A 112,973-nucleotide genomic window follows, 5' to 3' on the forward strand; every position below is an offset into this window, starting at 1 on the left:
ATCCTGGTCGACCTGACCAAGGTGCCCCACCGGGTCACCCAGATCGTCTTCACCGTCAGCTCGTACAGCGGCCAGAACTTCATGGAGGTGCAGAACGCGCACTGCCGGCTGGTCGACGAGACCACCGGCAAGGAGCTGGCCCGCTACGAGCTGACCGGCGGCGGCCCGCACACCGGGCAGATCATGGCCAAGGTCGAGCGGGACGGCGAGAGCGGCTGGAAGATGACCGCCATCGGCGCCCCGGCCAGCGGCCGCACCTTCCGGGACATGCTGCCCTTCATCGAGCCGTTCCTCTGACCGCTCGGCAGCGCGGCTCCTTTACCTTCTTTACCTTTCCTTGGGCTTCCTGTTAACCTTCTGGGAGCGGAGGGGAGTATTCCCCGTTCAGCGACCCCGTCATCACGGGCGCCCATCGCGGCGCCCCGGGGCGCTGGCCGTGCGGCACCCGCCAGGTGCGGGCCGCGCGGCGGAAGAGACCTCCGGCAGTGACGAGTGTTCGCCTATCTGCCGGAGGAGCAGACATGGACGTATCCGCGGGCCTGTGGGCCGGCACCATCGCGGTGCTGATCGCCCTGATCGTGGCCGACTTCTTCATCGGCGGCCGCAAGCCGCACGAGGTCTCCGTGAAGGAGGCCGGCATCTGGACGGCGGTCTGGGTGGCCCTGGCCGGGCTGTTCGGCGGCTTCCTCTGGTGGTACGGCGGCGGGAAGCCGTCCGGCGAGTTCTTCGCCGGCTACATCACCGAGAAGTCGCTCAGCGTCGACAACCTGTTCGTGTTCATCCTGATCATGGGCAAGTTCGCGGTGCCCAGGATCTACCAGCAGCGGGTGCTGATGTTCGGCGTGATCATCGCCCTGGTGCTGCGGGCGGTCTTCATCGCCGGCGGCGCGGCGGTGGTGTCGAACTTCTCCTGGGTGTTCTACCTCTTCGGCGCCTTCCTGGTCTGGACGGCCTGGAAGCTGATCAAGGAGGCCCGGGCCGACGAGGAAGAGGAGGAGTTCGAGGAGAACCGCCTGCTCAAGTCGATCGAGCGGCGCTTCCCGTCCACCGACCGCTACCACGGGACCAAGCTGCTGATCCGGGAGAACGGCCGCCGGCTGATGACCCCGATGCTGATCGTGATGCTGGCCATCGGCACCACCGACGTGCTGTTCGCCCTGGACTCGATCCCGGCCATCTTCGGCCTCACCCAGGACCCGTACATCGTCTTCACGGCCAACGCCTTCGCGCTGATGGGCCTGCGCCAGCTGTACTTCCTGATCGGCGGCCTGCTGAAGAAGCTGGTCCACCTCTCCTACGGCCTGTCGGTGATCCTCGGCTTCATCGGCGTCAAGCTGGTGCTGCACGCGCTGCACGAGAGCGGCGTGCACGTGCCGGAGATCAGCATCCCGGTCTCGCTGGGCTTCATCGTGCTGACCCTGGCGGTCACCACCGTGACCAGCCTGGTCACCGCGCGGAAGCAGCAGCGGGCCGAGCGGGCCGAGGAGCCCGCGAAGATCGACGCCTGATCCGGCCCGCGGCCCTGAGCCGGCCGTGATGCCCGGGGCCCCCGCCGCAGTCGTGCGGCGGGGGCCCCGGGCCGTCGTGCTCACCAGCCGCGCTCGCGCCACTCCGGCAGGTGCGGGCGCTCGGCGCCCAGGGTGGTGTCGTCGCCGTGGCCCGGGTAGACCCAGGTCTCGTCCGGGAGCCGGTCGAAGACCTTCTCGTTGACGTCCCGGAACAGCGAGTCGAAGGCCGCCGGGTCGCCCCAGGTGTTGCCCACGCCGCCCGGGAACAGGCAGTCGCCGGTGAACAGGTGGGGGTGGCCCTGCGGGTCGTCGTAGAGCAGCACGATCGCGCCGGGGGTGTGGCCCACCAGGTGGCGGACGGTCAGCTCGACCTGCCCGAAGCGGACCACCGAGCCGTCCTCCAGCGGGAGGTCGGTGGGCACGTCGATGCCCTCGGCGTCGATCCGCCCGGCCATGGTGCGGGCCCCGGTGACGGCGACCACCTCGGCCAGCGCGCCCCAGTGGTCGCGGTGCCGGTGGGTGGTGACCACCGCGGCCAGCCGGGGGCCGACGGTCTCCAGCAGCACCGGCGCGTCGGCGGCGGCGTCGATCAGCAACTGCTCGTCGGTGGCCCGGCAGCGCAGCAGGTACGCGTTGTTGTGGTGCGGTCCGACCGCGACCTTGGTGATGATCAGGTGGGCCAGCTCCCGGACGTCCGGTGCCCCGCCGACCTTCACCGCTCCGTGGTACGTCATCACGCCGCTCCTCGCTCGCCGCCGGGCTGTTCCGCCGGTTCCGTCAATTCCGTCCACTCGCGGCCCATCATCCCATCGGGGGGAGCGCGGGCAGCGCGCTCCGGGGGTCGACCAGGCCCTCGTCGCCGCGGTGGACCTGGAGGCCGTCCCCGTCCGAGCGGCCGGACAGCCAGCCGGTGAGCGCCCGCACCGGGCCCTCGGCGACCAGCCCGGGCGCCCCGCCGTCGTCGGCGCCACCGCCGTCGCCGCTGCTGTCACCGCCGCCGCCGAGCCGGACCCGGAGCCCGGCGTCCTCGGCGACCAGCAGCAGGTCGGGCAGGCCGTCCCGCGCGGCGAGGCGCGCGCCCAGCCGCTGGAACTCGGCGACGGCGAACGGCTCGGGCCAGTGCGCCGGGGTGTAGCCGGCGTTCAGGTCGACGTGGTGGTACTCCAGCTCGATCAGCCGCTTCCCCGGCACCTGCCAGGCCGGGAAGACGGTGCCGTCGCGGTGGGTGATCGGGGCGGCCCAGTGCTCGGGCTCCAGCCCGGCGGCGAAGTCCTGGAAGCGCCGCTGGCTCTCCCGGAGGTCGGCGACCTGTTCGGCCAGCGGGCGTCCGGCCCCGGCCTCGATGTCGGCGTCCCGCGTCTCCGGGGTGGCGTACTGCGGGACCTGCCGCCCGGTGCGGGCGCCGGTGAGCAGGTTGACCAGGGAGTCCGCGTTGCGGGCGAGGTGGGTCAGCAGGTGCCCGCGGGTCCAGCCGGACAGCGCGGAGGGTTCGAACACCGCCGCGGGCTCCAGCTCGGCGAGGGTGTGCAGCAGCAGGTCGGTGCTCTCCGCGGTGGCCCGCAGCCGCTCGGCTGCGGCGGCCGCGGCGGTGGTGGCCGCGGTGGTGGCGTCGCTCATCGGGCATGGCCTTTCGACGGTCGGGAAAACGGGTCGAGGCGGTGCGGTGCGGGCACCGGGGCGTTGCCCGGGCCGGTTGTCAGTCGTTGACGCTACCGTCGAGCGCGGGTGCCGTTCACCCGTCCGGGTGGCCCCGGCCGACCGGCTCAGATTCGAACGAATGAGCCAGTACGCTGGCGGGCGCATCCTGGAAGAAGCACGAAGAAGCACATCTCCCTCCTCCCTTCGACCCGGAGAAAGGCGCCAGTAGCAGTGGCAGACCGCCTCGTCGTCCGTGGTGCACGTGAGCACAACCTCAAGAACGTCTCGCTCGACCTGCCCAGGGACTCCCTCATCGTCTTCACGGGCCTCTCCGGGTCCGGCAAGTCCTCCCTCGCCTTCGACACGATCTTCGCCGAGGGCCAGCGGCGCTACGTCGAGTCGCTGTCCTCGTACGCCCGGCAGTTCCTCGGGCAGATGGACAAGCCGGACGTGGACTTCATCGAGGGCCTCTCCCCGGCCGTCTCGATCGACCAGAAGTCCACCAGCCGCAACCCCCGTTCCACCGTCGGCACCATCACCGAGGTGTACGACTACCTGCGCCTGCTGTTCGCCCGGATCGGCAAGCCGCACTGCCCGCACTGCGGGCGCCCGATCGCCCGGCAGTCGCCGCAGGCCATCGTCGACAAGGTGCTGGAGCTGCCCGAGGGCACCCGGTTCCAGGTGCTCAGCCCGGTGGTCCGGGAGCGCAAGGGCGAGTTCGTCGACCTCTTCGCCGATCTCCAGTCCAAGGGCTACGCCCGGGCCCGGGTGGACGGGCAGACCGTCCAGCTGACCGAGCCGCCGGTGCTCAAGAAGCAGGAGAAGCACACCGTCGAGGTGGTCATCGACCGCCTCACCGTGAAGGCGGGCGCCAAGCGCCGGCTCACCGACTCGGTGGAGACCGCGCTCAAGCTGGCCGGCGGCATGGTGGTGCTCGACTTCGTCGACCTGGCGGAGGACGACCCCGAGCGCGAGAAGATGTTCTCGGAGCACCTCTACTGCCCGTACGACGACGTCTCCTTCGAGGAGCTGGAGCCGCGCTCCTTCTCCTTCAACTCCCCGTTCGGCGCCTGCCCGGACTGCTCGGGCCTGGGCAACCGGATGGAGGTCGACCCGGAGCTGCTCGTCCCCGACGAGGAGAAGTCGCTCGACGAGGGCGCCATCCACCCCTGGTCGCAGGGCGCCACCAAGGAGTACTTCCAGCGGCTGGTCAACGCGCTGGCCGGCGAGCTCGGCTTCCGCACCGACATCCCGTGGGCCGGGCTGCCGGTCCGGGCCCGCAAGGCGCTGCTGTACGGCCACAAGACCCAGGTCGAGGTCCGCTACCGCAACCGCTACGGCCGCGAGCGCTCCTACACCACCGCCTTCGAGGGTGTCGTCCCGTTCGTGACGCGCCGGCACTCCGAGTCGGAGAGCGACGCCGGGCGCGAGCGCTTCGAGGGCTACATGCGCGAGGTGCCCTGCCCGACCTGCAAGGGCACCCGGCTCAAGCCGGTGGTGCTGGCCGTCACGGTGATGGAGAAGTCCATCGCCGAGGTCTCCGCGATGTCGATCAGCGACTGCGCGGACTTCCTGGGTGCGCTGCGGCTGGACCGCCGGGACAAGCAGATCGCCGAGCGGGTGCTCAAGGAGGTGCTGGAGCGGCTGCGCTTCCTGGTGGACGTCGGCCTCGACTACCTCTCGCTCAACCGCGCCGCCGGCACCCTCTCCGGCGGCGAGGCCCAGCGCATCCGGCTGGCCACCCAGATCGGCTCCGGCCTGGTCGGCGTGCTGTACGTGCTGGACGAGCCGTCCATCGGCCTGCACCAGCGCGACAACCACCGGCTGATCGAGACCCTGGTCCGGCTGCGCGACATCGGCAACACGCTGATCGTCGTCGAGCACGACGAGGACACCATCAAGACCGCCGACTGGATCGTCGACATCGGCCCCGGCGCCGGCGAGCACGGCGGCAAGGTGGTGCACTCCGGCTCGCTGGAGGAGCTGCTGGCCAACGACGAGTCGCTGACCGGCCAGTACCTGTCGGGCAAGCGCGCCATCCCGATCCCGGCGACCCGCCGCCCGCGCGACAAGAAGCGCCAGCTGGTGGTGCACGGCGCCCGCGAGCACAACCTCAAGGACGTCACGGTCGCCTTCCCGCTGGGCACCTTCACCGCCGTCACCGGCGTCTCCGGCTCCGGCAAGTCCACGCTGGTCAACGACATCCTGTACGCGCACCTGGCCCGCGAGCTGAACGGCGCCCGCAGCGTCCCCGGCCGGCACACCCGGATCACCGGCACCGACCTGGTCGACAAGGTGGTGCACGTCGACCAGTCGCCGATCGGCCGGACCCCGCGCTCCAACCCGGCCACCTACACCGGCGTCTTCGACCACGTGCGCAAGCTGTTCGCGGAGACCCAGGAGGCCAAGGTCCGCGGCTACCTGCCCGGCCGGTTCTCGTTCAACGTCAAGGGCGGCCGCTGCGAGAACTGCTCCGGCGACGGCACCATCAAGATCGAGATGAACTTCCTGCCGGACGTCTACGTCCCCTGCGAGGTCTGCCACGGCGACCGCTACAACCGGGAGACGCTGGAGGTCCACTACAAGGGCAAGTCCATCGCCGAGGTGCTGAACATGCCGATCGAGGAGGGGCTCGACTTCTTCGAGGCCGTCCCCGCGATCGCCCGCCACCTCAGGACGCTCAAGGAGGTCGGCCTCGGCTACGTCCGGCTCGGCCAGCCCGCCACCACCCTCTCCGGCGGCGAGGCCCAGCGGGTCAAGCTCTCCGCCGAGCTCCAGAAGCGCTCCACCGGGCGGACGGTCTACGTCCTGGACGAGCCCACCACCGGCCTGCACTTCGAGGACATCAGCAAGCTGATCAAGGTCCTGGAGGGGCTGGTCGAGAAGGGCAACACCGTCATCGTCATCGAGCACAACCTCGACGTCATCAAGACCGCCGACTGGCTGGTCGACATGGGCCCCGAGGGCGGCTCCGGCGGCGGCAGCGTGGTCATCGAGGGCACCCCGGAGGAGGTCGCGGCCTCCACCGCCAGCCACACCGGCAAGTTCCTGCGCGACATCCTGCCGGGCGTCTCGGACGCGGCGCCCGCCGCCAAGCGGCGCAGGAAGTAGCACCGGGGGCGAGCGAGGACCGCCCGGGGAGCGCAGGTCGCTCCCCGGGCGGTCCGCCGCGCGCGTGCTACGTTGCTCGGCGCCCTTCCCCGCACCGACCCTTCCCCGCACCGAGGAGTCCCGATGCCCGAGCCCACCGCCTCCCGCCGTACCGTCCTGTGCTGCGCGGCCGTCGCGCTCGCCGGGGCCACCGCGGCCGGGTGCTCTTCCGCCGCCCAGGACGACGGCAAGGGCGCGTCCGCCACCGAGGGCGACGGCAAGGGCGCCTCCGCCGTCCCGGTCGACCTCGGCGCGGCCGCGGACGTCCCGGTCGGCGGCGGGAAGGTGTACCGGGAGCAGGGCGTCGTGGTGACCCAGCCGGCCGCGGGGGAGTACAAGGCGTTCAGCGCCAAGTGCACCCACGCCGGCTGCCTGGTCAACGGCGTGGTCAAGGAGCAGATCCAGTGCCTGTGCCACGGCAGCCGGTTCGGGATCTCCGACGGCGCGGTGCAGGACGGTCCGGCCCCCGCGCCGCTGCCCGCCTACCGGGTCGCGGTGCAGAACGGGAACCTCCAGGTCACCAAGAGCTGACGAACCCCGTCGGACGCCGCGGAGTGTCCGCGCCAGTCGGTACGGTAGGGGCATGGCAGACCCGTCCACCTACCGACCGGCGCCGGGGGCGATCCCGCTCTCGCCCGGGGTGTACAAGTTCCGTGACGCGCACGGCCGGGTCATCTACGTGGGGAAGGCGAAGAGCCTGCGCCAGCGGCTCTCCTCGTACTTCCAGGACGTGGCGAACCTGCACCCGCGCACCGCGACGATGGTGACCACCGCGGCGTCCGTGGAGTGGACGGTGGTGTCCACCGAGGTCGAGGCGCTCCAGCTGGAGTACTCCTGGATCAAGGAGTTCGACCCGCGGTTCAACGTCAAGTACCGGGACGACAAGAGCTACCCGGAGCTCGCCGTCACCCTGAACGAGGAGTTCCCCCGGGTCCAGGTGATGCGCGGGGCGCACAAGAAGGGCGTGCGCTACTTCGGCCCGTACGGCCACGCCTGGGCGATCCGCGAGACGGTCGACCTGCTGCTGCGGGTCTTCCCGGTGCGGACGTGCTCCAACGGCGTCTTCAAGCGCGCCCAGCAGGTCGGCCGCCCCTGCCTGCTCGGCTACATCGGCAAGTGCGCGGCGCCCTGCGTGGGCCGGGTGAGCGCCGCCGAGCACCGCGAACTCGCCGAGGAGTTCTGCGACTTCATGGCCGGCCGGACGGGCGGCCACCTGCGCCGGCTGGAACAGCAGATGCAGCAGGCCGCCGCCGAGATGGAGTACGAGAAGGCCGCCCGGCTGCGCGACGACCTGGCCGCGCTGCAACGCGCCATGGAGAAGAACGCGGTGGTGCTCGCCGACGGCACCGACGCCGACCTGCTGGCCCTGGCCGAGGACGAACTCGAGGCCGCCGTGCAGATCTTCCACGTCCGCGGCGGCCGGGTGCGCGGCCAGCGCGGCTGGGTCACCGACAAGGTCGAGGACGTCGACACCGCGGGCCTGGTCGAGCACGCCCTCCAGCAACTGTACGGCGAGGGCAGCGAGCAGGTCCCGCGCGAGGTGCTCGTCCCCGCGCTGCCCGAGGAGGCCGTGCACGAGTGGCTCGCCGGCCTGCGCGGCGCCCAGGTCGACCTGCGGGTCCCGCAGCGCGGCGACAAGAAGGACCTGATGGAGACGGTGCAGCGCAACGCCCAGCAGGCGCTGGCGCTGCACAAGACCAGGCGCGCCTCCGACCTCACCACCCGCAGCCGCGCCCTCCAGGAGATCGCCGAGGCGCTGGAGCTGGACTCGGTGCCGCTGCGCATCGAGTGCTTCGACGTCTCGCACCTCCAGGGCGAGGACGTGGTGGCGTCCATGGTGGTGTTCGAGGACGGCCTGGCCCGCAAGAGCGAGTACCGCCGGTTCCAGATCAAGGGCTTCGAGGGCCAGGACGACGTCCGCTCGATGCACGAGGTGATCACCCGCCGCTTCCGCCGCTACCTCCAGGAGCGCGAGCGCACCGGCGAGTGGGCGGTGCCCGAGGAGGCCCCGGAGGAGGACGGCTCGCCGCTCGACGAGAACGGCCGCCCCAAGCGCTTCGCCTACCCGCCGCAGCTGCTGGTGGTCGACGGCGGGCAGCCCCAGGTCGCCGCCGCCGTCCGGGCGTTGGACGAGCTGGGCATCGACGACGTCGCGGTGTGCGGGCTGGCCAAGCGGCTGGAGGAGGTGTGGCTGCCCGGCCAGGACGACCCGGTGGTGCTGCCGCGCTCCAGCGAGGGCCTGTACCTGCTCCAGCGGGTCCGCGACGAGGCGCACCGCTTCGCCATCACCTACCAGCGGGCCAAGCGCGCCAAGCGGCTCACGGCGGGGGAACTGGACTCGGTCCCCGGGCTGGGCGAGACTCGCCGCCGGGCCCTGCTCAAGCACTTCGGTTCGCTGAAGAAGCTGCGGGCGGCGACCGTCGACGAACTGTGCGAGGTCCCCGGGGTCGGGCGCCGCACCGCCGAGACTGTTGCCGCAGCCTTGGCCTCCCGTACACCCGCCGCATTCGCGGTCAACACCGCGACCGGCGAGATCATCGAAGACAGCACGGCCACAGCAGTACCGAGAAGCGGGGAAGAGACGTGACAGTGTCCAACGGGGGGGAGACCACCCCCGAGCTGGTGATCATCTCGGGCATGTCGGGGGCGGGTCGTTCCACCGCCGCGAAGTGCCTGGAGGACCTCGGCTGGTTCGTGGTCGACAACCTGCCGCCCGCGCTGATCCCCACCATGGTCGACCTCGGCGCCCGCTCGCAGGGCGCGGTGCCGCGGATCGGCGTCGTGGTCGACGTCCGCGGCCGGACCTTCTTCGACGACCTGCTGACCTCGCTGGAGGAGCTGGAGAAGCGCGGCGTGCGGCTGCGCGTGGTCTTCCTGGACTCCTCCGACGACGCGCTGGTGCGCCGCTTCGAGTCGGTCCGCCGCCCGCACCCGCTCCAGGCCGACGGCCGGATCGTCGACGGCATCGCCCAGGAGCGCGAGCTGCTGCGCGAGCTGCGCGGCGAGGCCGACCTGGTGGTCGACACCTCCAACCTCAACGTGCACCAGCTGCGCGCCAAGATGGACGCCCAGTTCGCCGGCCAGGACGAGCCGGAGCTGCGCGCCACCGTGATGTCCTTCGGCTTCAAGTACGGCCTGCCGGTCGACGCCGACCTGGTGGTGGACTGCCGCTTCCTGCCCAACCCGCACTGGGTGCCCGAGCTGCGGGCCCGCACCGGGACCGACCCGGAGGTGGCCGAGTACGTCTTCCAGCAGCCCGGGGCCCAGCAGTTCGTGGACGGGTACACCGAGCTGCTGCGGATCGTCACCGAGGGCTACCGCCGGGAGGGGAAGCGCTACATGACGCTTGCCGTAGGCTGCACCGGAGGCAAGCACCGCAGCGTGGCGATGTCCGAGCAGCTGACCAAGCGTCTGATCGCGGACGGGGTCGAGACGGTGCTGGTCCACCGGGACATGGGCCGGGAGTAGGCGACCGGGGAACCCCCGCACCGCCGCCCCGGCCGAGCACGAGACAGGAACATGGGGTCGGCGTGACGGGATACCTGCCAGCGCGGCTGCAGCTCCGGACCAGACCGGCCGAGCGGGCCGTCCAGCCGCGCCCCGGCGTGCCGAAGATCGCCGCGCTGGGGGGCGGCCAGGGCCTGTCCGCCTCGCTGTCCGCGCTGCGCCGGCTCACCACCGAGCTGACCGCCGTGGTCACCGTCGCCGACGACGGCGGCTCCAGCGGCCGGCTGCGCACCGAGCTGGGGGTGCTGCCGCCCGGCGACCTGCGCAAGGCGCTGGCCGCGCTCTGCGGCGACGACGAGTGGGGCCGGACCTGGTCCGAGGTGATCCAGCAGCGCTTCGCCGGCACCGGCGAGCTCGGCGGCCACGCGGTGGGCAACCTGCTGATCGTGGCGCTGTGGGAGAAGCTCGGCGACCCGGTGGAGGCGCTGAACTGGGTCGGCCGGCTGCTGAACGTGCAGGGCCGGGTGCTGCCGATGTCGGCCGTCCCGCTGGACATCGAGGCGCAGGTCCGCGGCCACGACCCGCTGCGGCCCGGCGAGGTGTCCGCGGTCCGCGGCCAGGCCGCGGTGGCGGTCACGCCCGGCACCGTGCAGTCGATCCGGCTGCTGCCGGACGGGCCGCCGGCCGTCCCGGAGGCCGTGCAGGCCGTCCTGGAGGCGGACTGGGTGGTGCTCGGCCCCGGCTCCTGGTTCACCAGCGTGCTGCCGCACCTGCTGGTCCCCGAGCTGGCCAAGGCGCTCACCGAGACCCGGGCCCGCCGCCTGCTCACCCTCAACCTGGCCCCGCAGCCCGGCGAGACCGAGGGCTTCACCCCGCAGCGCCACCTGGAGGTGATCGCCGACCACGCCCCCGGCCTGGCCGTGGATGCGATCCTGGTGGACGAGCGGGCGGTCAGCGGCGGCGCCTTCGGCGTGGCCGACCTGGCCGGCCTGGAACAGGCCGCCGAGCGGATGGGCGCCGCCCTGGTGCTCGACTCGGTGGCCCGCGACGACGGGACGCCGCGACACGACGCGGAGCTCTTGGCCGCCGCGTACGACCGGATTTTCCGGACTCATGGAAGGATCGGCCCATGGCGATGACGGCAGCGGTGAAAGACGAGATCTCCCGGCTTCCCGTCACCCGTGCCTGCTGCCGCAAGGCGGAGGTCTCGGCGATCCTGCGTTTTGCGGGCGGACTGCACATTGTGAGCGGCCGCATCGTGATCGAGGCGGAGCTGGACACCGGCATTGCGGCCCGGCGGCTGCGCAAGGACCTCCTGGAGATCTTCGGACACTCCTCGGATCTGGTGGTGATGGCCCCCGGCGGGCTGCGACGCGGCAGCCGGTACGTGGTGCGGGTGGTGAAGGACGGCGAGCTGCTGGCCCGGCAGACCGGGCTGGTGGACGGACGAGGGCGGCCGATCCGGGGCCTGCCCCCGGCGGTGGTCTCCGGGGCGACCTGCGACGCGGAGGCCGCCTGGCGCGGCGCGTTCCTCGCGCACGGCTCGCTGACCGAGCCCGGCCGCTCCTCCTCCCTGGAGATCACCTGCCCCGGCTCGGAGGCGGCGCTCGCCCTGGTCGGCGCGGCCCGCCGGCTCGGCATCCCGGCCAAGGCCCGCGAGGTGCGCGGCGTCGACCGGGTGGTGATCCGCGACGGCGACGCGATCGGCGCGCTGCTCACCCGGCTCGGCGCGCACGAGTCGGTGCTCGCCTGGGAGGAGCGCCGGATGCGCCGCGAGGTGCGGGCCACCGCCAACCGGCTGGCCAACTTCGACGACGCCAACCTGCGCCGCTCGGCCCGGGCCGCGGTCGCCGCGGGCGCCCGGGTGCAGCGCGCCCTGGAGATCCTCGGCGAGGAGGTGCCCGAGCACCTGGCCGCGGCCGGCGCGCTGCGCATGCAGCACAAGCAGGCCTCGCTGGAGGAGCTCGGCGCGCTCGCCGACCCGCCGCTGACCAAGGACGCGGTGGCCGGGCGGATTCGTCGGCTGCTGGCGATGGCCGACAAGCGGGCCGCCGAACTCGGCCTGCCGAACACCGAGGCCAACCTGACCGAGGAGATGGCCCTGAACTGACGGCCCGTCAACCGTCCCGAAGCGCACCGCAGGGGGCGTGCGCGGCAGGCAGCGGCACCCGCCGCCGCCCGCCGCGCACGCCCCCTGCGCACGTCCGGGCCGCCGCGCCCTACCGGTGAGGCGATGTGCCTTGCGACACTTGGGCGAGGTAGGGTCAGCAGTGGTCGGGGACAACCCAAATTTCACCCCCGTCGGGCTCCGGCCCGGCGTACCTAAGAGGAGATCGGTTCGTGACGATCCGGGTAGGCATCAACGGGTTCGGCCGCATCGGCCGCAACTTCTTCCGTGCGGTCAAGTCCCAGGGCGCTGACATCGAGATCGTCGGTGTCAACGACCTGACCGACACCAAGACGCTGGCTCACCTGCTCAAGTACGACACCACTCTCGGTACCTTCCCCGGCGAGGTCTCGCACACCGAGGACAGCATCACCGCCGACGGTCACACCTTCAAGGTCACCGCCGAGCGCGACCCCGCCAACCTTCCCTGGGCCGAGCTGGGCGCCGACATCGTCGTCGAGTCCACCGGCATCTTCACCAAGGCCGAGGCTGCGAAGAAGCACCTCGCCGCCGGTGCGAAGAAGGTCATCATCTCGGCGCCCGCCACCGACGAGGACATCACCATCGTGCTGGGCGTCAACGACGACAAGTACGACGCGGCCGCGCACGACATCATCTCCAACGCCTCCTGCACCACCAACTGCGTGGCGCCGATGGCGAAGGTCCTGCACGAGAACTTCGGCATCGTCAAGGGCCTGATGACCACCGTGCACGCCTTCACCAACGACCAGGTCACCCTGGACTTCCCGCACAAGGACCTGCGCCGCGCCCGCGCCGCCTCGCAGAACATCATCCCGACCTCGACCGGTGCCGCCAAGGCCACCGCCCTGGTCCTGCCGGAGCTCAAGGGCAAGCTGGACGGCACCTCGCTGCGCGTCCCGGTCCCGACCGGCTCCATCACCGACCTGGTGGTCACCCTGGAGCGCGAGGTCACCAAGGACGAGGTCAACGCCGCCTTCCAGAAGGCCGCGCAGGAGGGCCCGCTCAAGGGCTACCTGGCGTACACCGAGGACCCGATCGTCTCCTCGGACATCGTGAACGACCCGCACTCCTGCATCTTCGACTCGCAGCTGACCATGGCGCAGGGCAACCAGGTCAAGGTGCTCGGCTGGTACGACAACGAGTTCGGCTACTCGAACCGCCTGGTCAACCTGGTCTCCCTGGTCGGCGACCAGCTCTGACCCCGGCGGTAGTCGACGTGACGTGAGGGGCAGGGCCCGGACGGCTGTCACCGCCGACCGGGCCCTGCCGCTGCGCCCACCCTCGTCCGTCCCACTCCCCGATACCGGTGGCCCGCCGTCGTGTCGCCGTCTGCGCACCGTTCCACCCCCTGAGGAGCAAGACCGTGAAGACGATCGAAGACCTGGAGGTCTCCGGCAAGCGGGTGTTCGTCCGCGCCGACCTCAACGTGCCGCTGTCCGGTGACACCATCACCGACGACGGCCGGATCCGTGCCGTCGCGCCGACCATCGCCAAGCTCGTCGAGCGCGGCGCGCGCGTGGTCGTCGCCTCGCACCTGGGCCGTCCCAAGGGCGAGCCGGACCCGAAGTTCTCCCTCGCGCCGGTGGCGGTCCGCCTCGGCGAGATCCTCGGCCGTCCGGTGGCGTTCGCCACCGACACCGTCGGGGAGAGCGCGAAGGCCACCGTCGCCGCCCTCGGCGACGGCGAGGTCACGCTGCTGGAGAACCTGCGCTTCAACGCCGGCGAGACCGCCAAGGACGACGCCGAGCGCGGCGCGTTCGCCGACCAGCTGGCCGCCCTCGCGGACCTGTACGTCGGCGACGGCTTCGGCGCGGTGCACCGCAAGCACGCCTCCGTCTACGACCTCCCGGCCCGGCTGCCGCACGCGGTCGGCGACCTGATCGCCACCGAGGTGGGCGTCCTCAAGCGCCTCACCGAGGACGTCGCCCGCCCGTACGTGGTGGTGCTCGGCGGCTCGAAGGTCTCCGACAAGGTCGGCGTGATCGAGAACCTGCTCGGCAAGGCCGACCGCATCCTGATCGGCGGCGGCATGATGTACACCTTCATCGCGGCCCAGGGCCACGGCGTGGGCGCCTCGCTGCTCCAGGAGGACCAGATCCCGGTCGTCCAGGACTACCTGAAGCGCGGCGCCGAGCAGGGCGTCGAGTTCGTGGTCCCGCTGGACACCGCGGTCTCCGGCAGCTTCCCGGACGTCAAGACCGGCGCCCCGGTCGAGGACTACGCGGTGGTCGACGTGGACGCGATCCCGGACGGCGCGCTCGGCCTGGACATCGGCCCGAGGACCGCCCAGCTGTTCGCGGAGAAGATCGCCGACGCGAAGACCGTGTTCTGGAACGGCCCGATGGGCGTCTTCGAGCACCCGGCGTTCGCCGACGGCACCCGGGCGGTCGCCCAGGCGCTGCTCGACTCCGACGCGTTCACCGTGGTCGGCGGCGGCGACTCGGCGGCGGCGGTGCGCACCCTGGGGTTCGACGAGGCGAAGTTCGGACACATCTCGACCGGCGGTGGCGCGAGCCTCGAGTACCTGGAGGGCAAGACCCTTCCCGGTCTCGCCGCCCTGGAGGACTGAGAAAGACATGACTGAGCGTCTCCCGCTGATGGCGGGCAACTGGAAGATGAACCTCGACCACCTCGAGGCCATCCAGCACACCCAGAAGCTGGCGTTCTCGCTGGCCGACAAGGACTACGAGGCCGTCGAGGTCGCCGTCCTGGTCCCGTTCACCGACCTGCGCTCGGTGCAGACCCTGGTCGACGGCGACAAGCTGAAGCTCAAGTACGGCTCGCAGGACATCTCGCAGCACGACGGCGGGGCCTACACCGGCGAGGTCTCCGGCCCGATGCTGGCCAAGCTCAAGGTCGCCTACGCGGTGATCGGGCACTCCGAGCGCCGCCAGTACCACGGCGAGAACGAGGAGATCGTCAACGCCAAGGTGAAGGCCGCCTACCGCAACGGGATCACCCCGATCCTGTGCATCGGCGAGCCGCTGGAGATCCGCAAGGCCGGCACCCACGTCGCGTACACCCTGGCCCAGCTCGACGGCGCCCTCGACGGCGTCCCGGCCTCGGACGCCGAGAGCATCGTCGTCGCGTACGAGCCGGTCTGGGCGATCGGCACCGGCGAGGTGGCCACCCCCGAGGACGCGCAGGAGGTCTGCGGCGCGATCCGGGCCCGGCTCGCCGAGCTGTACGGCGCCGAGCTGGCCGGCAAGGTCCGCGTGCTGTACGGCGGTTCGGTGAAGTCCTCGTCGGCGGCCGGTCTGATGGCCAAGCCCGACGTCGACGGCGGCCTGATCGGCGGCGCCTCCCTGGACGCCGACGAGTTCGTCAAGATCGTGCGCTACCGTGAGCAGGCAGTAGGCTAACGCCACTGCAGCAACGTAGGCTTTGGGGCCGGACCGCGAGGAGCGGGCCCGGCCCCTTCGCCGAAGATTCGAGAGAGTTGGTCCGTCGTGGTTCTCGGGTTCGAGATTGCTCTGATCGTCCTCAGCGTGCTGCTGATCCTGCTGGTGCTGCTGCACAAGGGCAAGGGCGGCGGTCTGTCCGACATGTTCGGTGGCGGCGCGGCCTCGACCGGTGGCGGCTCCGCGGTGGCCGAGCGCAACCTCGACCGCATCACCGTGATCCTCGGGATCTCGTGGTTCGCGTGCATCGTGGTGCTCGGGCTGCTGCTCAAGAACAACTGACAGGAAGTCGGCGGGCGATGGTGGCGCCGGCTTAACTCGCGCTTACACTAGGACGACTTCGCCACCGTCCGCCCAGCCGCGGCCGGACGGCACCAGCACGCAGGGAGTCAGACCGTGGCAAGTGGCAACGCGATCCGAGGCAGCCGAGTCGGCGCCGGCCCGATGGGCGAGGCGGAGCGCGGTGAATCCGCCCCGCGCAACCGCATCTCCTTCTGGTGCGCCAACAAGCACGAGACCCGCCCCAGCTTCGCCGCCGAGGCGGCGATCCCGGACACCTGGGACTGCCCGCGCTGCGGCTTCCCCGCCGGCCAGGACGAGCACAACCCGCCCGCCCCGGCCCGCAACGAGCCCTACAAGACCCATCTCGCCTACGTCCGCGAGCGCCGCACCGACGCCGACGGCGAGGCGATCCTCGCCGAGGCGCTGGCCAAGCTGCGCGGCGAGATCTGAGCGCGCCAGCAGGTCCGTACGAGAAGAGCCGCCCACCCGGAGAGTCCTCCGGGTGGGCGGCTCCTTTCCGCGCCGGTGCGTCAGGCGAGCTTGCCCGCCGCCTTCTCGTCGAGCAGCCACAGGGTCCGCTCGGTGCCGGTGACCGCGCCGGCCGGGGCCGTGGCGGCGCCGGGGGCGGTGCGGGCCAGGGCGACCGCGTCGGCCTTGTCCTCGCCGGCGGCCAGCAGCCACACCTGGCGGGCGTGGTGCAGGGCGGGGAGGGTGAGGGAGAGGCGGGTGGGCGGGGGCTTGGGGGAGTCGTGGACGGCGATGACCGTGCCGTCGCTCCGCCCGGTGCCGGGGTGGCCGGGGAAGAGCGAGGCGACGTGCGCGTCCGGGCCGACGCCCAGCAGCAGGACGTCGAACAGCGGCAGCCGCTCGCCGGGGGCGGCGGCCGCGGCCAGTTCGGCGGCGTAGCGTTCGGCGGCCCGCTCGGCGGTGGTGGTGCCGTCGGCCGGGGGCATCTCGTGCACCCGGGCGCCGAGCGGCCGGACGGCGTCCAGGAACGCGGCGGCCTGGACGGCGTTGCGCTCCGGGTCGCCGGCCGGGAGGTAGCGCTCGTCGCCCCACCACAGGTCGACGTGCGCCCAGTCGACCGCGTCGCGCGCCGGGTGGGCGGCGAGCGCGGCCAGCAGGGCGTTGCCGTTGCGGCCGCCGGTGAGCACCAGGTGCGCGGTGCCGCGGGCGGCCTGGGCGTCGGCCGTGGTGGTGAGCAGCCGGGCGGCGGCGGCCTGGGCGAGCAGCGCCGCGTCCCGGTGGACCAGGACCCGGTCGGTGCTCACTGGCCGCTCCGCTTGCGCGGGGCGGTCTTCTCGGCCGTCGCGGCCTTCTTGGCGGGGGCCGCCTTCTTGGCCGGGGCGGCCTTGCCGGGCAGCTTGGCGCTGACCCGGGCCGGGGCGGCGACGGCGGCCTCGACCACCTTGCCCTCCTCCGCCGGAGCGTCCGGAGCGTCGTCCGGAGCGTCCCCGGCCTCCGCCGCCGCGTGGGCCTCCACGGTGCCGCCGGGGCCCGCGTGCTCGACTCCGGCGATCCGCTCGCGCAGCCGGTCGACCGGGGTGCGGACGGCGGTGGCGTAGATGTCGTCGGGGTCGAGGCGGCGCAGTTCCTCGGCGATCAGCTCGGCGGTGTCGCGGCGCTTGAGGGCGACCATCCGGTCGGGCGCGCCGGGCATGCAGAGCGTGCCGAGCAGGCCGTCGGGGCGGTCGAGCGTGATGTCGCCGTCCTCGGTGTGCAGCCGCACCGCGGTGATGCCGGGGCCGCCGGTGACGACCCGCTCGACCGGGACGCGCAGCCGGTTGTTCAGCCACAGGCCGAGCAGTTCGACGCTGGGGTTGTACGACTCGCCCTCGACCACCGCGCCGGTGATCTCGACGTCGCGCTGGTCCAGGGCGGCGGCCAGCATGGAGCGCCAGCCGGTGATCCTGGTCCAGGCGAGGTCGGTGTCGCCGGGGGTGTAGCCGGCCGCCCGCTGGGCGAGCTGGCCGACCGGGGACTCGGCGGTCACCGCGTCGGTGATCCGCCGCTGGGCGAGCGCGCCGAGCGGGTCCTGGGCCGGGTTGAGCGGCGCGTTGTCCGGCCACCAGACCACCACGGGGGCGTCCGGCAGCAGCAGCGGCAGCACCACGGACTGGGCGTGCGCGGCGAGTTCGCCGTGCATGCGCAGGATGACGGTCTCGCCGCTGCCCGCGTCGGTGCCGACCAGGATCTCCGCGTCGAGCCGGGTCTCGGCCCGGGCGCGGGGCGAGCGCCCGGCCCGCTTGATGACGGCCAGGATGCGCGAGGGGTGCTCGCGGGAGGCGTCGTTGGCGGCCTTGAGCGCGTCGTACGCGCTGCCCTCGTCCGTCACGATCACCAGGGTCAGCACCATGCCGGCGGCGGTCGAGCCGCTCTCCCGCCGGGCGTTCATCAGGGCTGCGTTGATCTTGCTGGACGTGGTGTCCGTCAGGTCGATCTTCATGGCCGGCGCCAGCTCCTGCCGTCTCGTGCGAGCATCTCGTCCGCCTCGACCGGGCCCCAGGTGCCGGCCGGGTACTGCGCGGGCTTGCCGTTGGCTTCCCAGTACTGCTCGATCGGGTCGAGGATCTGCCAGGACAGCTCGACCTCCTGGTGCCGCGGGAAGAGGTTCGCGTCGCCGAGCAGGACGTCCAGGATGAGGCGCTCGTACGCCTCCGGGCTGGACTCGGTGAAGGACTCGCCGTAGGCGAAGTCCATCGTGACGTCGCGGACCTCCAGCGCGGTGCCGGGGACCTTCGAGCCGAACCGCACGGTGACGCCCTCGTCCGGCTGGACGCGGATCACCAGGGCGTTCTGGCCGAGCTCCTCGGTCGCGTAGGAGTCGAACGGCAGGTAGGGGGCCCGCTGGAAGACCACCGCGATCTCGGTGACCCGGCGGCCCAGCCGCTTGCCGGTGCGCAGGTAGAACGGGACGCCCGCCCAGCGGCGGTTGTTGATCTCCAGCTTGATGGCGGCGAAGGTGTCGGTCTTGGACTCGGGGTCGATGCCGTCCTCGTCCAGGTAGCCGAGCACCTCCTCGCCGCCCTGCCAGCCGGCCGCGTACTGGCCGCGCACGGTGTGCGCGCCCAGGTCGGCGGGGAGCTTGACGGCGCTGAGCACCTTCAGCTTCTCGGCGACCAGCGCCTTCGGGTGGAAGGACGCCGGCTCCTCGATGGCGGTCAGCGCCATCAGCTGGAGCAGGTGGTTCTGGATGACGTCACGGGCGGAGCCGATGCCGTCGTAGTAGCCGGCCCGGCCGCCGATGCCGATGTCCTCGGCCATGGTGATCTGCACGTGGTCGACGTACGACCGGTTCCAGATCGGCTCGAACATCTGGTTGGCGAAGCGCAGCGCCAGGATGTTCTGGACGGTCTCCTTGCCCAGGTAGTGGTCGATCCGGAAGACCTCGTCCCGGGGGAAGACCTCGTGGACGATCCGGTTCAACTCCTGGGCGCTGGCCAGGTCGTGGCCGAACGGCTTCTCGATCACCGCCCGGCGCCAGGAGCCCGGCGCCGGGTCGGTCAGGCCGTGCTTCTTGAGCTGCTGGACCACGGTCGGGAAGAACTTCGGCGGCACCGACAGGTAGAACGCGAAGTTGCCGCCGGTGCCCTGCGCCCGGTCGAGGTCCTCGATCGTGCGGCGCAGGGTGTCGAAGGCGTCGTCGTCGCCGAAGTCGCCCTGGACGAAGCGCATGCCCTTGGCGAGCTGCTCCCAGACCTCCTCGCGGAAGGGCGTGCGGGCGTGCTCCTTGACGGCGTCGTGCACCTCGTTGGCGAAGTCCTCGTCCTCCCACTCCCGGCGGGCGAAGCCGACGAGCGAGAAGCCCGGCGGCAGCAGGCCGCGGTTGGCGAGGTCGTAGACCGCCGGCATCAGCTTCTTGCGCGAGAGGTCGCCGGTGACCCCGAAGATCACCAGGCCGGACGGGCCGGCGATCCTCGGCAGCCGCCGGTCGGCGGGGTCGCGCAGCGGGTTGACGGGCCGGTCCGGGGTGTCGCCCGCGGCCGGCTCCGTGCCCTCCACATCCGGGTACGGCTGGGTGTTGCTCACTGTGGTGTGCTCCGCTTTCCGTTGCGTCAGTTCGTGAGCAGGGGTCAGTTCTTCTTGTCGTGCGCGGCGAGCGCCGCGCTGACGGTGTCGAGCAGCTCGGTCCAGGACGCCTCGAACTTCTGCACGCCCTCGTCCTCCAGCACCTGGACCACGTCGTCGTAGTCCACGCCCGCGGCGGCGATCGCGTCGAGCACGGCCTTGGCGTCGGCGTAGTTCGGGGTGATGGTGTCGCCGGTGACCTCGCCGTGGTCGTCGGTGGCGTCCAGGGTGGCCTCGGGCATGGTGTTGACGGTGCCCGGGGCGACCAGCTCGGTCACGTACAGGGTGTCCGGCAGGTTCGGGTCCTTGACGCCGGTGGAGGCCCACAGCGGGCGCTGCGGCTTGGCGCCGGCCGCCTCCAGGGCCGCCCAGCGGGCCGAGGCGGGCTTGCCGCCGTCGACCGAGCCGTAGACCTCCTCGTACGCCTGGTAGGCGAGGCGGGCGTTGGCCAGCGCGGCCTTCGAGCGCAGCTCCTCGGCCTCGGCGGTGCCGACGCCGTCCAGCCGCTTGTCGATCTCGGTGTCGACCCGGGAGACGAAGAACGAGGCGACCGACTCGATCTGCGAGAGGTCCAGGCCGGCGGCCTTGGCCTGCTCCAGGCCGGTCAGGTGGGCGTCGATGACGGCCTTGTAGCGCTCCAGCGAGAAGATCAGCGTGACGTTGACGCTGATGCCCCGGGCGAGCACCTGGCTGATCGCGGGCAGGCCGCCCAAGGTGGCGGGGATCTTGATCAGCACGTTCGGGCGGTCGACCAGCCACCAGAGCTGCTTGGCCTCGGCCACCGTGGCGTCGGTGCGGTGCGCCAGGCGCGGGTCGACCTCGATGGAGACCCGGCCGTCGCGGCCGTTGGAGGCGTCGTAGACCGGGCGCAGCACGTCGGCGGCGTCCCGGACGTCCGAGGTGGTGATCATGCGGACGGCCTCTTCGGTGGTGACGCCGCGCACCGCGAGGTCGGTCAGCTGGCCGTCGTAGGCGGCGCTGCCGCCGCCGATGGCCTTCTGGAAGATGGTCGGGTTGGTGGTGACGCCGACGACGTGCTTCTCCTGCACCAGCTCGGCCAGGTTGCCGGAGTTCAGGCGCTCGCGGCTCAGGTCGTCGAGCCAGATCGCCACGCCTTCTTCGCTGAGGCGGTTCAATGCGTCGGTCATGGTGCTCAGTCCCTCTTCATTCTCTTCGGGCGTGCGTGGGGGAGTCCGGGGCGCCGGCCCGGGGCAGTGCGGATACCCCGGGCCGGGCGGATCAGCGCGTCAGCGCGAGACGGCTTCGACCGTGCGCAGCGAGGCGCGGGCGGCGCTGGTGACCGCTTCGGCGGTGAGGCCGAACTCCTCGTACAGCACCTTGTAGTCGGCGGAGGCGCCGAAGTGCTCCAGGCTGACGATCCGGCCGGCGTCGCCGACCAGCTCGCGCCAGCCCTGGGCGATGCCCGCCTCGACCGAGACCCGGGCCTTGACGTCGGGCGGCAGCACGCTGTCCTGGTAGGACTGGTCCTGCTCGCGGAACCACTCCACCGAGGGCAGCGAGACCACCCGGGTCGGGACGCCCTCGGCCTCCAGCACCTCGCGGGCCGCCACGGCGATCTGCACCTCGGAGCCGGTGCCGATCAGGATGACCTTCGGCACGCCGCCGCCGGCCTCGGCCAGCACGTAGCCGCCCTTGGCCGCGCCCTCGGCGGAGCCGAACACCTCGCGGTCGAAGGTCGGCACGCCCTGCCGGGTCAGCGCCAGGCCGACCGGGCCGGGGTGGCTGGTGTACCGCTCCAGCACGGTGCGCCACACCACGGCGGTCTCGTTGGCGTCCGCCGGGCGGACCACGGCCAGGCCGGGGATGGCGCGCAGCGCGGCCAGGTGCTCGATCGGCTGGTGGGTCGGGCCGTCCTCGCCGAGGCCGATCGAGTCGTGCGTCCAGACGTAGGTGACCGGCAGCTTCATCAGGGCGGCGAGCCGGACCGCGGGGCGCATGTAGTCGGAGAACACCAGGAAGGTGCCGCCGTAGATCCGGGTGCGGCCGTGCAGCGCGATGCCGTTCATGATCGAGCCCATGGCGTGCTCGCGGATGCCGAAGTGGATCGTCCGGCCGTACGGCGAGGCGCTCTTGAGCGGGTTGCCCTCCGGGAGGAAGGACGACTCCTCGTCGATGGTGGTCAGGTTCGACTCGGCGAGGTCGGCGGAGCCGCCCCACAGCTCGGGGACGATCTTGCCGAGCGCCTTCAGGGTGTCGCCGGAGGCCTTGCGGGTGGCGACGTCCTTGCCGGCCGGGAAGACCGGGACGGCCTTCTCCCAGCCGTCGGGCAGCTCGCCGGACTGGACCCGGTCGAACTCGGCGGCCTGCTTCGGGTGGGCGGCGCGCCAGTCGGCGAGCCGGCCCTCCCACGCGGCGCGGGCGTGCTGGCCGCGCTCGACCACCTCGCGGGTGTGGGCCAGCACCTCGTCGGTGACCTCGAAGGTCTTGTCCGGGTCGAAGCCCAGCACCTTCTTGGTGGCGGCGATCTCGGCGTCGCCGAGGGCCGAGCCGTGCGCCTTGCCGGTGTTCTGGGCGTTCGGCGCGGGCCAGGCGATGATGGTGCGCATCGCGACGATCGACGGCTTGCCGGTCTCGGCCCGGGCGGCCTCCAGGGCCTTGGCCAGGGCGGGCACGTCGATGTCGCCGTCGGCCTTCGGGGCGACCCGCTGGACGTGCCAGCCGTACGCCTCGTAGCGGGCCAGCACGTCCTCGGAGAAGGCGGTCTCGGTGTCGCCCTCGATCGAGATGTGGTTGTCGTCGTAGAGCGCGACCAGGTTGCCCAGCTTCTGGTGGCCGGCCAGCGAGGACGCCTCGGCCGAGATGCCCTCCTCCAGGTCGCCGTCGGAGACGATCGCCCAGACGGTGTGGTCGAACGCCGAGGCGCCGGCCGCGGCCTCCGGGTCGAACAGGCCGCGCTCGTAGCGGGCCGCCATCGCCATGCCGACCGCGTTGCCGATGCCCTGGCCGAGCGGGCCGGTGGTCGTCTCGACGCCGGCGGTGTGGCCGTGCTCCGGGTGGCCGGGGGTACGGCTGCCGGCGACCCGGAAGGACTTCAGGTCGTCCAGCGACAGCCCGTAGCCGGACAGGAACAGCTGGGTGTACAGCGTGAGGGAGGTGTGCCCGGGGGAGAGCACGAAGCGGTCGCGGCCGACCCAGGCCGGGTCGGTCGGGTCGTGGCGCAGGAAGCGCTGGAAGATCAGATAGGCGGCGGGGGCAAGGGACATGGCGGTGCCGGGGTGTCCGTTCCCCACCTTCTGCACGGCGTCCATGGCCAGGACCCGGGCCGTGTCCACGGCCCGCTGGTCCAACTCGCTCCACTCGAAAACGTTCCGCGTGCTGCTCACCCTGACTCAGGGCTCCTTCCGGATTCTGTGAAGTGTGACCCCGTGAAGGGGACCGGTCGGCCACGCCGCTGTGGCTGGTGCCGATCACGGAGGGTTGATCCCGCTTCTCTGTGCGAGCCTACCGTTAGCGGGGCACCTCACCCTCTGTGCCGGGCAACGTGGGTCCGAGGCGTCGCATTCCCCTGCCGGGCCGTCAACTCGTCTGTCCTACCTTCACCCCTCCGGGGAGGGTTTGCCCGTCCGAGGGGCAAGACGGGAACGGACGCGGCTCGCCGGGGGACCCCGGGGCGGATCGGGAGATATGGAACGTCTATGGTTGCGTGGTACGCGCAGAGCGGACGGCGGGCACCCTGCGGGTCTCCGGGTCGCCTGTGGAAGTTCATCGACTGTTGAGGTGTCCGTGACCGCCGTCGAATCCCGCCCCGCTGGGGTGGTGGTAGGGACGAGGACCGCGCCCCGGCCGTTCGGGGCCCGCGTCGGGGCCTTCGTGGCCCTCACCAAACCCCGGATCATCGAACTGCTGCTGATCTCCACGGTCCCGGTGATGTTCCTGGCCCAGGGCGGGGTGCCCAACCTGTGGCGGGTGCTCGCGGTGGTGGTCGGCGGCTACCTGTCGGCGGGCGGCGCCAACGCGCTCAACATGTACATCGACCGCGACATCGACGCGGTGATGTCGCGCACCGAGCGGCGCCCGATCGTCACCGGCATGGTCTCCCCGCGCGAGGCGCTGGTCTTCGGCGTCGTGCTGGCCGCGGTTTCCACCCTCTGGCTCGGCCTGCTGGTCAACTGGCTCTCCTCGGCGCTCGCCCTGGGCGCCCTGCTGTTCTACGTGTTCGTCTACACCCTGGGCCTCAAGCGGCGCACCTCGCAGAACGTGGTCTGGGGCGGCATCGCCGGCTGCATGCCGGTGCTGGTCGGCTGGTCCTCGGTGACCGACTCGCTGTCCTGGGCGGCCGTGGTGCTGTTCCTGGTGGTGTTCTTCTGGACGCCGCCGCACACCTGGGTGCTGATGATGAAGGTCCGCGACGACTACGCCAAGGCCGGCGTGCCGATGCTGCCGGTGATCCGCGGCAACATCGGCGTCGCCAGGCAGGTCGTCGCCTACTCCTGGGTGATGGTGGCGACTTCGCTGCTGCTGTGGCCCGCCGCGCACACCAGCTGGCTGTACCCGGCCACCGCCGCCGTCCTCGGCGCGCTGTGGATGAAGGAGGCCTACGCCCTCCAGTCGCGCGCGAAGGCCGGCATCGTGGGCGCCAAGCTCAAGGAGATGCGGCTGTTCCACTGGTCGATCACCTACCTGACCCTGTTGTTCCTGGTCGTGGCGGTCGACCCCTTCGTGGGCTGACGCCCCTCCCGCACACCCCCTCGGCCTCAGCGCGGCGGAAGCTCGCTGGGGCCGACGTGGTTCTCCAGCCAGGCGTGCAGCGGCGCCGCCGCGTGCAGGAAGCCGGTGATCCGGCCGTACGCCCGCGCGGTGCCCAGCCAGGCCGCGGGCTCCCACTCCTGCCAGGCGACCAGGCCCCTGTGGCGCAGCAGTTCGATCCGCGGGTGGTCCTTGGCGGTGCCGCGCGGCGCGGTCTTCAGGCTGTCCCGCCCGACCACCTGCGGCCCGGCCGCCCGGACGCCGGCCACCACCCGCTCCAGCTCGGCCCCCGGCACGTCCTCGGCCACCGCGGCCCGGTAGCGCGCCAACTGGTCGCTCGCCAACCGGTAGTAGCCCAGCCCGCAGGCCAACCCGTCGGCGGACAGCTGCACGTAGCCGCCGGACTCCAGGTACCCGCCGATGTGCGTCTTGTACGGGGACCTGTCGGCCGAGAACCGGACGTCCCGGTGCGGCCGGAAGATCCTCCCCGGCCCGAACTCCGGCTCCAGCCGGGCCAGCAGCGCCTCCATCGGGGCCCGCACGACCTCGTCGTACACCGCGCGGTGCGCGGCCCAGAAGGTCTTCGAGTTGTCGGCCTCCAGGTGCTCGTAGAACTCCAGCGCCTCGGCCGGCCAGCCACGGAAATCGTTCACCCGGACAGTATTCACCCGCGTCCGGGCACCGCCGCCCGGCGGCGGGCTGACGCCGCGTCAAGTGTTAGGTTGCCAGGCGACCGCCGGGCGCACCGGGCGCGCGGGGAGCAGCTGGAGGCCGCCGATGACGCCCCGCACCACCACCGTCGCGATCGTCGGCGCCGGGCCCGCCGGGCTGGTCCTCGCGCACGCGCTGCGCCGGGCCGGGGTGGACGCGGCGGTGCACGAGCGGCTGTCCCGGGCCGAGCTGGAGGCCACCGCCCGGGCCGGGGTGCTGGAGCACCGGGTGGTCGAGTACCTGCGCGCGCTCGGCCTGGCCGACCGGCTGACCGCGGAGGGCGAGCGGCACGGCCGGTGCGAGATCAGCTGCCTGGGCGAGCGGGTGGTGGTCGACTACGGCGCGCTCTCCGGCGGGGTGCGGCACTGGGTGTACCCGCAGCAGCTGCTGGTGCGCGACCTGATCGCCGCCTACGAGCGCGACGGCGGCACGATCGCCTTCGGCTCGCCGGTCCTGGCGGTGGCGCCGGACCGCGCCGGACACCCGGTGCTGCGCACCGCCGGCGGCGAGCTGCGGGCCCGGTACGCGGTCGGCTGCGACGGCGCGCGCGGCGTGGTCGCCGCCGCCTTCCCGGACGGCGCGGCGGCGGGCCCGGAGCGGCGCTACCCGTACGACTGGCTGACGGTGCTGGCCCGGATCGACCGGCCGGTGGCCGCGGTGCGGTACGCGGTGCACGCGGACGGGTACGCCGGGATGATGCCGCGCACCGCCGACGTCGGGCGGTTCTACCTGGAGGTGCCCGCGGGGGAGCGGGTCGAGGGGTGGCCGCCGGACCGGATTCGGGCCGAGCTGGTCCGGCGCCTCGGCCTCGGCGGCGGCGACCCGCGGCCCGGGGAACTGCTGGAGACCGGGGTGCTGCGGATGCGCGGCCGGGTCGCCCGCCGGATGCGGCACGGGCGGCTGCTGCTGGCCGGGGACGCCGCGCACACCGTCACCCCGTCCGGCGCCAAGGGCCTCAACTCGGCGGTCGCCGACGCCGCCGACCTGGCCGGGGCGCTGCTGGCGGAGCTGCGCGCCGAGGGCGGCGAGGGCGGCGAGGGCGAGGACGGCGGGGCGGCGCTGGAGGGCTACCAGGAGCGCCGGCTGGCGGCGGCCTGGCGTACCCAGGAGTTCTCCGACCGGCTGCTCGACCTGCTCCACCTGCCCGCCGGGCTGCCGCCCGAACAGCGCGAGTTCGCGCTGCGGCTGCGGCTGGAGCGAATCCGCCGGATCGCCCGGCCCGGCCCGGAGGCGACCGAGTTCGCCCGGGCCTACGCGGGGGCCGGCGCGCTGCCCGTGGCGGACGTGTGGCCGCCGGCACAGCGCGCTGCCGTCGCCAGCTGCGCTACCGGTCGGTAGCATGCGGGCATGACCACCGCGGAGACCGCCACCACCACCGCGCCGGACGCCCGCGCCGAGCGCCGCGCCAAGCGCATTGCCAAGCACCTCAGCAGCTTCGCCGCGCAGCACGGCGGCAGTGCCGAGGGCGTCGTCGAGTACGTCGGCTCCATCGCCACCCGGATCGTCCTGGTCGGCGCCGACGGCACCTGGGGCGACCAGGTCGCGCCGAGCTACGCGATCGGCCTACGGGCCGCCGAGCTCGCCGGGCTCACCCTGCACGACGAGTTCGACGGCGAGCTGGGCCTCAAGGTGCGGACCGGCCCGTACGAGTGGAAGCGGATGGCGGGCATCCAGGTCTGACCGGCCGGGGCCGTCCGTCCGGGACGGGGATTCTCCACAGGAGCGCGGACGGCTGTCCGCGCTCCTGCGCGTTGCCGCTCCTGCGCGTGGCGTGGGGCCGGAGCGGCCGGTCCGGCGGCTGCTTCGGGCCGTTCCGGCGCGTCCCGGGCGGACGGGTCCCGGGCCGGGTGGGGGCGCGGGTCAGCCGACCAGTTCGGCGGCCGGTGCGCCGGCCTGCGCGGGCACGCCGGCCCGGCTGCGCAGCGCCAGCGGGACGCGCAGCGCGGCGGCCCAGATCAGCGCGGCGCCCAGCATGTGCAGGCCGACCATCAGCTCCGGCGCGTCCGTGAAGTACTGCACGAAGCCGAGCACGCCCTGGAGCAGCAGCAGGACGAACAGCTCCCGCACCCGGGCCCGGGCGGCCGGCGGGGCCTTGACCGCGGCGAACACCAGCAGCGCGGCCAGCGTCAGGCCGACCGAGAGGAACACCAGGTCGGCGTGGGCCTGGACCAGGCGGTCGTAGTCGACCGGGATGCGGTACACCGGCTTGCCGTCCTTGGCGGAGGCCCCCGGGTGGTGGCCCGCCCCGGTGACCAGCGTGCCGGCCAGCACCAGCAGGCCGATCACCGCCACCAGCACCCGGGCCAGCCGCCGGATCGGCTCGGCGACCAGGGCGCGCGGCCGGCCGTCGCCCTCCCCGGCGCGCTCCCAGGACAGCACCGCGACCCAGACCAGGCCCATCGCGGCCACCATGTGCGCCGCCACGATGTACGGGTTCAGGCCGGTGAGGACGGTGATGCCGCCCAGTACCGAGTTGCTCATCACCATCCAGAACTGGGCCCAGCCGAGCCTGGTCAGCGGGCGCCGCCACGGCTTGGCGCAGCGGGCCGCCAGGATGAACCAGCCGACCGCCGCGCACAGCACGTAGGTGAGCATCCGGTTGGCGAACTCGATGACGCCGTGCAGGCCCATCTCGGGCGTCGGCGTCAGGCTCTCGCCGGTGCAGCGCGGCCAGGTGGTGCAGCCCAGGCCGGAGGCGGTCAGCCGGACGGCGCCGCCGGTCACCACGATCACCACGCTCATCACCAGCGCGGTCAGCGCCGCCCGGCGGACGGTCCGGGTGGTCGGGTGCCAGCGGTCGGCGAGGAGGGAGAGCGGGTTGGTCACCGGACCATCGTAGGCGGGCTTACGCGGCGCCCCGGCCCCGGGAGAACGGTGCCGCGCGTCACTCCCGGCGGCCGGTGGCGGGCGTCACTCCCAGCGGAAGAACCGGGCCGCGGCGGCCAGGCCCAGCACCGACCAGCCGGCCAGCACGCCGAGGTCGGACCAGGGCACGCCGCCGCCGAGCTGGAGGACCGAGCGCAGGCCGTCGGAGAGCGCCGAGATCGGCAGCAGCTCCAGCACCGGGCGCACCGCGTCCGGGAACTTCGACAGCGGGACGACCACGCCGCCGGCCAGCAGCAGCAGGACGAACACCAGGTTGGCGCCGGCCAGCGTGGCCTCCGCCCGCAGGGTGCCGGCCATCAGCAGGCCCAGGCCGGAGAACGCGGCGGTGCCCAGCACCAGCAGGAGCAGCACCGCCAGCGGGCTCCCGTGCGGGGACCAGCCCAGCGCCAGCGCGATCGTGGACAGCAGCAGCACCTGGAGCAGCTCGGTGACCAGCACGCAGCCGGTCTTCGCGGTCAGCAGCGCCCAGCGCGGCAGCGGGGTGGCGCCCAGCCGCTTGAGCACGCCGTAGCGGCGCTCGAAGCCGGTGGCGATGGCCTGCCCGGTGAACGCGGTGGACATCACCGCCAGCGCCAGCAGGCCCGGGGCCAGGAAGTCGACCCGCTTGCCCGGGCCGTCCACGGCGACCACGTCGACCGCGGAGAACAGCACCAGCAGCACGGTCGGGATGACCACGGTGAGCAGCAGCTGCTCGCCGTTGCGCAGCAGCATCCTGGTCTCCAGGGCGGTCTGCGCGAGCAGCATCCGGCCGACCGGGGCGGCGCCCGGGCGGGGGGTGAGGTCGGTGGCGGTCATCGCAGGTCACGTCCGGTCAGGTCGAGGAAGACGTCTTCGAGGCTGCGGCGCTGGACCGCGAGCTTGTCGGGCATCACCCCGGCCGCGGCGCACCAGCCGGTGACGGCGGCGAGCAGGGCGGCGTCGAGCTCGGCCTCGACCCGGTAGGAGCCGGGGGCGGGTTCGGTGACGGCGGCGCGGTCGGGCAGCACCTTGCGCAGCGCGGCCAGGTCGAGGCCGGGCGGGCCGTCGAAGCGCAGCCGGGCGTCGGCGCCGCGCAGCTCGTCGGGGGAGCCCTGGGCGATCACCCGGCCGCGGTCGACGATCGCGACGTCGTCGGCGAGCTGCTCGGCCTCGTCCATCCGGTGGGTGGTGAGGACGACGGTGGCGCCGGCCGCGCGCAGCTCGGTGACCAGCTCCCAGGTGGCGCGCCGGGCCTGCGGGTCGAGGCCGGCGGTGGGCTCGTCCAGGAAGACCAGCTCGGGGCGGCCGACCACGGCCATCGCCAGGGCCAGGCGCTGCTGCTGGCCGCCGGAGAGCCGGCGGTAGGGGGTGCGGCCGCAGGAGTCGAGGCCCAGGCGCTCGGCGAGCGGGCCGACGGGCAGCGGGTCCGCGTACAGCGCGGCGGTGTGCCGGAGCATTTCGAGGGCGCGCGCCCCGGCGTACACGCCCCCCGATTGGAGCATCACGCCGATCCGCGGCTTGAGCCGCCCGGCCTGCGCCACCGGGTCCAGCCCCAGCACCCGGACCGTGCCCGCGTCGGGGCGGCGGTAGCCCTCGCAGGTCTCGATCGTGGTGGTCTTGCCGGCCCCGTTGGGGCCCAGCACCGCCGTGACGGTACCGCGGGCGATGGCCAGGCTCAGCCCGTCCACGGCGGTCTTGTCGCCGTACCGCTTGACCAGTCCGGTCACCTCGACGGCGGGGTCTGCATGCATAGCGGCGAGTCTAGGAGCAGCTCACGGCCCCTTTCAGGTAAGGCTTGCCTTTCGTGATGGACGACACCGGTGAGGCGTGGGTCACGGCTTGTTTCTGCCGAACGAATTAAGCAACAATCGTGTTGTGAAAAACATCCGCGAGCACGACGCCCAGCACCGGGAGCCCGAGGCTCCCGGCTGCGCCGTGCCCGCGGCGGCGTCGGAGGCCCTCGCCGAGGGCCACCGGGCGACCCGGGACCGGGTCGCCCGTTCGATCCTGGACCACGGGCCCTCCTCGGCCGCCGACCTGGCCGGCCGCCTCGGCCTGACCTCCGCCGCGGTCCGCCGCCACCTGGACGGCCTGGCCGCCGCCGGGCTGGTGGAGTCCCGCGAGCAGCGGGTCCACGGCAGCCGCGGCCGCGGCCGCCCGGCCAAGGTGTTCGCCCTCACCGACAGCGGCCGCAGCGCCTTCTACCAGGCGTACGACCAGCTCGCCGCCGACGCGCTGCGCTGGATCTCGGACGCGGCCGGCGGCGGCAGCGCGGGCGAGGAGGCGGTCGCCGCCTTCGCCCGGGCCCGGCTCGCCAAGCAGGGCCTCAAGTACCAGGACGCCCTCGACCGGGCCGGCGCCGAACAGCGCGCCGAGGCACTGGCCGAGGCGCTCAGTGCCGACGGGTACGCTGCCACGGTGCGGCGCGTTCCGCCCGCCGCCGCTGCGCCCGCCGCACCGGCGGGCGCCCAGCTCTGCCAGCACCACTGCCCGGTCGCGCACATCGCCGAGCAGTTCCCGCAGCTCTGCGAGGCGGAGACCGAGGTCTTCTCGCAGCTTCTGGGCACCCATGTGCAACGGCTGGCCACCATCGCCCACGGCGACGGGGTCTGCACCACGTATGTGCCGGCATCCGGTGCCGCACCGTCGTCCCCCGGACGCCCGGTGCCGCGCCGACTGCCGGTACGTCCCCCATCGAGAACGGCTCGTCCGCGCGGAGGAACCTCGCATGACTGACATCGCACACCCCGAGCTCGAAGGCCTGGGCACGTACGAGTACGGCTGGGCCGACTCGGACACCGCCGGCGCCGCCGCCAAGCGCGGCCTGAGCGAGGACGTGGTCCGCGACATCTCGGCGAAGAAGAACGAGACCGAGTGGATGCTCGACCTCCGCCTCAAGGGCCTCAAGCTGTTCGGCAAGAAGCCCATGCCGACCTGGGGCTCCGACCTGTCGGGCATCGACTTCGACAACATCAAGTACTTCGTGCGCTCCACCGAGAAGCAGGCCGAGTCCTGGGAGGACCTGCCCGCCGACATCAAGGCCACCTACGACAAGCTGGGCATCCCGGAGGCGGAGAAGCAGCGCCTGGTCGCCGGCGTGGCCGCCCAGTACGAGTCCGAGGTCGTCTACCACCAGATCCGCGAGGACCTGGAGGAGCAGGGCGTCATCTTCCTGGACACCGACACCGCGCTCAAGCAGCACCCGGAGCTCTTCAAGGAGTACTTCGGCACCGTCATCCCGGCCGGCGACAACAAGTTCGCCGCGCTGAACACCGCGGTGTGGTCCGGCGGCTCGTTCATCTACGTGCCGAAGGGCGTGCACGTGGACATCCCGCTCCAGGCCTACTTCCGGATCAACACCGAGAACATGGGCCAGTTCGAGCGGACGCTGATCATCGTCGACGAGGACGCCTACGTCCACTACGTCGAGGGCTGCACCGCGCCGATCTACTCCTCGGACTCGCTGCACTCCGCGGTGGTCGAGATCATCGTCAAGAAGGGCGGCCGCTGCCGCTACACGACCATCCAGAACTGGTCGAACAACGTCTACAACCTGGTCACCAAGCGCGCCGTGGCGTACGAGGGCGCGACCATGGAGTGGATCGACGGCAACATCGGCTCCAAGGTCACCATGAAGTACCCGGCCGTCTACCTGATGGGCGAGCACGCCAAGGGCGAGACGCTGTCGATCGCCTTCGCGGGCGAGGGCCAGCACCAGGACGCCGGCGCGAAGATGGTCCACATGGCGCCGAACACCTCCTCCAACATCGTCTCCAAGTCGGTGGCGCGCGGCGGCGGCCGGACCTCCTACCGCGGCCTGATCGAGATCGGCGAGGGCTCCAAGGGCGCCAAGTCCAACGTGCTGTGCGACGCGCTGCTGGTGGACACCGTCTCCCGCTCGGACACCTACCCGTACGTGGACGTCCGCGAGGACGACGTGTCGATGGGCCACGAGGCGACCGTCTCCAAGGTCTCCGAGGACCAGCTGTTCTACCTGATGAGCCGGGGCATGACCGAGTTCGAGGCGATGGCGATGATCGTCCGCGGCTTCGTCGAGCCGATCGCCCGCGAGCTGCCGATGGAGTACGCGCTGGAGCTGAACCGGCTGATCGAGCTGCAGATGGAGGGCGCGGTCGGCTGACGCGCCGTCAGCCCCCGCCCGTCCGTCGACCATTCCCGAAAGAGAGCAACACGAACAGCCATGGCTGAGCAGAACACCCCCGGCTCCACCACCGCCGGCTCGATCGAGGTCGGAACCGCCGGCGCCGGCGCGCAGCTCGCCGGCCCGGGCACCGGGCGCGACACCGTCCGGCAGCCGATCGACGCCCGGGTCGCGGTCAAGCCGTCCTTCGACGTCAACGACTTCCCGGTGCCCACCGGCCGCGAGGAGGACTGGCGGTTCACCCCGCTGCACCGCCTCGGCGGGCTGCACGACGGCAAGGCCGCCGAGGCGGCCGCCGGTCACTCGGGCGAGGACAAGATCGAGCTGGGCCTGCCGGAGGGCGTCACCTCCGAGCTGGTCGGCCGGGACGACGCCCGGGTCGGCAAGGCCGGCACCCCGGTGGACCGGGTCGCCGCGCAGGCGTTCAGCGCCTTCGAGCAGGCCCTGGTGGTGACCGTCCCGAAGGAGACCGCGCTCACCGAGCCGGTCCGGATCGACGTGCACGCCGAGGGCGGCGTCCGCTTCGCCCACCTGGTGGTCGAGGTCAAGCCGTTCGCCGAGGCCGTCGTGGTGCTCAACCACACCGGCACCGGCACCCGGGCCGCCAACGTCGACCTGCTGGTCGGCGACGGCGCCAAGCTGACCTTCGTCTCGGTCCAGGACTGGGACCGCGACGCGGTGCACGTCGCCCAGCAGAACGCGCTGGTCGGCCGGGACGCCTCGTTCAAGTCGGTGGTCGTCACCTTCGGCGGCGACGTGGTGCGCCTGCACCCGCGGGTCGCCTACGCCGCCCCCGGCGGCGAGGCCGAGCTGTTCGGCCTGTACTTCGCGGACGCCGGGCAGCACCTGGAGCACCGCCTGGTGGTCGACCACGACACCCCGCACTGCCGCTCCAACGTCGCCTACAAGGGCGCGCTGCAGGGCCAGGACGCGCACGCGGTGTGGATCGGCGACGTGCTGATCCGGGCCGCCGCGCTGGGCACCGACACCTACGAGCTCAACCGCAACCTGGTGCTCACCGACGGCGCCCGGGTCGACTCGGTGCCGAACCTGGAGATCGAGACCGGCGAGATCGTCGGCGCCGGCCACGCCTCCGCGACCGGCCGCTTCGACGACGAGCAGCTGTTCTACCTGCAGTCCCGCGGCATCCCGGCCGACGAGGCCCGCCGCCTGGTGGTGCGCGGCTTCTTCGCCGAGCTGGTCCAGCAGATCGGCGTCGCCGAGATCCAGGACCGGCTGCTGGAGCAGATCGAGGCCGAGCTGGAAGCGGCCGTGGCATGAGCTACGTCCGGGCCTGCGCGCTGAGCGTCCTGCAGGAGGACGTGCCCAAGAAGGTCGAGCTGAACGGCGTCCCGGTGGCGATCGTCCGCACCGACGAGGGCGTGTTCGCGATCAACGACACCTGCTCGCACGCCAACGTCTCGCTGTCCGAGGGCGAGGTCGAGGACTGCATGATCGAGTGCTGGCTGCACGGCTCCAGCTTCGACCTGCGCACCGGCAAGCCGTCCGGGCTGCCCGCGACCAGGCCGGTCGCCGTCTACCCCGTAAAGATCGAAGGGGACGATGTGCTCGTCTCCGTCAACCAGGAGAACTGAGTACCCATGGCAACGCTTGAAATCCGCGACCTGCACGTCACCGTCGAGGCCGAGGGCGGTCCCCGCGAGATCCTCAAGGGCGTCGACCTGACGGTCAAGCAGGGCGAGACCCACGCGATCATGGGTCCGAACGGCTCCGGCAAGTCCACCCTGGCCTACTCGCTGGCCGGCCACCCCAAGTACACCGTCACCGGCGGCCAGGTGCTGCTGGACGGCGAGGACGTGCTGGAGATGTCCGTCGACGAGCGCGCCCGGGCCGGCCTCTTCCTGGCCATGCAGTACCCGGTCGAGGTCCCCGGCGTCTCGGTCTCCAACTTCCTGCGCACCGCCGCCACCGCCGTCCGCGGCGAGGCCCCCAAGCTGCGGCTGTGGGTCAAGGAGGTCAAGGAGGCGATGGCCGGCCTGCAGATGGACCCGGCGTTCGCCGAGCGCAACGTCAACGAGGGCTTCTCCGGCGGCGAGAAGAAGCGCCACGAGATCCTCCAGCTGGAGCTGCTCAAGCCGAAGATCGCCATCCTCGACGAGACCGACTCCGGCCTCGACGTCGACGCGCTGCGGGTCGTCTCCGAGGGCATCAACCGGGTCCGCTCGACCGGCGAGGTCGGCACCCTGCTGGTCACCCACTACACCCGCATCCTGCGCTACATCAAGCCCGACCACGTGCACGTCTTCGCGGGCGGCAGGATCGTCGAGTCCGGCGGCGCCGAGCTCGCCGACAAGCTGGAGGAAGAGGGCTACGAGAGCTACGTGAAGGGCGGCGCTTCCGAGTGACCCACTCCCATCTGACCGGACTCCTCGACACGGAGGCGATCCGCAAGGACTTCCCGATCCTGTCCCGGCAGCTGCACGACGGCCGGCCCCTGGTCTACCTGGACAACGCGGCGACCTCGCAGAAGCCGCGCCAGGTGCTGGAGGCGCTGAACGCCTACTACGAGCAGCACAACGCCAACGTCCACCGCGGCGTGCACGTGCTGGCCGAGGAGGCCACCGCGCTGTACGAGGGCGCCCGGGACAAGGTCGCGGCCTTCGTCAACGCGCCCAGCCGCAACGAGGTGATCTTCACCAAGAACGCCTCCGAGTCGCTCAACCTCGTGGCCAACATGCTGGGTTGGGCCGACGAGCCGTACAAGGTCGACGCCGACTCGGAGATCGTGATCACCGAGATGGAGCACCACTCCAACATCGTGCCGTGGCAGCTGCTCGCGCAGCGCACCGGCGCGAAGCTGAAGTGGTTCTCGCTCACCGACGACGGCCGGCTCGACCTGTCGAACATCGACGAGCTGATCACCGAGAAGACGAAGATCGTCTCCTTCACGCTGGTCTCCAACCTGCTGGGCACCGTCAACCCGGTCGACGCGATCGTCCGCAAGGCGCAGTCGGTCGGCGCGCTGGTCGCCATCGACGCCTCGCAGGCCGCCCCGCACATGGTGCTGGACGTGCAGGCGCTGGAGGCCGACTTCGTCGCCTTCACCGGGCACAAGATGGTCGGCCCCACCGGCATCGGCGTGCTCTGGGGGCGCCAGGAGCTGCTGGAGGACCTCCCGCCGTTCCTCGGCGGCGGCGAGATGATCGAGACCGTGACGATGGGCTCGTCCACCTACGCGCCCGCCCCGCACAAGTTCGAGGCCGGCACCCCGCCGATCGCCCAGGCGGTCGGGCTCGGCGCGGCCATCGACTACCTGTCCGAGATCGGCATGGACCGGATCGCCGCCCACGAGCACGCGATCACCGCGTACGCCATCGAGCGCCTGAACGAGGTGCCCGACCTGCGGATCATCGGCCCCCGCACGGCCGTCGACCGCGGCGCGGCGATCTCCTTCACGCTCGGCGACATCCACCCGCACGACGTCGGCCAGGTGCTGGACGAGCAGGGCATCGCGGTCCGGGTCGGCCACCACTGCGCGCGGCCGGTCTGCCTGCGGTACGGAATTCCGGCGACCACCAGGGCGTCGTTCTACCTGTACTCCACGCCCGGCGAGGTGGACGCGCTGATCGACGGTCTCCACCACGTCCGCAACTTCTTCGGCTGAGGCGGCTGCCATGAAACTCGACTCGATGTACCAGGAGATCATCCTGGACCACTACCGCAACCCCCACGGCAAGGGGCTGCGGGACGGCGACGCCGAGGTGCACCACGTCAACCCGACCTGCGGCGACGAGATCACCCTGCGGGTGCGGCTCGACGGCGCGGTCGTCGCCGACGTCTCCTACGAGTCGCAGGGCTGCTCGATCAGCCAGGCCTCCGCCTCCGTGCTCAACGACCTGGTGGTCGGCAAGCCGGTCGGCGAGGCGCAGCAGATCCAGGAGGCCTTCCTCGAACTGATGCAGAGCAAGGGCCAGTCCGAGGGCGACGAGGAGGTGCTGGAGGACGCGGTCGCCTTCGCCGGGGTCTCCAAGTACCCGGCCCGGGTCAAGTGCGCCCTGCTCAGCTGGATGGCCTGGAAGGACGCCACCGCCAAGGCGCTCGGCGGCCAGCCTCCCCTCACCGACTGACGCCCGTTAGGACACTGGATTCATGAGCGAGAACGACACCACCACCGAGGCCGAGGCCCCCGCGGCCGACGCCGCGGCCGCGGAGTCCGAGACCCCGGGGGCGTTCACCAGCGCCGGGACGGTCTCCACCGAGGACCTCATGGAGGCCCTGATGGACGTCGTCGACCCCGAGCTGGGCATCGACGTCGTCAACCTGGGCCTGATCTACGGCCTGCACATCGACGCGGACGACACCGCCACCGTCGACATGACGCTGACCTCCGCGGCCTGCCCGCTCACCGACGTGATCGAGGACCAGGCCCGCACCGCCACCGACGGCCTGGTCAAGGACCTGCGGATCAACTGGGTCTGGATGCCGCCGTGGGGCCCCGACAAGATCACCGACGAGGGCCGCGACCAGCTGCGCGCGCTCGGCTTCAACGTCTGAGCGGTCGGCACCGGCAATCGGCACCGGAGAGGGGCGGGGACTTCGGTCCCCGCCCCTCTCCGTTCCGTTCCGCCCTTCTCCGTTCCGTTCCGGGAATTCCGGGGTCCCGGGCCGAACTAGACTGCCGGACCATGAGTTTCGGGTCGGGTGGCGGGCACGGGCAGCCGGACTGGGCCGCGATGGCCGAGCGGCACGAGCGCGAGCAGCGGCGGCGCAGGCGGCTGCGGATCGCCGGGGCGGCGGCCGGGGCGCTCGCCCTGGTCGGCGGGGGCGGCGCGGCCGTGCTCGGCCTCGCGGGCGGCGGGAAGGACGGCGATCCGGCGGCGGCGGTCGCCGCGACCGGGGCTCCGGCGGCCACCGGCTCCGCCGCTCCGGAGATGCTGCCCGCTCCGGAGGCCGCTGCCCCTCCCGCTGCCTCTCCCACTGTTCCGGGGCCGGTTTCGAGGTCGGTCTCCGCCTCCGCCTCGGTCTCCGCCGCGGCCTCGGCCGGGAAGCGGTCCGGCCCCCGTCCGGTTGCGACCGTCACCGCCGCCGCCCGCCCCGCCGACCCGCCTGCCGCTGCCGCGAGCCCGGACCCGCTCACCGGCCTGCGCGACGGCGTCCCGGACGCGGACAGCGGCACGGCCCTGGAGATCGCCGACTCCGCGATGGACCTGCTGCGCGCGTTCCAGGGTGCGGCGGGCGACGCGCCGCGGCGCTGACGCCCGGGAGACCCGGGCCGCCGTGGTCAGCGTTGGCGGCGCAGGACGGTGGCGGCCAGGGCGAGGGCGGCGGTGGCGGCGGTGAGGGCGAAGACGGTGACGGCGGGGAGCAGGCCGTAGGCGCGGGTGAGCGCGCCGACGGCGATGATCGGGGCGGAGGAGCCCAGGTAGACGATCACCCAGAGGGCGGAGAGTTCGCTGCCGCGGCGGGCCGGGTCGAGGGCGGCGACCGCGGCGGTGAACAGGGAGCGGAACGCCACGCCCTGGCAGGCGCCGGCCAGCACGCTGCCGACGAACAGCAGCGCCGGGGTGCCGGTCGCGGCGGCCGTGGTGAGCAGGCCGAGCCCGGCGGCCAGGCCGGTCAGGCCGGCCGCGACGACCACCCGGTCGGAGGTGGGCGGGACGAGCAGCTGGGCGGCGGCCGAGGAGCCGAGCAGCAGCGCGGCGACGGCCGCGCCCGCCAGCGGGGAGCGGGTGTGCAGCAGGGTCGCGGAGAAGGCCGGGGCGAGCGCCAGGTAGACCCCGAAGACCGCGTAGGAGACGAAGCCCGCGGCGGCGGCCAGCAGGAACTCGCGGCGCCCGGCGCGCGGCAGCCGCAGCCGCCGGGGCCGCAGGTGGGCCGGGGTGGTGACGCGCGGCGGGGAGGCCGGGGACCGGAACGGACCGGGCATCCGCGGGTGCACCAGGGCGAGCGGCACGCACAGCGCCAGCAGCGCGACCGCGTGCGGCAGGAACGGGCCGAGCAGCGGCTTCGCGTCGTCGGTGAGCGCGGCGCCGACCAGCGGGCCGAGCGCCACGCCGCCCGCCGAGCAGGCCAGGGTGAGCTTGGCGGCCAGGGTGGGCCGGTCCGGCAGCAGGTCGCCGAGGGCGGCGCCCGCCGCGCCCGTGGACAGCCCGACCGCGACGCCCTGGACGGCCCGTCCGGCGGCCAGCTGCCAGAACGAGCCGGCGGTGGCGAACACCGCGTCCCCGGCGGCGGCCAGTGCCACCGCGGGCAGGATCAGGGCGCGCCGCCCCAGGTGGTCCGACCAGTGGCCGACCGCGGCCAGCACCGGGACGAGCGCGAACACGTAGACGGTGAACAGGACCGTGGTGTCCAGCGGGCTCAGGCCCAGGCGCTGCTGGAGCACCGGGTAGAGCGGGGTGGCGAGGTTCGCGCCGATCAGCATCAGCAGCAGGGCGGCGGCCACCAGGCCGACGCGGATGCCGCGCAGCGCGTTCCAGCGGCTGATCGCGGCGAGCTGGAGCTGCTTGCGGGGCGCGAGTTCCAGCGGAAGCAGGGCCTCCGACAGTCGGCGGTCGGCGTACTGAGCGGTGCTCAGGCCGGGGCCGGCGGGGGAGAGGTCCGCCATGGCAGGGGTCTCCTGGAGTGGCCGGGCACCGTCGGGCACGGCCGGGCCAGGGTGTGGCGGCACGGGTCGGACGGTGCGGGTGTGCACGTGGTACGCGGAGTGCGGAGCGCCGTCGCTCCGGGTCCCGGGGCGTGCGCGCGGGGGTGGTGCGCGTCGCCCACCGAAGGATACGTGCCGCCGGGCACTCGTTCGGACGCACCGCCCCACTCGTTCGGGCGGACGCCCGCGCAGCTCAGGCGTTCGGTCGTGGCGGCCGATACGCTGGGTTGACGGGCCGACACGCACGGCCCGCGCCGCCGCCCCCCGCGTCCGCCGCCCCCCGGGCGGGCCGCCCACCGGACGGCGGTGCCCTGCGACGCACCCGGGAGAACGCGCGCGATGGCCGGACGTAGCCGTAACACCCCTGACCAGCAGCCGTCCGAGGCCGAAGGGCTGCTGCCCGCCGACTACGACCTCGCCGACCTGTACGGCGCGCAGAGCGGCGACGAGGACCCCGACGACACGGCCGTCCTGATCCCGCCGATCACCCTCCCGCCGGACGCCGAGCTGGCCGCCGCCGCGCTGGCCGTCCCGCTGATCTCCCGGGTCGTCGCACTGGCCCGCTGGATCGCCCCGCACCGCGAGGTCGACGAGCACGGCGACCTCGGCGAGGCCGACCGGGTCCGGGCCGCCCGGATGCTCGGCGCCGAGGACCCGGACGAGGACGACGTGGTCGAGGCGATGCGGGCCTGGGCCCTGGCCTGCGACCTCGACCTGGTCGAGACCGGCACCACCGACGAGGGCACCCACGTCGCCATCCCCGGCCCCGACCTGGAGGCCGTCGAGGCCGGCGAGCCCGCCGCCGTCCTCGGCCTCTGGTTCGAGGCCGCCGAGCTGGTCCGGGAACTCGCCGCGGAGGCCGAGTCGGTCGACCCCGAGGTGGTCGAGGGCGGCCCGGACGACGACGGCGAGGCCCTGGCGGAGGTCGAGGACGCCCGGGAGCAGGCCGCCGAGATCCTCGACGAGGCGCTGCACGTGCTGTACGAGACCACCGCGTTCGCCGAGCCCGGCGCCGAGACCGTCCCGCTGGGCGTGCTCGCCGCGCTGCTGGTCGTCCCCGACGGGCAGGAGCCCGACGAGGAGATGCTCGGCGAGATCACCGACCTGATGGTCGTCCTCGACCCGATGCTCGGCGACCTCGCCGAACTCGGGCTGGTCGAGCACCGGCCGATCGACCCCGACCTGTTCGAGGAGGGGGAGGCGGGGGAGCCGGGGGAGGCCGCCGAGGTGGTCGACACCGACCGGCCGCTGACCGAGGAGGACGCGGCCCGCTTCGGCACCGTCCGGCTCACCCCGCTCGGGCAGTACGCGGTGCGCGAGTGGCTGCTCGCCGACGGCTACGACGCCCCGCTGGTCGGCGACCTCGCCGACCAGGACGGCCCGGCCTTCCTGCGCGCCCTCGCCGAGAACGGGCAGCTCTTCGCCGAACCCGAGCTCAAGGCCTGGCTGGCCGCCCGCGACCCGCGCGACGCCGCCCGCGAACTGCTGGCCGGCGCGCGCGGACGCGACGTGCAGTCGCCCGTCCGCCGCTACTACTGCGTGCTCGGCCTCGGCGAGCTCGGCGAGGACGCGGCCCCGCTGGTGCGGGAGGCGGTCGACGACCCCGAGCTGGGCGGGCTGGCCCGCGAGTGGCTGCGCGCCCGCGGCGCGGACGTCGCGGCGGCGGACCGCGAGGTCGCGCTCTGGCGGGTGATCGACTCGATGGCCGCCGTGATGCTGCTGACCGCCGGCGAGGGCGGCCGGCTCCAGGCGCTGGTCGCCGACCTGCCCGTCACCGACAATCCGGCCAGCTACTTCGGCGAGGTCTGGCGGGTGCCGCACCCGATGACGGTGGAGGTGCTGGAGGCGGTCGGCGAGCTGCACCTCGACCGCAAGGTCGCCAAGGAGGCCCGGCGGGCGGCGGTCCGGGCGCGGTCGCTGCGCGGGCAGACCGGGTAGCGGGCGGCGGGTCCCGGCCGGCGGGCCCCGCCCCGGCCGGTCCCCGCCGAGTTCTCCGCGAGCCCTCCACGTCCGTCTGATGGCTCGACAGGTTCCCCGGGCCGTAAGGTAAGTCGGCGTTGGAGTGGCGAGCGGCCGGGGGTGCGGCGAGGGATGAAGAGGCAGCACACGAGCGGGCCCGTGGACATCGAGGCGATGTACTCGGACCAGGAGGCGTACGGCCGGCAGGTGTTGGCGGGCGCGGGGTTTCCGGTGTTCGGGTGGGTGCACGGGGCGGCGGCGCCCGGGTGGGACGTGCTGGCCGAGTACGAGGTCCACAACGGGGAACTGGAGGCGGTGGAGATCCGCTCCGGGGACTGGCGCTCCGCGCCGGGGCCGTACGTGACGGTGCGGACGTACCGGCCCGGGGCCGAGCTGAGCGGGTCGCTGCCCGACCTGGAGGACGTGGTCGAGGACGAGCGCGACCGGGTCTACGAACACCTCGGGGTGGACGAGGGCGACACCGCCGGGCGGGTGCGGGCGCTGCGCGAGTGGATCACGGTGGACGGCGAGCCGCACGCGGTGCAGGTCCACGAGGACTCCCGGACGGGCGCCGGCCACGGCACCGTGTGGGCGGGCCGGCTGCGGGTGCACGGGGCGACGGTGACGGTCACCGGGCGCGGCCTCCCGCCGGGGTCGGTGGAGCTGCGCCGGATCGGCGACTTCGAACGGTACATCGTGGGCCGGACCGAGCTGCTGCGGCAGCTCGCCGCGCTCCGGGCGGACCTGCGCTCCCCCGAACCCGGGCCGGAGCAAGCCGAGTTGGGCCTCCAGGCGCACCGGGACCTGGTGGTCCAGGCGATCGCGCGGGCCTCGGCGGTGGCCGCGCAGCTGCGCGCCGGGCGTTCGGCCCGGCTGCCGCGCCACCTGCGCGGCGAGGACCGGCAGCTGCGCTGGGAGGCGGCGGTGCGGCAGCAGATGCGGCTGGCCTCGGAGACCCGCGAGGAGGCCGACGAGGCGGTCACCTCGATGGTCAACCACCTGAGCCGGCTCGCCCACCACGCGGACTGGGTGAGCGGGACGGTCGAGGGCGCGGCGGCCGTGGAGGAGGTCGTCCGGTACACGGCGTTCGCCAGCGAGGTGCCGAGCCTGCCCGCGCAGCGGGCCTGGGAACGGCTGTGGGCGGGCGGGACGCCCGAGCTGCCGTCGGGCACCGAGGACGCCTGGCTGACGGCGTGGGAGCAGTGGCGGGTCGAGCGGACCCAGCACGGGGCGCGGCGCTAGCGGGACCGGGGCGGCGGGCGGGACCGGGGCTGCGAGAGGGGCTGGTGGGGCGGGAGGGACTGGTGGGGCGGACGAGGGAAGGTAAAGCAAGAGTCATCGGCCGGTATGTGGTCGGTAAATCGGCACATCGACGCCGTGTCGGATTCACGCCCGGTTCACGTCCGGCCCGGAGCCTGTCGGTCACCGAACTTCGTCCTCTCCTCCAGGAGTGACCGCCATGCCGCTGTCCCGTCGGGACTTCGTCAACCGTTCGACCGTGCTCGGGGCCGGCGTCCTGATCGCCGGCAGCGCCGAGGTGCTGGCCACCGCGCCCGGGGCGATCGCCGCCCCCGCGGGCGGGGAGGCCGCCCTCGCGAAGGGCGGGCACACCGCGGTCGGCTACGGCGCGCTGGTGTCCGACCCGAAGGGGGTGCTGGCGCTGCCGAAGGGCTTCTCGTACGAGGTCGTCACGCGCACCGGCGAGACCACCCTGGTCACCGGCGAGTCCACCCCGAGCAACCACGACGGCACCGCCGCGTTCGAGGGGCGGGGCGGGGCCGTCCTGCTGGTGAACAACCACGAGCTGGCCGGGCCGCGGGCGAACTGGCCGCACCCGGTGCCGCTGCTGGCGGGCCACGTCTACGACCCGGCCGCGGCCGGCGGCTGCACCGTCGTCGAGGTCTCCGGGCACGGGCACGGCGACGGGCACGGGCACGGCAAGGGCCACGGGCAGGGCGGGCGCCGGGTCCGCGAGTGGGTCGGCATCGCCGGCACCGCCACCAACTGCGCCGGTGGCGCCACCCCGTGGAACACCTGGCTGACCTGCGAGGAGACCGAGGACAAGGCCGGCACCAACGGCTTCACCAAGGACCACGGCTACGTCTTCGAGGTCGACCCGCACGACCAGGACGCCAACCGGGACCCGCAGCCGATCAAGGCGTTCGGCCGGTTCGCGCACGAGGCCGTCGTCATCGACGAGCGGCGCGGCCACGCCTACCTGACCGAGGACGCGGCCAAGCCGAACGGCCTGTTCTACCGCTGGACCCCGCCGGCCGGCTTCCGGCACGGCAAGGGCCGGCTGCGCACCCTGGCCGCCGACGCGGGCGTGCTGGAGGCGCTGAAGGCGTTCGACGCGCGGGGCAAGCTGGTCGACGACCTGTCCCGCGCCACCAAGCCCGGCACCACGTACGGCGCCGACTGGGTCAAGGTCCAGGACCGCGACGCCCGCACCACCTCGATCCGCAAGCAGTTCGAGGACGGCGAGATCACCCGGGCCCGCAAGCTGGAGGGCATGTGGTGGGGCGACGGCGGCATCTACTTCGTCTCCTCCTTCGCCCGCGAGGAGTCGCCGCTCCCGCACGACGGCCAGGTCTGGTTCTACAGCCCGACCCGGCGGACGCTGACCCTGAAGGTCATCCTCGGCGTCAACGACGAGGTCTGGACCGACCGGGGCAACTTCGACGGCCCCGACAACATCACCGTCTCGCCCCACGGCGGCCTGATCATCGCCGAGGACGGCAGCGGCCTCCAGCACCTGTTCGGCACCACCGCCGACGGCCGGACGTACGCGCTGGCGCGCAACGAGCTCAACCTCGGGACGGCCGAGGAGCCGGAGTTCAGCGAGTTCACCGGCGTGACCTTCTCGCCCGACGGGCGGACGCTGTTCGCGAACATCCAGGAGCCGGGCATCATGCTGGCGATCACCGGCCCGTGGCACCGGATGTGACGGACCGTCGGCCCTGAGGCCCGCCCGGGGAGCGCCGACTCCCCGGGCGTCGGGCGGATCGCCGTCCGGGCGGGCCGTCAGTCGGGCAGGCGGAGTTGGAGCATGGCGAGCAGGCGCTGCTGGGGCTGGGCGAGGTCCAGGCCGGTGAGCTGTTCGGCCCTCCGCACCCGGTAGCGCAGGGTGTTGGGGTGGATGTGCAGGGCGTCGGCCGCGGTGCGGACCTCGCCGAGGGCGTCCAGGTAGGCGAGGACGGACTCGGCGAGCCGGGTGTGGTGGCGGCCGTCGTACGCGCTGAGGGCGGTGAGGCGGGGGTCGCGCAGCTCGGGGCGGTCCTGGAGCAGGGCGAGCACCTCGGAGACCAGCACCTCGGCCTGGACGTCCTGGAGCGCGGCCACGTCCGGGACGACTCCGCCGCGGCCCATCGCGTCCAGAATCCGGTCGGCCTGGGCCCGGGAGGCCGGGACGTCGGCGAGGCCGGGGACGGTGGGGCCGATCGCGGCCCGCAGCGGGATGGACAGGTGGTCGCGGGCCGCGTCGACGGTCTCCTGGGTCCAGTCGCGCAGGGTGCCGGGCGGGACGCCGGGCGGGAGTTCGGGCAGCAGGACGTAGACCCGGGAGTCGACCGGGGCGAGCAGGGCGCCGCGGTGGCGGGCGGCGGTGTGCACCGAGATCAGGCCGATCACCTCGTCGCGGGAGAGCTCGGCGTCCCGGCCGTCGGTGGCGGCGGGGGCGTAGGCCAGCACGGTGGCCGGGCGGCGGACGTCCAGGCCGAGGTGGGTGGCCAGCGACTGCGGGCCGGTGGAGCCCTCCAGCAGGCCGGTCAGCAGGGTCTGGGTGAGTCGGGTATCGGCCGACAACTCCCGGCGGCGGCGCACCAGTTGGCCAGCCGCGACCCGGGCGGCGCCGACCAGCGCCTGCTCGGCGGTGTCGGTCAGCGGGCGGGAGCCCTCCTGCACCCAGATGGTGCCCAGCGGCTGCGCGCCGGAGCGGATCGCGATCGCCAGCCGGCGGCGGATGCCCAGCTCGGGGTGGGCGGCGATCTCGATCGCGCCCTCGGAGCCGCGCAGGTGCGAGAAGACGCCCCACTCGCGCAGCTTGGCCAGGTACGGCTCCGGGCCCTGGCGGCCCAGGATGGACAGCCGGCGCAGGTCGTCGACCTCGTCGGTCTCGGAGGTGCGGGAGTAGGCGAGCACCCGGCTGGAGGTGTCCTCGATCGAGACGATGCCGCCGGTCAGTACGGCGACGGTCTGGGCGAGCGAGAACAGGTCGCCGGCGGCGGCCCCGCCGGGCTCCGGGCCGTCCGGGCCGTCGGAGCCGGACAGCAGGGTGCGGGCCAGCGAGTCCAGGTGCTCCCAGCGGGTCTCGCGGCGCACCGAGAGCAGCGCGACGCCCGCCTCGGTGGCGGCCTCGCGCAGCGCGTCCGCCTGGCCCGGCCCGTCCAGCTTGACCGCGACGGCGGCGGCCCGGGCCCGGCCGGCGGCGCGCAGCGCGGGGAGGGCGGCCCGGCCGCGGGCGCCGATGGCCAGCACGAGTTCGCCCGGCGCGGCGGTGGGCGGGTCCTCCGGGTCGAGGATGGCCACGTGCCGGACCGGGACGTCCAGCCCGGCGGGCGCGGCCTGGAGCTCGACCAGGGGTTCGCCGAGCGACATCAGCAGCTGGCGCAGGGGCAGGCCGGTCATCGGCGGGGTCCTCGGTTCGGAGCGGGCGGTGTTCGTGTGGGGGAGGCGTTTGGCGGGGTGTCCGGCGGGCAGTCGTCGGGCGTCCCTCGGGCTTTCGTCGGTCGTCCGTCGGGCGTTCGTCGGGGCGGACAAGATCCGGGGTCCGAGTTTAGTGAGCCGGACAGGGCGCGGTCGCCGTGACCGGGGTGTGACGGTGTTCGTCCGGGCGGACAACGGCGTGCGGGGGAATTTGGCGGCGCGGCCAACAGTCTCGGGCCGGGGCGGGGAATAGCGTTCCTCCATGGCCGGTGTGCGACCCTCGCCGGCTTCCCATGACGAGAAGGAGAGCGTGCGCCATGGATGCTGTGACCCAGGTCCCCGCGCCGGTGAACGAGCCGGTCCACAGCTACGCCCCCGGCAGCCCCGAGCGGGTCCGGCTGGAGGCCAAGCTGAAGGAGCTGGGCGGCCAGGGGCCGATCCAGCTGACCATGACGATCAACGGGGAGCAGCGCCTCGGCGGCGGCTCCGAGATCCACGTCGTACAGCCGCACCACCACGCGGCCCGGCTCGGCACGCTGCGCAACGCCACCCAGGACGACGCGCGCGAGGCCATCGACACCGCCCTGGCCGCCGCGCCGGCCTGGCAGGCGCTCTCCTTCGACTCCCGCGCCGCGATCTTCCTGCGCGCCGCGGACCTGCTGGCCGGCCCGTGGCGGGAGACCCTCGCCGCGGCCACCATGCTGGGCCAGTCGAAGACCGCCCAGCAGGCGGAGATCGACACCCCCTGCGAGCTGGTCGACTTCCTGCGCTTCAACGTGCACTTCGCCCGGCAGATCCTGGCCGAGCAGCCGATCTCCTCGGACGGCGTGTGGAACCGCACCGACCACCGCCCGCTGGAGGGCTTCGTCTACGCGATCACCCCGTTCAACTTCACCGCGATCGCCGGCAACCTGCCGACCGCGCCCGCGCTGATGGGCAACGTGGTGATCTGGAAGCCGTCCCCCACCCAGCAGTTCGCCGCGCACTACCTGATGCGGCTGCTGGAGGCCGCCGGCCTGCCCAAGGGCGTCATCAACATGGTCACCGGCGACGGCCTGGACGTCTCCGAGGTCGCCCTCAAGCACCCCGCGCTGGCCGGCATCCACTTCACCGGCTCCACCCCGACCTTCCAGCACCTGTGGCGCACCGTCGGCGAGAACATCTCCGGCTACCGCACCTACCCGCGGATCGTCGGCGAGACCGGCGGCAAGGACTTCCTGGTCGCCCACCCGTCCGCCGACAAGGCCGTGCTGAAGACCGCGATGACCCGCGGCGCCTTCGAGTACCAGGGCCAGAAGTGCTCGGCGCTCTCCCGCGCGTACGTCCCGGCCTCGATCTGGGCCGAGATCAAGGACGACTTCCGCGACGAGGTCGAGTGGCTCACGATGGGCGACGTCGCCGACCTGAGCAACTTCATGGGCGCGGTCATCGACGAGCGGTCCTTCGCCAAGAACAAGGCCGCGATCGACCGCGCCAAGGCCGACCCGCAGGTCGAGGTGCTGGCCGGCGGCACGTACGACGACTCGGTCGGCTGGTTCGTCCGCCCGACCGTGCTGGTCTGCCAGGACCCGGCCGCCGAGTACTTCCGGGACGAGTACTTCGGCCCGATCCTCTCGGTGCACGTCTACCAGGACGACCGGTACGACGAGATGCTCGCGCAGATGGAGTCGGTGTCCGCGTACGGCCTGACCGGCTCGATCATCGCCCAGGACCGCGAAGCCGTGCAGCACGCGATGCACGTGCTGCGCAACGCCGCCGGCAACTTCTACATCAACGACAAGCCCACCGGCGCCGTCGTCGGCCAGCAGCCCTTCGGCGGCGGCCGGGCCTCCGGCACCAACGACAAGGCCGGCGCCAAGCAGAACCTGACGCGCTGGACCTCCACCCGCTCCATCAAGGAGACGTTCGTCCCGCCGACGGACTACCGCTACCCGCACATGGGCTGACCGGGCCCGTGTCCCGCGGGGCGGCCACCACCCCGGCCGCCCCGCACCCCCCTTCTCCACCAGCTGATCCGCTTCGCCGGGAGTCCACGATGCTCCGTTCCGCCCTCCTCGCCGCCTCGCGCTCCCCGCAGGTGCGCACCATGGTCGAGAAGTTCCCGCCCACCCACGCGATCGTCGAGCGCTTCGTCGCCGGCGACCGGCTCGACCAGGGCGTGAGCGCCACCGAGGCGCTGGTCGCCAGCGGCCGCAAGGTCACCCTCGACCACCTCGGCGAGGACACCAAGGACGCCGACCAGGCCGCCGGCACCGCCCTCGCCTACGAGCACCTGCTGACCGCCCTCCAGGACACCGGCCTCGCCGCGGACGCCGAGGTCTCCGTCAAGCTCTCCGCCGTCGGCCAGTTCCTCCCCGTGGACGGCGAGAAGATCGCCCTGGAGAACGCCCGCCGCATCTGCCAGGCCGCCGCCGCCGCGGGCACCACCGTGACGCTCGACATGGAGGACCACACCACCACCGACTCCACCCTGGCCATCGCCCGCGAACTGCGCGCCGACTTCCCCTGGCTGGGCGTCGTCCTCCAGGCCTACCTGCGCCGCACCGAGGCCGACTGCCGCGACCTCGCCCACGAGGGCTCCCGGGTGCGCCTCTGCAAGGGCGCCTACAAGGAGCCCGAGTCGGTCGCCTTCCAGGGCAAGCGGGACGTCGACCTCGCCTACGTCCGCGCGCTCAAGGTCCTGATGGCGGGCGAGGGTTACCCCATGGTGGCCTCGCACGACCCCAACATGATCAAGATCGCCGGCCAGCTCGCCGAGTGGAACAAGCGCGACGCCACCTCCTTCGAGTACCAGATGCTCTTCGGCATCCGCCCCGAGGAGCAGCTCCGCCTGGCCGAGGCCGGCAACACCATGCGGGTCTACCTGCCCTACGGCCAGGAGTGGTACGGCTACTTCATGCGCCGCCTGGCCGAGCGCCCCGCGAACCTGACCTTCTTCCTGCGCGCGATGGCCACCCGCGGCTGAGTCGCCGTCCACCGTCGTCCCGGGGCCCGCGGCACTCTGCGCCGCGGGCCCCGGTGCGTCCGGCGGCGCGGCTAGAGCATCGCGGCGGCGGGCTTGACCATGCTGCGGGCGGTCTTGGCGTCGACGTACTCGCCGAGGGCGGTCATCACCCACTCGCCGGAGAACTGGCGGACCAGCTTGCACATGGCGACGCCGGTGTGGGGTTCGGACTGGGCGAGGTCGAAGCGGACGAGTTCCTCCTCGGTGGCGGCGTCGACCAGGCGGCAGTAGGCGTTCTTGATGTCGGTGAACTTCTGGCCGGAGAAGGAGTTGACCACGAAGACCAGGCCGCAGACCTCGGGGGGCAGGCCGCCGAGGTGGACGGTGATGGCCTCGTCGTCGCCGCCGCCCTTGCCGGTGAGGTTGTCGCCGGAGTGGGCGATCGCGCCGTTGAAGACGGAGAGCTTCATGAACCAGGCGGTGTCGATCTTGGCGCGCTGGGCGTCGAAGGCGATCACCGAGGCGTCGAGGTCGATGTTGCGGCCGCGGCCGGCGGGCTCCCAGCCGAGGCCCATCCGGACCGAGGCGAGGAAGGGCCGGCCGGCCTTCTCCAGGGAGACCGAGCCGCCCTTGACCAGGTTGACCCGGCCCTTGTCGAGGGTGATCTTGCCGACGGCGGGGGAGCCGGAGGGCATGGGGGGCGGGGTGGCGGGGCCCTGGGGCGCGGCGCTCGGCCTCGGCGGGGCGGTGGGCGGCGCGGCGGGAGCGGGTGGCGCGGCGGGGACGGGCGGGGCGGCGGGGGAGGAGCCGGTGGCGGCGTCGGCGGTGGTGTCGGCCGGGGCCGCGTCCTCGACCGCGACGCCGAAGTCGGTGGCGATGCCGGCCAGCCCGTTGGCGTAGCCCTGGCCGACGGCGCGGACCTTCCACTCGGCGCCGCGCCGGTAGACCTCGACGACGACCAGGGCGGTCTCCCGGGAGAGCCGCGGCGGGGTGAAGGTGAACAGTTCGCGGCCGGTGTCGGCGTCCCGGACGGTCGCGGTGGGCTCGGTGCCCGCGAAGGTGGCCCGCCGGTCGTCGAGCGAGGCGGTGACCACGATCCGGGTGATCTCCCCGGGCACCGCCGCGGTGTCGACGGCGATCGCGTCGGGGCCGCCGCCGGCCGCCGGGCGGTGCGTGACGCCCGGGCCCTGCGGGGCGTTGAAGAAGACGAAGTCGGCGTCCGAACGGACCTTGCCGGCCGCGGTGAGCAGCAGCCCCGAGACGTCCAGCCGCTCGGGCGCGGCGACTTCGACCACGACCCGGGCCGACCCCAGGGGTGCGTTGCCGCCCTGCGCGAGAACAGTCGTCACGTGCTCCTCCTCGAATCGCCGCCGTCCCCACCCTAGCCAACCCGCCCGGTCCGCCGGGATACGCCGCGAGCGAATCCGGGCCGAACCGGCTTGCCCGCCCCCGGCGGGCTCGGCGAGCATGCGGGCATGCCAGCACTGCAACGATCCGAAGCAACTGTCCGTGCCCGTCTGCTGGAGGTCCGCGGATACGCCGTCGACCTCGACCTGACCGGCGGGCCGGAGCGGTTCGGCAGCACCACCGTGATCCGGTTCGGGTGCGCCGAGCCGGGCGTCGACAGCTTCGTCGACGTCGACCCGGCCGTCCTGCGGCGCGCCGTCCTGAACGGGCGGCCGCTGGACGTGGCGGCCCTGGACGGCAACCGCCTCGCGCTGCCCGGCCTGCGGGCCGAGAACGAACTGCTGGTCGAGGCCGAGATGCGCTACTCGCGCACCGGCGAGGGCCTGCACCGCTACACCGACCCCGCCGACGGTGCGGTGTACGTGTACGCCACCTGCGGGCCCGACCTGGCGGCCAAGGTGTTCGCCTGCTTCGACCAGCCCGACCTGAAGGCGCCGATCACACTGAGGGCCACCGCCCCCGCCGAGTGGACCCTGGTCGGCAACGGCGCCAGGACCAGCGCGGAGGGAGGGCGTTGGGAGTTCGCCCCGACCAAGCCGATCTCCACCTACCTGTTCACCGTGGTCGGCGGCCCGCTGCACTCGGTGCACGGCGAGCACGACGGCATCCCGCTCGGCCTGCACGCCCGCCGCTCGCTGGCCGCCGAACTCGACCGCGAGGCCGCCGAGTTGTTCGAGGTGACGGCCGCCTCGCTGGACCGGCTGCACGAACTCTTCGACGAGCGCTACCCGTTCGGCGAGTACCACCAGGCGTTCGTCCCCGAGTTCAACTGGGGCGCGATGGAGAACCCCGGCTGCGTGGTGTTCCGCGACGAGTTGCTGTTCCGCTCCCCGGCCACCGCGTCCGAGCGCGAGCGCCGCGCCATGGTGGTCTGCCACGAGATGGCCCACATGTGGTTCGGCGACCTGGTCACCATGCGCTGGTGGGACGACCTGTGGCTGAACGAGTCGTTCGCCGAGATGCTCGGCTACCGGATCGCCGCCGAGGCCACCCGCTTCACCGGCACCTGGACCGGCTTCTCGGTGCAGCGCAAGGGCTGGGGCTACGACGCCGACCAGCGCGCCTCCACCCACCCCGTCGCCGGCAACGGCACCCGCTCGGTCGCCGAGGCGATGGTCAACTTCGACGGCATCTCCTACGCCAAGGGCGCCTCCGCGCTGCGCCAGCTCGTCGCCTGGCTCGGCGACGACGCCTTCTTCGCCGGACTCAACGCGTACTTCGCCGACCACCTCTACGGCAACGCCGAACTCCCGGACTTCCTCGCCGCGTTGAGCGCCAGCAGCGGCCGCGACGTGCACGGCTGGGCGGACGCCTGGCTGCGCACCAGCGGCGTCGACACGCTGCGCGCCGAGACCGAGCGCGCCGCCGACGGCACCCTCACCGCGCTGACCGTCGTCAACGAGGGCGGCCGGCCGCACCTGATCGAGGTCGGCGGCTACCGGGTCGAGGACGGCCGGGTCGTCCCGGTCGGCCGCGTCCCGGTCGAACTCGGCCCCGGCCGCCGGGTCGCCGTGCCCGCCCTGGTCGAGGCCGGCGCGACCCTGGTCGTCCCCAACGACGGCGACCTGACCTGGGCCAAGATCCGCCTGGACGCGGACTCCTGGTGGGCCGTCCGGGAGTCGCTGTCGGCGATCGCGGACGACGTCACCCGCGCCGTCCTGTGGGAGCACGCCCGCGACCTGGTCCGGGACGCCGAACTCGACCCCGCCGAGTACCTCGACCTGATGGAACGGCACCTGCCCGCCGAGACCTCCGACAGCATCGTCGAGGCCGTCCTCGCCTTCGCCCGCACCCACGTGGCCGGCCGCTACCTGCCGCCGGCCCGCCGCGCCGAGGGCCTGGCCGCCGTCAGCCGCGCCGCCCGCGCCCTGCTGGCCGGCGACGGTAGCCAGGGCATCCGGCTGGCCGCGCTGCGCGCCGCCGTCGAGAGCAGCGGCGGCGACGACCAACTCGCCGAACTGCGCGGCTGGTTGGCGGGCGACGGGGTACCGGACGGGCTGTCTGTCGGGCCGGAGCTGCGCTGGTCCGGGCTGGCCCGGCTGGCCGCGCTCGGCGCGCTCGACGAGGACGCGATCGCCGCCGAGACGGCCCGCGAACCGGGCAGCGAGGCGGAGTTCGGCGCCGCCCGGGCCCGGGCCGCCCGCCCGGAGGAAGCCGCCAAGGCCCGCGCCTGGGAACTGCTCTTCACCCCCGACGCGGCCTCCAACCGAATCCTGGAGGCCACCGCCCGCGGCTTCTGGGCCTCCGGCGACCCGGACCGGCAGCACGCGTACGCGCTGCGCTTCTTCGAGCGGATCACCGAGGCCGCAGACCGCACCGACACCGTCGCCCGGCTGCTCGGCCAGGCGCTCTTCCCGGTCGCCGAGGCCGCCCCCGACGTGGTCGCCGCCGCCGAGGCGGTGCTCGCCGACCCCGCGCTGACGCCCGCGCTGCGGCGCAACCTCTCCGACGCGACGGACGACCTGCGCCGCACCCGGGCGGTGCGGGCGGCGTTCCGGACGGCGTAGGGGTTCCGTGGCGGCCGGGAGGGGTCGCGGGCGCGTCGTCGCCTGCGGCCCCTCCCGGCCGGCTCCGGCGGTGCGGCCCGCCGGTGCGGCCCGCCGGTGGGGTCAGAAGGTGCCGCGGGCGGTGAGGGCCCGGGCGGTGGGGAGGGCGAAGGCGGAGGCGGTCCAGGTCTCGGGGGTGGCGGCCGCGGCGGGGGTGGGGTCGGCCGCGGCGCCGGTGAGGGTGAAGGTGTAGCTGCCGGGACGCAGCGGGAGGTCCGCGGGGGTGGTGAAGCGGTAGACCAGGGTGTCGCGTTCGAGGGCGATGGTGGCGACCGCGCCGGGGAGGTCGGTGGCGGGGGTGGTGCCGGGGAGGGCGGCCGGGCGGTTGAGGCGGAGCTCGACCTGGAGCGCCGTCATCGCCTCGTCGAGGTCGAGCCGCAGGGTGTGCCGGGTGCCGACCGGGCCCAGCGCGTCGGCCCGGCCGGTGCCGTGCAGGGTGAGGGGCAGCGGGGCGGAGGCGGACGGCGCGGGGGTGCGGGACGGGGCGGCCGACGGGCTCGGGCCCAGCGAGGGCGGCCGGGGGCCCGGGTCGGCCGGGGCGGACGACGCGGACGCCACGGACGGCGCGGGCAGCGTGGAGAGGGAGGGCGCGGGCGAGGGCGACGGACCGGGCACGGGGGTGCCGGCGGGGGAGGGCCCGGGGACGGGGGCGTCGGCGGCCCGGACGGGCGGGGCGGAGGCGGTGACCGCGGCCGGGTGCGGGCTGGTGACGGGGGTGGCACCGCCGTTCGCACCGCCGTTCGCGCCGCCGGTGGTGGCGGGGGCGGCCTGCAGGGTGCTGCCCGGCGCGGGGGCGGTGCTCCCGGTGGGCGAGGCGTCCGGGCTCGGGACGGGCGGCCCGCCGACGGTGACGCCGATGCGGCGGCCGACCTGCTGCTGCTCGTTCAGCAGCCAGGTGGTGGCCAGGCTGATCCCGACCACCGTGGACATCGCCACCGCCGCGCCGGAGAACCGGATGGTGGGCAGCCGCAGCCACCCGCCGAAGGGCCCGGGCCGGCCGTGCCGTCCGGAGCGGCCCGCGCGGACGGGCCCGGGGTGTTCGCGGAGCGCCACCGGGCTCCCCTTCCTTGACAGGTCCGCACACGACGCCGCGGCCCGTGCGCGGCCCGGACGGGCCCGGACGAACGGGGCGGGAGGGACGAGACTACCAGCGGTCTGACGGACCGCCAGATCCCGGGTGAAACCTGTGAGCCGGATCGAGTCCCGTGGCGGACCGGCGAGTTGGCGTACGCCGGTGCCACCGGCGTGGCCTGAACAGGCCACCCGGAACACCCCGTGCAACCCCTGCAACCGTTGCGAGCGGCGGTGCGCCGGAGCACGCTGGTGCGGTACCCAGCCGCTTCGGAGCGATCGTCATGCCGTGCGACCCCCCGCCCGCCCCTTCCGACCAGCCGCTCGCCGCCACCCCCACGGGCGGCGACCGGGACGGGGCCGCCGCGCCCCCCGCGGTGGTCGAGGAGGTGCTGGTCCTGCGGATCGCCCTGGACCAGGACCTGGTCGGCGAGGTGCGCACCCGGTTCCGGTACGCGGCCGCCGCGCCGTACGAGGTGCGGCTGACCTTCCACCTGGGGCGTCCCGACGAGGCGGACTGGGTCTTCTCCCGGGACCTGCTGCGCGACGGCCTGGAATCGCTCAGCGGACAGGGCGACGTCAAGCTGTGGCCGGCGTCCTGCCCCTGCCACGGCGCGACCCTGCACCTGGCGCTGGAGTCCCCGCACGGCAGCGCCCTGCTGGAGGCGTCCCGGCCGCAGGTGGAATCCTGGCTGGAACGCACCTACGCCGTGGTGCCGGACGGCGGCGCGCCCGAACTGCTGCCCAGCGACGAGGAGTTGGCCGAGCTGCTGGCCGGCGGCTGAGCCCCGCCGGGGCGGCCCGGCAGCCGCAGCGCGCCGCGCGCCAAGTCCGCGCGCAGCTCCCGGACGGCCGGGGCGACCGAGCCGGGCAGCAGGTCGTACGGGTCGTCCGGGCCGAGCACGGCGGTCTCGGCGCCGGCCGTCAGCCGGTACGGCCGGGCCGCCAGCAGGGCGCCCAGGTGCCTTCGCAGCCGGGAGAGTTCGGCGCGGACGGTGACGGTGCGGGCCGGGTCGGCGAACAGGGCCTCGGCGAGCCGGGCGGCGCTCAGGCCGTCCCGGTGCAGGGCCAGCAGCAGGAGCAGTTCGGCGTGCCGGGGGCTCGGCGAGTGCGACCAGGCGCCGGCGCTGCCGCGCACCCGCAGCTCGGGGCTCCCGGGGCGGCGCAGGTCCAGTTCCAGGACGGCGGACTCGGCCTGCTCGGCGAGCTCGGCCGGGCGCGGGGCGGCCGGGCGGACCAGCCAGCCGTCGGCCAGCGGCTCCACCGCGCACTCGCCCAGCGTCGGCACCCAGTGCACCCCGCCGACGCCCCAGCTGCCGGGCGGCAGCGCCAGCCGGGGCGGCCCCGGCAGGCCGGTCGCGGCGGCCGTCCAGCCCGCGCCGTCCACCACCAGGGCCGGGCCGCCGAACCGGGCCAGCAGCGGCACCGCGACCGTCCGCAGCCGGTGCAGCGCCTCCAGGTGGCCCGCCCGCAGCTCGGTCTCGGCGAGCCGGGCGGCGGTCAGCGCGAGCTGCCGCAGGTAGGGGTGGTCGCCGGTGGCGGGGCCGCTCAGGCCGACCACCCCGGCGGGCCGGCCGGTGCGCGGGTCGCGGACCGGGACGCCCACGCAGCTCCAGCCGCGGTGGCTGTACAGGTAGTGCTCGGCGGAGTGCACGGTACTGGGGCGGGCGGTCCGGGCGGCCAGGCCGATGCCGTTGGTGCCGACCTCGTCCTCGGACCAGAGCGCGCCCGGCTCGAACCCGATCGCGTCCGCGTCCCGCCGCAGCCGCCGCCCGGTCTCCAGCCACAGGACCCGGGCCTTCGGGTCGGCGACCGCGAGCACCACCGGCGCCTGCTCGCCCGGCGTGAACAGGGCGGAGCGCAGCACCGGCAGCACCTGCTCCAGACCGGTGGCGTGCCGGGTCTCCTCCAACTCGCCGGGACGCAGCCGCCGGACCTCCCGCCCGCGCTCCGGGTCCAGCCCGAGCCCGCGCAGCCGGGCCCAGGAGTCCCCTATCTCCGGCCGGACCTCCGACCGCTGCGGGTGCTCGTGCGCCCGCAGCCGGACCGGTCGGCGGGGCGCCCGGGCGGGCGGCGTGCCGCCGCCTCCGATCCGCTGCATGCCGTCCCCCGTCTCCCGTCCCGCTGCCAGCCTACGGGGGCCGGAGCGGACACGCCGGGGCGCCGGAAAGAGTCGTGCGGGCTTCGGCGGCTGCGGCAGACTGGCCTGTTCCCCGCCGCCGCGTCCCGGGCGCCGCGTCCCGGGCACGCGGGGTGGCGCGCGCGGGGTGATGCGGGCGGGGCGCGCAGGTCGCGGCGGCGGAGTGGCGGCGGAGTGGCGGACGGGCGGGGCGGTGAGCGGCGGCGGGGCCCGGACGGCGGTCGTCACGGCTGCGCGCCGAGCAGTTCGCGCAGCAGGCGTCCGTCCTTCCCGGAGCGGTGGGTGAACCGCCCACCGCGTCCGTTCTGGTACATGTTGTCCCTGTGATCCCGAATGTTCCTCCCCCGCCGACCTGCTCGCCTACGACGGCAGCGGCATCGACGGCGGCCTCTACACCCGGGTCACCGGGTGGGCCGAGTCCGCGCCGCACTGGTTCGACCAGCTGACCAGGACCTGGTCCGCGTACGGCATGGCGGTGTTCGCACTGCTGATGCTCTGGGCCTGGTGGCGGGCCCGGGCCGCCGACTCGGTGGTGATGGCCCGGGTGCTGGCCTCGCCGCTGATCGTGGTGGTCGCCTACCTGGTCAACTCGGTGCTCAAGTCGCTGGTCGAGGAGGTTCGGCCGTGCCGGCAGCTCCCCGGCAGCTTCGTGGTCGAGTCCTGCGCGCCGGCCGGCGACTGGTCCTTCCCCAGCAACCACACGGTGGCCGCGTTCTCCGCCGCCGCCGCGCTCTGGTACGCCGACCGCCGGATCGGCTGGGTCGCCCTGCTGGCCGCCGTGCTGATGGGTGCCTCCCGGGTCTGGGTCGGCGCGCACTACCCGCACGACGTGCTGGCCGCCGCGCTGGTCGGCGTCCTGGTCGCCGTCCCGCTGGCGCTGCTGGCCGGGCGCGCCGCCCCGCTGGTCGACCGGCTGCGGACCGGACCACTGGGGCCGGTCCTGGGCGCCGGGGCGGTCTGAGCGGTCCGGGCGGGTCGCTCGGAGCCCCCGGGAGGGGAGCCGGTCGGAGGCCGGGAACGGGCCGGTCGGAGCCCCTGGAGCGGGGTGCCGGGGGCCCGGTCGATCCGGGCCGGTCGGCCTCTTGTGCCGCCGCGCCGCCCGGGGAGAGCATGTGAGCCGGGCAGGGGTGACTCCCCCGCCCGGCTCGCTTTTTCCTGCAGCTCTGCGGAGGGACGTGCCATGCCGTACCGACTCGACGTCATCCAGGGAAACTGGCCCGCGGACGAGCTCGGGAAGGGGGTGGAGGGCCTGCTCGCGGACAGCACGGTGCTCAGCCTCGCCACCGCCGGACACGAGCGCGGCCCGCACGCCAACCTGGCCTTCTACGCCTTCGACTCCGACCTGGTGCTGTACTTCGTCAGCGAGCGCTCCACCCGGCACAGCCTGCACCTGGCCGAGGAGGCCAGGGCCGCCGCCACCGTCCACCTGCAGCCGCCCGCGTACGGCGAGCAGCTGCGCGGCATCCAGCTCACCGGCAGCGCGAGCGAGGCCTGGGGGCGGCAGGCCGAGGCGGCGCTGACGGCCTACCGCGGCCGCTACCCGGCGTTCGCCGCCGACCCGGAGGTGGCCGCCCAGTTCCTGGCGGGGCGGGGGCCCGCCGCGCTGTACCGCTTCCAGGTGGAGGAGCTGACGGCGGTGGACGAGCCGCGGTTCGGGCGGCGCGAGTACCTGCACGCGCGGGTGCTGCGCTGAGCCGAGCTGTGCTGGGCCGAGCTGCGCTGGGCCGAGCTGTGCTGCGTCGAACCGTGCTGGGCCGAACCGTGTTGGGCCGGGCTGCGCCGGGCTGGACCGGGCCGGGGCGGGCAGGGTGCCTGACGCGTCGGGCTGGCCAGGTTGTATGGACAACTCTTGCGGGCGGTTCACCTTCCCGAAGGGAGGTCGACGCCCGGCGGCCACCTCGACGCCCGAGCCTGTCCGCATGAGAGTCATCGTCGTAGGAGCGGGCGTGCTGGGCACCATGCACGCCTGGCAGGCCGTCGAGCGCGGTCACGAGGTCGTCCACCTGGAACGCGAGACCGAGGCCCGCGGCGCCTCCGTCCGCAACTTCGGCCTGGTCTGGGTCAGCGGCCGGGCCGCCGGGCCGGAGCTGGAGACCGCGCTGCGCGCCCGCGAGCTGTGGGAGCGGATCGGCGAGCGCGTCCCCGGCCTGTGGTTCCGGCCCAACGGCTCGCTCACCCTGGCCCGTACCGAGGCCGAACTCGCGGTCGCCGAAGCCGCGTCGAAGCTCCCCGACGCCGAGGCCCGCGGCTACCGGCTGCTCGACCCGGAGCAGGTCCGCGCCCTCAACCCCGCGCTGCGCGGCGAGTTCCTGGCCGGCCTGCACTGCACCCGGGACGCCGCCGTCGAACCCCGCGTCGCCCAGCCCGCGCTGCGCGCCGCGCTGGAGGCCACCGGCCGCTACACCTTCCTGCCCGGACGCGAGGTCCGCGACCTGGTCGGCGACCGCGCCGTCCGCGACGACCACGGGCAGCTGCACGAGGGCGACCTGGTGATCCTGTGCACCGGCGCCTGGCTCGGCGGCCTGGTCCGCGAACTCGCCCCCGACCTGCCGGTGCGCCGGGTCCGCCTCCAGATGATGCAGACCGACCCGCTCGGCGAGCCGCTCACCACCTCGGTCGCCGACGGCGACTCCTTCCGCTACTACCCGGCCTTCGCCGGACCCGAGCTGGACGCCCTGCGGGCCGGCCAGCCGCAGCCCCCCGTCGCCGAACAGCACCGGATGCAGCTGCTGATGGTGCAGCGCCGGGACGGCGGACTCACCGTCGGCGACACCCACGAGTACGACCAGCCGTTCGGCTTCGACGTGGTCGAGGACCCGTACGACCACCTCGCCGAGGTCGCCGGGGAGCTGCTCGGCCGCCCGCTGCCCCGCGTCCGCCGCCGCTGGGCCGGGGTCTACGCCCAGTGCACCGACCCCGCCCTGGTGGTCCACCGCCAGCGGCTCGCCGACACCGCCTGGCTGGTCACCGGCCCCGGCGGGCGCGGCATGACCTGCTCCCCGGCGATCGCCGAGACCACCGCGGACGCCGCGGGCCTCTGAGCCGGCGGCCCGCCCACCCGGGGCCCGGGGGCCCCGGCACCGACGTCAACGTACCTGCGTGACAAGAAGGTTGGACATGAACGCGCACGATGTGACCCTGGTGGTGCTCGACATGGCGGGCACCACCGTCGCCGACGACGGCCTGGTGGAGCTGGCGTTCGACGCCGCCGCCCGCACCCAGGGGGTCGAGACCGGGAGCCCCGAGCACGCCGCGATGCTGGCGCACGTCCGGGCCACCATGGGGGAGTCGAAGATCTCCGTCTTCCGGCACCTGTTCGGCGACGAGGACCGGGCGCAGGGCGCCAACCTGGCCTTCGAGGCCGCCTACGAGGACCTGGTCGACCAGGGCCGCTGCGAGGCGCTGCCCGGCGCCGCCGAGGCCATCGCCGAACTGCGCGGGCGGGGGCGGAAGGTGGCGCTCACCACCGGCTTCGCCCGCACCACCCAGGACCGCATCCTGGCCGCGCTCGGCTGGCAGGACATCGCCGACCTGACGCTCTGCCCGCCGACGCCGGCCGCGGCCGCCCCTACCCCGACCTGGCCCTCACCGCGCTGCTGCGCACCCGCACCGACTCGGTCCGGCAGGTCGCGGTGGCCGGCGACACCGGCTACGACATGCTCACCGGCAGCCGGGCCGGCGCCTCGGTGGTGGCCGGCGTGCTCACCGGCGCGCACGACGCGGACCGGCTGCGCGCCGACGGCGCCACCCACGTGCTCGCCTCGGTCGCCGAGCTGCCCGCCCTGCTGGCCGCCCGCTGACGACCGCCCGCTGACGGGGTCTCACTCCGCCACCACCGCCCGGCCCCGACGACGCCCCGGGGCCGGGCGGTACTGGTCCGCGCGGCTTTTGCGTGGTTATCTGATGGCATGTTGCGGTCACTGCGTTCGCTCGGAGTGCTCACCCTCGGACTGGCGCTGCTCACCGGCTGCGGCTCCTCGGGCAGCGGCGGCGGCGCCCCGTCCGGCAGCGCCGGGACGGCGACCGGCGGCGCCCGACCCACCGGGAGCAGCCCGCCCGCCGGCCCGAGCCCCAGCCCGACGCCCTCCCCGACCCCGACCCCGACCCCCAGCCCCACCCCCACGCCCACCCGGTCCAGCGCCGCGCCGACCACCGGCCCGAGCGACGCGCAGCTCGCCGGGCAGCGGATCGTCTACTCGTACCCCGGCACCACCGTCCCCGACACGCTGCTCCAGCGGGTGCGCGAGGGCCGGGCCGCCGGGGTGATTTTCTTCGCCGAGAACGTCGGCAGCGGCGGCGACGCGCTGCGCACCGCCGTCAACCGGCTGCGGGAGGCCGAGCAGCAGAGCCCCAGCCCGCGCCCGCTGCTGCTGATGACCGACCAGGAGGGCGGCGTGGTCCGGCGGGTGCCCGGCGGGCCCGCGCAGTCCGCCAAGGACGTCGGCCGCTCCGCCGACCCGACGGCCGCCGCCACCCGGACCGGCGACGAGGCCGCCGCCGCGCTCGCCGCCTTCGGCCTCAACCTCAACCTCGCGCCGGTGCTGGACGTCTACCGCACCCCCGGCGACTTCGCCGACTCCGCGCAGCGCTCCTACAGCACCGACCCGGCCACCGTCGGCAGGCTCGGCTCCGCCTTCCTCAAGGCCCAGCAGGGCGCCGGGGTGGCCGCCACCGCCAAGCACTTCCCCGGCCTCGGCAGCGCCCCCGCCGGGGCCAACACCGACGAGCAGCCCGTCACCCTGGACACCTCCCTCGACCAGCTGCGCACCGTCGACGAACGCCCCTACCGGGACGCGATCGCCGCCGGCGTCCAGCTGGTGATGTTCTCCTGGGCGGTCTACCCGGCCCTCGACCCCGGCACCCCCGCCGGGATGTCCGGCACGATCGTCCGCGACGAGCTCCGCACCCGCCTGCACTACCAGGGCGTCACCATCACCGACGCGATCGAGGCCAAGGCCCTCGACCCGGTCGGCGGCACCCAGCAGCGCGCCCTCGCCGTCGCCCGCGCGGGCGTCGACCTGCTGCTCTGCTCCGGCCGGGACGTCGCCCAGGGCGACGCGGCGGCCGCCGCGCTGGCCTCGGCGCTGGCCTCGGGGCAGCTCGACCGGAAGGACTTCACCGCCTCCGCCCAGCGGGTCGACGCGCTGCGCGGCACGCTCAAGTAGCGGGCGGCCGTCAGAGCACCAGCGCCAGCAGCACCGCCGCCACGGCGACGAGCACCAGGGTGAGGCGGAACGCGGCCACGTGCGCGGGCCGTTGGGGGCGGAGGTCGGCCTCGGCGTGGTGCCGCCGGGCGGGCCGACGGCCGACCGGCGCGACCGGTGCGGGGGCCGGCGGGCCGACGGTCGCGGGCGCCGGGGCCGCGGCGTCCTCCCGGTGCTCCGGCCAGTCGGGGTCGGTGCCGGTGGCCGCCCGGTACAGGGCGGCCAGGCGGCGGCGGGCGGTCGGGGTCGGCGGCGGGCGGCGCGCCGGGTCCGGCCAGCGCAGCACGGCCAGGCGGCGGGCCGGGTCGCGGAAGCGCCGTTCGAAGGCGGCCAGTTCGAGGCCGGACAGCTCCTCGTCCAGGTAGTTCCAGCGCCCGCACTCGTCCAGCCGCCCGGTCCGCCGGTACGCGTCGGCGAGGCGGCGGCGGGCCGCCAGGTCGGTCGGGTCGTTCGACAGCAGGCCGTGCAGCCGGCGCAGGGCCAGCGGCTCGCGGCCCTCCCGCAGGTCGGCCGCAGCTCTGACCAGGGTGGATTCGACACTCACGGCCCCGGATTCTGCTGGTCCGCCCCGGCTGCGGTCAACCGGATTCGGGCAGGTCAGTGGGTGGAGCGGAGGTTGAGCAGCACCACGCCGGCGATCACCAGGGCGAGGCCGCACCACTGGAGGCGGCCCAGCGCCTCGCCGAAGAAGCACGCGCCGATCGCCGCGACGGCGGCGGTGCCCGCACCCGACCAGACCGCGTACGCGACCGAGACGGGTATGTGCTTGAGGGCCCGGCCGAGCAGGGCGAAGGAGAGCGCGTAGCCGACCGCGACGGCCAGGCTGGGCCACAGCCGGGAGAAGCCGTCGGTGAGCTTGAGCAGGCTGGTGGCGCAGACCTCGCTGGTGATCGCCAGGGCGAGCAGCAGGTACGGCATCAGCGGGCGGGGGAGAGCGCGGCGAGGAAGGGGAGGTCGGCGTCGGCCAGGCTGTCCAGCACGGTGGTGCCCTGCGCGCTGGGGATCGGGACGGCGGACGGCACCGCCAGCACCGGGCAGCCCGCGGCGCGGGCGGAGGCCACGCCGGTCGGGGTGTCCTCGACGGCGACGCAGACGGCCGGGGCCAGGCCCAGTCGGGCGGCGGCGGCCAGGTACGGGTCGGGGGCGGGCTTGGTGCGGGGGGTGTCCTCGGCGGCGAGGGTGGTGCTGAACCAGTGCGGGCCGATGGCGCGCAGCACCAGGTCGACCACCCGGCGCGGGGACGCCGAGACCAGGGCGGTCGGGACGTCCGCGTCGCGCAGCGCGGCGAGCAGCGCGAGGGCGCCGGGGCGGGGGACGACCTCGGCCCCGACCTTGGCGGCGAAGGAGTCGTTCAGGTGCGCCACCAGGTCGGCCTCCGGGCGGGAGGTGCGGCTGCTGCGGTGCAGGTGGGCGGCGGTGTGCTCGACCGCCTGGCCGAGGACGTCCGGGAGGTCGGCGTCGGTGAGGGTCAGGTCCAGCTCGGCGGCGAGTTCGGCCGCGGCCTGCCACCACAGGTGCTCGGTGTCGACCAGGGTGCCGTCCATGTCGAACAGGACGGCGGCGGGGCGGGGTGCAGGCATGGCGGTACCTTACGGGGTGGTTTCGGGCGCGCGGGCCGTGCGGGGCAGGCGGGGCAGGCAGGGCAGGCGGGGCGCGCGAGGTGTCGGGGGCAGGCGGGGCGGGACCCGGGGCGCGGTCCTCGACCGGTGGCCGCCCGCTCCGCGCGGTTCCCCGCGCCCCGGTCGGTGCCGGGGCGCGGGGGCCCGGGGTCAGGGGCGGGCGACCGGGGCGCGGTCGACCAGGACGGGGCGGTCGGGGAGGACGAGGGTGGCGCGGCTGCCGAGCGGCAGGGTGGCGGCGGCCTCGGTGGGGAGGTCGGACTTGATCTCGGTGCCGTCGGCCAGGCGCACGGTGAGGCGGGTGACGGCGCCCAGGAAGGAGGCGGCGACCACCAGGGCGGTGCCGTCCTCGGCGGGGGCGAGTTCGACGTTCTCCGGGCGGACCAGGACGTGCAGCTCGCCGTCGGCGGGCAGGGCGCCGTCCACGGGGTGGCGGCGGCCGAGCACCTCGACCTCGCCGTCGGCGGTGCGCGAGCACGGGATGCGGCTCATGGTGCCGACGAACTCGGCGACGAACGCGGTGGCCGGCCGGGAGTACAACTCCGAAGGGGTGGCGCACTGTTCGAGGCGCCCGGCGCGCAGGACGGCGACCCGGTCGGCCATCGAGAGGGCCTCCTCCTGGTCGTGGGTGACGAACAGGGTGGTGATGCCCAGCCCCTGCTGGAGGCGGCGGATCTCCTCGCGCAGCGCGAGCCGGACCTTGGCGTCGAGCGCGGAGAGCGGCTCGTCCAGCAGCAGGACGCGCGGCTGGAGGGCGAGCGCGCGGGCCAGCGCGATGCGCTGCTGCTGGCCGCCGGACATCTGGTGCGGGTAGTGCGCGGCGCGCTGCGGGAGGCCGACGAGTTCCAGCAACTCCTGGGCGCGGCGCAGCCGTTCGGCCTTGCCGACGCCGCGCATCCGCAGCCCGAAGGCGACGTTGTCGGCGGCGGTCAGGTGCGGGAAGAGGCTGTAGGACTGGAACACCATGCCGGCGTCGCGCCGGTGGGCGGGGATGCGGGTGATGTCCTCGCCGTCGACCAGCACCTCGCCGGAGTCGTGGGTCTCGAACCCGGCGAGGACGCGCAGCGCGGTGGTCTTGCCGCAGCCGGACGGGCCGAGCAGGGCGAGCAGTTCGCCCGGGCGGACCGTCAGGTCAAGGCCGTCCAGGGCGGTGGTGGTGCCGAACGTCCGCCGCAGCGAACGGAATTCGACGGTGGCGCCGCCGGTGGCGGCGTCCTGGGCGAGGGGGGCGGTGGCGGTGCTCATGGGTGGCGGTCTCCGGGAGCGGTCAGGAGGTGGCGGCGGTCTGGTGGCGGCGCTCGCGGCCGGCGGCGGCCAGCAGGAGCAGCAGCACCCAGGTGATCAGCAGGCTGAGCACGGACACCGCGACGGACATCTGGCCCCGGCTGTTGCCGACCGAGTAGATCCACACCGCGAAGGGCTGGTAGCCGAGGATCGAGGCGGTGGTGAACTCGCCCAGGACCAGGGCCAGGGTGAGGAAGGCGGCGTTCAGCAGCGCGCCGCGCAGGTTCGGCACGATCACCGAGAGGACGGCCCGCGGCCAGCTCGCGCCGCAGTTGCGGGCGGCCTCGACCAGGGTGCGCACGTCCACGGCGCGCAGCCCGGAGTCCAGGGCGCGGTAGGCGAGCGGCAGCGCCATCAGCACGTACGCGATCACCAGGACGAGCGGGAACTCCGGCCGCTGGACGAACACGAAGGTCTGGAAGAGCGGCGTGTCCATCAGGTGGTCCGGGCCCCAGCGCAGCACGCCGATCAGGCCGGCGGTCAGCGCGACCGGCGGCACCACCAGCGGCAGGGTGCAGACCACTTCGAGCACCGGGCGCAGCCGGGGCGAGCCGAGCCGGACCGCGATCATCGCGGGCACCAGCAGGAGCAGCAGCACCACGACGGTGACGGCGGCCAGCTCCAGGGTGAGCACCAGGCTGTCGGTGAAGCCGGGGGCGGAGAGCAGGCCGGTGTACGCCTCGAAGGAGATCCCGTTGACGTCGTCGATCGAGAACCAGACCGAGGCGGCCAGCGGGACCGCGAAGTACAGGCCGGCCAGCAGCAGGACCGCGCCGCGCCAGACCCGCAGGCGGGAGATCAGCTGAGCCATCGGGCACTCCGGCGCTGGAGGGGCAGGTAGACGGCCATCACCAGGACGGCCACGACGATCATGTCCAGGCTGAGCGCCAGCGCCAGGTTGCCCTGGCCGACCAGCACGTTGCCGGAGAGCGCGTCGGCGATCTGGCGGCTGATCAGCGGGACGGTCGCGCCGACCATCGCGGCGGCGGTGGCGTACGCGGCGAACGCCGAGCCGAACAGCAGCACGAAGCCGCCGAGCAGCGAGGGGAACAGGATCGGCAGCGCGACGTGCCGCCAGTACTGGAGGGCGGTGGCCCGGTTGTTCTGGGCGGCCTCGCGCCACTGCACCCGCAGGCCCTCCAGCGCGGGGGTGATGGTGAGCACCATCAGCGGCACCAGGAAGTACAGGTAGGTGACGGTCAGGCCGGTGAAGCTGTACAGCGACCAGCCGTGGTCGGTCAGGTGGAACAGCTTGGTCAGCTCGCCCGCGTTGCCCAGGGTGGCGACGAAGGCGAACGCCAGCGGCAGGCCGCCGAAGTTGGCGAGCACGCCGGAGGCGGTCAGCACCGCCTCGCGCAGCAGCCGGAACCGCGAGGTCAGCACGGCCTGGGCGATCGGGACGCCGAGCACGGTGCCGATCAGCGCGGTCAGCGCGGACAGCTTCACGCTGGAGACCAGCGCCGTCCAGTACGCGCCCTGCACCGAGTCGGTCAGGTTGGCGGTGGTGAACGAGCCGGCGCCGCTCTCCGCGTCGCTGGAGACGGTGAACGCCCCGGTGACGATGGCGACGGCGGGCAGGCCGAAGCCGACTAGGAAGAAGGCCAGCAGCGGCACGGTGGCCAGCCAGGAGCCGCCGCGCAGCGGGCGGCGCCGGACGGGCGGCGGGGTGGGGGAGGCGGTGGCGGTGCCGGGAGCCCCCGGGCCGCCGCTGGGGTCAGCGGCGGCCGGGGTCGGCACCGGGGTGGGAGCCGTGGTCATGTCGGTGATCAGCCCGCGATGGCCTTGGCCCAGTTGTCGGTCACGACCTTCTTGGCCGCGTCGACCTGCTCCGGGGTGGGGAAGGTGGTGAAGGGCTTCTCGACGACCGGCAGCTTGGCCGCGGCGGCGGTGTCCAGGGTGCCGTCCGCCTTCATCGCGTCGAACAGCGCCGGGGTGGCGTAGCCGCCGAGGAAGCCGTTCTGGCCCTCGGCCGAGTACAGGTACTCGATCCACAGGCGGGCCGCCGCCGGGTGCGGGGCGTCCTTGTTGATGGCCTGGCTGTAGTACTGGGCGTAGGAGCCGTCGCTGGGCACGGCCACCTGCCAGTCGATGCCCTTGTTCTTGAACTCGTCGGTGTAGCCGGCGTTCAGGTACGACCAGTCGATCGAGATCGGGGTCTCGCCCTTCTCGATGGTGGCCGGGGTGGACTCGACCGGGTTGAAGTTGCCGGACTGCTTCAGCTTGGCGAAGAAGTCGATGCCGGGCTGGACGTTGTCCAGCGAGCCGCCGTTGGCCAGCGCGGCCGCGTACACGCCGCCGAACGCCGAACCGGACTTGGTCGGGTTGCCGTTCAGCGCGACCTGGCCCTTGTACTCCGGCTTGAGCAGGTCGGCGAAGGTCTTCGGGCAGACGGCGACCTTCTTGGCGTCGCAGCCGATCGAGACGTAGCCGCCGTAGTCGTTGACCTGGAGGCCGTTCGGGTCCTTCATGGTGGCGGGGATCTTGTCGAAGCCGGCCACCTTGTAGGGGGCGAGGATGCCCTCCTTGGCGGCGGACAGCGCGAAGGCCGAGCCGAGGTCGACGGTGTCCGGGGCGCGGTCCTGGCCCTTGCGGGACTTGATCGCGTTGATCTCGTCCTGGCTGGAGCCGTCCGGGTTCTCGTCCTCGATCTCGATGCCGTACTTCGCCTTGAAGTCGTCCATCAGCTTGCCGTAGTTGGCCCAGTCGCGCGGGAGGGTGATGACGTGCAGCTTGCCCTCCTTCTTCGCGGCGGCCACCAGGCCGTCCATGCCGCCGAAGTCGGCCAGCGAGGTCGCGGTCTTCGCGTTCACCGCGCCGCCGCCGGCCTTGGCGGCCTCGCCGGACGTGGCGGACGAGCCGGCGGAGCCGCAGGCGGAGAGGGAGAGCGCGGCAGCGGTCAGCACGGCCGCGAGGGCGGCGGCGCGGTGGCGGTGCACGGTCACGGGAGGGTCTCCTGGAGGAAGTGGAGCTGCAGAGATCACGAGGGGTGTGCGGTGCGCGGCGCGTCCGGTTGTCCGGCCAAGTTGGCCAGCCAACTTCCGTCGCCGGAAGCAAGTACGCCCGAAGCCGGTGACGGGAAGGTGAACGGACGGCCCAGGACGGGGGTCGGCTGCGGGAACGGTCGCGCCCGGGTCGGGCCGCCCCGGCCGCACGGGCTACAGTCAGTGGTGTACGCGCGGTCACGCGCAGGACACGGCCCAATCTCCGTACCAGCCAAGGGAACTCGACGCACGTGGCACTCGACCAGGACCGCGCCGCCGGCTCGCTCTACCGCAAGGTGGCCGCCGACCTGCGCGAGGCGATCACCTCCGGCTCGTTCGGCGAAGCCGGACGCCTGCCGGCGGAGGGCGCCCTCGCCGAGCAGTACGGCGTCTCCCGCGGCACCGTCCGCCAGGCCCTCGCCATGCTGCGCGCCGACGGACTGGTCACCTCCCGCCGCGGCACCCGCCGGGTCGTCCTCGGCAGCGCCCGGGTCCAGTCCTTCTCCGAACTGCTCTCCTTCACCCACTGGGCCCGCTCGATGGGCGAGGAGCCCGGCGGCCGGCTCGAATCGCTGATCCGCCGCCCCGCCGACGCCGCCGAACGCGAACAGCTGCGCCTCGACCCCGGCGCCGAGGTCTACGTGACGCTCCGGCTGCGCACCCTCTCCGGCGTCCCCGTCATGGTCGAGCGCACCGTCTACCCGCCCCTGGTCGGCGAACTGGTCGCCCAGCTCCCGCCCGACGTGGTCTCGCACACCGAACCCCTGCGCGAGCACGGCATCCTGTTCACCGACGCCGACCACACCATCGACGTGGTCGCCGCCAACGCCGACGACGCCCGCCTGCTCACCTGCCGCCGCGGCAGCCCGCTGCTGCGCGAGAAGCGCCGCACCACCGACCCCACCGGCACCCCCGTCGAGTGGTCCCAGGACCGCTACCTGCCCGGCACCGTCGCCTTCTCCATCCACAACTCGCTGGCCTCCTCCGCCCTCTCCCGGCACGCCCGCGACGACGACTGAGAACGTTGGCCGAAAACCAGGTGCCGCCCGGACCGCCCGGAGTGACAATCGCCGGATGACCGACATCACGCGCATCGACCCGGCGGAACTCCACCCCACCTCCGGCTACGCGCACATCACCGTGGTGGAGGCGGGGCGCACCGCGCACCTGGCCGGGCAGTGCCCGCTGGACGGCGAGGAGAAGCTGGTCGGCGCGGGGAGCCTGGACGCCCAGATCGACCAGGTGGTGGCCAACTCGATGACGGCGCTGGCCGCGATCGGCATCGGGCCTGAGCGGGTGGTGCGCTCGGTGGTCTACGTGGTCAGCGACCGCAGCGAGGTCCTCGCCGGTGCCTGGGACCGGTTGACCGCCTCTCCGCTCGCCCCGGCCCTCACCACCGCCTCCACCCTGCTCGGCGTCACCGCCCTCGGCTACACCGGCCAACTGGTCGAGATCGACCTGACGGCGGCGCTGCCGGGCTAACTGCGGGCCAGCACGGCCTCCGTCCAGCGCCGCAGCTGGGCCAGCAGGGCGGTCAGCCGGCGGACGCCGCCCGGGAAGGCGGGCAGCAGCAGGACGGCGGGCAGGCAGGCCGCCGTCACCAGGACGACCGGCAGCAGGGCCAGCGCCACGATGACCGGGCGCTGGCAGGCCGCCAGGGCGCGGACGACTTCGGTGAACATCAAGGTGCCTTTCGCTGCGGGCCGTTGCGGGTTCCCCCTACTCTTCGGGGAGGCCGGGCGTTGCGCCAGACGCAACGGATTGCCGATGTCCGACAACGGGGGAGGGCGGGCGATGGCACTCGAACTGCCGGGCGGGGAGCCGGAGGTGGCGGCCTTCACCGCCTTCCTCGACCAGCTGTTCCGGGCCCTGGGCGTCTCGCTCACCCGGTACGCCGCCCGGTGCAGCCGCGACAAGGGCAGTGTCTCGCGCTACCTGAGCGGGGCGCGGATTGCCCCCAAGGACTTCGTCGACGAGCTGCTGGGCCAAGTCGCCGCGACCACCGGGCAGTCGGTCTCCCCGGACGTCCGGGAGCACGCCCACCGGCTGCGGATGGCGGCGTTGCGGGTGCGCAACGCCGCCCGGCACGAGGTGGAGGAGCTGCGCGACCGGCTCGGCGCGGCGGAGCGCGAACTCCAGCTGGCGGGCGTCCGGGAACGGCACCTGCTGCGCTCGCTGGAGGCCACCGAGGCGCAGGCCGCGCAGGCCGAACAGCGCTACCGGCAACTGGAGGCCGACCGGGCCGCCGCCCGCTACGACCCCGGCCCCGGCGGGCTGGAACGCCGCTCGGACGGCTCCGGCGCCGAGTACGCCCGGGAGGAACTGCGGGCGTTGAAACGCGAGTTGGACCTGCTGCGGGCCGAACTCGCCCGGGCTCAGTCGCTCCGCCGCGACGCCGAGGAGCAGTGCGTCCGGCTGGAGGCCCGCCTGCTCGCCGCCGAGGCCGCGCTCGTCACCCAGCGGGCCCGCCAGGAAAGGGAGTTCGGCTACCGGGCGGAGCTGGAGTCGCCCGCGGCGGTGCTCACCCGGGAGTTCGCCCGGACGGTCGGCACCGGGGCCGACCCGGAGACCACGGCCGCCGAACTGTGCGCGGTCTTCGTGCCGGGCTGGGCCGCCGCGGCCACCGTCGAGGTGCGGACCGCGTTCGTCGACGACGAGGAGTCGCCGGACGGCTGGACCCCGGACGCCGTCCTCCTGCACCGGCTCGCCGCCGCCGGGGAGCCGCCCGACGGCCCGGCCCGCGGCCAGGTCGCCGTGCCGCGCGGACAGGTCGAACGACCCCTGCGGGAGGGCGCCCCCGCGCACGCTGACCTGCCCGAACAGCCTTTGCTGGCACTGCCGTTGGCTGTCCGGGGCGAGGTGTTCGGGGTGCTCCGGCTGGCCGGCGGCACGGGCCGGGCGGCGTACGGGCGGGCCGAGACCGAGCTGCTGGCCGGGCTGGCGGAGCGCGGGGCGCTGCTGCTGGACAGCGCCCGGCTGCACCGGGCGGAGGCCCGGCTGGCGCGGGCCCTCCAGCGGTCGATGATCCCGAGCACCCTGCCGGGCGCGCCCTGGGTGCGGCTGGCGCACCGCTTCCGGCCGGGCGAGCACCGGGACGGGGCCGGCGGCGACTGGGTCGACGCCGTCCCGCTGCACGGCAACCGGATCGCCCTGGTGGTCGGCGCCGTGCTGGGCCACGGCCTGCCCGCCGTCCAGGCGATGAGCCGGCTCCGGGCCGGGGTGCAGGCCTTCACCCTGCTGGACGTGCCCCCCGCCCGGCTGCTGCGGCACCTGGACGACCTGGCCCAGCGCCTGGGCGACGACCACCTCGCCACCTGCCTGTACGCGGTCTACGACCCGGTCGCCCGCACCTGCGAACTCGCCACGGCCGGCCACCTGCCGCCCGTCCTGCTGCACCCCGGCGGCGGCTCGACGGAGGTCGCCCTGCCCGCCGGCGCCCCGATCGGGGTCGGCGGCGTCCCGTTCACCGCCCGCACCATCGAGGTGCCGGACGGCTCCGCGCTGGTGCTGTGCACCGGCCGTCAGGTCGAACTGGCGGACCACTGCGCGAAGTTGATCGGGTCGGGGTGGTCGCCCGAGCAGCTGTGCGACGTCGCCTTCGAGGCGCCGGGCGCGGCGGAGCGCCGGGACGACCTCGCCGTGCTGGTCGCCGCGTTCGACGGCGCCCGGCGGGTGAGGGCGGCCCGCTACGAGGTGTGGCCCCGGCCGCGCGACGTGCCGCTGATCCGGCGGCTGGTGCGGAGCCAACTCGTCGAGTGGGAACTGGAGTTCATCGCCGACACCGCGGAACTGCTGATCGGCGAACTGGTCACCGACGCGGTGGGGGTGGCGACGAGCCCGATCGGGCTGTACCTGGTGGCGACCGACCGCCTGCTGGTCGAGATCACCGACGACCACCGCGAACTGCCCGACCTGGAGGCCGTCGAACCGTACGGCGAGGAGGGGACCGGCCGGGGCCTGCTGCTGCTGAGCAGGCTCGCCGACCGGTGGGGCGCCGAGCACAGCTTCTTCGGCCGGAAGGTCTGGTTCGAGCTGGCCCTCGTTCGCGGCTAGCGCATCAACTCCAGTAGCAGCGGCCGGAACTCGGCGAAGGAGGGGGTCTCGGCGGCCGGGTCCTTGGCGGCCTCGTCCCAGCGGCGGACGGCGACGGCGTCGGCATGGCGGGGGTGGGCGGCGAAGGCGGCGGCCTCGGCCGGGGGCATCGGGCCGCCCTGGAGGGCCAGGGTGCGGACGGAGGCGGGGGAGAGGCGGGCGGCGTAGCCGGGCTCGGTGGCGCACAGGTAGCGCTTGGCGTCGACGTGCAGACGGACCGGCTCGGTGACGGCAGGCGGGAAGTACGGGGCGAGCCGGGCGGCGGCGGTCGCGCCGTGGCGGTTGTCGGTGCCGGCCATCAACTCCAGCCCGCTGCCCCGGAAGTGGCCGATGTCGTGCAGCAGGGCGGCGGCCACCAGCGCGGGCGGGGCGCCGGCGGCGCGGGCCAGGGCGGCGGCCTGGAGCATGTGCGCGGCCATGGTGACGGCCTCGCCGAGGTACTCGCCGGCGCCCTCGCCCTCGAACAGGGCCTCCAGTTCGTCCAGGGCGGCGGTGTTCCGGCGCAGCACGGCGAGGGTGGAGGAGAGCGCGTCGAGGTCGGCGTAGCAGCCCTGGAGGTGGCGGTGGCCGGTGCCTTCGCCGGTGCTGCGGTCGTGGCTTTCGCCGGTGCCTTCGCCGGTGCTGCGGTCGTGGCTTTCACCGCTGGCGAAGGCGGTGCGGGCGTGCAGCAGCCGGGTGTTGTCGAAGAGTAGGCAGTCGCCGGGGGCGAGCCGGAAGTCCAGGCGCAGCTCCGGGCGCAGGGTGATCGCGGCGAAGTGGCGGTAGGCGGCGTAGAAGGCGTCCAGTTCGGCGGGGGCCAGGCCGCGCAGCGTCCCGGTGGAGCGGTTGTTGAAGCGGACCTCGCGGATCGCGCCGCGCGGGTCGAGCCCGATCAGCGGCCGCTCGGCGGAGAGTTCGGCGCCGCGGTCGCGGTAGCGGAACGGCACCGGCGTGCGGGTGAGCAGCGCGAACGCGGCCGGGTCCTCGTCCCGCAGCAGGGCGGCGGCGCGGAAGCCGTCGACCAGGCCGGAGTCGCCGCCCTCGGCGTCGTTGCGCAGGCAGTGCAGCAGTTGCAGGGTGGGCACCGGGTCCCGGTAGGGGTTGTCGGTGTGCGGGGCGATGGCGGCGCCGGTGAAGGCCAGGTTCGCCGGGTCGGGCTCGACCCGGACGTCGAACAGCTCGCCGTAGTTGGTCTCCCGGACGTAGCCGAAACTCCGTGCCACGGCCAGCACCCGGCCCTCCTCGACCGGGACGCCGCGCAGCAGCGCGAAGCCGGAGCGGCGGACGGCGGCCAGCACGGCGATCCGCTCCTCCGGGTCGGCCAGGTACCCGGCCCAGTCGGCCTCGGGCAGGCCGTGGGCGAAGTCGGCCGCCTCCCACAGCCGCTTGGCGTGCTCGGTGCGCTCGTCGGGGCCGGCGGGCGCGTCCCACCCGGCCGGGTAGTGCGAGCGGTGGCCGTCGGACCACAGCACTGTCAGACCGGCGGCGTCCTCGACCGCCTCGGCGGCGGCCAGGTCGTCCGGCAGGTCGCCGATCTGGAACAGCTTCTGCCCGCCGCGCGGGTCGCGGCAGTCGGCGCACGGGCAGTTGTCGCGCAGCCAGTACGGGTGGGGCACGGACATCGGGCAGCCTCCAGGTGTACCGGAAGTTGTACAGCCAACTTCGCGGGCTGCCCAGCCAAGACCCCATGGGCGTACGCCACCCGCCCGCCCGGTGAACGGCGGACCACCGGCGGCCGAACCCTGTCACCGCCGGGGGCTACCCTTCCGGGCATGACGCTCGACCTCGCCCGCGACCTGCCCGCCGCCCTCGCGAACCGCGCCGCCGCCTGGCGGCTGATCGCCGAGATCGCCGCCTTCTGGGGCACCCCGCTGCGCCCCGGGACCGGAACCGGAGTCGGGACCGGGGCCGGAACCGGAGTCGGCGTCGGAACCGCGACCGGAGCCGACGCCGGACTCGAAGCCGAACTCGACGCCGCCGAGGCCCGGTTGGGTCTGCGCCTGCCCGCCGCGCTGCGCGAGGCGCACCGGCTGATCGGCGACCGGCCCGACCTCACCAGCAACCACGACACCCTGCTGCCGCCCGCGGAGCTGTACGTCGACCAGGGCTGCCTGGTCCACCGGGTGGAGAACCAGTCCTGCGCCTACTGGGGCATCCCGCTCGCCGCCCTCGGCCAGGACGACCCGCCCACCGTCGGCTGGCCGGACGTCGCCCCGTCCGTGCCGCTGGAGACCACCCCCTGGACGGCCCGGTTCTCCACCGAGTGCCTGGCCGTCGTCCTCACCGAGCCGCTGCTCGACGAGGACGCGTACGTGGACGCGGGCGAGGTCGACCCGGCCGACCTCGCCGACTGGACCGAACTGCCGCGCCTGCACGAACCCGGCGTCGACACCCGGTTCTTCGCCCGCCCGGAGGGCCTGCTGGTGGTGCAGGACGGCTCCTGGCTGGCGATGCGGGCGGTCAGCGAGGAGGCGCTGGACGCGCTGTGCGAAAAGCTGCCGGTCTCCTGGCTCGACCACTGACGCAGCGTCAGATCGCCTGCTCCCACGCCTCGGTGGCCGCCGTGACTGCCGCCGCGGCCGGGGCGCCGGTGGCCTCGGCGAGCAGCTCCAGGGTGGCGATCACGGTCTCCGGGTTGGCCGCCGGGCCGTAGTGGTTGAGCCGCAGCATGGTGGCGGCCAGCGCGCCGCCCGCCTGCACGGGCAACTGCGGGGCGCGGCGGTGGACTTCGGCCGCCAGGTCGGCCGCGCTCGCGCCCAGGGCGGTGCGCAGCGTGGTGGCGACCGGGGCGGCGTGCTCGGCGCGCCGCACGTACGGGGCGACGGTGCCCAGGGCGAGGGCGCCCGCGCGGGTGGCGGCGGCCGCGGCGCGGTGCCGGGCGATCACCGCGTCCAGCGTCTCGGCCTCGATCGCGGCCAGGCACTCCTCCAGTGCCAGCATCTCCAACTGGGCCGGAGCGTGCGGCAGTTGGGTGCGCCCGGCGTCCGTCCAGCGCTCCTTCCAGTCCAGCAGCGAGAGGTAGGAGCGGCGCGGCGCGGCCGGGTTCGCGGTGATCCGCTGCCAGGCCCGCTCGCTCACCGACACCGCCGAGACGCCCGCCGGGCCGCCCATCGCCTTCTGCCCGCCGATCACGCACAGGTCGACGCCCCACTCGTCGGTGAGCAGCGGCTCGGCGGCCACCGAGGCCACCGCGTCCAGCATCAGCAGCGCGCCGTGCCGCCGCACCGCCTCGGCGACCTCCGCGACCGGGTTGGTGTTGCCGGTCGCCGCCTCGGCGTGCACCAGCGACACGAAGTCGATCTCCGGGTGCTCGGCCAGCGCCTCCGCGACCTGCTCGGCGCTCACCGCCTCGTCGAACGGCACCACCAGGTCGACCACCTTCGCCCCGGCGGCGCGCAGCCAGCCGCCGAAGGTCTGCCCGTACGGGCCGGTGACGACGTTCAGGGCGGTCGAACCCGGGTGCGCCGCGCCCTTGATCGCCGCCTCCAGCGGCAGCAGCGCCTCGCCCTGGGTGACGATCACGTCGTTGCCGGTGCGCAGCAGCGCCGCCACCCCGTCCTCGATCGCGGCGAACCGGGCGGCGGTCAGCGGGGGAAGGTCGAGCAGCATGCGGGGGAGCCTTTCGGTGCAGCGGAGGGCCGCCGGGGCGGGCCGGGGACGTGAGGTCGCCGCCGACCAGTCTGCCGCAGATCGGCCGCCGGCCCGCGACCGACGCCGGGTGCGCCGGGTGCCGCCGAGCACGCCGAGTACAGTGCCAGGCATGACGGACCGCGCGGTGCTGCACATCAAGGGCCGGGTACTGGTCGGCCCGGAGGACGTCCGGGACGAACTCTGGTCCGTGGACGGACGGGTGACCTTCGAGCGCCCCGCCGCCGAGCCCACCGCCACCCTCACCGGCTGGGCGCTGCCCGGCCTGGTCGACGCCCACTGCCACGTCGGCCTGGACGCGCACGGCGCCGTCGACCGCGACACCAGCGAGCAGCAGGCCCGCACCGACCGGGACGCCGGCACCCTGCTGATCCGCGACGCGGGCTCCGCCGCCGACACCCGCTGGATCGACGACCGCGACGACCTCCCGAAGATCATCCGGGCCGGCCGGCACATCGCCCGCACCCGCCGCTACATCCGCAACTACGCCCACGAGATCGAACCCGGCGACCTCGCCGCGTACGTGGCCGCCGAGGCCCGGCGCGGCGACGGCTGGGTCAAGCTCGTCGGCGACTGGATCGACCGCGGCGTCGGCGACCTCGCCGCCTGCTGGCCCGGCGACGCCCTCGCCGAGGCGATCGCCGCCGCCCACGCCGAGGGCGCCCGGGTCACCGCGCACTGCTTCGCCACCGACGCGCTGCCCGACCTGCTCGCCGCCGGCATCGACTGCGTCGAACACGCCACCGGCCTCACCGAGGACCTGATCCCGGCCTTCGCCGAGCGCGGCGTCGCCATCGTCCCCACCCTGGTCAACATCGCCACCTTCCCGAAGCTCGCCGACGGCGGCGAGGCCAAGTTCCCCGCCTGGTCCGCCCACATGCGCCGCCTGCACGCCCGCCGCTACGACACCGTCGGCGCCGCGCACGACGCCGGCGTCCCGATCTACGTCGGCACCGACGCGGGCGGCTCGCTCGCGCACGGCCTGGTCGCCGAGGAGGCGAGGGAACTCACCCGGGCCGGCCTCACCCCCGTCGAGGCGCTCGCCGCCACCACCTGGTCCGCCCGCGCCTGGCTCGGCCGCCCCGGCCTCACCGAGGGCGCCCCCGCCGACCTCGTCCTCTACCCGGCCGACCCGCGCGCCGACCTGCGGGTCCTGGCCGCGCCCGCGCACGTGGTGCTCAACGGGAAGCCGGTGTGAGCCCCGCGCCCGTGTCCGGCCCGGCGGCTCCGTTCCGGCCCAGTGGCCCGGCCCCGGCCCCGGTGGTCGGCGGGCGGGCCCTCGTGAACTCCGGTTGTCGGTCCGGCCGATAGGCTGCCGTCATGGCTGCTCGACCCTTGCACGAAGTCGTTGAACCCGGCTGGGCCCAGGCCCTCGCGCCGGTCGCCGGACAGGTCGCCGCGATGGGGGACTTCCTGCGCGCCGAGATCGCGGCCGGCCGCTCCTACCTGCCGCCCGGCCCGCAGGTCCTGCGGGCCTTCCAGCAGCCGTTCGCGGACGTCCGGGTGCTGATCGTCGGGCAGGACCCGTACCCCACCCCGGGGCACGCCGTCGGCCTCAGCTTCTCCGTCGCGCCCGAGGTCCGGCCGATACCGGCCAGCCTGGTCAACATCTACCAGGAGTACAGCCAGGACCTCGGCCTCCCGGCGCCCTCCAACGGCGACCTCACCCCGTGGGCGGACCAGGGCGTCCTGCTGCTCAACCGGGCCCTCACCACCCAGGCCCGCAAGACCAACGGCCACCGGGGCAAGGGCTGGGAGGCCGTCACCGAACAGGCCATCCGGGCGCTCGCCGCCCGCGGCGGCCCGCTGGTCGCGATCCTGTGGGGCCGGGACGCCCGCGAGCTGCGCCCCTGGCTCGGCCAGGTCCCCAGCATCGAATCGCCGCACCCCAGCCCCTACTCGGCGAACAGCGGCTTCTTCGGCTCCCGGCCGTTCAGCCGGGCCAACGACCTGCTGGTCCGCCAGGGCGGGCAGCCCGTCGACTGGCGGCTGCCCTGAGCTGAACCCCGAACGCCGAACGCCGGACCCCGAACCCCGGACCCCGGACCCCGAACGCCGAACCCCGGACTCCCCGCGCGGTGCGGGGAGTCCGGGGCCGCGGAGGTCAGTGCGCGTTACGGGTCCGCTCCCGGGCGGCGCGGCGCTTCATGGCGCGGCGCTCCTCCTCGCCGGTGCCGCCCCAGACGCCGTACTCCTGGCCGGACTCCAGCGCCCAGCTCAGGCACTGCTTCAGCACGGGGCAGCCGTGGCACACGGTCTTGGCCCGCTCGGTCTGCCGCAGGGCGGAGCCGCCGGTCCCGACCGGGAAGAACAGCTCCGGGTCCTCCTGCGCGCACGCGGCGCGGTGGCGCCAGTCCTCGGCGCCGGGCTGCTGCTCCTGCTCCGCGGGCCGCTCCGGCGCCGGCTGTTCCGCGGGCCAGGGCCGGAGGCGCGCGGTCGTCCGGCCGGTCGTGCCGCTCCGCCGCCGGGGAGCGGTGGAGGCCCAGGGTCGGGCACTGCTGTGGGCGGTTGCCATGGGTCATCCTCCAGTTGGCCGGTTCGGGCCTCCTCGGTGGCGGCCCGACTCGCTCCTTCTTCTGCTCGGCTCCGGCGCACTGATGCACGTTCCGGCCCGCCGATGTGGAATTCCCGGATTCCGGCCGCGCTTCCGCGGACGAACTCGCACGGGGATGCGTCGACAACGGTCAGCTCGGAGCGTCAACCTCACCCGAAAGAGTGAAATGACGCTCTGTGTTGCTGGAGTGACGCACTGTTCGAAGAGACTGGCGGCAGTCGAGAGCGCCAGTCCCCTCCCCGTGCGGTGCGCCGGGTGAGGTCGCGGACGCGCTCTTCCGTTCACCACGTGTGGGGGTTCCTGCCATGTCTGTTCTGCGTTCGGTCGCCGCCTCGGTCCTCGCGGCGACCGCGCTCGCGGTCGCGCTGCCGTCCCCGGCGGCCTTCGCCGCCGATGCCGGGGGCACCTCCGCCGAGCCCGGGAAGGCCAGCGCGGTCACGGCCCAACTTGACCTGGACGTCACCCTGTTGAACACGGTGAACGTGCCGGTGGACGTGGCGCTGAACCGGGTGGAGTCGCCGGCCCAGCGGGACGGCGCGGTGCTGACCGCGACGGTGGACGGGGTGGATGGCGGGCGGCCGGTGACGCTGGTGAAGGCGGAGGTGGGCAAGTCGGTCACCAAGGTGGACGACCGGCTGGCCGCGGCGTCCGTGAAGCTGGTCAACGCCGACCTGCACGTGCCGGGCCTGCCGCTGACCACGCTGCTCGGGCTGGAGGCGATGAGCGCCGAGGCGAACTGCCCGGTGGACGGGCAGCCCACCGCGCACGTCATCGCGCCGGCCAAGCTCACGGTGCTGGGGAAGTCGGTGACGGTGGGCCTCAACTCGCCGACGCACGTGGACGTTCCGGCGATCGGCTCGGTGGACGTCGAGTTCGCCAAGAAGACCGTGACCTCCAACGCGGCGGCCGCCGCCGCGCTGGAGGTGAAGGTCGCGCTGAACCCGCTGAACCTGAACGTCGCCAAGGTGAACGGCACCGTGACGGTCGCCTCGGTGTCCTGCCGGAAGCCGGTGGCGGCGGTCGTCCCGGCCGCGGCGGTCTCCTCGCCCGCGGCCTCGCCGTCGAAGGCGCCCGCGGCCCCGGCGTCCGCGCAGAACCGCGCGGTGCCCGAGGCGGCGAAGGAGGAGCTGGCGTACACCGGTTCCTCGGGCAGCACGGTGCTGGCCGCGGGCGGCGGGACGCTGCTGGTGGCCGGCGCCGCCGCGGTGTGGATGACGCGGCGGCGCCGGGCGGCGCACGCGCGGCACCGCTGACCCGGACGCGTCACCGCTGGTCGGAGGCGGGACGGCGGCCGCGCGGGCGTCCGTTCCGCCCCTTCTGTCTCACCGATGTGACCGCATCGTGAGACAGGCACTCCCGGTGGGTGAGCGTGCCGCTGCGGACCGTTGGTTCACATGGGCGTTACATCGGAGGAACAACCGGGAAACGGCGGCTTGCGACGCTACGCGGGCACCCCACCACCCAAGCAGTGAGGATCACCGCAGTGGCGATCAAGGCCGAGTACATCTGGATCGACGGCACCAAGCCGACCGCCAAGCTCCGCTCCAAGACCCGGGTGCTGCCGAACGCGGACAAGATCCCCACCTGGGGCTTCGACGGCTCGTCGACCAACCAGGCCGAGGGCCACGCCTCCGACCGCGTGCTGGAGCCGGTCAAGGTCGTCAAGGACCCGATCCGCGGCGGTGACAACATCCTCGTGCTGTGCGAGGTGCTGGAGATCGACGGCACCCCCCACGAGACCAACACCCGCGCCGCGCTGCGCGAGGTCGCCGAGCGCTACGCCTCCCAGGAGGCGATCTTCGGCATCGAGCAGGAGTACACCTTCTTCAAGGGCTCCCGCCCGCTCGGCTTCCCCGAGGGCGGCTACCCGGCCCCGCAGGGCGGCTACTACTGCGGCGTGGGTGCCGAGGAGGTCTTCGGCCGCGAGATCGTCGAGCTGCACCTCGACCGCTGCATCGACGCCGGCCTGGCGATCTGCGGCATCAACGCCGAGGTCATGCCCGGCCAGTGGGAGTTCCAGATCGGCCCGGTCGACGCGCTGACCGTCTCGGACGACCTGTGGATCGCCCGCTACCTGCTCTACCGCACCTCCGAGGAGTTCGGCATCGACGCCACCCTCGACGCCAAGCCGGCCAGGGGCGACTGGAACGGCGCGGGCGCGCACACCAACTTCTCCACCAAGGCGATGCGCGAGGGCTACGACGCCATCATCACCGCCTGCGAGTCGCTCGGCGCCTCCCAGGAGAAGGTCCTGGAGCACGTCAACCAGTACGGTGACGACATCCAGTCCCGCCTGACCGGCAAGCACGAGACCGCCCCGTGGAACGTCTACTCCTACGGCGTGTCCAACCGCGGCGCCTCGGTCCGCATCCCGTGGCAGGTCGAGGTGGAGCAGAAGGGCTACATCGAGGACCGCCGCCCGAACGCGAACGTCGACCCGTACGTGGTCACCCGCCTGCTGGTCAACACCTGCTGCGAGGCCCTGGAGAAGGCCGGCCAGGTCTGACCCGCCCCGTACCGCACGACAGCGCCCGCCGGCCCCCGCGAGGGGACGGCGGGCGCCGCCGCGTCCGGGGACGCCGCCGCGTCCGGGGGTGCTGCCGCGTCCGGGGGCTCCCGGGCGTCACATCCGGACGAAGCCGTGGGTGCGGCCGACCGTGACGAACCCGCGCCGGGCGTACCACCGCTGCGGCCAGTCCTCGGCGTCGGCGACCAGGAAGCGCAGGCCGTCGGGGGAGCGGTCGGCGGCCAGCCGCAGCGCGGTGGCCAGCACGGCGTCGGCCAGGCCGCGGCGCTGGCGGTCCTCGGCGGTGGCCAGGTCCTCGATCTGGGCGGTGCCCGCGGCGTCCTGGTACAGGTCGGCCCAGGAGCCGAACTCGCCGTCGGTGTCCCGGGCGGCCAGCGTCAGCACCCGCTCGGCGCCCCCGGCGCGGGCGGTGCGACGGTTCACCAACTGGGCGATCGACTCGTCCGCGGCCCACGGCAGCCAGCAGCGCCACTGCCGCTCCAGGGCCGGGGCCAACTCCTCCAGCCCGACCGGCCCGGCACCCCCGCCGGACGGCACCGACCCCCGGTGGACCATCACCACCTCGGTCTCGTGCCGGTACCCGGCCGCCGCCAGCCCGGGCGCGAGCGCCACCCCGGACGCGTCGTCGAACACCGAGATCCGCCGGTGCCCCAGGTGCCCCAACACCTCCTCGGCCAGCCCCGCCACGTCCACCCCGCTCGGCGGAGCGTCCAGCACCAGCTGGTTGTGCTCGTGCGAGTACCCGAACTCCTCGCTCAACACCCCGAACCCGCCCGGCAGTTCCACCACCTCGGCAGCCTGCCGCCGGGCGAACCCGCGACGGAACTCCAGCGCGACCCGCAAGCTCTCCTCGACCATCCGGCCATCGTAGGCCGCCCCCTCCACCCACCCCGAGCGGTCTCCCACCGGCCCGGGCCTCCGCCGGGAGCGGCGGTACGGCGGACGGGGCGAGCGCCGCCGGGCTGTGCGGTCCGGGTCGGCTGCGGTCTCCGGTCGGTGCACGGCCGGGCCGCGCACCCCCTCCCGAGGGGCGTCGCGGGCCCTAGGCTGGGCCCATGACCGATACCGCGCCCGCTGATGCCGACTTCACCCCGGGGGAACTGGCCCGGGGGCGGGCGTTGCGTCGGGGTCGGTTGCCGTGGGCGCTGGGTGGGCAGGTGGCCGGGTTGGTGCTGAGCGTGGTGCTCGGTTTCACCTCGGCCGGGGCGGGGCTGGTGGGTGTGGTCGGTGGCTGGTTCGGGGGTGGCTGGGCGGCCGAGGTGCTGGCGGGGAGCGCGGCGCTGGTGCTGCTCGGCCGGGTGGTGGCCGTGCCGTTCTCGGCCCGGGTGCGGGCGGTGTCCGCCCGGTACGGGTTGGTCACGCAGGGGTGGGGCGGCTGGGCGGTGGACGTGGTGCGCGGCACGGCCGTCACGCTCGGGCTCTTCCTGCCGCTGGCCCTGGGGCTGTACGCGCTGATCGGCCGCTGGCCGGGCCGCTGGTGGGTGCCGGGGGCGGTCGGGGCGGCGCTGCTGGCCGTCGTGCTGTCCTTCCTGCACCCGCTGGTGCTGGAGCCGCTATTCAACCGGTTCACCCCGCTGCCCGAGGGCGAACTGCGCACCGCGCTGCTGGAGTTGGCCCGCCGCGACGGCGTCGCGGTGCGCGAGGTGCTGGTCGCCGACGCCTCCCGTCGCACCACCGCGCTGAACGCGTACGTCTCCGGGTTCGGCCCGACCCGGCGGATCGTGGTGTACGACACCCTGCTGTCCACCGCCGAACCGCGCGAGATCGAACTGGTCGCCGCCCACGAGCTCGGCCACGTCAAGCACCGGGACGTCGCCACCGGCACCGCCCTGGGCGCGCTCGGCGCGGCCGTCGTGGTGCCCGTGCTGGCCGCCCTGCTGGCCTGGCGTCCGCTGCTGGACGCGGCGGGCGCCGACCGCGCCCAGGACCCGCGCTCCCTCCCGCTGCTGGCCGCCCTGGCGGCCCTGCTCGGCGCGCTCAGCATCCCCGCGCAGTGCGCCGCCAGCCGCCGGATCGAGGCCCGCGCCGACCGGCACGCCCTCGAACTCACCCGCGACGCGGAGCAGTTCATCGCCATGCAGCGCCGCCTCGCGGTCGCCAACATCGCCGACCCGTACCCGCCCCGGGCGGTCGAGCTGCTGCTCGCCACCCACCCCGCCACCGGCCGCCGGATCGCCGCCGCCCGGGCCTGGCTCGCCCGCGAGGAGGCCCGGTGACCCGCCCGCTGCTGCTGCTCGACGTCGACGGCCCGCTCGCCCCCTACGTCGGCCGCCCCTACCGCCGCCCCGAGGGCTACCTCACCCACCGCCTCCCGGTGCGCAGTTGGCGGGAGCGGCAGCGCGCCGCAGGCATCCGCACCCCCAAACCGCTGCGGGTCTGGCTGCACCCCGGACACGGCCCGGCGCTGCGCGCCCTGCCCTACGAACTCGTCTGGGCCACCACCTGGAAGGACGAGGCCAACGAGCACCTCGCCCCGCTCCTCGGCCTGCCCGAACTCCCGTACGTCGACTGGCCGTCCATGCACCACGGCGACCCCGACGGCCTGCACTGGAAGACCCGCCACCTGGTCGCCTGGGCGGCCGGCCGCCCCTTCGCCTGGGTGGACGACGAGATCGAACCGCAGGACACCGCCTGGATCGCCGCCCACCACCCGGCCCCCGCGCTCACCCTGACCGTCGACCACCGGTGCGGTCTGCGCCCCGCCGACTTCGCCGCGCTCGCCGACTGGGCCGAGGAGAACGGGAGTTGAGACTCGCCGCCCTGCACCGCCACCCGGTCAAGTCGCTGCTCGGCGAGGAGGTCGCCCGGGCCCGGATCGACGCGGGCGGCCTGGACGGCGACCGCCACTACGCCCTGCTCGACCTCACCGACGGCCGGATCGCCAGCGCCAAGGAGCCCCGCACCTGGCGCCGCCTGCTCACGCTGCGGGCCGAGACGGGGGACGGCGGGGTGCGGATCACCGGCCCCGACGGCGCCGCACTCGACGACGCGGCGATCTCCGCCCTGCTCGGCCGCCCCGTCCGGCTGATCGAGGAGCGCCCGCCCGGGGCGACGCTGCGCCGCTCCGTCCCCGAGCAGGTGCTCGCCGCCGGGATCGACGCCGAAGTCGAGTACACCGTGCAGGAGTTCGGCGGGGCGGCGGCGCCCGGCAGCTTCTTCGACTTCGCCCCGCTGCACCTGGTCACCACCGCGAGCCTGGCCGGCGCCCCCGCCGCCCGCTACCGCCCCAACCTGGTGATCGACCACGACGGCGGGCCGTACGCCGAGAACGCCTGGGTCGGCCGCGAACTCGCCGTCGGCCCCCGCCTGCGCCTGCGGGTCATCGCGACCACCCCGCGCTGCGCGATCCCCACCCTGGCCCACGGCGCCCTCCCCGCCGACCCGGAGGCGCTGCGCCGCCCCGCCCGGGAGAACCGGGTCCGGCCGCTGCCCGAACTGCCGCCGCTGCCCTGCCTGGGCGCCTACGCCCAGGTCGTCGTCCCGGGGACGGTGGCACCGGGGGACGCGGTCACGCTGCACTGAGGGGGCGGCAAGTGCCGGGAGCTCGGCGGCCGTTCGGGCGGACGGCATGAACCGCCCGCCCCCGGGCACCCGAACCGGTACCAGCCGCCCGGCACCCCGCCGACGGGGCGACCGGAGCGGAGGGCGGGTGCGCCGGGTGCGGCGGCCGGGACGTTCCGCTTCGAAAGGACAGATCGGATGAGCAACCAGGTGATCTCCCCGCGCCGGGCGCTGCTGTGGCCCGTCTTCGTCTTCCTGGTGGTGTACGCCGTCTGGTTCGCCGTCTCGCTGGCCACCGGGCACTCGCTGGCCGCCGCGTTCTCGGCCCCGGTGCTGCTGCTCGGGCCGCTGATCGGCATCCTGGTGGCCCGCTACTACGGGGTGCGCAGGCGGGTGGCTAGCGCGCGGCGAGCGCGGCTCGCAGCGCGGTGAGGAAGGCGTCGGTGGTGGCCGGGTCGCGGACGGCCAGGCGCAGCCAGTCCGGGCCGAGGCCCGGGAAGGTGTCGCCGCGCCGGACGGCGTAGCCCGCTTCGCGCAGGCGGGCGCGGACGGCGTCGGCGCCCGCCAGCCGGACCAGCACGAAGGACGCGGCCGGGGTGCCGTGGACGCGGACGCCGGGGAGCGCGGCCAGCCCGGCCAGCAGGTGCTCGCGGTGGGCGGCGGTGGTGCGCGCGGCGCGGTCCGCCTCGGCCAGGGCGGCCGGGCCGGAACAGAGTTCGGCGGCGGCCAGCGCGGGCGTGGAGACCGGCCAGAGCGGCTGCGCGGCGGCCAGTGCGGCCACCAGCGGGGCGGGGGCGAGCAGGTAGCCGATCCGCAGGCCGGCCAGGCCCCAGGTCTTGGTGAGGCTGCGCAGCACGACCACGTCGCCGGGCAGGTCGCGGACGGCGGCGAGGCTCTGCGGCTCGCCGGGGTCGGTGTCCATGAAGGCCTCGTCGACCACCAGGGTGCGGCCGGGCCGGGCCAGCGCGGCGAGGGCGGCGGCCGGGTGCAGGACGGAGGTGGGGTTGGTGGGGTTGCCGATCACCACCAGGTCGGCGTCCTCGGGCACCGCGCCGGGCGGCAGCCGGAAGCCCTGCTCGGGCGTGAGCAGCACCCGGTGGACGGGGTGCCCGGCGTCCCGCAGCGCCGCCTCCGGCTCGGTGAACTGGGGGTGCACGACCACCGCGCGGCGCGGCCGCAGGACCCGGGCGAGCAGCACGAAGCCCTCGGCGGCGCCCGCGGTGAGCAGCACCTCCGCGGCGGGGCGGCCGTGCCGGGCGGCGACGGCGGCGCGGGCGGCGGTGCCGTCGGGGTAGGCGGCCAGGTCGCCGAGGGTCGCGGCGAGGCGGGCGCGCAGCCAGGCCGGCGGGGTGCCGGTGCGGACGTTGACGGCGAGGTCGACCAGCCCGGCGGCGCGCACTTCGGCGTCGCCGTGATGGCGCAGATCGGGCTGCTGGTTCACCTGTTGTCCTCCTGGGGCGGTGCGGCGAGCGCGGCGGTGGCCGAGGCGGTGGCGGTGCGCGGGGCGAGCAGGCGTGCGCCGGGCCCGGCCGAGGCGAGCGCGGCGGCTTCGGCGACGCTGGGGGTGCCGACCGCGGCCGCGACCCGGGCGGAGCCGCCGGGCACCGGGACGGCGGCCAGCACGGCGGCCGGGTGGCCGGTCAGCGGGACGCCCAACTCCCGTACGGCGGCCAGCAGTCCGGGCTCGTCGAGCTTGCCGTCCAGGGTGGCGGCCAGGGCGAGGTCGGTGCGGTCCAGGCCGAGGGCGGCCAGCGCCGCGTCGACGGTGCGCAGCAGGTCGGCGGCGGGGGTGCCGCGCCGCAGTCCGAGGCCGAGCACCAGCCGGGGGGCGCGCGCCGGGGGGTCGGGTGCGCCGTCCGCCACGCCCGGCCTCCCGTCCGTTCCGCTCCGTGCCGGCCGTCCGCCGGGCCGCCTGGAATCCCACCATGTCGGTCCGAGCAGGGTCAATCGGGACAGGTGTGAGAAGCGTCGCCCGGTCGGCCGAAAAGCGTCGGCGCGGCGAAGTTGCTCAGCCAACCGTTCGCTTGTTCTTCATGTGTCAAAAGTCCCGGCGGCCATGGACGCCGCCCTAGCCTTTCGGGCGCTCCACCACCCCTGTCCGGCACCTTCCCGCCCCGGAGGACCCCCGAGATGTCCGCTCAGCTCAGCCGCCGCGCCAAGCGCCGCCTGACCGCGATCGGCAGCGCCGTCGCCCTCACCGCCGCCTCGTTCGGCCTGTGGGCCGCCACCGGCACCGCCGCCCAGGCCGCCGCGCTGCCCAGCCCCGACCACGTGATCGTGGTGGTGATGGAGAACCACGCCTACAGCCAGGTCGTCGGCAGCTCCAGCGCCCCGTACCTGAACAACACGATCAAGGCCGGCGGCGCCAGCCTGACCCAGTCCTACGGCCTGACCCACCCGTCGGAGCCCAACTACTACATGCTGTTCTCCGGCTCCAACCAGGGCCGCACGGACGACAGCTGCGTCGGCGTCGGCTCGAAGGGCGCGGCCAACCTGGCCTCCGAGCTGATCGCCGCGGGCAAGACCTGGGGCTCGTACAACGAGACCCTGCCCAGCCAGGGCTCCACGGTCTGCTCCAGCGGCAAGTACGCGCAGAAGCACAACCCGTGGTTCGGCTTCTCCAACGTGCCGACCAGCACCGCGTACACCTTCGCCCAGTTCCCCACCGACTACTCGACGCTGCCGAAGGTCTCCTTCGTGGTGCCGAACCTGTGCAGCGACATGCACGACTGCTCGGTCTCCACCGGCGACACCTGGATCAAGAACAACCTCGGCGGGTACGCCAGCTGGGCCAAGACCCACAACAGCCTGCTGATCGTCACCTTCGACGAGGACAACAGCCTCTCCGGCAACCGCATCCCGACCCTGGTCTACGGCGAGCACGTCGTCGCCGGCTCCAGCACCTCCACCACCTACAACCACTACAACGTGCTGCGCACCCTGGAGGACCTGGCGGGCCTGAGCACCCACGCCGGCAACGCCGCCTCCGCCACCGACATCACCGGCATCTGGAACTGACGCCCGATGTACCTCGCGGACGCCCGCTCCACCAAGAGTGACCGCGCCGCGGCCGTCGTCCCGGGCACCCGCCCGGGGCGGCGCGCCGCCGTCCCCGGCACCGTGCTCGCGCTCGGCGCGGTCAGCCTGGTCACCGACGTCTCATCGGAGATGGTCAGCGCGGTCCTGCCGCTGTACGTGGTCACCGCGCTGGGCCTGTCCCCGCTCGGCTTCGGCCTGCTCGACGGCATCAACAACGGCGTCGGCGCGCTGGTCCGGCTGCTCGGCGGCCACTTCGCCGACCGCGGCGGACGCGGCCACAAGCTGGTCGCCGGGCTCGGCTACGGCCTGTCCGCGCTCTGCAAACCGCTGCTGCTGCTGGTCCACACCCTGCCGCTGATCGGCGCCGTGCTGGCGGTCGACCGCACCGGCAAGGGCCTGCGCACCGCCCCGCGCGACGCGATGATCTCGCTGGCCACCGCGCCCGAGCACCGCGGCCGGGCGTTCGGCGTGCACCGCGCGATGGACACCACCGGCGCGCTGATCGGCCCGCTGCTGGCCTTCGCGGTCCTGCGGATCGCCGACGACCGGGCCGAACGGTCCTCCTACGGCGCGGTGTTCACGGTCTCCGGCTGCGTCGCGGCGCTCGGCGTGCTGCTGCTGGTGCTGTTCGTCCCGGCCCGGCCCGCCCGGGACGGCCGGCCCGCCGCCGCCCCGACCGGGCCCCGGCCCACCCTGCGCGACGCGCTCGCCCTGCTGTCCCGGCCCGCGCTGCGCCGGCTCACCCTGGCCGCCGTGCTGCTCGGCCTCACCACCGTCAGCGACTCCTTCCTCTACCTGCTGCTCCAGCGCCAACTCGACCTGCCCGCGCACCTGTTCCCGCTGCTGCCGCTCGGCACCGCCGCGGTCTTCCTGCTGCTCGCCGTCCCGCTCGGCCTGGCCGCCGACCGGATCGGCCGCCGCACCCTGTTCCTGCTCGGCCACGCCGTCCTGCTCGGCGGCTACGCGGTGGTCCTCTCCCCGCTGCGCGGGCTGCCCGCCGCGGCGCTGGTCCTGCTGCTGCACGGCACCTTCTACGCCGCCACCGACGGCGTGCTGGCTGCCGCCACCGCCGCCACCGTCCCCGACGACCGGCAGGGCGCCGGGCAGGCCCTGGTCGGCACCGGCCAGGCGCTGGCCCGCTTCACCTGCTCGCTGGCCTTCGGCGCCGCCTGGTCGGTCTGGGGCCCCCGCCCCGCCCTCGCCGTCACCGCGGCGGCCCTCGCCGCGACCGCCCTCGCCGCCACCCGGCTGCTGCGCCCCACCGCGGGCCCGGCCGACACCGCCTGACCGGCCGTCACCCGTACCGACCCCCGTACCGGCCCCGCACCGACCCGCCCCATACGCCCCGCATCCCCGCCCGGAGGGCACTGGCATGACCGCTCCCGCCGCCGTCGACCCCGACCCCGGTTCCGACCCCGGTGCCGCCCCCGGCCCCGACGCGTCCGCGACCGCCCCCGACGGCCCCGCGTCGGTCCGGCGCAAGCTGCTGGTGCTGCTGCTCGCCGTGCTGCTGCTGGCCACCGTCGGCACCGTCGCGGTGCGGTACGCCGCGCAGCGCTCCGACCGCCGCGACCAGGAACAGGCGGGCGGGCCGCCGGTGCACGAGGGGAGGGTCGCGCTGGACGCGTCCGGCGGGCGGCAGCTGCTGATCCGCAACCTGGCCTGGGGCCCGCACCGCGACGAGGTCGCCGCGGTGCCCGCCGAAGACCCGGACGGGCCGCGCACCGCGTCCGGGGTCAAGTGCCTGCGCTTCCACGCCGCCGGCGGCACCGGCATCTGCCTGCAGGCCGAGCGCGGCGCGCTGGACGACACCTACCACGCCTCGGTGCTGGACTCCGCGCTGCACGAGGTCCGGCGCTTCCCCGCCCCGGGCATCCCGACCCGGGCCCGGGTCTCCCCGTCCGGGCACCTGGTCGGCTGGACGGTGTTCGTCAGCGGCGACTCGTACGCGGGCACCGACTTCTCCACCCGCACCGCGATCGTCGACACCCGCGACTGGACGTTCTACGACAACCTGGAGAACTTCCGGCTGCTCCGGGACGGGCACCAGGTGCAGGCCGCCGACGTCAACGTCTGGGGCGTGACCTTCGCCGACGACAGCGGCTTCTACGCGACGGTCGCCACCGGCGGCCGGACCTACCTGGTCAGGGGCGACCTGGCGGCCCGCACGCTCACCACCCTGCACCAGAACGTCGAGTGCCCCTCGCTGTCGCCGGACGGCACCCGGGTCGCCTACAAGAAGCGGGTCGCCGACGCGGACCCGGCCGCCCCGTGGCGGCTGTACGTGCTGGACCTGGCCACCATGACCGAGACCGCGACCGCCGAGCAGCGCAACATCGACGACCAGGCGCTCTGGTCCGACGACCACACCCTGCTCTACTCGATGCCCGGCGACTACGGCTCCGACCTGTGGAGCGTCCCGGCCGACGGCAGCGGCGCGCCCGCGCTGCTGGTCCGCTCCGCGGTCGCCCCGGCCTACCTGGGCTGACGGCGCCCGCCCGGACCGGAGCTAACCGGCGGCGGGCGTCGGCGGGTCGGGCCAGAAGAACGTCCGGTCGTAGTCGGCGGCGACCAGGCGCCGGACCGCCTCCGCGAAGCCGTGGCCGACCCGCTGGAAGCCGGCGTCGCCGACCAGCAGCACGTCGCCGTCCTCGGCCAGCAGCAGCGCCTCCTCGGTGCCGAAGGCGGTGCCGACCAGGGCCACCTGCTGCCCCAGCCGCCGGGACCAGATCCCCACGCTGCGCGGGAAGGCGTGGGTGGACTCCAGGGTCGGCTCGGTCGCGGTGGTCAGGGCCGTCTCGGCGCCGCGGAACCGCCAGGTCACCGTCAGCCCGCCCCAGGCGGCCAGGAACTCCCGCAGCCGGTCGGTGACCTGGTAGCCCTCCTCGGCGTAGTCCGCGCACGCCCGCTCCGGGTCGAACGGGTGGACCTCGACCTCCGCCGCGCCGCCCAGCGCCTCCCGCAGGGCCGGGACGCCCGTGCGCCCGTCGGTGCCGCTCATCCGGTCAGTACCTCGCCTCCGAAGTGGGGGACCCAACTTCCGCAGTTCTCGCACATCTTGAACTTCTTGCCCTTGGTGTTGACGGTGACCAGGTCGATGTTCTTCGGGTCCGCGCCGTCCTTGGCCGCGTTGGTGAACATCCGCGGCTCGCCGCACACCCCCGGCGGCCGGCCGTCGGTGCGCTGCGACTCGGCGGGCATCGCCTCGTTGACCTTCTGGTGGTGCCCGCTCTCCGGGCCGCTCTCACCGTAGTAGGTCCTGCCGGTGGTGCGGTCGCGGCCCACCGTGTAGGCGCCCGGCGGCGTCTCGTCCTCGCCGAGCCCGGCGGCGACCTGCTGGGCGCGTTTCTTGCCCAGCTCCATCAGTTCCTTCTTGAGGTCGCCGGACGCCTCCGGCATCAGGCCGAGCGGGTCGGCCCAGGTGTGCGGGTTGTGGACGTACGCGTGCGGGTTGGGCGCGGGCGAGAGGCCGAGCGGGTCGGGGCTGGTGTAGCGGGCCGTCTCGGGGTCGTAGTAGCGGTTGAGGTTGTAGTGGAGCCGGGTCTCCGGGTCGAAGTACTGGCCGGGGAAGCGCAGCGGGGTGTACGTGGTGCTGTCGCCGGGCCAGGTGGTGTGGCCCCACACGGTGGGGGTGGCCCGCCAGGCGATGGTGTCGGTGGCCGGGTCGACGAGTTCGGTGGGGGTGCCGACCAGGTCGGTGACGATGGCGAAGAAGCGCCGGTCGACCTGCTCCCGGTCGGTGATGGTCTCGGTCTGGGCGAGCGGCTGGAGCCCCTTGTGGTCCCAGCTGAGGGTGTGCGGGCCGGGCAGGTAGGGCGCCGAGGTGGTCTGCTCGACCAGGACGGAGCCGTCCCAGGTGAACTCGGTGCGCTCCTCGACGGTGGTCCCGTCGGCGGCCAGCCGGTGCTTGGCGGTCCGCCGCCCGAACGGGTCGTACAGGTAGCGCCAGCGGGTGCCGTCGGGGGTGGTGACGCCGGTGAGGCGGTCCTCGCCGTCCCAGCTGTAGTGCCAGGTGTCGGGCTTCCGCGACAGCCGGGTGACCTGCCGCAGGACGGTGCGTCCGGCGGCGTCGTGCTCGTAGCGGACCCGGCCGGCGGCGGTGAGCCGGGTGCCGGTGTGGACGCGGCTGCCGCGGGCGGCCTCGGTGGCGCCGGTGGCGGGCCAGTCGGCCTCGGTGAGGTTGCCGACCGGGTCGTAGGCGTAGCTCTCGGTCCAGCCCTCGGCCCGGACGGCGGTGACCCGGTCGGCGGCGTCGTGCTCGAAGGTGCGCAGGCCGTTCAGCCGGTCGTCGACGCCGGTCAGCAGGCCGTCGGCGCGGTAGGCGTAGTCGCGGCGCTGCAGGACGTCCCGTTCGGAGCGCAGGATCTGGCCGGTCAGCCGGTGCTCGGTGTCCCAGCTGCTGGCCAGGGTCAGCCGTTCGCCGAGGGAGCGTTCGAGTTCCCGGCCGACCTCGTCGTAGCGGAACTCCAGGGTGCCGGCGGCGGTGGCCAGCGCGGTCCGGCGGCCCTCCGGGTCGTAGGCCCAGTCGCTGGCGTGGCCGGCCGGGGTGGTGCGGCGCACGCTGCGGCCCAGCGGGTCGCGGGTGTGGGTGAGGGTGCGGCCGTCGACCGTCTCGGTGAGGACGCGGCCCAGCGCGTCGACGGTGCGCAGCACCTCGGCGTCCGGCCCGGTGGCCCGCAGCAGGTGCCCGGCCGGGTCGTAGGCGTAGGTGGTGGCGGCTCCGTCGACGTCCTTGGCGACCACCTGCCCCAGCAGGTCGTAGGCGTAGCGGACCAGGCTGCCGGTCGGGGTGGTGCGGGCGACCACCTGCCCGGCCGCGTCCAGCTGGTAGCCGACCGTCCGGCCGTCGAAGTCGCGCTCGCCGACCAGCCGCCCGGCGGCGTCGTACGCGTAGCTCCACCGGCGGCCCAGCGGGTCGGTGACGGCCACCAGGTTCATGTCGGCGTCGTAGTCGAAGACCAGCCGGGTGCCGTCGGGGTCGGTCCGGGCGGCGACCGTCTCGAACGGGGTGTACTCGTACCTGGTGGCCCGGCCCAGCCCGTCGGTGCGGACCAGCAGGTTGCCCTCGTCGTCGTACGTCCAGGTCTCGGTGGTGCCGTCGGGCGCGGTGCAGGCGCGCAGCCGGCCCTCGGGGGTCCACTCCAGCCGGGTGACGGCGCCCAGCGGGTCGGTGACGGCGGTGATCCGGCCGAAGGCGTCCCGCCGGTAGCGGGTGGTGGCGCCGTCCCGGTCGGTGATCTCGACCGGGAGGCCGGCCGGGTTGCAGCGCACCAGGGTGGAGTGGCCCAGCGGGTCGGTGACGGCGGCCAGGTGGCCGTCCTCGTCGTACCGGTAGCGGGTGGTGGCGCCGGTCGGCTCGGTGACCGAGGTGCGCCGGCCGGCCGCGTCGTAGGTCTGGCGCCAGGTCAGGCCGCCCGGTCGGGTGATCTCGGTGGGCAGGCTGGTGTCGCCGAAGTACGCCGCGGTGGACCGCTCGCCGTCCGGGCGGGTGACGGCGGTCAGGTCGCCGACGCCGTCGTGGGCGAAGTGCGTGGTGCGGCCGAGCGGGTCGGTGCGCGACAGCAGCCGGTCGTGCGCGTCGCGTTCGAAGCGGGTGGTGTTCCGAGCGGGTCGGTGATCGCGGTGATCTGGTGGCGCTCGTTGACGGTGTAGGTGGTGGTGTGCCCGAGGGCGTTGGTCTCCGTGGTGGTCCGCAGACCGGTGTCCGGGTCCGGCTCGCCGTACTCGAAGTGAAAGCGCAGGGTGCCGTCGGCGGCGCCCTCGTCGGTGACCCGGTCCCGGGCGTCGTAGGTGTAGCGGTACTCGGTGCCGTTGCGGTCGGTCCAGGCGGTGATCCGGCCGGCGGCGTCGTTGCCGAACCGCAGCGGCCTTCCGGAGGAGTCGTAGACCGAGCTCAGGTGCCCGTCGGTGTAGCCGTACCGGGCCAGCAGCAGGTCGCGGCCCTCCTCGCCCGCGCCGGCCAGGCGCAGCGCGGTGATCCGGCCGCCGTCGACGGTCACCAGTACCTGGTAGCCGCCGGAGTGGGTGAGCGAGAGCGGGACGCCGTCGGCGTCGTGGACGAGGTCCACCCGGTGGCCGGAACGGTCCCGGACGGCGGTCAGCAGGGCGACGTCCCCGGCCGGGCGGCGGGTGAACTCCTTGACCAGGCCCCCGGCGCGGTCGGTCAGCGTGTAGCCGCCGCCGTCCGGGGCGAGCGCGAGGTCCAGCCGGGCGCCGGCGCCGGCCCGGCTGGGCTCGCCGGGCGCGGGGTGCGGGTACGCCTGGGCGGTGCGGTCGGGGGTGAGGTGGACGACGCCCTCGGCGTCGATCTCCAGCCGCTCGTCGAAGGTGCAGGCCCACGTCGGGCCCATCCACCAGCCGGCCCGGTGGTCCGACTCGTAGGAGCGCTTGAACAGCAGCGGCAGCGCGCCGGGCAGGGCGACGTCCTGCTGCTCGATGAACATCACGCCGGTCGCCACGTCGACCGGCTCGCCGCCCTGGCAGCGCGACTCGGGCGGCCGGCCCGGCCGGTGCGGGTCCGCCACCCGCTCGCGGCCCCGGCCCTCGTTGTGCGGGGCGGACCCGCGCCCGCCGCCGCCCGAACGGGGGTGCGGGACGCCGTCCCTGCCCTCGCCCTTGAGGATCTTCTCCAGGTCCTTGACGTGCTTCTGCTCGATCTCGCGGGTGTTCTTGGCGACGGTCCTCAGGTTGTCGCCGGCCTTGCGGTAGAAGGACTTCAACGCCTTGCCGGCGTCCTCGGCGAGTGTCTTGCCGAGCTTCTGCGCGCCGTGTTCGAGTGCTTTGACGATCTGGTTGCTCACTCGAAGCTCACTCCCGCGATCTTCGACTGGAAGACCTGGGCGTGGCCGGCGACGGTCTCGGCGTGGTCGTGCATCGTGCGGGCGTGTTCGTCCAGGGCGTCGGGGTCGATGCGGAAGCCGGTGCCGCCCGCGCCGGCGGCGGAGACGCCGAGCGCGCCTTCGGCGGCCTGGAAGACCATGCCCTGGACGGCGTTGGCGACGGTGTCCACCAGCGGGTTGATGGCGGCTTCCACCACCTGGCCGATGACGTACTGCTCCAGTTGTTGTTCCAGGTAGTTGATCAGGCGTTTGGCGGCCTCCTCGATCAGGAGGACCGCGGCTTCGGCCGCGCCGAGGGTGGCGATCGCGGCGGCCTGGTCGGCGACGAACGCGGCGGCCAGCGCGACCAGTTCGGCGATGGTCTCCACCTTCATCGCCACGATCACGTCCGCCGCCGCGTCCAGTGCCTGCGCCACCACGTGGCAGGCCTGGACGAGTTCGTTCAGGTGCTGGTCGGAGACGGCCGCCCACTTGGTGAGCAGCGCCTCGTAGGAGGCGCCCTCGTAGGCCTGGCCCAGTTGCTGGACGGTCGCCGTGGACTGCTGGTGCGAGGCGTCCACGTTCTCCGCGAACTCCCGTACGTGGCCCGCGAACTCGCGGACCTTGTCCTCGTTCACCGTCGGCCAGTTGATGCCGATGATCGAGAGGAAGTCCACCACCTCGCCGGGCAGTTCGATCGCCATGGTGCCCCCGTTTTCCTGACCTGCGCGTGTGCGTGGGTGCCAAAATACCCGGACGTACCGACCGGCGGAACGGTTGCCGGGCGGCACGGGCGCCGGTGCGGTCGCTCAGCCGGTCGGTCGGCCAGCCGGGCGGACGGTCGGTCAGCCGGGCGGACGGTCGGTCAGCCGGCCGGGCGGACGGTCACCACCGGCTCGTGGCGGACCGGGAAGTTCACCGAGGAGGCGATGAAGCAGTCCCGGGACGCCGGGCCGTGCAGGGCCAGCGCCTGCGCGCGCATCGACTCCTCGGCGACCTCGATCCGCGGGCGGAGCACCACCTCGGTGAACCGGCCGCCGTTGCCCTCGGTGCGCATGGTGCCGGTGGAGTCGTCCGCGTAGGAGCGCACCACGACGCCGTTGACCGCGCAGTGGTGCAGGTAGGAGAGCAGGTGGCACTGGGCGAGCGCGGCCAGCAGCAGCTGCTCCGGGTTCCACCGGGAGCGGTCGCCGCGGAAGGTCGGGTCGGCGCTGCCCAGGACGTCCGGCAGGCCCTCGGCCGAGACCGTGTGGTCCCGGGCGTAGGAGCGGTAGTGGTCGGTGCCGGTGCCGAGGTCGCCGGTCCACTCGACCCGGACCGCGTAGTGGTGGTCGTGGGAGAAGGCCATGCGGGTCACTCCGTGTCGTCGGGCGCGGCCGGTCGGTCGGCCGCGCAGGTGTCCAGGACGTGCCGGCGGGCCGCCGCCGCGGCGGCGGCCCCGTCCCCGGCGGTGATCGCGGCGAGCAGGTCGCGGTGCTGGGCGTCGACCAGGGCGGTGCGTCCGGGCGGGCCGAGGGTGCGCCGGGTGGAGACCTGGATCTGGTCCCACAGCCGGTCCAGGCTGTGCAGCGCCACCGGGTTGGCCGCCAGCTCGGCGACCTGCCGGTGGAAGGCCCGGTTCAGCCGCACCGCCGCGGTCAACTCCCCGTCCACGGTGGCCCGGTGGGTGCGGTCGGCGAGCGCGGCCAGGTCGGCCAGCTCGGCCGGGGCCAGCCGCCCCGCCCGCTGCCGCTCGGCCGCCAGCTCGGCCGTCAGCGCCTCCAGCGCGGCCCGCACCCGGTAGACGTGCACCAGCTCCGCGCCGTCCAGCCGCACCACCCGCACGCCCCGCCCGGCCGGGGCCAGCAGCCCGTCCGAGGCCAGCGCCCGGAACGCCTCCCGCACCGGCGTGCGGCTCACCCCCAGCGCCCCGGCGACCTCCATCTCGCCCAGCCGGGAGCCCGGCGGGTAGTGGCCGTCCAGGATCAGTTCCCGCAGTCGCACGCGGGTGCTCTCGGTCTGCACCGGGCCAGCGTAGAGCGCTGCATGCATTGCATGCAATGACCCTGCGCGTGCGGCACAGTCGCAGGTGGGGAACTCGGTGGGGCGCCGACGGCCCGGTCCGCTATATTCGCGCAGCCTCGACCAGTTTCACTCGCAGGGGGAACAGCCATGCCGCTCGACCAGGAGGGCACCGGGAAGGACGGCCCGGACGACGCCCGGGCCGACGCCCGGGCCGACGCCCGGGACGGCGCTCCGGCCGCCCCGCCTGCCCTCTCGCTGGAGAAGCCCGCCGCCGGGGCCGCTGAGGCGGGGCCGGGGGCGCAGATGGAGGCGGAGGCGGGCGCCGAGCCGACCGCTGAGGCCCAGCGGACCGTCCCCGCCGTCTCCTTCGCGAAGCGCGACACCGCCGAGCCCGCTGCCGCCGCCGCGCCCGTCGCCGACACCGTGCCCGTCGCCGACACCGTGTCCGCTGCGGATGCCGCCGCCGCGCCCGTCGCCCCGCAGCCGGTCAACCCGTGGGCGGTGCCCGCCCCCGGTGCAGCCGCCGAGGCAGCCGCCGCGACTCCCGCTCCCGCTCCCGCGCCCGCGCCCGCTCCCGCCGCCAACCCGTGGGCGGCCCCCGCACCCGGCGCCACGGCCTCCGCGGCCCCCGCGGCCGGTGCGGCGGAGACCGGTGCGCCCGCGCCCGCCGCCAACCCGTGGGCCCCCGCCCCGGACGGCCGGCAGCCGTGGGGGAGCGGCGCCTTCCCGCCCCGCAGGGCCCGTACCCCGGCCCGGGCCCGTACCCGGGCCAGGTGCCCGGCCAGGTGCCGGGTCAGTTCGGGGCGCCCGGCTACCCGGCGTTCCCGCAGCAGCGGTCGCTGTACACCAACGGGCTGGCCATCGCCTCGCTGGTGGTGAGCTTCCTGTGCTTCTTCGGCACCGCCGCCGTCATCATGGGCCCGATCGCGCTGCGCCAGATCAAGCGGACCGGCGAGCGCGGCCGGGGCCTGGCGATCTCGGCCATCGTGATCGGCTCGATCTGGGCGGTGCTCTTCGCGGTCGTGCTGGTCGCCAACGCCCTCGACCCGGCCTCCGGCCAGGACGACGGCGACGGCCGCCCGACCTCCACCCGCCACGGTTCCGCGGTGGTGCCGGCCGCCTCCGCGCTGCGGCTGGAGGTCGGCGAGTGCTTCGACCTGGTCGGGACGCTGGTGACCAAGCGGGTCGACTGCGCGCAGCCGCACAAGGGCGAGGTCTTCTGGACCGGCATCCCGGTCGAGACGGGCGACTACCCGGCCACGAGCGTGCTGGAGGACGAGGCGGAGAAGGGCTGCACCGACCACGTCGACCAGTACGTGATGGACACCTGGACGCTCGGCGACTCGCTGGACTACCGCTACGTCTACCCCGACCGGAACAGCTGGGACGCGGTCGGCGGCCGACGGCTGGTCTGCTTCTTCACCGACAGCAAGCCGCTCACCGCCCCGCTGCGCAAGGACCAGACCACCCTGACCTCCGACCAGCTGCACCTGCTGCTGGCCACCAACCAGTTCGACCGGGCCTGGGCCGAGGCCCCGAACGAGGACCTCGACGTCGCGGACGACCCGGCGGCGTTCCGCACCTGGGCCGACGGGCTGGCCGCCGCCGCCGACAAGCAGGCCGCGCTGCTCGCCGGGGCGCAGTGGACCACCGCCGACCGGAAGACCGTCGACCGGCTGGTGGGCGAGTCCCGGGAGGCCGCCCGGCACTTCCGGGCCGCCGGGAAGCTGACCGGCGCCGAGGACATCGAACGCGAGCTGACGGCCGGCTACCAGCACCTGGGCGACGACCTGATCCTCGACCTGCGCCGCGGGCTGGGCCTGGCCACCCACGACCAGGAGCCCGCCAAGCACCCCTCGAACCAGGCGGTCTGACCCCGCCGCGTCCCGTGCCGCCCCACCGGGGCCGGGTGACACCCCGTCACCCGGCCCCGGCCGCGTCCGGCCCGGGTCACCCGCCCGCGCCCGGGTTCAGCCCCGCCCGGCCGCCCGCCCGGCCGCCCACGCGGCGGCGTGCCGGACCAGCCGGGCGGGCAGCGCGGGCGCGCCGGTCCAGTGCAGGTGCAGGTAGGAGGCGTGCACCGAGCCGTGCAGGTGGCCCTCGGTGTGCGGGCCGGCGGGGGTGCGCCAGCCCCAGGCGGGGGACGGGCCGGCCGCCGGGTCGGTGGCGGTGCGGTGGAACTCGTGGCCGCGCACCCGGGTGCCGGCCGCCGCCAGCGGCGAGTCGGCGAGCGCCACCGCCTCCCGGTAGCCGAGGGTCAGCCGGGGCGTCATCCGGGCCGTGGAGTCCAGCACCCCGCACATCGGCAGGCCGTCCAACTCCCGTCCCAGGTACAGCAGTCCGGCGCACTCGCCGACCACCGGCGCACCGCTCGCGGCCAGGTCGGCGACCGCCCCGCGCAGCGCCGCGTTGGCGCTCAGCTCGGTGACGTACACCTCGGGGAAGCCGCCGCCGATCACCAGCGCGGCCGTCCGCTCGGGCAGCCGCTCGTCGTGCAGCGGGTCGAACGGCACCACCTCGGCCCCGGCGGCGGCCAGCAGTTCGGCGTTCTCCGCGTACGAGAAGGAGAACGCCGCGCCGCCCGCCAGCGCGACCCGCGGCCGGGGCCCGGTGAGCGGCTCGACCTCGGCCGCCGGGTCCCAGGGCGCGGCGGACAGCGGCGGGGCGGTGCGGGCCAGCGCCAGCACCGCGTCCAGGTCCACGGACCGGCCGACGAGTTCGCCCATCTCGCGCACCGCCCGCAGCGCCTCGGCGGAACGCTCCACGGCCGGGACCAGGCCCAGGTGCCGGGACGGCGTGTCGACCGCCCCGGCCCGGCGCACCGCGCCCAGCACCGGCACCCCGGAGCCCTCCTCCAGGGCTTCGCGCAGCAGCGTCTCGTGCCGGTCGGAGGCGACCTTGTTCAGGATCACCCCGGCCAGCCGGACCTCCGGGTCCCAGGACGCGAAGCCGTGCACCAGCGCCGCCACCGAGCGGGACTGCGAGGAGGCGTCCACCACCAGCACCACCGGCGCCCGCAGCAGCTTCGCCACCTGCGCCGTGGACGCCAGTTCGCCCCGCCCGGCCGCCCCGTCGTACAGGCCCATCACGCCCTCGACCACCGCGACGTCCGCCCCGGCCGCGCCGTGCGCGAACAGCGGGGCGATCCGCTCCGGGCCGCTCATCCAGGCGTCCAGGTTGCGGCCCGGGCGCCCGGCGGCCAGCGCGTGGTAGCCGGGGTCGATGTAGTCCGGGCCGACCTTGTGCGGGGAGACCGCCAGCCCGCGCGCGGCCAGCGCCGCGATCAGTCCGGTGGCCACCGTGGTCTTGCCCGCCCCCGAGGAGGGCGCGGCGACCACCAGGCGGGGTATCACGTCGTTCAACTCGCTACCACTCGATACCGCGCTGGCCCTTGCGGCCCGCGTCCATCGGATGCTTCACCTTGGTCATCTCGGTGACCAGGTCGGCCAGTTCGAGCAGCGGCTCGGGCGCGTACCGGCCGGTCACCACCACGTGCTGGCTGCCCGGGCGGTCCCGCAGCACCCCGACCACCTCGGCCACGTCGATCCACCCCCAGTGCAGCGGGTAGGTGAACTCGTCCAGCACGTAGAACCGGTACGTCTCGGCCGCCAGGTCCCGCTTGACCTGTTCCCAGCCCTCCCGGGCCGCCTCCTCGGAGGACTCGATGTCGCGCTGCACCCAGGACCAGCCCGAGCCCATCTTGTGCCAGGCCACCGTGCCGCCCTGCCCGGACTCGCCGAGCACCCGCAGCGCGTTCTCCTCGCCGACCTTCCACTTGGCCGACTTCACGAACTGGAACACCCCGACCGGCCAGCCCTGGTTCCAGGCCCGCAGCGCCATCCCGAACGCCGCCGTGGACTTCCCCTTGCCCGGCCCGGTGTGCACCGCCGTGATCGGCAGCGTCCGCCGCTGCCGGGTGGTCAGCCCGTCGTCCGGGACGTTCTCCGCCACTCCCTTGGGCATGTCGCTCACGCCGCCTTTCGCATCGTCGTCATGGTCGTCCGGGTCTCCCGCACCAGCGAGGCCACGCCCTCGGCCCGCAGTTCCTCCAGGCTCACCGCGTCACCGTTCAGGTGCGCCGCCAACTCGCGTGCCAGGCCCAGCCGGACGGGGCCGGACTCGCAGTCCAGCACCACCGCGGCCACGCCCTGCGCGGCCAGCAGCCCGGCCGCCCGGCGGGCCCGCGCCAGCGCGTCCTTGCCGCCGGTGGCCCGGCCGTCGGTCACCACCACCAGCAGCGGACGCCGGTCCGGGTCGCGCAGCCGCTCCACCCGCAGCACCTCGTGCGCCCGCAGCAGGCCCGCCTCCAACGGCGTCCGGCCGCCGGTCGGCAGCTGCTCCAGCCGGGCCGCGCCCACCTCCACCGAGGAGGTCGGCGGCAGTGCCAGCTCCGCGTCCGCGCCCCGGAAGGTCACCATGCCGATCTTGTCGCGCCGCTGGTAGGCGTCCATCAGCAGCGACAGCACAGCGCCCTTGACGGCCGTCATCCGCTGCCGGGCCGCCATCGACCCCGAGGCGTCCACCACGAACAGCACCAGGTTCGACTCCCGCCCCCGGCGGACCTGCTCGCGCAGGTCGTCCCGGCGCAGCACCAGCGCCCGGCCGCTGCGCCCGCGCGCCGCCTGGTGCGGCGCCGCCGCGCGCAGCGTCGCGCTCAGGTGCAGCCGGGAGAGCCGGCCCCGCGGGCGGCGCGCCCGGATGGTGTGCCCGGCGTCCGTCTCGGCGGGGGAGCGGCGACCCTGCGCGCCCCGTCCCGTCCCGTCCACCTTGAACAGCCGCGTCCGGTAGGGCTGTTCGGACGCCACCGGCGCCGACTCCCGCCCGCCGCCCGGGCGCTGCCGCGGCGGGGCGGGCGCCTCGGTCGGACCCTCCTGCGCGGGCAGGTCGTCGGGACCGGACGGCTCCGGCGCGCCGCCACCGCCGTCCGGCCCGCCGCCGTCGCCGCCGTCGCCGCCGTCCGGGCCGCCACCGTTCTCCGGTCCGCCGCCGTCCGGGCCACCGTCCGGGCCGTCGTCCTCCGGCGGGCCCTGGGGCTCCTCCGGCTCCTCCGGCCGGTGCTCGGCCAGCGTCCGGTCCAACTGCTCCTCGTCCAGCCCGGGCGCGTCGAACGGGTTGCGCCGCCGCCGGTGCGGCAGCGCCAGCCGGGCGGCGGTGCGGACGTCCTCCTCCCGCACCTCGGTGCGGCCCGCCCAGGCGGCCAGCGCCACCGCCGTGCGCGCCATCACGATGTCCGCCCGCAGGCCGTCCACCTCGAACGCCGCGCAGACGGCGGTGATCTGACGCAGCGCCAGGTCGGAGAGCTCCACCTGCGGCAGCAACTCCCGGGCGGCGGTGATCCGTTCGGCCAGTTCCCGCTCCCGGTCGGCCCAGCGCGCCGCGAAGCCGGTCGGGTCGGCGTCGTAGCCGAGCCGCCGGCGCACCACCTCGGCGCGCTCGTCCGCGTCCCGGGTCGCCGCGACCTCCACCGTCAGGCCGAACCGGTCCAGCAGCTGCGGGCGCAGCTCGCCCTCCTCCGGGTTCATCGTCCCGACCAGCAGGAACCGCGCCGCGTGCCGCACCGACACGCCCTCGCGCTCCACGTACGAGCGGCCCATCGCCGCCGCGTCCAGCAGCAGGTCCACCAGGTGGTCCTGGAGCAGGTTCACCTCGTCGATGTACAGCACCCCGCGGTGCGCCTTCGCCAGCAGGCCCGGCTCGTACGCCTTCACGCCCTCGGCCAGCGCCCGCTCCAGGTCCAGCGAGCCGACCACTCGATCCTCGGAGACGCCCACCGGCAACTCCACCAGGAACGCGGGCCGTTCGGCACCCGCCGCCCCCTGGTGCGGCCCGTCCGGGCACTGCGGGTCCACCGCCGCCGGGTCGCAGGCGAACCGGCAGCCCGCCACCACGTCGATCGACGGCAGCAGCCCCGCCAGGGCCCGCACCATCGTCGACTTCGCGGTCCCCTTCTCGCCGCGCACCAGCACCCCGCCCACGGCCGGCGAGACCGCGTTCAGCAGCAGCCCCAGCCGCAGGTCGTCCATGCCCACGATCGCCGTGAACGGATAACGGGCCTCGGTCACTTGGCACTCCCCATCTCCAGTGGGGCCGGAGCCCCGGGCGGCACGAACGGCAGACCCGCCGGTGCCCCGTTCTCGATCAGCTTCCACAGCGCGTCCGTGTCGGCGTGCTCCGCGACCAAGTCGCCCAGTGCGTCCAGCCGTTGTTCGCGGGCGGCGGCGAAGCAGGTGTCCGGCGCCGGGACGAAGGACCGCCCGGCGGCGCGGGCCGCCTCGGCCAGGAACGCCCGCCGGAACGCGTCGTTCTCCAGCACGCCGTGCCAGGTCGTCCCCCACACCGCGCCGGTGCGGCAGCCGTCCAGCGGTCGGCCGGCGGCGTCCGCGACGAACGGCTCGCCGCCCTCCACCGCCACCACGCCGTGGTGGATCTCGTACCCCTCCACCCGCTCGCCCAGCGCCACCCCCGACGGCCGGGCCAGCACCTTCTCGGCGCCGAACACCACCCGGGTCGGCAGCAGCCCCAGGCCGTCCACCGCACCGGCCTTCGACTCCACCTCGTCGACGATCTCCCGCCCCAGCATCTGGTACCCGCCGCACACCCCCAGCACCGGCAGCCCCGCCGCGACCCGGGCCGCCAGCGGCTCCGCCAGCCCCTGCGCCCGCAGCCACGCCAGGTCGGCGACGGTGGCCCGGGTGCCCGGCAGCACCACCAGGTCGGCGTCGGCCAGCTCCTCCGGGCGGGTCGCCCAGCGCACCAGCACGCCCGGCTCCTGCGCCAGCGCGTCCACGTCCGTGAAGTTCGACAGCCGCGGGAAGCGCACCACCGCGACCCGCAGCACCTGCGCCCCCACCGGCGCGCCCGCCGCCGGGCGCGCCGCGACCGAAGCCAGGTCCAGCGAGTCCTCCGCGTCCAGCCACAGCCCCTGGAGCATCGGGAACGTCCCCAGCACCGGGCGGCCGGTCAGCTGCCGCAGCATCTCCAGGCCCGGCGCCAGCAGCCGGGCGTCCCCGCGGAACTTGTTGACCAGCCACCCCGCGACCAGCGACTGGTCGTCCGGCGACAGCAGCGCCAGCGTCCCGAACATCGACGCGAACACCCCGCCGCGGTCGATGTCCCCGACCACCACCACCGGCAGCCGGGCCGCCGAGGCCAGCCCCATGTTGGCGATGTCCCGGTCCCGCAGGTTGATCTCCGCCGGGGAGCCCGCGCCCTCGCACACCACCACGTCGAACCGCGACCGCAGGTCCGCCAGGCACTCCAGCGCCCGCTCCAGCAGGACGGGCTTGCGCTCCCGGTAGTCCAGCGCCCCGACCTCCGCCACCGCCCGCCCCAGCAGCACCACCTGACTGCGCCCGTCGGCCCCCGGCTTCAGCAGCACCGGGTTCATCGCCGCCTCCGGCGCCACCCCCGCCGCCTGCGCCTGCATCGCCTGCGCCCGCCCGATCTCCGCCCCGTCGACCGTCACGAAGGAGTTCAGCGACATGTTCTGCGCCTTGAACGGCGCCACCCGCACCCCCTGCCGGGCCAGCCACCGGCAGATCCCCGCCGTCACCACGCTCTTCCCCGCATCCGAGGTCGTACCGGCCACCAGCAGCGCGCCGTTCACGGCAGGACTCCTTCACAACGGAGGGGAAGAGGGGAGGGCGCAGCGGCCCGGACGGGACGCGGGAAACGACGGACGGAGGCGGGCGGTCCGCCGGAACGGGCCGGAGCCGGAGCCGGTCGCCCCGCCCGCGCGCGCCGCGCGCTCGGGTTCACCCGCGCCGCCCGGCCAGGACGGCCCGCGCGGCGAGCGTCGTGGCGAGGGCGAGCGCGCCGACCCGGCGCGAGAGGCGGCAGGCCCGTTCGATGTCGGGGGCGCCGACCGGCGGCAGCTCCGCGCCGAGGACCGGCCGGTGCTCGACCCGCTCGCCGTAGCGCAGCGTCCCGCCCAGCCGGACGCCCAGCGCGCCCGCGAACGCGGCCTCCGCCTGGCCCGCGTTGGGGCTCGGGTGCGCGGAGCCGTCCCGCCGCCAGACCCGCCAGGTCCGCCCGGGCGCGCCGGACGCGGCGACGGTGAGCAGCGCGGTCAGCCGGGCGCCCGGCCAGCCCGCGACGTCGTCCAGCCGGGCCGCGGCCCAGCCGAAGCGGCGGTAGCGCGCCGACCGGTGCCCGACCATCGCGTCCAGCGTGTTGACGGCCCGGAAGGCCAGCAGCCCCGGCACGCCCGCCACGCCGCCCCACACCAGGGCGTTGACCACCGCGTCGGCGGTGTTCTCGGCGACCGACTCGACCACCGCCCGGGCCACCTGCCGCTCGTCCAGGCCGGACGGGTCGCGCCCGCACAGGTGCGGCAGCCGCTCCCGGGCCCCGGCCAGGTCGCCGTCCGCCAGCGAGCGCCCGATCGTCCGGGCCTCCCGGGTCAGCGACGTCCCGCCCAGCACCGTGAAGGCCGCCGCGGCGGCCAGCGCCCCCGCCGCGAGCGGCGAGCGCCGCGCCGCCCGGACGGCCAGCCCCGCGCCGCCCGCGACCGCGCCGACCGCGAGCGCGGTGTGCAGCGCCCCGGCCCCGCGGTGGTCGTGCCACAGGCTGCGCTCCAGCCGGGCCGCGGCGGTGCCGAACAGGGCGACGGGGTGGCCGCGCCGGGGATCTCCGAACCGGGCGTCCGCGAGGTATCCCGCGGCCGCGCCCACCAGGTACGGGGCTGCCCCCATGGCGTTGTGTCCTCACTCAGGGTCCGCGCCCCGGATCGACGGAACGGGGGCCAGAGTCTCCTGACTTCCGGTCACCCCGCGCGGGGTGTTCCGGTCACAGTGGCGGGACCGCGCCGGACTCGCACCGGCTTCCTCTGCTTGCCTCCGTTTGGCCCGAAGATCCCACCACGCCCGCTTCGGGGCAGTCAACCGAGCCGGCGGAGGGTTTGGTCACACCCCGGACCGGGCCCCGCCGGGCGGGTCGGCGGGGCAAGGTGCCAGCTCAGGAGGGGTGTGCGGCGGGCGCGCCGGCGCCGCCCTCCCGGCCGTCCCGGTGGTCCGGGCCGTCCGGGCCGTCGCGCAGCGAGCGGACCATGCTCCGCAGGCTCCGGAGCGCGTCCGACCGCTCGGCCTCGGTCATGCCCGCCAGCATCCTGACCTCGACGGACCGGACCGCCGCGCTGGCCCGCTCCAGGCTCCGCCGCCCCCGGGGGGTGAGCCGGGCGGGCAGGGCCTTCCCGACCGGGGGCTCCGCGGGCCTGGTCACGTAGCCGTCCCGCTCCAGGTTCTGGAGCAGCACGTTCATCGACTGCCGGGTCACGAACGCGCCGCGCGCCAGCTCGGAGTTGGACAGGCCCGGCCGCTGGGCCAGCAGTTCGAGGCAGGAGTAGTGCGTCACCGTCATGCCGAGCGGCCGCAGCACCTCCTCCATGGCCGAGCGCAGGACGCTCGACGCCTCCTTCAGCAGGTAGCCCAGTGAGCTGTCCAGGTCGATGCCGGGGCCGGGGCCGCTTTGACTCATGTCAGTAGTCTGACATACGTTGGTGCGTGTCAGGAATCTGACACGAAGGAAAGGAGCACCGCCATGCCCGCCACCGGCCCCGACTTCCTCTCGCTGCAGGCCCGCGACCTCGCCGCCTCGCAGGCGTTCTACGAGCGCTACCTCGGCCTCGTCCGCTCACCCGCCGGACCGCCGCACGCCGTCGTCTTCGCGACCCGGCCGATCGCGTTCGCCCTCCGCGAGCTCGTCCCCGGCACCGACCTCGACTCCGCCGCCCGGCCCGGCATCGGCACCGCGATCTGGCTGCACGCCACCGACGTCCAGACCGTCCACGACGCCCTCGCCGCCGACGGCCACACCATCGTCTCCGCGCCGATCGACGGCCCCTTCGGCCGGACCTTCACCTTCGCCGACCCCGACGGCTACCACGTCACCCTCCACGACCGCGCCTGAGACCGCGCCCGAACCCGCGTCCGACCGGCCGGCGGCTCGGCCTCCGCGTGCGAGCGGCTGGTCCCGGGGGAGCGGGGACGGCCCGCGCGCGCCAACTCGCCAGCCTCGACGCATGATGACCTGCGTAGTGGAGTACGTGATCGATCCGGCGCAGATCGAAGCCTTCGAGAGGTTCGGGCGCCGCTGGATGGAGTTGGTCAACCGGCACGGCGGCACGCACCACGGCTACTTCCTGCCGGCGGAGGGCGCCAGCGACAAGGCGCTCGCCCTCTTCAGCTTCCCCAGCCTCGCAGCCTACGAGCAGTACCGGACCCTGTTCGGCAAGGACCCCGATTTCGTCGAAGCGGACCGCATCAGGGACGACAGCGGCTGCGTCCTGCGCTACGAACGCACCTTCATGCGCCCGCTCCTGCCGGACCCCTCCCCGTGACCCGGGACGGACATCCTCCCGCGCCCCCGCCGCCGCCCTTCCGGCGCCGGCACACCGCGGGCCTCGGCCCTGCCGCTCCTGCCCGACGGACCGGCAGATCCCGGCTGCCTCACCGGCCGGACCACCCACGATCCGACCGGGCGGTCGCCATCGGACCGCGTACGGCAGCGAAGCGCCGGACCTGAAGGCCGTCCGCGCCCGGTCAATCCCGGGTGCGACGACCGCGCCGTCCCGTCACCCGCCGCGCCGCCCCGATTCGCCGTCCGTCCTGCGGGCAGGTGGACTGGGAGGACAGGACCGCCAGGACCCGGGAGACCGCCATGCGTTGGGGAACCGCCGCCGTCGTCGCAGCCGCCGCCGCAGGAACCGGAGCGGCGGCCTTCCTGCTGCTCGGCCGGAGAGTGTCGGACCGGGTGGTGCGCCCCGACCCGGCGCGCGGGGCGTTCGGGCCCGCGCCGATGAAGGTGAAGGTGCACGCGCTGGGGCCCGGGCGGGTGGTGCTGACCGCCACCCCGGACACCCTGCGCCCCGGCCACTACGCGCTGGAGTGGGGCGGGGGCGGCCACGCCGTGGTGGGCGAGGTGCTGGACAACGCCGGCGACCGGGTCGTCCGGCGGCTGGAGCGCGCCGACGGCGGCACCCTGGCGGTGGGCACCGAGGTCCGGGTCACCCCGCGGGTGCTGCTCGGCGACCCGCGCACCGCCCTCGGCCTGGACTACGCGGAGGTCGCGGTGGCCGGCGAACTCGGCGACCTCCCGGCCTGGCGCACCGCCGGCATCCGCGGCACCTGGGTGGTCCTGGTGCACGGCCCGGGCGTCGACCGCGAGCAGGCGCTGCCGGTGCTGCCGCTGCTGCACGCGCTGCGGCTGCCCACGCTGTCCGTCAGCTACCGCGGCGACGCGGGCACGCCCGCCCCGCCCGACGGCCTGGGCCACTTCGGCGAGACCGAGTGGCAGGACGTCGACGTCGCCGTCCGGTACGCGCTCGCCCAGGGCGCCACCAAGGTGGTGCTGTACGGCTGGTCGGTCGGCGCGACGATCGCCCTGCACACCGCGGCCCGCTCCACCTGGCGCGACCGGATCGCCGGACTGGTGCTGGACTCCCCGGTGCTGGACTGGTCCGAGACCGTCCGCCGGGGCACCACCCGGAGCTGGTCGTCCCCCGCCCTCGGCGAACTCGGCACCCTCGCCGCCCAGGGCCGCACCGGCGTCGACCTCGCCGACTTCGCCCGGATCGCCTCCGGTGCCGACCTGGCCTCGCCCGCGCTGCTGCTGCACAGCCCCGACGACCCGGTCGCCCCGTGGAGCGCCGCCCGGCGCCTGGCCGAGGGCCGCGACGACCTGGTCAGCCTGCACCCGGTGCCGCACGCCGAGCACGCCGCCCTGTGGAACGCCGACCCGGACGGGTACACCGAGGCGCTGCGCCGCTTCCTCACCCCGCTGCTGTGAGCCCCGCCCCCGCGAACCCGCCGCGCTGCCGCGAACCCGCCGCGCTGCCGCGAACCCGCCCCGCCCCGCGAACCCGCCGCGCGGGTGGGAACCGGAGCGCCGCCCACCGCGTCTCCGTCTCGGAGCGGTCACGATATCCGCCATGTCCACGTCGAAAAGCGGAGTGATTCCTCCCGTTTCGCGGCGACTCGTCCCCCACCGTTCGAGCCGTTCGGACATCGGGCCGAGACAGCGCGGCAGTCGATGTGACAGAAGGCCCGTACAAGGGGAAGACTGCACGGCGTGACGTCTCGGAACCCGCGCGACCGTGATGCCCCGCACCCGCCCCACCGCACCGGTGCGACGGTGACCCGTCTGCCCGGAACGGCGGCCGTCGGTCGTGCGGAGGGCACCCCACCCGCCGCCGCCACCCGCCGCCGGGTCCCCGCGAAGCCGGGGCGCGGCCGGGCGCCCGTGCCGGACGGCTTCCCCGCCCCCTCCGAGCTCGCCCCGCTGGCCCGCCGGATGCTGGCCGACGCCGTCCGCGTCGCCCGCTGGGCCGGCGAGCTCTCCGAGGTCGACAAGCGCGGCGAACTGCTCCCCGACGACGCCCGCGCCGCCGGGCGCGCCCTGGCGATGACCGTGGGCGCCGCCGCCAACGCCTGGGGCCAGGCCCTGCTGGTCGGCCTGGTCGAACTCCGCGACGGCGGCGCCGGCCCCGGCTGGCGGCTGCACGCCTGGGAGCACGACGACGAGGCGGTGGTCCGCGGCTGGTCCGCGCTGTTCGACGCCTGGACGCTGCTCGCCCCCGTCCCGCCCGCCGCGCTGCGCGGCGTCTTCGCCCAGCTGGCCGGGCAGGCCGTCGACCAGGCCCCCCAGCTGCTGTCCTTCCTGCACCTGGTGGACGGCCCGGTCGCCGACAGCGAACTGCTCGAACTGCTCCGCCGCGGCCTCGACGAGCGCCGCCTCGGCCCCAGCTCCGGCACCTTCCCGCTGTCGCCCGTCCCGCACGCCGCGTTCGCGGTCTCCGCCGTCCGCGGCACCTGCCGCGAGCCGCAGATCGACACCCCGCACTCGCCCGCCGACGTCGCCGCCGTGCTCGACTGGATGCTCGACGGCCTGGCCGCCGTCGGCGCGCTCGGCCGCCGCGACGAGGCCGCCGAGCTCTCGCCGCTCGGCCACTGGGCGGTCCGGGCCAAGCTGGAGGAGATCTGCACCGTCGCGCAGACCGCCGCCGGCCACATCGAGCAGAGCGCCGCCGAGCTGCTCAGCGCCTGCGCCGACTACAGCCCCGGCCCGGCCCGCGCCGAGTTCCGGGCCTGGGTCGCCGCCCGCCCCGCCGACCGCGCCGTCGCCGAGCTGCTGGAGGCCGCCCGCGGTGAGGACGCGCTGGTCCGCGGCCTCGCCTTCGAGGCGCTGCGGGTGGTGGCCGGCTCCACCGCCGAGCAGGGCGTGCGGGGCGCGGTCGAGGAGGCCGTTCTGCGCCCCTACGCGCTGCTCTGGCTGGCCGAACAGCTGGACGAGGAGGGCGTGTCCCCGGCCGACGTGCTGGGCGCGGAGGACGCCGCCTGGCTGTGGGTGGACACCGCCGCCGCCGTGCTCGACCACGGCGAGACCGCGCTGCTGGTCGGCCACGTCGAGGGCGCGTCGGCCGGCGAGCCGGTCCGGCTGTTCCACCGGGCCCGCCAGTCCGGCCACCCGCGCGCCGCGAGCGTCCTGACGGCCGTCGCCTCGGTCCACCCCGACCCGGCGGTCGCCCGGGCCGCCCGCCGCAGCGCCTTCTCGGTGCACAACGGCGGCGCATAGCCGCCTCCCCGCACAGGGGAACGCGACAGCACGGAGCGCCACGGCAAGAAAAGAGCCGCCCTCCCGGAAGTTCTCCGGGAGGGCGGCTCTCTTCGCGTACCGCGGGGTGTCAGCCCCGGTTCTCCGCCCGTCGCGCCCGCACCACGCCGACCTTCTCGCCGACCTTGCGGCGGATGACCAGCAGCGGCGCCATCGCGGCCAGCGCGATCTGGGCGACCGCGCCGATGTGCATCAGCGTGTCGCCGCCGGGCAGGCCCGCCGCCCAGGAGGCGAGGCAGCCGATGGAGACCACGATCCAGGCCAGCGTCGCGGTGGCGAGCAGGCCCTGCGGCTTGGGGTACTCGATCCGGCTGACCATCAGGTAGGCCACGCCGAAGATCATCAGCAGGCCGGGGACGAACGGCGGGTCGAGCAGCACGATGGCCAGCACGGTCATCGCGCCCATCGGGCAGGGCATGCCCTGGAAGATCCCGGGCCGCATCTTGACCGCCGAGAAGCGGGCCAGCCGCAGCACCACGGCCAGCAGCACGGTCAGCGCGATGAACGCGGACAGCTGCTGGTTGGAGCCGGGGGAGACCAGGCCCCACACCGCGACGAAGTAGGCCGGCGCGATGCCGAAGCTGATCAGGTCGGCCAGGTTGTCGAGCTCGGCGCCGAGCGCGGAGGAGCGCAGCTTGCGCGCCACCAGGCCGTCGAAGAGGTCGCACATGGAGCCGATCAGCAGCAGGGTGACCGCGGTGGCGGCGCTGTGCTTGACCGGTGCGGTCGACTCGTCGGTGAGGTGCGGCATCAGGATGCCCGTGGTGATCGAGTAGATCGCCAGGAAGCCGCAGACGGCGTTGCCGAGGGTCAGGAAGTCGGCGGTGGACAGGTGCTGGGGGAGCGGGGGGCGCGCAGTTCGCGGTCCCGGGCCCAGCGTCGACGGCGGAGCTCGGTCGACTCTTCGTCGTCGAGCTCCATGAGGGTTTCCGGATCAGTCACGGTCAAGGCGAGTCACCCCGGCGGTGGTCTTCTGGCCGACCGTGACGCCGACCTCGACGCCCGCCGGCAGGTAGGTGTCGACGCGGGAGCCGAAGCGGATCAGACCGACCCGCTCGCCCTGCTCGACCTTGGTGCCGGCGTCCACGTAGGGGACGATGCGGCGGGCCACGGCACCCGCGATCTGCACCATCTCGATGTCGCCGAGCTCGGTGTCGAAGTGCCACACGACGCGCTCGTTGCGGTCGCTGTCCTTGTTGAACGCCGGGACGAACCCACCGGCGACGTGCTCGACGGACGTCACGGTGCCGGCCAGCGGCGCCCGGTTGACGTGGACGTTGAGCGGGCTCATGAAGATGGCGACGCGGGTGCGCCCGTCCGGCCACTCGTCGATCGACTGGACCACGCCGTCGGCCGGGGAGATGACCCGGCCGGCGCCGATCTCGCGCTCCGGGTCGCGGAAGAACCACAGCATGCCAGCGCTCAGGGCGCAGGCGGGCACGGCCGCCAGGGCCCACTTGCCGGAACGCCGGGTGAGGGCGGTCGTCACGGCGGCGGTGGCCAGCGTGGGAACGAACCAGGGGGTGGCGCCGCGCGCGATGGTCACGCGGGGACGGCGACCCTCGGGTCCGGGACCCTGGGCGGAGGTGTGAGGGGACGGGCTGATGGGCATCGAGGACCTTTAGTCGCGGCCCGCGCGGGGACAGTGAATCGCCCCTGGACTGGGGGCCACCGCGGGGATCGAGTGGTGTGGACGGCTGCTGTCCGGGTGGATGCTATCGGGACCTGCCCGTATATGGGCAAGCCGCCTGCTAGTCGAACTGCGCCTGCCTGCTCGGCCGAGCGCCTGCTATGCATACGACCGTAACCGGAGCGGAGCCGGTTCCCCAAGAGGTGGCGGGTCACGGGTGATTCACGTCTCAGTGACGGCGGTGTGACACGCGGTGTGCGGGGGCGGTCGACCGGCGCGTACCTGCACAAACGCGCCGGTCGACCGCCTCCAGCGCCGGTCCCGCCCCCGGGACGGCTGACCAGGCCGGGGCGGGCGCGGCGCGGTACGGACGGCGGGCCGCACGCCCACCGTCCGTACCGGGAGAGGGTCTTCAGTCGGTGAGCCGGTACTCCTCCAGCAGCCGGCGTCCCACGATCATCTTCTGGATCTCCGCCGTACCTTCACCGATCAGCAGCATCGGGGCCTCCCGGTACAGCCGCTCGATCTCGTACTCCTTGGAGAAGCCGTAGCCGCCGTGGATGCGGAAGGAGTCCTCGACGACCTCCTTGCAGTACTCGGAGGCCAGGTACTTCGCCATGCCGGCCTCCAGGTCGTTGCGCTGCCCGCTGTCCTTCTTGCGGGCGGCCATCACCATCATCTGGTGCGCTGCCTCGACCTTGGTGGCCATCTCGGCCAGCTTGAACTGGATCGCCTGGTGCTCGGCGATCCGCTTGCCGAAGGTGACCCGCTGCTGGGCGTAGGAGATGCCCAGCTCGAAGGCGCGGCGGGCCACCCCGCAGCCGCGCGCGGCCACGTTGACCCGGCCGACCTCGACGCCGTCCATCATCTGGTAGAAGCCCTTGCCGGGGACGCCGCCGAGGACCCGGTCGGCCGGGACCCGGACGTCCTGGAGCACCAACTCGGTGGTGTCGACGCCCTTGTAGCCCATCTTCTCGATCTTGCCGGGCACGGTCAGGCCGGGCACGGTCGGGTTGGCCCCGAAGCCGGGGGTCTTCTCGATCAGGAAGGTGGTCATGTTCTTGTAGGGGGTGCTGCCGCCCTCGTCGGTCTTGCAGAGCACCGCGACCAGCGAGGAGGTGCCGCCGTTGGTCAGCCACATCTTCTGGCCGTTCAGGACGTACGCGTCGCCGTCCCGGACGCCCTTGGTGGAGATCGCCGAGACGTCGGAGCCCAGGCCCGGCTCGGACATCGAGAAGGCGCCGCGCAGCTCGCCGGCCGCCATCCTCGGCAGGAAGTGCTCCTTCTGCTCCGGGGTGCCGTGCGCGTTGATCATGTGCGCCACGATGAAGTGGGTGTTGACGATGCCGGAGACCGACATCCAGCCGCGGGCGATCTCCTCCACCACCAGGGCGTAGGTGAGCAGCGACTCGCCGAGGCCGCCGTACTCCTCCGGGATGGTCAGCCCGAACAGGCCGAGCTGCTTCATCCCCTCGACGATGGCGGTCGGGTACTCGTCCCGGTGCTCCAGCTCGGTGGCGACCGGGATGATCTCCTTGTCGACGAACTCCCGCACGGTGGCGAGGATGTCCCGCTGGATCTCGGTGAGGCCGTCGGTCTGTGCGAGGCGTCCCATCGTGCGGCTCCGGAAGGGTGTGAGGGCGGAGGGGTGGGGTTGGGGGGCTCCGCGGCGCGTGGCTGCCGCGGAGCCCCCGGGAACCGGGTGGGGCGAAGGCCGATGACGGCGGCCCGCCCGTCCGGGGCTCTGGAGGGCGCTCAGGCGAGCGGCTCGGGGCGGCCGGGCTGCTCGCCGCCGCGCTCCGCCACGTACGTCGCGGTCGGCACCATCACCTTGCGGCGGAAGGTGCAGACGACGGTGCCGTCCTGGTTGTAGCCCTTGGTCTCGACGTACACGATGCCGCGATCCGGCTTCGATGTCATGCGCTTGTCGAGAACGGTGGTCTCGCCGTACAGCGTGTCGCCGTGGAAGGTCGGCGCGACGTGCCGCAGCGACTCGATCTCCAGGTTGGCGATCGCCTTGCCGGAGACGTCCGGCACCGACATGCCGAGCAGCAGCGAGTAGACGTAGTTGCCGACCACGACGTTCTTGCCCTGCACGGTGGTGGTCGCGTAGTTGGCGTCCAGGTGCAGCGGGTGGTGGTTCATGGTGAGCAGGCAGAACAGGTGGTCGTCGTACTCGGTGACCGTCTTGCCGGGCCAGTGCTTGTAGACCGCGCCGACCTCGAACTCCTCGTAGGTGCGTCCGAACTGCATGGCTCAGGCTCCAGCCGTCTTGTCGGTAACGGGCTGTTCGAACTTGGTGGTCCGCTCCAGGCCCGCGGCCCGGCCCTTGCCCGCGATGACCAGGGCCATCTTGCGGCTGGCCTCGTCGATCATCTCGTCGCCGAGCATCGCCGAGCCCTTGGCGCCGCCGGCCTCCGAGGTACACCAGTCGTAGGCGTCCAGGATCAGCTCGGCGTGGTCGTAGTCCTCCTGGGAGGGCGAGTAGATCTCGTTCGCGGCGCCGACCTGGTCCGGGTGCAGCACCCACTTGCCGTCGAAGCCCAGCGCGGCCGAGCGGCGGGCCACCTCGCGGTAGCCCTCCTGGTTGCGGATCTGCAGGTAGGGGCCGTCGATCGCCTGGAGGTCGTTGGCCCGGGCGGCCATCAGGATGCGCATCAGGATGTAGTGGTAGGCGTCGGCGCCGTAGCCGGGCGGCTGCTCGCCGACCACCAGGGACTTCATGTTGATGGACGCCATGAAGTCGGCCGGGCCGAAGATGATGGTCTCCAGCCGGGGCGAGGCCGCGGCGATCGCGTCGACGTTGACCAGGCCCTTGGCGTTCTCGATCTGCGCCTCGATGCCGATCTTGCCGACCTCCAGGCCGACCGTCTTCTCGATCTGGGTGAGCAGCAGGTCCAGGGCGACCACCTGCTGGGCGTCCTGCACCTTGGGCAGCATGATGCAGTCCAGGTTCTGGCCGGCGCCCTCGACGACGGTGATCACGTCGCGGTAGGTCCAGTGCGTGGTCCAGTCGTTGACCCGGACGACCCGGGTCTTG

Annotated in this window: 103 protein-coding genes, 2 pseudogenes and 1 riboswitch (2 of these 106 only partly in view); of the genes and pseudogenes, 58 read left to right on the forward strand and 47 right to left on the reverse strand. The window is 74.4% G+C overall.

What is annotated here, in order from left to right; genetic code table 11:
* Positions 1-297, forward strand: partial view of a TerD family protein gene (locus QMQ26_RS25495; protein WP_100840269.1) — the 3' portion only. The gene continues 288 nt to the left of window position 1, outside the view; the window shows 297 of its 585 coding nt (coding positions 289-585); the start codon falls outside the window, past its left edge; its stop codon occupies positions 295-297.
* Between the two features lie 224 nt (positions 298-521).
* A complete protein-coding gene (locus QMQ26_RS25500) occupies positions 522-1,508 on the forward strand; it encodes a TerC family protein (protein WP_282202805.1) in 987 nt (328 codons plus the stop codon).
* Positions 1,509-1,588: 80 nt separating this feature from the next.
* On the opposite strand, the gene QMQ26_RS25505 is transcribed toward QMQ26_RS25500, so the two are convergent.
* Together QMQ26_RS25505 and QMQ26_RS25510 are read right to left on the reverse strand one after the other, a co-directional pair.
* Entirely contained in the window at positions 1,589-2,242 is a 654-nt protein-coding gene (locus tag QMQ26_RS25505; protein ID WP_100840267.1) for an MBL fold metallo-hydrolase, read from the reverse strand.
* 67 nt (positions 2,243-2,309) lie between these two features.
* Positions 2,310-3,125 carry a maleylpyruvate isomerase family mycothiol-dependent enzyme gene (locus QMQ26_RS25510; protein WP_282202806.1) on the reverse strand — a complete coding sequence of 272 codons (816 nt, stop codon included), beginning with the start codon at positions 3,123-3,125 and terminating at the stop codon, positions 2,310-2,312.
* Between the two features lie 252 nt (positions 3,126-3,377).
* Here QMQ26_RS25510 and uvrA point away from each other — a divergent pair, with 252 nt between their 5' ends.
* The 11 genes from uvrA to QMQ26_RS25565 all read left to right on the forward strand — a co-directional run bounded on the left by uvrA (position 3,378) and on the right by QMQ26_RS25565 (position 16,025).
* The gene (uvrA, locus tag QMQ26_RS25515; RefSeq protein WP_282202807.1) at positions 3,378-6,257 is read left to right on the forward strand and encodes an excinuclease ABC subunit UvrA; all 2,880 of its coding nucleotides are present in this window, start codon (positions 3,378-3,380) and stop codon (positions 6,255-6,257) included.
* A 123-nt stretch (positions 6,258-6,380) separates the two neighbouring features.
* Positions 6,381-6,827: a Rieske (2Fe-2S) protein gene (locus QMQ26_RS25520; protein WP_282202808.1), complete on the forward strand. Its 447-nt coding sequence runs from the start codon at positions 6,381-6,383 to the stop codon at positions 6,825-6,827.
* A 52-nt stretch (positions 6,828-6,879) separates the two neighbouring features.
* Positions 6,880-8,883: an excinuclease ABC subunit UvrC gene (gene uvrC / locus QMQ26_RS25525; RefSeq protein WP_282202809.1), complete on the forward strand. Its 2,004-nt coding sequence runs from the start codon at positions 6,880-6,882 to the stop codon at positions 8,881-8,883.
* 50 nt (positions 8,884-8,933) lie between these two features.
* Complete coding sequence (gene rapZ / locus QMQ26_RS25530) at positions 8,934-9,764, forward strand: RNase adapter RapZ (RefSeq protein ID WP_233533452.1); 831 nt, start codon at positions 8,934-8,936, stop codon at positions 9,762-9,764.
* An 86-nt stretch (positions 9,765-9,850) separates the two neighbouring features.
* Positions 9,851-10,882, forward strand: coding sequence for a gluconeogenesis factor YvcK family protein (locus QMQ26_RS25535; RefSeq protein ID WP_100840701.1), 1,032 nt, complete (start codon positions 9,851-9,853; stop codon positions 10,880-10,882).
* Positions 10,873-11,853, forward strand: coding sequence for a DNA-binding protein WhiA (gene whiA / locus QMQ26_RS25540; protein WP_014138611.1), 981 nt, complete (start codon positions 10,873-10,875; stop codon positions 11,851-11,853). Before QMQ26_RS25535 ends, whiA begins: the two co-directional genes overlap by 10 nt.
* A 230-nt stretch (positions 11,854-12,083) precedes the next feature.
* Positions 12,084-13,091: a type I glyceraldehyde-3-phosphate dehydrogenase gene (gene gap / locus QMQ26_RS25545; protein WP_100840261.1), complete on the forward strand. Its 1,008-nt coding sequence runs from the start codon at positions 12,084-12,086 to the stop codon at positions 13,089-13,091.
* Positions 13,092-13,255: 164 nt separating this feature from the next.
* Positions 13,256-14,461 carry a phosphoglycerate kinase gene (locus tag QMQ26_RS25550; RefSeq protein WP_100840260.1) on the forward strand — a complete coding sequence of 402 codons (1,206 nt, stop codon included), beginning with the start codon at positions 13,256-13,258 and terminating at the stop codon, positions 14,459-14,461.
* A 7-nt stretch (positions 14,462-14,468) separates the two neighbouring features.
* Positions 14,469-15,254: a triose-phosphate isomerase gene (gene tpiA / locus QMQ26_RS25555; protein WP_100840259.1), complete on the forward strand. Its 786-nt coding sequence runs from the start codon at positions 14,469-14,471 to the stop codon at positions 15,252-15,254.
* A gap of 87 nt (positions 15,255-15,341) precedes the next feature.
* Entirely contained in the window at positions 15,342-15,575 is a 234-nt protein-coding gene (gene secG, locus QMQ26_RS25560) for a preprotein translocase subunit SecG (protein ID WP_100840258.1), read from the forward strand.
* A gap of 162 nt (positions 15,576-15,737) precedes the next feature.
* The gene (locus QMQ26_RS25565; RefSeq protein WP_014138616.1) at positions 15,738-16,025 is read left to right on the forward strand and encodes an RNA polymerase-binding protein RbpA; all 288 of its coding nucleotides are present in this window, start codon (positions 15,738-15,740) and stop codon (positions 16,023-16,025) included.
* Positions 16,026-16,105: 80 nt separating this feature from the next.
* On the opposite strand, the gene pgl is transcribed toward QMQ26_RS25565, so the two are convergent.
* The 5 genes from pgl to tkt form a co-directional block, all read right to left on the reverse strand.
* Positions 16,106-16,846: a 6-phosphogluconolactonase gene (pgl, locus tag QMQ26_RS25570; RefSeq protein WP_282202810.1), complete on the reverse strand. Its 741-nt coding sequence runs from the start codon at positions 16,844-16,846 to the stop codon at positions 16,106-16,108.
* Positions 16,843-18,021, reverse strand: a complete 1,179-nt coding sequence (gene opcA, locus QMQ26_RS25575) for a glucose-6-phosphate dehydrogenase assembly protein OpcA (RefSeq protein WP_100840256.1) — start codon at positions 18,019-18,021, stop codon at positions 16,843-16,845. Before opcA ends, pgl begins: the two co-directional genes overlap by 4 nt.
* Positions 18,018-19,577: a glucose-6-phosphate dehydrogenase gene (gene zwf / locus QMQ26_RS25580; protein ID WP_282206612.1), complete on the reverse strand. Its 1,560-nt coding sequence runs from the start codon at positions 19,575-19,577 to the stop codon at positions 18,018-18,020. Before zwf ends, opcA begins: the two co-directional genes overlap by 4 nt.
* A 71-nt stretch (positions 19,578-19,648) precedes the next feature.
* A complete protein-coding gene (gene tal / locus QMQ26_RS25585; RefSeq protein ID WP_282202811.1) occupies positions 19,649-20,791 on the reverse strand; it encodes a transaldolase in 1,143 nt (380 codons plus the stop codon).
* 99 nt (positions 20,792-20,890) lie between these two features.
* Positions 20,891-22,987: a transketolase gene (gene tkt / locus QMQ26_RS25590; protein WP_282202812.1), complete on the reverse strand. Its 2,097-nt coding sequence runs from the start codon at positions 22,985-22,987 to the stop codon at positions 20,891-20,893.
* 400 nt (positions 22,988-23,387) lie between these two features.
* Here tkt and QMQ26_RS25595 point away from each other — a divergent pair, with 400 nt between their 5' ends.
* A complete protein-coding gene (locus tag QMQ26_RS25595; protein WP_282202813.1) occupies positions 23,388-24,332 on the forward strand; it encodes a heme o synthase in 945 nt (314 codons plus the stop codon).
* 26 nt (positions 24,333-24,358) lie between these two features.
* On the opposite strand, the gene QMQ26_RS25600 is transcribed toward QMQ26_RS25595, so the two are convergent.
* Positions 24,359-25,003, reverse strand: a complete 645-nt coding sequence (locus QMQ26_RS25600; protein WP_100840253.1) for a DUF2461 domain-containing protein — start codon at positions 25,001-25,003, stop codon at positions 24,359-24,361.
* A 124-nt stretch (positions 25,004-25,127) separates the two neighbouring features.
* On the opposite strand from QMQ26_RS25600, the gene QMQ26_RS25605 reads away from it, so the two are divergent.
* Positions 25,128-26,399 carry an FAD-dependent monooxygenase gene (locus QMQ26_RS25605; protein ID WP_282202814.1) on the forward strand — a complete coding sequence of 424 codons (1,272 nt, stop codon included), beginning with the start codon at positions 25,128-25,130 and terminating at the stop codon, positions 26,397-26,399.
* A gap of 9 nt (positions 26,400-26,408) precedes the next feature.
* A complete protein-coding gene (locus tag QMQ26_RS25610) occupies positions 26,409-26,741 on the forward strand; it encodes a hypothetical protein (RefSeq protein ID WP_282202815.1) in 333 nt (110 codons plus the stop codon).
* Between the two features lie 180 nt (positions 26,742-26,921).
* Here the strand turns inward: QMQ26_RS25610 and QMQ26_RS25615 are convergent, their stop codons facing one another.
* The 3 genes from QMQ26_RS25615 to QMQ26_RS25625 form a co-directional block, all read right to left on the reverse strand.
* Positions 26,922-27,887: a COX15/CtaA family protein gene (locus QMQ26_RS25615; protein ID WP_282202816.1), complete on the reverse strand. Its 966-nt coding sequence runs from the start codon at positions 27,885-27,887 to the stop codon at positions 26,922-26,924.
* An 84-nt stretch (positions 27,888-27,971) separates the two neighbouring features.
* The gene (locus QMQ26_RS25620) at positions 27,972-28,742 is read right to left on the reverse strand and encodes an ABC transporter permease (protein ID WP_282202817.1); all 771 of its coding nucleotides are present in this window, start codon (positions 28,740-28,742) and stop codon (positions 27,972-27,974) included.
* A complete protein-coding gene (locus tag QMQ26_RS25625; RefSeq protein ID WP_282202818.1) occupies positions 28,739-29,656 on the reverse strand; it encodes an ABC transporter ATP-binding protein in 918 nt (305 codons plus the stop codon). The genes QMQ26_RS25620 and QMQ26_RS25625 overlap by 4 nt, the downstream gene beginning before the upstream one ends.
* Before the next feature lie 133 nt (positions 29,657-29,789).
* Between QMQ26_RS25625 and QMQ26_RS25630 the strand changes: the two genes are divergently transcribed.
* From QMQ26_RS25630 to QMQ26_RS25670, 9 genes are all read left to right on the forward strand, one after another.
* Entirely contained in the window at positions 29,790-30,641 is an 852-nt protein-coding gene (locus QMQ26_RS25630) for a helix-turn-helix transcriptional regulator (RefSeq protein ID WP_404814205.1), read from the forward strand.
* A complete protein-coding gene (gene sufB / locus QMQ26_RS25635) occupies positions 30,634-32,046 on the forward strand; it encodes a Fe-S cluster assembly protein SufB (protein ID WP_100840246.1) in 1,413 nt (470 codons plus the stop codon). Before QMQ26_RS25630 ends, sufB begins: the two co-directional genes overlap by 8 nt.
* A 60-nt stretch (positions 32,047-32,106) precedes the next feature.
* On the forward strand, positions 32,107-33,348 hold the full coding sequence (sufD, locus tag QMQ26_RS25640) for a Fe-S cluster assembly protein SufD (RefSeq protein WP_100840245.1): 1,242 nt from the start codon (positions 32,107-32,109) through the stop codon (positions 33,346-33,348).
* Positions 33,345-33,662: a non-heme iron oxygenase ferredoxin subunit gene (locus QMQ26_RS25645; RefSeq protein ID WP_033252501.1), complete on the forward strand. Its 318-nt coding sequence runs from the start codon at positions 33,345-33,347 to the stop codon at positions 33,660-33,662. Before sufD ends, QMQ26_RS25645 begins: the two co-directional genes overlap by 4 nt.
* A 6-nt stretch (positions 33,663-33,668) precedes the next feature.
* Positions 33,669-34,433, forward strand: coding sequence for a Fe-S cluster assembly ATPase SufC (sufC, locus tag QMQ26_RS25650; RefSeq protein WP_100840244.1), 765 nt, complete (start codon positions 33,669-33,671; stop codon positions 34,431-34,433).
* Positions 34,430-35,692, forward strand: coding sequence for a cysteine desulfurase (locus QMQ26_RS25655; RefSeq protein ID WP_282202819.1), 1,263 nt, complete (start codon positions 34,430-34,432; stop codon positions 35,690-35,692). The genes sufC and QMQ26_RS25655 overlap by 4 nt, the downstream gene beginning before the upstream one ends.
* A 10-nt stretch (positions 35,693-35,702) precedes the next feature.
* Positions 35,703-36,155: a Fe-S cluster assembly sulfur transfer protein SufU gene (gene sufU, locus QMQ26_RS25660; protein WP_100840242.1), complete on the forward strand. Its 453-nt coding sequence runs from the start codon at positions 35,703-35,705 to the stop codon at positions 36,153-36,155.
* A 139-nt stretch (positions 36,156-36,294) separates the two neighbouring features.
* Positions 36,295-36,582, forward strand: coding sequence for a metal-sulfur cluster assembly factor (locus QMQ26_RS25665; protein ID WP_051817190.1), 288 nt, complete (start codon positions 36,295-36,297; stop codon positions 36,580-36,582).
* Between the two features lie 131 nt (positions 36,583-36,713).
* On the forward strand, positions 36,714-37,283 hold the full coding sequence (locus QMQ26_RS25670; RefSeq protein WP_282202820.1) for a hypothetical protein: 570 nt from the start codon (positions 36,714-36,716) through the stop codon (positions 37,281-37,283).
* Positions 37,284-37,309: 26 nt separating this feature from the next.
* Here the strand turns inward: QMQ26_RS25670 and QMQ26_RS25675 are convergent, their stop codons facing one another.
* A complete protein-coding gene (locus QMQ26_RS25675; RefSeq protein ID WP_282202821.1) occupies positions 37,310-38,635 on the reverse strand; it encodes an MFS transporter in 1,326 nt (441 codons plus the stop codon).
* A gap of 378 nt (positions 38,636-39,013) precedes the next feature.
* Here QMQ26_RS25675 and QMQ26_RS25680 point away from each other — a divergent pair, with 378 nt between their 5' ends.
* The 3 genes from QMQ26_RS25680 (at position 39,014) to QMQ26_RS25690 (ending at position 43,580) form a co-directional block, all read left to right on the forward strand.
* A complete protein-coding gene (locus QMQ26_RS25680; RefSeq protein ID WP_282202822.1) occupies positions 39,014-40,612 on the forward strand; it encodes a hypothetical protein in 1,599 nt (532 codons plus the stop codon).
* Between the two features lie 153 nt (positions 40,613-40,765).
* Positions 40,766-41,875 (forward strand): hypothetical protein, encoded by a 1,110-nt coding sequence (locus tag QMQ26_RS25685; RefSeq protein ID WP_282202823.1) that lies wholly within the window; start codon positions 40,766-40,768, stop codon positions 41,873-41,875.
* A gap of 217 nt (positions 41,876-42,092) precedes the next feature.
* The gene (locus tag QMQ26_RS25690; RefSeq protein WP_100840236.1) at positions 42,093-43,580 is read left to right on the forward strand and encodes an alkaline phosphatase PhoX; all 1,488 of its coding nucleotides are present in this window, start codon (positions 42,093-42,095) and stop codon (positions 43,578-43,580) included.
* Positions 43,581-43,657: 77 nt separating this feature from the next.
* On the opposite strand, the gene QMQ26_RS25695 is transcribed toward QMQ26_RS25690, so the two are convergent.
* Positions 43,658-45,259, reverse strand: coding sequence for a PucR family transcriptional regulator (locus tag QMQ26_RS25695; protein WP_282202824.1), 1,602 nt, complete (start codon positions 45,257-45,259; stop codon positions 43,658-43,660).
* A 335-nt stretch (positions 45,260-45,594) separates the two neighbouring features.
* Here QMQ26_RS25695 and pruA point away from each other — a divergent pair, with 335 nt between their 5' ends.
* Complete coding sequence (gene pruA, locus QMQ26_RS25700; protein WP_100840234.1) at positions 45,595-47,223, forward strand: L-glutamate gamma-semialdehyde dehydrogenase; 1,629 nt, start codon at positions 45,595-45,597, stop codon at positions 47,221-47,223.
* Between the two features lie 89 nt (positions 47,224-47,312).
* The gene (locus QMQ26_RS25705; RefSeq protein WP_282202825.1) at positions 47,313-48,242 is read left to right on the forward strand and encodes a proline dehydrogenase family protein; all 930 of its coding nucleotides are present in this window, start codon (positions 47,313-47,315) and stop codon (positions 48,240-48,242) included.
* Positions 48,243-48,313: 71 nt separating this feature from the next.
* Here QMQ26_RS25705 and QMQ26_RS25710 read toward each other — a convergent pair whose 3' ends face one another.
* Positions 48,314-49,570 (reverse strand): TerD family protein, encoded by a 1,257-nt coding sequence (locus tag QMQ26_RS25710; RefSeq protein WP_282202826.1) that lies wholly within the window; start codon positions 49,568-49,570, stop codon positions 48,314-48,316.
* Between the two features lie 126 nt (positions 49,571-49,696).
* Between QMQ26_RS25710 and pepN the strand changes: the two genes are divergently transcribed.
* Entirely contained in the window at positions 49,697-52,195 is a 2,499-nt protein-coding gene (gene pepN, locus QMQ26_RS25715) for an aminopeptidase N (protein WP_282202827.1), read from the forward strand.
* Positions 52,196-52,297: 102 nt separating this feature from the next.
* On the opposite strand, the gene QMQ26_RS25720 is transcribed toward pepN, so the two are convergent.
* Entirely contained in the window at positions 52,298-53,287 is a 990-nt protein-coding gene (locus QMQ26_RS25720; protein WP_282202828.1) for a hypothetical protein, read from the reverse strand.
* Positions 53,288-53,589: 302 nt separating this feature from the next.
* On the opposite strand from QMQ26_RS25720, the gene QMQ26_RS25725 reads away from it, so the two are divergent.
* A complete protein-coding gene (locus QMQ26_RS25725; protein WP_282202829.1) occupies positions 53,590-54,090 on the forward strand; it encodes an SsgA family sporulation/cell division regulator in 501 nt (166 codons plus the stop codon).
* On the opposite strand, the gene QMQ26_RS25730 is transcribed toward QMQ26_RS25725, so the two are convergent.
* Positions 54,009-55,406: a sigma-54-dependent transcriptional regulator family protein gene (locus tag QMQ26_RS25730; protein ID WP_282202830.1), complete on the reverse strand. Its 1,398-nt coding sequence runs from the start codon at positions 55,404-55,406 to the stop codon at positions 54,009-54,011. The genes QMQ26_RS25725 and QMQ26_RS25730 overlap by 82 nt on opposite strands.
* Before the next feature lie 508 nt (positions 55,407-55,914).
* Here QMQ26_RS25730 and QMQ26_RS25735 point away from each other — a divergent pair.
* The 5 genes and pseudogenes from QMQ26_RS25735 (at position 55,915) to QMQ26_RS25755 (ending at position 60,610) form a co-directional block, all read left to right on the forward strand.
* Positions 55,915-56,406: a phosphatase PAP2 family protein gene (locus QMQ26_RS25735; RefSeq protein ID WP_404813958.1), complete on the forward strand. Its 492-nt coding sequence runs from the start codon at positions 55,915-55,917 to the stop codon at positions 56,404-56,406.
* 219 nt (positions 56,407-56,625) lie between these two features.
* The gene (locus QMQ26_RS25740; RefSeq protein ID WP_100840227.1) at positions 56,626-57,138 is read left to right on the forward strand and encodes a pyridoxamine 5'-phosphate oxidase family protein; all 513 of its coding nucleotides are present in this window, start codon (positions 56,626-56,628) and stop codon (positions 57,136-57,138) included.
* A gap of 226 nt (positions 57,139-57,364) precedes the next feature.
* A complete protein-coding gene (locus tag QMQ26_RS25745; protein ID WP_282202831.1) occupies positions 57,365-58,486 on the forward strand; it encodes a TIGR03364 family FAD-dependent oxidoreductase in 1,122 nt (373 codons plus the stop codon).
* A gap of 76 nt (positions 58,487-58,562) precedes the next feature.
* Positions 58,563-59,245: pseudogene (locus QMQ26_RS25750) on the forward strand (phosphonatase-like hydrolase).
* 135 nt (positions 59,246-59,380) lie between these two features.
* A complete protein-coding gene (locus QMQ26_RS25755) occupies positions 59,381-60,610 on the forward strand; it encodes a glycoside hydrolase family 3 N-terminal domain-containing protein (protein ID WP_282202832.1) in 1,230 nt (409 codons plus the stop codon).
* Between the two features lie 10 nt (positions 60,611-60,620).
* On the opposite strand, the gene QMQ26_RS25760 is transcribed toward QMQ26_RS25755, so the two are convergent.
* From QMQ26_RS25760 to QMQ26_RS25790, 7 genes are all read right to left on the reverse strand, one after another.
* Positions 60,621-61,193, reverse strand: coding sequence for a DUF6584 family protein (locus QMQ26_RS25760; RefSeq protein WP_282202833.1), 573 nt, complete (start codon positions 61,191-61,193; stop codon positions 60,621-60,623).
* A 53-nt stretch (positions 61,194-61,246) separates the two neighbouring features.
* Complete coding sequence (locus QMQ26_RS25765; protein WP_100840222.1) at positions 61,247-61,567, reverse strand: DMT family transporter; 321 nt, start codon at positions 61,565-61,567, stop codon at positions 61,247-61,249.
* Positions 61,567-62,229, reverse strand: a complete 663-nt coding sequence (locus QMQ26_RS25770) for an HAD family hydrolase (protein ID WP_282202834.1) — start codon at positions 62,227-62,229, stop codon at positions 61,567-61,569. Before QMQ26_RS25770 ends, QMQ26_RS25765 begins: the two co-directional genes overlap by 1 nt.
* A 189-nt stretch (positions 62,230-62,418) precedes the next feature.
* Entirely contained in the window at positions 62,419-63,513 is a 1,095-nt protein-coding gene (locus QMQ26_RS25775) for an ABC transporter ATP-binding protein (protein ID WP_282202835.1), read from the reverse strand.
* A 22-nt stretch (positions 63,514-63,535) separates the two neighbouring features.
* Complete coding sequence (locus QMQ26_RS25780; protein ID WP_199847228.1) at positions 63,536-64,363, reverse strand: ABC transporter permease; 828 nt, start codon at positions 64,361-64,363, stop codon at positions 63,536-63,538.
* A complete protein-coding gene (locus QMQ26_RS25785) occupies positions 64,351-65,310 on the reverse strand; it encodes an ABC transporter permease (RefSeq protein WP_199847227.1) in 960 nt (319 codons plus the stop codon). Before QMQ26_RS25785 ends, QMQ26_RS25780 begins: the two co-directional genes overlap by 13 nt.
* A gap of 8 nt (positions 65,311-65,318) precedes the next feature.
* Entirely contained in the window at positions 65,319-66,494 is a 1,176-nt protein-coding gene (locus QMQ26_RS25790) for an ABC transporter substrate-binding protein (protein ID WP_100840219.1), read from the reverse strand.
* Between the two features lie 290 nt (positions 66,495-66,784).
* Here QMQ26_RS25790 and QMQ26_RS25795 point away from each other — a divergent pair, with 290 nt between their 5' ends.
* Together QMQ26_RS25795 and QMQ26_RS25800 are read left to right on the forward strand one after the other, a co-directional pair.
* Positions 66,785-67,552: a GntR family transcriptional regulator gene (locus QMQ26_RS25795; RefSeq protein WP_100840218.1), complete on the forward strand. Its 768-nt coding sequence runs from the start codon at positions 66,785-66,787 to the stop codon at positions 67,550-67,552.
* Positions 67,553-67,607: 55 nt separating this feature from the next.
* Complete coding sequence (locus QMQ26_RS25800) at positions 67,608-68,015, forward strand: RidA family protein (RefSeq protein WP_282202836.1); 408 nt, start codon at positions 67,608-67,610, stop codon at positions 68,013-68,015.
* Here QMQ26_RS25800 and QMQ26_RS25805 read toward each other — a convergent pair.
* Positions 68,012-68,215 (reverse strand): hypothetical protein, encoded by a 204-nt coding sequence (locus tag QMQ26_RS25805; RefSeq protein ID WP_100840216.1) that lies wholly within the window; start codon positions 68,213-68,215, stop codon positions 68,012-68,014. The genes QMQ26_RS25800 and QMQ26_RS25805 overlap by 4 nt on opposite strands.
* Before the next feature lie 112 nt (positions 68,216-68,327).
* On the opposite strand from QMQ26_RS25805, the gene QMQ26_RS25810 reads away from it, so the two are divergent.
* On the forward strand, positions 68,328-70,586 hold the full coding sequence (locus QMQ26_RS25810) for a PP2C family protein-serine/threonine phosphatase (RefSeq protein WP_282202837.1): 2,259 nt from the start codon (positions 68,328-68,330) through the stop codon (positions 70,584-70,586).
* Here the strand turns inward: QMQ26_RS25810 and QMQ26_RS25815 are convergent.
* Entirely contained in the window at positions 70,583-72,226 is a 1,644-nt protein-coding gene (locus QMQ26_RS25815; protein ID WP_282202838.1) for a TauD/TfdA family dioxygenase, read from the reverse strand. The two genes, QMQ26_RS25810 and QMQ26_RS25815, sit on opposite strands and share 4 nt — an antisense overlap.
* 150 nt (positions 72,227-72,376) lie before the next feature.
* Between QMQ26_RS25815 and QMQ26_RS25820 the strand changes: the two genes are divergently transcribed.
* Positions 72,377-73,126, forward strand: coding sequence for an SMI1/KNR4 family protein (locus QMQ26_RS25820; protein WP_282202839.1), 750 nt, complete (start codon positions 72,377-72,379; stop codon positions 73,124-73,126).
* 7 nt (positions 73,127-73,133) lie between these two features.
* On the opposite strand, the gene QMQ26_RS25825 is transcribed toward QMQ26_RS25820, so the two are convergent.
* Positions 73,134-74,213: a pyridoxal-phosphate-dependent aminotransferase family protein gene (locus tag QMQ26_RS25825; protein ID WP_100840212.1), complete on the reverse strand. Its 1,080-nt coding sequence runs from the start codon at positions 74,211-74,213 to the stop codon at positions 73,134-73,136.
* Positions 74,214-74,364: 151 nt separating this feature from the next.
* Between QMQ26_RS25825 and QMQ26_RS25830 the strand changes: the two genes are divergently transcribed.
* Both QMQ26_RS25830 and QMQ26_RS25835 read left to right on the forward strand, forming a co-directional pair.
* A complete protein-coding gene (locus QMQ26_RS25830) occupies positions 74,365-75,450 on the forward strand; it encodes an amidohydrolase family protein (RefSeq protein ID WP_282202840.1) in 1,086 nt (361 codons plus the stop codon).
* 122 nt (positions 75,451-75,572) lie between these two features.
* Positions 75,573-76,250: a uracil-DNA glycosylase gene (locus QMQ26_RS25835; protein WP_282202841.1), complete on the forward strand. Its 678-nt coding sequence runs from the start codon at positions 75,573-75,575 to the stop codon at positions 76,248-76,250.
* A 106-nt stretch (positions 76,251-76,356) separates the two neighbouring features.
* Here the strand turns inward: QMQ26_RS25835 and QMQ26_RS25840 are convergent, their stop codons facing one another.
* A complete protein-coding gene (locus QMQ26_RS25840) occupies positions 76,357-76,566 on the reverse strand; it encodes a WhiB family transcriptional regulator (protein ID WP_404814206.1) in 210 nt (69 codons plus the stop codon).
* A 545-nt stretch (positions 76,567-77,111) separates the two neighbouring features.
* Here QMQ26_RS25840 and QMQ26_RS25845 point away from each other — a divergent pair.
* Together QMQ26_RS25845 and glnII are read left to right on the forward strand one after the other, a co-directional pair.
* Positions 77,112-78,059, forward strand: coding sequence for an SCO1860 family LAETG-anchored protein (locus tag QMQ26_RS25845; RefSeq protein ID WP_282202842.1), 948 nt, complete (start codon positions 77,112-77,114; stop codon positions 78,057-78,059).
* 230 nt (positions 78,060-78,289) lie between these two features.
* Positions 78,290-79,312 (forward strand): glutamine synthetase, encoded by a 1,023-nt coding sequence (gene glnII, locus QMQ26_RS25850; RefSeq protein ID WP_100840207.1) that lies wholly within the window; start codon positions 78,290-78,292, stop codon positions 79,310-79,312.
* 117 nt (positions 79,313-79,429) lie between these two features.
* On the opposite strand, the gene QMQ26_RS25855 is transcribed toward glnII, so the two are convergent.
* Complete coding sequence (locus QMQ26_RS25855; RefSeq protein WP_282202843.1) at positions 79,430-80,191, reverse strand: GNAT family N-acetyltransferase; 762 nt, start codon at positions 80,189-80,191, stop codon at positions 79,430-79,432.
* Between the two features lie 197 nt (positions 80,192-80,388).
* Here QMQ26_RS25855 and QMQ26_RS25860 point away from each other — a divergent pair, with 197 nt between their 5' ends.
* The 4 genes from QMQ26_RS25860 to QMQ26_RS25875 all read left to right on the forward strand — a co-directional run bounded on the left by QMQ26_RS25860 (position 80,389) and on the right by QMQ26_RS25875 (position 83,266).
* Complete coding sequence (locus tag QMQ26_RS25860; RefSeq protein WP_282202844.1) at positions 80,389-81,549, forward strand: M48 family metallopeptidase; 1,161 nt, start codon at positions 80,389-80,391, stop codon at positions 81,547-81,549.
* On the forward strand, positions 81,546-82,082 hold the full coding sequence (locus QMQ26_RS25865; protein ID WP_282202845.1) for a hypothetical protein: 537 nt from the start codon (positions 81,546-81,548) through the stop codon (positions 82,080-82,082). The genes QMQ26_RS25860 and QMQ26_RS25865 overlap by 4 nt, the downstream gene beginning before the upstream one ends.
* Positions 82,079-82,855 carry an MOSC domain-containing protein gene (locus tag QMQ26_RS25870; protein WP_282202846.1) on the forward strand — a complete coding sequence of 259 codons (777 nt, stop codon included), beginning with the start codon at positions 82,079-82,081 and terminating at the stop codon, positions 82,853-82,855. Before QMQ26_RS25865 ends, QMQ26_RS25870 begins: the two co-directional genes overlap by 4 nt.
* Positions 82,856-83,032: 177 nt before the next feature.
* Entirely contained in the window at positions 83,033-83,266 is a 234-nt protein-coding gene (locus tag QMQ26_RS25875) for a hypothetical protein (RefSeq protein WP_100840202.1), read from the forward strand.
* Here QMQ26_RS25875 and cobC read toward each other — a convergent pair.
* Together cobC and QMQ26_RS25885 are read right to left on the reverse strand one after the other, a co-directional pair.
* Positions 83,232-84,275 carry an Rv2231c family pyridoxal phosphate-dependent protein CobC gene (gene cobC / locus QMQ26_RS25880; RefSeq protein ID WP_282202847.1) on the reverse strand — a complete coding sequence of 348 codons (1,044 nt, stop codon included), beginning with the start codon at positions 84,273-84,275 and terminating at the stop codon, positions 83,232-83,234. The genes QMQ26_RS25875 and cobC overlap by 35 nt on opposite strands.
* Entirely contained in the window at positions 84,272-84,697 is a 426-nt protein-coding gene (locus QMQ26_RS25885) for a cobalamin biosynthesis protein (RefSeq protein WP_282202848.1), read from the reverse strand. The genes cobC and QMQ26_RS25885 overlap by 4 nt, the downstream gene beginning before the upstream one ends.
* Before the next feature lie 267 nt (positions 84,698-84,964).
* Between QMQ26_RS25885 and QMQ26_RS25890 the strand changes: the two genes are divergently transcribed.
* The 3 genes from QMQ26_RS25890 (at position 84,965) to QMQ26_RS25900 (ending at position 88,361) form a co-directional block, all read left to right on the forward strand.
* The gene (locus QMQ26_RS25890; protein ID WP_100840200.1) at positions 84,965-85,852 is read left to right on the forward strand and encodes an alkaline phosphatase family protein; all 888 of its coding nucleotides are present in this window, start codon (positions 84,965-84,967) and stop codon (positions 85,850-85,852) included.
* A gap of 6 nt (positions 85,853-85,858) precedes the next feature.
* Positions 85,859-87,160 (forward strand): MFS transporter, encoded by a 1,302-nt coding sequence (locus QMQ26_RS25895; RefSeq protein ID WP_282202849.1) that lies wholly within the window; start codon positions 85,859-85,861, stop codon positions 87,158-87,160.
* Positions 87,161-87,245: 85 nt separating this feature from the next.
* Positions 87,246-88,361, forward strand: a complete 1,116-nt coding sequence (locus tag QMQ26_RS25900) for a TolB family protein (RefSeq protein WP_282202850.1) — start codon at positions 87,246-87,248, stop codon at positions 88,359-88,361.
* A 21-nt stretch (positions 88,362-88,382) separates the two neighbouring features.
* On the opposite strand, the gene QMQ26_RS25905 is transcribed toward QMQ26_RS25900, so the two are convergent.
* The 6 genes and pseudogenes from QMQ26_RS25905 to QMQ26_RS25930 all read right to left on the reverse strand — a co-directional run bounded on the left by QMQ26_RS25905 (position 88,383) and on the right by QMQ26_RS25930 (position 94,695).
* The gene (locus tag QMQ26_RS25905; RefSeq protein ID WP_282202851.1) at positions 88,383-88,874 is read right to left on the reverse strand and encodes an SUKH-3 domain-containing protein; all 492 of its coding nucleotides are present in this window, start codon (positions 88,872-88,874) and stop codon (positions 88,383-88,385) included.
* Positions 88,875-89,266: 392 nt separating this feature from the next.
* Positions 89,267-90,259, reverse strand: a pseudogene (locus tag QMQ26_RS38740) (RHS repeat-associated core domain-containing protein); the annotation flags it as partial.
* A 1,112-nt stretch (positions 90,260-91,371) separates the two neighbouring features.
* On the reverse strand, positions 91,372-92,673 hold the full coding sequence (locus QMQ26_RS25915; RefSeq protein ID WP_282202853.1) for a DUF6531 domain-containing protein: 1,302 nt from the start codon (positions 92,671-92,673) through the stop codon (positions 91,372-91,374).
* Positions 92,670-93,395 (reverse strand): WXG100-like domain-containing protein, encoded by a 726-nt coding sequence (locus QMQ26_RS25920; protein WP_100840196.1) that lies wholly within the window; start codon positions 93,393-93,395, stop codon positions 92,670-92,672. Before QMQ26_RS25920 ends, QMQ26_RS25915 begins: the two co-directional genes overlap by 4 nt.
* A 161-nt stretch (positions 93,396-93,556) precedes the next feature.
* On the reverse strand, positions 93,557-94,039 hold the full coding sequence (locus QMQ26_RS25925; protein WP_100840195.1) for an OsmC family protein: 483 nt from the start codon (positions 94,037-94,039) through the stop codon (positions 93,557-93,559).
* 5 nt (positions 94,040-94,044) lie between these two features.
* Entirely contained in the window at positions 94,045-94,695 is a 651-nt protein-coding gene (locus tag QMQ26_RS25930; protein ID WP_282202854.1) for a GntR family transcriptional regulator, read from the reverse strand.
* A 147-nt stretch (positions 94,696-94,842) separates the two neighbouring features.
* Between QMQ26_RS25930 and QMQ26_RS25935 the strand changes: the two genes are divergently transcribed.
* Together QMQ26_RS25935 and QMQ26_RS25940 are read left to right on the forward strand one after the other, a co-directional pair.
* On the forward strand, positions 94,843-95,574 hold the full coding sequence (locus tag QMQ26_RS25935) for a hypothetical protein (protein ID WP_282202855.1): 732 nt from the start codon (positions 94,843-94,845) through the stop codon (positions 95,572-95,574).
* On the forward strand, positions 95,481-96,569 hold the full coding sequence (locus tag QMQ26_RS25940; RefSeq protein ID WP_282202856.1) for a DUF4190 domain-containing protein: 1,089 nt from the start codon (positions 95,481-95,483) through the stop codon (positions 96,567-96,569). The genes QMQ26_RS25935 and QMQ26_RS25940 overlap by 94 nt, the downstream gene beginning before the upstream one ends.
* Positions 96,570-96,665: 96 nt before the next feature.
* Here the strand turns inward: QMQ26_RS25940 and QMQ26_RS25945 are convergent, their stop codons facing one another.
* The 6 genes from QMQ26_RS25945 to QMQ26_RS25970 form a co-directional block, all read right to left on the reverse strand.
* The gene (locus QMQ26_RS25945) at positions 96,666-98,048 is read right to left on the reverse strand and encodes a cobyrinate a,c-diamide synthase (protein WP_404814208.1); all 1,383 of its coding nucleotides are present in this window, start codon (positions 98,046-98,048) and stop codon (positions 96,666-96,668) included.
* 13 nt (positions 98,049-98,061) lie between these two features.
* On the reverse strand, positions 98,062-98,658 hold the full coding sequence (cobO, locus tag QMQ26_RS25950; protein ID WP_282206615.1) for a cob(I)yrinic acid a,c-diamide adenosyltransferase: 597 nt from the start codon (positions 98,656-98,658) through the stop codon (positions 98,062-98,064).
* Positions 98,659-98,663: 5 nt separating this feature from the next.
* Positions 98,664-100,718, reverse strand: coding sequence for a putative cobaltochelatase (locus QMQ26_RS25955; protein ID WP_282206616.1), 2,055 nt, complete (start codon positions 100,716-100,718; stop codon positions 98,664-98,666).
* Between the two features lie 35 nt (positions 100,719-100,753).
* Positions 100,754-102,301 carry a cobyric acid synthase gene (locus QMQ26_RS25960; RefSeq protein ID WP_282202857.1) on the reverse strand — a complete coding sequence of 516 codons (1,548 nt, stop codon included), beginning with the start codon at positions 102,299-102,301 and terminating at the stop codon, positions 100,754-100,756.
* A 148-nt stretch (positions 102,302-102,449) separates the two neighbouring features.
* Positions 102,450-103,388 (reverse strand): cobalamin biosynthesis protein, encoded by a 939-nt coding sequence (locus QMQ26_RS25965; RefSeq protein ID WP_282202858.1) that lies wholly within the window; start codon positions 103,386-103,388, stop codon positions 102,450-102,452.
* Positions 103,389-103,419: 31 nt separating this feature from the next.
* Positions 103,420-103,549, reverse strand: a riboswitch (cobalamin riboswitch).
* 101 nt (positions 103,550-103,650) lie between these two features.
* Positions 103,651-104,169, reverse strand: coding sequence for a MarR family winged helix-turn-helix transcriptional regulator (locus QMQ26_RS25970; protein WP_282202859.1), 519 nt, complete (start codon positions 104,167-104,169; stop codon positions 103,651-103,653).
* 63 nt (positions 104,170-104,232) lie between these two features.
* On the opposite strand from QMQ26_RS25970, the gene QMQ26_RS25975 reads away from it, so the two are divergent.
* From QMQ26_RS25975 to QMQ26_RS25990, 4 genes are all read left to right on the forward strand, one after another.
* Entirely contained in the window at positions 104,233-104,601 is a 369-nt protein-coding gene (locus QMQ26_RS25975) for a VOC family protein (RefSeq protein WP_282202860.1), read from the forward strand.
* A 112-nt stretch (positions 104,602-104,713) separates the two neighbouring features.
* Complete coding sequence (locus QMQ26_RS25980) at positions 104,714-105,031, forward strand: NIPSNAP family protein (RefSeq protein WP_282202861.1); 318 nt, start codon at positions 104,714-104,716, stop codon at positions 105,029-105,031.
* Positions 105,032-105,351: 320 nt separating this feature from the next.
* Entirely contained in the window at positions 105,352-106,479 is a 1,128-nt protein-coding gene (locus QMQ26_RS25985; RefSeq protein ID WP_282202862.1) for an alpha/beta hydrolase family protein, read from the forward strand.
* 345 nt (positions 106,480-106,824) lie between these two features.
* Positions 106,825-108,264, forward strand: coding sequence for a hypothetical protein (locus QMQ26_RS25990; protein ID WP_282202863.1), 1,440 nt, complete (start codon positions 106,825-106,827; stop codon positions 108,262-108,264).
* A 109-nt stretch (positions 108,265-108,373) separates the two neighbouring features.
* On the opposite strand, the gene QMQ26_RS25995 is transcribed toward QMQ26_RS25990, so the two are convergent.
* The 5 genes from QMQ26_RS25995 to QMQ26_RS26015 all read right to left on the reverse strand — a co-directional run.
* Positions 108,374-109,180, reverse strand: a complete 807-nt coding sequence (locus tag QMQ26_RS25995) for a CDP-alcohol phosphatidyltransferase family protein (RefSeq protein ID WP_404814209.1) — start codon at positions 109,178-109,180, stop codon at positions 108,374-108,376.
* 57 nt (positions 109,181-109,237) lie between these two features.
* Positions 109,238-109,915, reverse strand: a complete 678-nt coding sequence (locus QMQ26_RS26000; RefSeq protein ID WP_199847226.1) for a phosphatidylserine decarboxylase — start codon at positions 109,913-109,915, stop codon at positions 109,238-109,240.
* Positions 109,916-110,345: 430 nt separating this feature from the next.
* Complete coding sequence (locus QMQ26_RS26005; RefSeq protein WP_282202864.1) at positions 110,346-111,548, reverse strand: acyl-CoA dehydrogenase family protein; 1,203 nt, start codon at positions 111,546-111,548, stop codon at positions 110,346-110,348.
* Between the two features lie 140 nt (positions 111,549-111,688).
* Entirely contained in the window at positions 111,689-112,186 is a 498-nt protein-coding gene (locus QMQ26_RS26010; protein WP_100840182.1) for a MaoC family dehydratase, read from the reverse strand.
* Between the two features lie 3 nt (positions 112,187-112,189).
* Positions 112,190-112,973, reverse strand: partial view of an HpcH/HpaI aldolase/citrate lyase family protein gene (locus QMQ26_RS26015; protein WP_282202865.1) — the 3' portion only. The gene runs 197 nt beyond the window's last position; 784 of the gene's 981 nt are visible here — the last part of the coding sequence; its start codon lies off the right edge, out of view; the stop codon is at positions 112,190-112,192.

Origin of the sequence: Kitasatospora fiedleri (assembly GCF_948472415.1) — a bacterium.
In the GTDB taxonomy this organism is placed as follows: Bacteria; Actinomycetota; Actinomycetes; order Streptomycetales; family Streptomycetaceae; genus Kitasatospora; species Kitasatospora fiedleri.

Bases quoted from the DNA above. Each gene is read 5' to 3' on its own strand.
- QMQ26_RS25500 (WP_282202805.1), top strand. From the start codon at position 522: ATGGACGTATCCGCGGGCCTGTGGGCCGGCACCATCGCGGTGCTGATC.
- QMQ26_RS25505 (WP_100840267.1), bottom strand. From the start codon at position 2,242: ATGACGTACCACGGAGCGGTGAAGGTCGGCGGGGCACCGGACGTCCGG.
- QMQ26_RS25510 (WP_282202806.1), bottom strand. From the start codon at position 3,125: ATGAGCGACGCCACCACCGCGGCCACCACCGCCGCGGCCGCCGCAGCC.
- QMQ26_RS25520 (WP_282202808.1), top strand. From the start codon at position 6,381: ATGCCCGAGCCCACCGCCTCCCGCCGTACCGTCCTGTGCTGCGCGGCC.
- uvrC (WP_282202809.1), top strand. From the start codon at position 6,880: ATGGCAGACCCGTCCACCTACCGACCGGCGCCGGGGGCGATCCCGCTC.
- rapZ (WP_233533452.1), top strand. From the start codon at position 8,934: ATGTCGGGGGCGGGTCGTTCCACCGCCGCGAAGTGCCTGGAGGACCTC.
- whiA (WP_014138611.1), top strand. From the start codon at position 10,873: ATGGCGATGACGGCAGCGGTGAAAGACGAGATCTCCCGGCTTCCCGTC.
- tpiA (WP_100840259.1), top strand. From the start codon at position 14,469: ATGACTGAGCGTCTCCCGCTGATGGCGGGCAACTGGAAGATGAACCTC.
- QMQ26_RS25565 (WP_014138616.1), top strand. From the start codon at position 15,738: ATGGGCGAGGCGGAGCGCGGTGAATCCGCCCCGCGCAACCGCATCTCC.
- opcA (WP_100840256.1), bottom strand. From the start codon at position 18,021: ATGAAGATCGACCTGACGGACACCACGTCCAGCAAGATCAACGCAGCC.
- tal (WP_282202811.1), bottom strand. From the start codon at position 20,791: ATGACCGACGCATTGAACCGCCTCAGCGAAGAAGGCGTGGCGATCTGG.
- QMQ26_RS25605 (WP_282202814.1), top strand. From the start codon at position 25,128: ATGACGCCCCGCACCACCACCGTCGCGATCGTCGGCGCCGGGCCCGCC.
- QMQ26_RS25610 (WP_282202815.1), top strand. From the start codon at position 26,409: ATGACCACCGCGGAGACCGCCACCACCACCGCGCCGGACGCCCGCGCC.
- QMQ26_RS25620 (WP_282202817.1), bottom strand. From the start codon at position 28,742: ATGACCGCCACCGACCTCACCCCCCGCCCGGGCGCCGCCCCGGTCGGC.
- QMQ26_RS25625 (WP_282202818.1), bottom strand. From the start codon at position 29,656: ATGCATGCAGACCCCGCCGTCGAGGTGACCGGACTGGTCAAGCGGTAC.
- sufB (WP_100840246.1), top strand. From the start codon at position 30,634: ATGACTGACATCGCACACCCCGAGCTCGAAGGCCTGGGCACGTACGAG.
- sufD (WP_100840245.1), top strand. From the start codon at position 32,107: ATGGCTGAGCAGAACACCCCCGGCTCCACCACCGCCGGCTCGATCGAG.
- QMQ26_RS25645 (WP_033252501.1), top strand. From the start codon at position 33,345: ATGAGCTACGTCCGGGCCTGCGCGCTGAGCGTCCTGCAGGAGGACGTG.
- sufC (WP_100840244.1), top strand. From the start codon at position 33,669: ATGGCAACGCTTGAAATCCGCGACCTGCACGTCACCGTCGAGGCCGAG.
- sufU (WP_100840242.1), top strand. From the start codon at position 35,703: ATGAAACTCGACTCGATGTACCAGGAGATCATCCTGGACCACTACCGC.
- QMQ26_RS25665 (WP_051817190.1), top strand. From the start codon at position 36,295: ATGGAGGCCCTGATGGACGTCGTCGACCCCGAGCTGGGCATCGACGTC.
- QMQ26_RS25670 (WP_282202820.1), top strand. From the start codon at position 36,714: ATGAGTTTCGGGTCGGGTGGCGGGCACGGGCAGCCGGACTGGGCCGCG.
- QMQ26_RS25675 (WP_282202821.1), bottom strand. From the start codon at position 38,635: ATGGCGGACCTCTCCCCCGCCGGCCCCGGCCTGAGCACCGCTCAGTAC.
- QMQ26_RS25680 (WP_282202822.1), top strand. From the start codon at position 39,014: ATGGCCGGACGTAGCCGTAACACCCCTGACCAGCAGCCGTCCGAGGCC.
- QMQ26_RS25685 (WP_282202823.1), top strand. From the start codon at position 40,766: ATGAAGAGGCAGCACACGAGCGGGCCCGTGGACATCGAGGCGATGTAC.
- QMQ26_RS25690 (WP_100840236.1), top strand. From the start codon at position 42,093: ATGCCGCTGTCCCGTCGGGACTTCGTCAACCGTTCGACCGTGCTCGGG.
- QMQ26_RS25695 (WP_282202824.1), bottom strand. From the start codon at position 45,259: ATGACCGGCCTGCCCCTGCGCCAGCTGCTGATGTCGCTCGGCGAACCC.
- pruA (WP_100840234.1), top strand. From the start codon at position 45,595: ATGGATGCTGTGACCCAGGTCCCCGCGCCGGTGAACGAGCCGGTCCAC.
- QMQ26_RS25705 (WP_282202825.1), top strand. From the start codon at position 47,313: ATGCTCCGTTCCGCCCTCCTCGCCGCCTCGCGCTCCCCGCAGGTGCGC.
- pepN (WP_282202827.1), top strand. From the start codon at position 49,697: ATGCCAGCACTGCAACGATCCGAAGCAACTGTCCGTGCCCGTCTGCTG.
- QMQ26_RS25725 (WP_282202829.1), top strand. From the start codon at position 53,590: ATGCCGTGCGACCCCCCGCCCGCCCCTTCCGACCAGCCGCTCGCCGCC.
- QMQ26_RS25730 (WP_282202830.1), bottom strand. From the start codon at position 55,406: ATGCAGCGGATCGGAGGCGGCGGCACGCCGCCCGCCCGGGCGCCCCGC.
- QMQ26_RS25735 (WP_404813958.1), top strand. From the start codon at position 55,915: ATGGCGGTGTTCGCACTGCTGATGCTCTGGGCCTGGTGGCGGGCCCGG.
- QMQ26_RS25740 (WP_100840227.1), top strand. From the start codon at position 56,626: ATGCCGTACCGACTCGACGTCATCCAGGGAAACTGGCCCGCGGACGAG.
- QMQ26_RS25745 (WP_282202831.1), top strand. From the start codon at position 57,365: ATGAGAGTCATCGTCGTAGGAGCGGGCGTGCTGGGCACCATGCACGCC.
- QMQ26_RS25765 (WP_100840222.1), bottom strand. From the start codon at position 61,567: ATGCCGTACCTGCTGCTCGCCCTGGCGATCACCAGCGAGGTCTGCGCC.
- QMQ26_RS25770 (WP_282202834.1), bottom strand. From the start codon at position 62,229: ATGCCTGCACCCCGCCCCGCCGCCGTCCTGTTCGACATGGACGGCACC.
- QMQ26_RS25775 (WP_282202835.1), bottom strand. From the start codon at position 63,513: ATGAGCACCGCCACCGCCCCCCTCGCCCAGGACGCCGCCACCGGCGGC.
- QMQ26_RS25780 (WP_199847228.1), bottom strand. From the start codon at position 64,363: ATGGCTCAGCTGATCTCCCGCCTGCGGGTCTGGCGCGGCGCGGTCCTG.
- QMQ26_RS25785 (WP_199847227.1), bottom strand. From the start codon at position 65,310: ATGACCACGGCTCCCACCCCGGTGCCGACCCCGGCCGCCGCTGACCCC.
- QMQ26_RS25800 (WP_282202836.1), top strand. From the start codon at position 67,608: ATGACCGACATCACGCGCATCGACCCGGCGGAACTCCACCCCACCTCC.
- QMQ26_RS25805 (WP_100840216.1), bottom strand. From the start codon at position 68,215: ATGTTCACCGAAGTCGTCCGCGCCCTGGCGGCCTGCCAGCGCCCGGTC.
- QMQ26_RS25810 (WP_282202837.1), top strand. From the start codon at position 68,328: ATGGCACTCGAACTGCCGGGCGGGGAGCCGGAGGTGGCGGCCTTCACC.
- QMQ26_RS25815 (WP_282202838.1), bottom strand. From the start codon at position 72,226: ATGTCCGTGCCCCACCCGTACTGGCTGCGCGACAACTGCCCGTGCGCC.
- QMQ26_RS25820 (WP_282202839.1), top strand. From the start codon at position 72,377: ATGACGCTCGACCTCGCCCGCGACCTGCCCGCCGCCCTCGCGAACCGC.
- QMQ26_RS25825 (WP_100840212.1), bottom strand. From the start codon at position 74,213: ATGCTGCTCGACCTTCCCCCGCTGACCGCCGCCCGGTTCGCCGCGATC.
- QMQ26_RS25830 (WP_282202840.1), top strand. From the start codon at position 74,365: ATGACGGACCGCGCGGTGCTGCACATCAAGGGCCGGGTACTGGTCGGC.
- QMQ26_RS25835 (WP_282202841.1), top strand. From the start codon at position 75,573: ATGGCTGCTCGACCCTTGCACGAAGTCGTTGAACCCGGCTGGGCCCAG.
- QMQ26_RS25845 (WP_282202842.1), top strand. From the start codon at position 77,112: ATGTCTGTTCTGCGTTCGGTCGCCGCCTCGGTCCTCGCGGCGACCGCG.
- QMQ26_RS25855 (WP_282202843.1), bottom strand. From the start codon at position 80,191: ATGGTCGAGGAGAGCTTGCGGGTCGCGCTGGAGTTCCGTCGCGGGTTC.
- QMQ26_RS25860 (WP_282202844.1), top strand. From the start codon at position 80,389: ATGACCGATACCGCGCCCGCTGATGCCGACTTCACCCCGGGGGAACTG.
- QMQ26_RS25875 (WP_100840202.1), top strand. From the start codon at position 83,033: ATGAGCAACCAGGTGATCTCCCCGCGCCGGGCGCTGCTGTGGCCCGTC.
- QMQ26_RS25890 (WP_100840200.1), top strand. From the start codon at position 84,965: ATGTCCGCTCAGCTCAGCCGCCGCGCCAAGCGCCGCCTGACCGCGATC.
- QMQ26_RS25895 (WP_282202849.1), top strand. From the start codon at position 85,859: ATGTACCTCGCGGACGCCCGCTCCACCAAGAGTGACCGCGCCGCGGCC.
- QMQ26_RS25900 (WP_282202850.1), top strand. From the start codon at position 87,246: ATGACCGCTCCCGCCGCCGTCGACCCCGACCCCGGTTCCGACCCCGGT.
- QMQ26_RS25905 (WP_282202851.1), bottom strand. From the start codon at position 88,874: ATGAGCGGCACCGACGGGCGCACGGGCGTCCCGGCCCTGCGGGAGGCG.
- QMQ26_RS25920 (WP_100840196.1), bottom strand. From the start codon at position 93,395: ATGGCGATCGAACTGCCCGGCGAGGTGGTGGACTTCCTCTCGATCATC.
- QMQ26_RS25925 (WP_100840195.1), bottom strand. From the start codon at position 94,039: ATGGCCTTCTCCCACGACCACCACTACGCGGTCCGGGTCGAGTGGACC.
- QMQ26_RS25935 (WP_282202855.1), top strand. From the start codon at position 94,843: ATGCCGCTCGACCAGGAGGGCACCGGGAAGGACGGCCCGGACGACGCC.
- cobO (WP_282206615.1), bottom strand. From the start codon at position 98,658: ATGCCCAAGGGAGTGGCGGAGAACGTCCCGGACGACGGGCTGACCACC.
- QMQ26_RS25955 (WP_282206616.1), bottom strand. From the start codon at position 100,718: ATGGACGACCTGCGGCTGGGGCTGCTGCTGAACGCGGTCTCGCCGGCC.
- QMQ26_RS25965 (WP_282202858.1), bottom strand. From the start codon at position 103,388: ATGGGGGCAGCCCCGTACCTGGTGGGCGCGGCCGCGGGATACCTCGCG.
- QMQ26_RS25970 (WP_282202859.1), bottom strand. From the start codon at position 104,169: ATGAGTCAAAGCGGCCCCGGCCCCGGCATCGACCTGGACAGCTCACTG.
- QMQ26_RS25975 (WP_282202860.1), top strand. From the start codon at position 104,233: ATGCCCGCCACCGGCCCCGACTTCCTCTCGCTGCAGGCCCGCGACCTC.
- QMQ26_RS25980 (WP_282202861.1), top strand. From the start codon at position 104,714: ATGATGACCTGCGTAGTGGAGTACGTGATCGATCCGGCGCAGATCGAA.
- QMQ26_RS25985 (WP_282202862.1), top strand. From the start codon at position 105,352: ATGCGTTGGGGAACCGCCGCCGTCGTCGCAGCCGCCGCCGCAGGAACC.
- QMQ26_RS26000 (WP_199847226.1), bottom strand. From the start codon at position 109,915: ATGCCCATCAGCCCGTCCCCTCACACCTCCGCCCAGGGTCCCGGACCC.
- QMQ26_RS26005 (WP_282202864.1), bottom strand. From the start codon at position 111,548: ATGGGACGCCTCGCACAGACCGACGGCCTCACCGAGATCCAGCGGGAC.
- QMQ26_RS26010 (WP_100840182.1), bottom strand. From the start codon at position 112,186: ATGCAGTTCGGACGCACCTACGAGGAGTTCGAGGTCGGCGCGGTCTAC.